This window comes from Bacillus sp. RC51 (genome assembly GCF_044908115.1).
GTDB lineage: Bacteria > Bacillota > Bacilli > Bacillales > Bacillaceae_G > Bacillus_A > Bacillus_A mycoides.
In genome coordinates this window covers 749726-865068 of the sequence record NZ_JBIYCW010000001.1, presented here as the reverse complement: position 1 = coordinate 865068, position 115343 = coordinate 749726, and the positions used below count along the sequence as shown (strand labels likewise).

Here is a 115343-nt window from a genome sequence, read left to right as displayed (position 1 = left end):
CCAATTATAAACAAACAATTCATTTATTATATAATTAAACATTCAAACAATTAATCCTATTCGTGTTTTTATACTATATTTCTAAAAACTCTATAATCGTTTCACATACATTATCTGTCTCTTCGATATCTGGAAAATGTGCACTATTTTCAAATATAACAAGTTTACTATTTTTCATATGACTCGTTATCCTTTTACTCATTTCCACACCAGTATTATAGTCATACACTCCAACAATGACACATGTATCTTGTTCCAAATCATTAATGCGCTCAATAAGCGGTACAATTGATTTCGTTTCAAAAATAACTTTACTCATCTCCCCTGTATTATTTAAATGACTTTCTTCCCAAAGACTACGATTTAACTTTGCAAATTCGTGATTTTTAAACAATAGCCGATCAACAACTTCAGTATCAACAATGTTCCAAACTTGATTATTTTTTTCTTTCAAGGAGATTTCCGACTTACTAATTATAGATATTTGTTCTTTCATTTTCCCTTCCGTTACTTTTAGGAACCCTTCTATCTGCACATTATACACTTCATCATAATCGTCTAATAATGGTGCCTGTAATACCATTTTCTCAACTGCTTCTGGGTATTTTAAAGCATACTCTAAACAAAGTTGTCCACCAAAAGAATATCCTAACAAATTTACCTTGTTTATATTTAATCGCTTTCTTAATTCCTCCAAATCTCCTGCTAAAGTATTTATAGAATAGTCATTATCATCTTGAGGTGCCCCACTACGCCCACATCCTCTTTGTTCATAATAAACTACCGTTAAATATTCTTCTAACCTCATTCCCAAAGTTCTCTCAAATACGTAATGATTACCGCCTGGACCTCCATGTACAATAATGAGAGGAACTGTATTATGAGCTGTCCCTGCAATTTTATACCAATGTTTAATATCAGATATATCTAAATATCGTTCACCATCTTTTAACATATAATTAATCACTTTGCGTCTCTCCCTTATGTATAATGCCCTTACTATTAGACTTTCATTTTTAACTAACTACTAAATGTATTTTATCCCACCACAAATCGAGATCGCATTCACTTATATTTTTTCTTTACATACTTAACTCTCTCCTTTAAATTGATATTAATTTTTTTACAGGTGAATAATCGCTACATTTCCCCATATAAATTCCAAACAAATATTACAACAAAAGCTGTACCCTTATACAAAAAAGGTACAGCTTTTTAACAACATACACTAAGAGGTTTATTATCATAACTAAATCACTTTCACATGACTTCAATAATTCATTTGTTTACATGCATTTCAAATTCTTGCGATACATTGAATCTATATTATTGTTTAATTTTTATAATCGAATAAAATAAATTTAACTACGCTACATTAACACCTTTATTCTTCAAAACAAACTTTCCAAATAAGAAACGTACAAGAGGTCCCATTATTATTAATTGAAGTGGGTACGCCATAATAAAATTTTTAATAAAGACCGAGAAATAAATTGAAATGAATGAGTCACCATGTAACCCATTATGTAAATACATCATAGCCATTCCGTAAAATGACATAAAGAATACCATTCCGATTACCATTGTTGTTGCCATCGCAATAATCATGTTTACTTTTTTTGATTTATCAAATGGTAATGCAAATACAATCTTTTTCGCACATGGTCCAACGATACATATTTCAATTAATAGCGCAATAATAAATCCAATTATTAGTTCTAATGCGATCTCCTTAATATGAATTGGCCCTCCTGCTCCATTCATTAATAAATTGTAAAACGTCATAACGATAACCATCCCGAGGCACATCATCATACCAAATTGGAGGTTTTCCTTTCTTGTTGTTGGCAATTTTCATCATCCCTTCTCTTTGAGTCTTTGTCATTATATCGATATTGGAAACTCCTTCGTAAGTGAACATTTTGTGAACATTTTTAAAGCGTTTACGTGCATTTCTTTCACTTTCCACTCGAATCCTATCCCACTCTATAACTTTATGATTATAAAGGTTTTATATATTTCAATGTTGAATTACTAAATTTAACATTGAATTACATTACTACTAGGAGGATAACCATGAATGACACAAAATTTTACGTATACCACATCGTTACAAGGAAAAAAATGAATATTGGACAAATCATTCATTTCGATAAAAATCAAACTAATACCCTCTATCACTTCTTTTTTGAAAGAGAACAATTAAACTCTAACGGTGAAGATGGCATAAACATTTTAAACAATCATTATAAAAGTGACGGATTACATATAAATAATGAAAATGCTAAAGTAGTTATGAATTATATAGATCAAACAATTAGAGCTGTTAGAGAAACGATTGTAGAAATGGTTAGACTGCAAGAATTTCCTGAATATCCGTCAAGGTTGTCTTGCTTATATGCTGCCAAAAGCTATGAAGATGCTTTGAAATGGAAAGCTTTATTTGATTCTTATAATCGAGATGTTTTGCAGATTGTTAAACTACGAGTGATCGGTAGTTCTTTTGAAGGTGACGGAAGTCTTTTACCGAAAGAAGATGGTATTCCTTTCGCTCAAAAAATGGAACAAGCTAGAGAGTATTGGAAAGGAAACGTTAGAAATGAACTTCCTGAGTTACTGATTAATGGGAGAATTGAAGTGGTGGAAATTATTGATGATTGTTCATCAATTAAAATTTAATTCCTGGTTAAATATTAAAGAATGGAGATTAAAATGATGAAAAAAGTGTACTTCAATCATGATGGTGGTGTAGATGATTTAATATCACTATTTTTACTACTCCAGATGGAAAATGTAGAGCTTACAGGTGTTTCAGTTATTCCTGCAGATTGTTATTTAAAACCAGCGATGTCTGCCAGTCGTAAAATTATAGATCGCTTCGGCAAAAATAATATTGAGGTAGCAGCATCAAATTCCCGTGCGAAAAATCCATTTCCAAAAGATTGGCGGATGCATGCATTTTATGTAGATGCTTTACCCATTTTAAATGAGTCTGGGAAAGTTGTTACACCTGCATCAAAAAAACCTGCACATCATCATATAATAGAGACTCTTCTACAAACTGATGGAAAAACAACTTTATTATTTACAGGGCCCCTAACTGACCTTGCTCGTGCACTATATGAATCTCCAATAATCGAAGATAAAATTGAACGTCTCGTTTGGATGGGCGGTACATTTCGTACTGCAGGCAATGTACATGAGCCGGAACATGACGGAACAGCCGAGTGGAATTCATTTTGGGATCCCGAAGCAGTAGCTCGTGTTTGGAATGCTAATATAATCATTGATTTAGTAACTCTAGAAAGTACAAACCAGGTTCCGCTAACTATAGACATACGTGAACAGTGGGCAAAAGAGCGTAAATATATTGGTGTTGATTTTCTTGGTCAATGCTATGCGATGGTCCCCCCTCTCGTTCACTTTTCAACTAACTCTACCTACTATTTGTGGGATGTATTAACTGCTGCGTTTGTTGGGAAAGCTGATCTTGCAAAAACAAAAACGATTGCTAGTATCGTTCATACATACGGACCCAGCCAAGGACGTACAGTGGAAACTGCTAACGGAAGACCAGTAAATGTCATTTATGATGTAAAACGTGATGCATTCTTTGAATATATTACTGAATTAGCTAAAAAAGCTGCTAATCACAACCAGTGTTGAAAGCCGTATAAACCCAGTTGATGAGCCAGCAAAAAAATTTAGAAATTGGTTGGGACTAAATATTTAATTATTAAAAAGAGTATTGAATTAATTTTCAATACTCTTTTTGTGCAGTTTAATTATATTCAAATCAGAATAAGCTTCAATCTGGTTTGAGTTAGGTTTTACAGATTAACCATTTCATAACCATTTACAAAGTACGTTATTGTTTCTAGCTCATCTTCATTTAATTCTCTATCTAGTTCTTGTTTATATGCTGCCTTTATCTTCTCTTCATCGCCTTTATGAGTTTCCGTATAAGTTCCTACTGTTTTTAATAAACGAATCTCTCGCAAAAATTCATTTCGATCTATAGCTTCCCCATGTGAAAGAATATAGGTTTCGGCATCAAATTTCTCTAATTCTTGTATCAGTTTAAACGTTCGTTTCGTTGTATAGTTCCGCTTTGCAGAAAAGATATCTGCATATATACAGTCTCCTAAAAATAAAATCTTTTCTTCTTTAATATAAATAACAACAGAGTCATGTGAATGGTCTCCGCCCACATGCTTTAACACACATGTCACATCACCAAGGTCTAATTCAAGTTGCTTCTGAAAGGTTAAGGTCGGCAGAATAATTTGAATATTTCTTGGTTGTTCAATGAACTCTTTTTTTATACAGTCCGCACAAAATTCAATTTCTGTGCCTTCTTTTACTCGTGTGTCCAACGCGTCATCTGTCCATTTATAAGAAACTAGTTTCTGCATCTCTCTTTTCGTTTCAGAATGCGCAATAGATAATGCACCTTGTAGTACAGGTAATCCAAAAATATGATCCCAGTGCCAATGCGTTAATGCTACAAAATCAGGATTTGAGATATTTTGCTCTTTTAGCATTTCTAAAAACAATTGTGCATGTGCTTCTGAATTACCTGCATCTATCATCAAAGTCTTTTCATTTCCAATGACCATTCCTAATATAGGTCTATCTGTTTCAGAAACAGGTGTCATATACCAAAATGAGTCTCCTATTTTTTTAATTTGCTGCATAACTATTGCCTCCATTTTATGAGTGTGTAACAATTTCCAGCCGAGAAAATTCTTTATTTTGTATTTTGATTACTAATAAATAACAATGTCAGAAAAAATCATTCTACATTTTTTATTATCTAGTGAAATACAAATACTAATTTTGACAAGGGAATCCTTTCTCAACATTTGTTACTTTTAATCTATTTTACGCTACGAATTTACATTTAAATTATATTACAATTTGTATAAATGAGATACATTTTACAATATCGAAGGGGTGTTGAACCTGGAATGCAAAGGAACCAATCATACCCTATTTCGGTAATGTGTTAACAGGTAAAAAGTTGATCAATGAATTTAATAAGGAGGGCTACCATGTTATCAGCTGAGTCAACTATCCCCACTGAGATGAAGCGTTTCAGTGGGGGCTTGAGTTAGAACGCTAGGTCTTTTCATCTATCACTAGACAGTTGACGCTCTAGCATTCATGCCACCTCACAGTAACACCCCAAGTATGTTTTTGGTTGGTACTAGAAACGAATAATCGTTTCCCCACTTGCACCACCCTTTCGAAAAAGAGCAGTTCTTCCTTATAGAAGAAGCCACCACTCAGATGAATCCGGCGTGTGCTACAGGCCCCGACAAGTCGAGTACACATGGATGGTTGACACATCCACTAAGCTATGCGCGAAGCAACAGCCTTACGTTTTTGCACTTCTAATAGAATCGGCGTTTTCACTTTAAGATTTTCATCCAATTCTACAACTCTTGATTTTTGCAATGTATTCAACGCACCATTAATATCAGCGTGAATACATGTTCCTGATTTACTTTGATACAGACCACGAGTGATTCGTTTGCCACTAAAGCGATAATGCGTCCTATCCTCCTTAGACCAAACTGGAATCTTATCTTTATCAAGAAAACTAGCTTTTGAAGTATAGCTTTCTTCTTGTTTTAAAAATCGTATACCTTCTTTTATACATTTATTCTCAATCGCTGCAATCAGTTTATGAAATGGGATTTGAACAAATTTTTGATTATTCTTTTTCCCCATATCAGATTTTTGTTTCCAACCAGTGTTATACCCTACGACAACCATATCTATGTTACATGCTTTCACTTTTTTGAACAACAAGCCGACAGTTTGTGAAATGTAACCATTTATTTGTCGTTCCCGTTTATGCCAAAGTGCAGCCATTTTGTTCGTTACAACTCGTTTAGAAAGTCCATTTTCCACATTTTTCAGTTGGAGATTACGTATCATTTTGTTGAAGTACTGGTTAATAGATTTTAGTTTTTTTCCATCAATTAAAAATGTGTCACCTGTATTTGTTACGCAACTTAATAATCTATCTACACCTAAATCGCAACTCAAAGCGTTACTAGTAGTCGTGGATGGTTTCTTCATTTGAGAAACGTGCATTTCATATGTGTAATGCACCTCAAAGAACCGACCTTTTTGTTTCGGTACAATCTCAATGTAGGAGATTTTTTTATTTCTTACATTTTTAGGCATACGTATTTTAATGGAACCGAATTTTTTCCTGAATGCAACATTCATTGGAATCATCCAATACCCGTTATCATCCACTTTTGGAACTTGATAGATTTCAATAATTCGTTTGTCAGTTGAACCAGAATAATTCGGAAACTTAGGACGACCTGCGAAGGTTTCAGGTTTTTTCTTCCACTGTTCCAATCCTTTAAAAAAGCTTTTTACTTCTGTAAATAAGGATCTACGAATCGCTTGAACAGAGTTTGATTGAATGCCCCAGTAATTCATATCGGCTTGCATGGCAGTGTCCACTTCTTTTACAGTAGCCATCTTGTTATTATTCAAGTAACTTTGTTTAATTGTGTATAATCCAACATTTCGCAACGCTTTTGAACTATGTGACATGCTTTGCAGTAAGCGAAATTCTTTCGCAGTAAGGCAAGCTCGTCCGATATTCTGTTTCTGCGTGAATCGTTGTATGTTTTCTCTTTTCTTTTGTTTACGTAATACTTTCACTGCTTTCTTTCTAGCCATTGTTTTCACCACCTTTCTCAGAGGGTTTATTAAAATCATTAGTTACTTTTAACAAATCAATATTTGGAACAAAATGTGAACATGGTCTTCATCGTAATTCCTTTTAGCGCAAGTAACCGAATGATTATTATTATCCAATTTCGTTGTCTTACGATATATTCCCTCCTTATCTAAGGGCAGATTATATCGTAAGACAAAAAGAAACAAATATTCGCCCTCAAAAAATTGTTATGAACGAAACAAAAGAGTTCAGCCTACCTTCTGACGGCAATTCATCTACACCTGAATTGTTGGGTTTCACCCGTAACACAAATCAGATGGAGTCTTCTTGCCAAAAAGGATAAAAGCAGCAACTATACAGTTGCTGCTTCCAACATTTCTTTTTGTATTTCAACACGTTTGATTTGGTGAGGGTCTTTAGAAAGAATTTTAAATGCATATCCTTCGCTATTTACTGTTTGTCCTTCCTGGATATCATAATTCTGCATCAGAATCCAACCACCAATCGTGTCAACATCACTATCATTCATATGTAATCCTAGTAAATCATTTAATTCGCTAATTAATACTTTACCTTCTACGACAACATGACCTTCATTCATTTGCTGGATGGGCGGACGCTCATCTTCATCGTATTCATCACGTATTTCTCCTACAATCTCTTCCAGTATATCCTCAATGGTTACAATACCAGCCGTACCGCCGTATTCATCATATAAGACAGCCAACGGAATACGTTTCTTTTGCATTTGTAGTAAAAGATTATGTATTGGTATGGTCTCAATTACTTCAATTACTGGACGCGTATACGATTGAATAGAACTGAATTCTTTTGTTTCCTTATTCATATAACGGATAAAGAAATCTTTCACATTCACCATACCAATGATTTCATCTTTATCTTCCCCAAATACTGGGTAACGTGTGTACTTTTCATCACGGATTATTTTCATATGGTCTGCTAAAGAATTATCTACATGTAGCCCTATAATTTCTGTACGGGGGACCATGATTTCTTTCGCAATACGATTATCAAATTCAAAAATATTATTTACATATTTGTATTCAGCTTGATTAATTTCTCCACGTTCATAACTTTCAGAAAGAATCAATCGTAATTCTTCTTCTGTATGTGCTACATCATGCTCTGATGCAGGTTTTAAGCCGAACATTCCTGTTATCATCCTTGCAGAGCCATTTAACAAGCGAATAAACGGATACATGATTTTGTAGAACCAGATAAGCGGAGCCGAAAGTAATAAAGTAACCTTCTCAGCCTTTTGAATCGCGAATGTTTTTGGTGCTAATTCACCAACTACAACATGTAAGTACGTCATAATAGTAAAAGCAATTCCTAAAGATAATACACCTGCAATGGAAGGATTGATGTTCCACTTATCAAATAAAGGATGTAAAAGTCTCTCAATCGTTGGTTCACCTAGTGCCCCGAGTCCCATTGCTGTAACTGTAATCCCTAATTGACAAGCTGACAAATACTCATCCAAGTTTGATGTCACTTTCTTCGCTGCCAGCGCACCCTTCTTTCCTTCTAATACAAATTGATCAATCTTTGATCCTCTTACTTTTACAATAGCAAACTCAATTGCTACGAAAAATGCAGTACATGCGATTAAAACCACTACCATGATTAAATTAAATATGTCCAACTAATTCCCTTAGCTTCCTTGAAACTAAAGGATTCACCTCCTGATATATTTTCTCTTTCCAGACCTACTTCATACACATTGACATGAGATTGTATAAAATCTACATTCTCAAAATGATGAGGGGTACTCTGAGAAAATCGAGGTCATTTAGCCACCTATCCGAGTCAACATCTGAGTCCAATACATTTCCACCGCCTTGATTAAATTATCTATATGTTAGCATGAGAAATAAATCCCAGTCAACGTTTACATTTTGTATACCCTGAAATTCAAACAAAAAGCTTCTCTTTCCTGTTACATAAAACCTCTTAATGTGTGCATCAAACACTATAACATTTCCTTCACTTCCACTAACTATATTATTTTTTTGTTCATTATTTACATTCCTTCTCACATTAAAAATAAAGCGAAGAAACATTTATCTATCTTTTTTAAAAATATTTTGACAGACATATTAGTAATAACTAATACAATTGTTCAACTCAAATGATTTAGATGTGAAAGCGAAGTTCATACATGGCTTTGCCGATAAAATCATGTTACAAATGCTTCAATGTATCATAGGTGGGGAAAAACAGTTTCTTATTTAAATGTCATCCTCTTCTTGTTTTTCAAAATCACTCCATGTCCAATTGGTCCAATCATTATTTACTTTCCCTACAGTTATCAAATTCACATTATTTAATTCAATCGCTTTAGCTAAACTTTGAAAGAATATGCTCTCACTCGGTTTTTGATCATCACTTATATCAGGATGTTCCCATTCTTCTGTTTGATAAAATAGATTTGGTTTAAATTCTGCATTGGTTTCATCTAATATGTCCGAGGGATTTACCCAGAATTTCTCCTTATATTTAGAAGTTAAAAAACGAATAAGTTTGGTAGGATGAAATGAATCTGTTTCAATTCCTAAACACTTATACTCTTCTACAGTTGGTGTTAAAGTGATACGTTCTCCTTTCAAAAGTAACTCCATATGAAAAGGATCTACAAGGAAATGCTCTTCATCATCGTACCAATATTCTTCATTTACAAGCGTTAAGATTTCATCGAAACATGAAAAGAATCCTTGCTGTCTCATGCTATTACTATACACATAGAAGTTATTCGATATCTCAAGGTTTGCATCAACGCCCACAACCTCAAATACAATGAGCCACTTGTCTTCCTCTCGAAAAACAGATATTCTGGATTGTGCTAAGTCAAAATTATAGTTATCAAGTACTGGAAAATCAAAATCTTCCGCGTACCTATCTAGTGTTTCAAGTATTTTTTCTGCTTTCATAACATTACTCTCCATAAAGTTAGTATAGTAAATTTTTATTACATTCGTTTTTCTTTATTTAACTCATAAACATTATCTAAATACCAGGACATTTTTTATGTCTCTCTAAACTGGCAACCATCCAGTTTTGTTTATTTGTATATTATATAAAACTCTAATGGCTCAGTAAACAACATTTGATTATGACCTTATCCTTCATTTTCTTTATAATTGTATTTTCACAGTCCCCACCATAGCACTCCACTGCAGCTCCTCTTATTCTTCCTTACAATTAAAACAAAAACACATAGTCTATTGTTAATATGAAATACAGTTTGATTATTTTTTCTAATAACTTACTATATAAGAAAAGACGCGTTTCTATATAAACGCGCCTGATTGTTATATTCTTAGGAACACTTCTTTATGTCACTTATCAACTAATAATCAGCATCCCTATCTTTTCTTTCGGCAAACTACCACCATAGAATAACAATCCTCCTGCAACTCATTCCCATCCCAATCATTATATATATGTAACAATTCAAACCCATTCGCTACTAGTAATCTTTCTAATTCTTGTGGATACGTATACCGAAGATCTATTGTTGTTTTCAGTTCCTCTACTAGCGCATTATCCTCATAAAACCTTCTTGTTGTTATGTAGTGCTGTATTTGTTGAATTGAATCATAATTCATCTCAGTATATAAATCACATCTTCTTCCCTGTTCATCTGTAATAGTTGTCCAATATTCTTCTGTAGGTGGTTGTATTAATTCTTCCTTTGACGGAAAACGTGTATCAAATATGAATATACCATTATCAGTTATTACATTATGAATCGATGCTAATAATTGATTTTGATGTGTATTAGTAAGAAAATGTTGGAATCCATGTCCTACCATAAATGCTAACGGAATTGTCTCTTCGACGCTCAATTGCAAGCAGTCTTGCTGTAACCACTTTATATTCTTTAAACTCGCAGATTTACTCTTCGCTTCAGCAAGCATTCCTTCATGTATATCTATACCAATCATTTGATACCCTTTTTCGATAAAAGGAATAGTGACTCTCCCTGTTCCACATGCAATATCTAAAATCCATTCATTTTGTATATTTAGTTTTTGCGCCCATGATAGTAAAAACGGAAAATCTGAAAAACTTTTATTTTCTATATCATATCGTTTTGGATTTTCATATTCAGATAAATTCCATTTTGTTTGCACTTACATTCCCCATTTCATTTTAATATGTAAATTATAATGAATTTACAGTTTTTTCTCTATAATTAGTCATAATAATTTGGACTAATCTCCCTCCCCCATTAGTAAGCTGAAAACAAGGGGATAGAATTGGAGTGTGATGATATGGAACGTTTATGGATTCCTATAATCGTTACGTTTTTTTCGTTCGGTGGATTACTATTAGGAGGTGCTGTTGGAGTAGCAACACGCCAACTAATTGAAGAAAAGATGCATCGCTTATACGCATTATGTGGTGGGATTTTGCTTGGGCTTTTATCACTTGAAATTATTCCTGAAACATTTTCAAGCTATGAAATAATTGGGCCTATGCTCGGTATAGCTATCGGTATTTTAGTTATGAGCTTATTAGATAACTATTGTCATCATCCGATTATACATAAGAAAGATCAACAAGCATGGCAAACCTTCCTTTTTCTTTCTTTCGCTATATTCATTCATAATATGCCGAGTGGATTTGCGTTAGGAACAGCGTTTATAAATCATAATGACTCTGCCATTCCTTTCTTACTTGCGATTGTCATTCACCATATTCCAGAAGGGTTAGCTTTAATTATTCCATTTCTTTTTACAAAACATAAATACATTTCATTTTTATTAACAACTTTATTACTTTCTCTTATCCTAGGGACCGGTACTGTTTTTGGCATTATGATGGACGGGAAAGCTCTCCATTTACAAGGACTTATTATGGGAAGCGCAATTGGTTCTCTTGGCTATGTCACAATTCACGAAATGCTTTGGAAAGCAAAAAAACAGCTACCTTTCCTTCCGTTTCTATCGTGGTCTATTAGTGGATTTTTACTAATAACAGTCTTCACTCTTTTCACTGGTCATCATTAAAACAAATAAGTTATATCATTTGTATATTTTTCCTTTTTCTCCAAAACATAATAGTATCTACCTATTATAAGGAGGAACGATTATGTTTGGAAAAACAGCCGGTGAAGCATTAGTGGATCTTTTAATTGACTGGGGTGTAGAACACATATATGGTATGCCTGGAGATTCCATTAATTCTATTATTGAAGCTTTAAGAAAAAAACAAGATAAAATTAAATTTATTCAAGTTCGCCATGAAGAAGCTGGTGCGTTAGCAGCGGCAGCCTATGCGAAATTAACAGGAAAACTTGGTGTTTGTATGGCTATTGCAGGACCTGGAGCTATTCATTTATTAAATGGTTTATATGATGCGAAACTCGATCAAGCTCCCGTATTAGCAATTTCAGGACAAGTCGAAAGTGATTTACTCGGAACGGATTTTTTCCAAGAAGTAAACTTAGAAAGAATGTTTGATGATGTCGCGGTTTATAACCAACGAATAATGTCAGCTGAACAGTTACCTGCTGTAGTTAATCAAGCGATTCGAATGGCATATACAAAAAAAGGTGTCTCTGTTCTTACAATTCCAGATGATGTTCCAAAATTTGAAGTGAAAAATGGTGCACGTATTACAAACTCTTCCTTTACATTACCAGAAATATTTCCGCAAGAAGAAGATTTAGCTGTAGCGAAACTCGCACTTAATGAAGCGAAAAAACCTGTTATTTTAGCCGGAAAAGGAGCTAAACATGCGAGAGATTCTTTACTTGCATTTGCAGAACATATCGGTGCACCAATCGTACTTACATTACCAGCTAAAGGGATTGTTCCTGATGAACACCCTCTTTGTATCGGTGGATTAGGTTTAATCGGGACGAAACCTTCTTATGAAGCAATGAAACATGCTGATACTTTAATTATGGTGGGCACTTCTTATCCGTTCACTGGTTTCTTACCCGAAAAAGCAAAAACACTTCATATTGATACAGACCCCGCACAAATTGGGAAACGTTATACGACAGATATCGGCTTAGCTGGTGACGCTGATAAAACATTAAAATGGTTAATTGAAAATGTAGAAAAACACGAGGATCTTTCCTTCTTAGAGCATCATCAAGAAATGATGAAAAAGTGGGAAGAAAAATTACACACTCAAGAAGAAGATTCTTCTACTCCAATTAAACCACAACGAGTTATGCATGCACTGCAGAAAGTAGCAGAAGATGACGCAATTCTTTCAGTCGATGTCGGAAATGTAACAGTATGGACTGCAAGGCACTTCCGTATGACAAACCAGAAATTTATCATTTCTAGTTGGCTCGCAACACTTGGCTGCGGTTTACCTGGTGCACTTGCTGGACAAATTGCTTTCCCAGATAAACAAGTATTTGCCGTTTGTGGTGACGGCGGTTTCGGAATGACAATGAACGATTTCGTAACAGCTGTTAAATATAAACTACCAATCGTTGTCGTCGTTTTAAATAATAATAAGATCGCCATGATTAAATTCGAACAAGAAGTTATGGGGAATATCGAATTTGGTACAGACTTAACAAACCCTGATTTCGCAAAATATGCCGAGGCTTGCGGTGGTATTGGATACCGTGTAGAACAGTTAGATGATTTACTTCCCGCCTTTGAAAATGCAGTAAAACAAAGTAAACCATGCATTATTGATGTAGTTGTAGATGTAAATGAAGCACCAATGCCAGCAAAAATCACATTTGGTCAAGCAGCTGGTTATACGAAACATATGATAAAAGAATTATTTGAAGAAGGTAAGATTGATTTACCACCACTTTAAACAAAAAAGATAGCTGAAAACAATTTGTCTTCAGCTATCTTTCTTTATTTTTGTACCTCTTTATAGAAAGAAAAATCATTCATAGTAGGTTGTACTTGCTTCTCTACTTTCACTTCTTTATCCTTCCTCTTCGACATTTTTACACTTCCTAGTCTAATTGCATCTTGCATACTATTGCTAATTAGATTCCCTGATAAGATTGTCATACTATAGAAAGCGATTGGTATAAGTACAATCCATGTATGAGTAGTTAAGTGACGGAAGTTTTGACCAATTAGGCCAGTCCATTCCTTTGCTACACTATCTGCATCTATAGCGCCAAAAATTATTGTTCCGCCAAAAAATAATTCCAACAAACCAAGATGCAAGAGGAGTAATAAAGTACTTACAAATTGCTGGGCTACTAATAAAAGAAATGATGGTAACATATGCGGCCATACATGGCGTTTCAACCTCTGCCACTTACTTCCGCCGAGCACAGTGGCCGCCAACATAAATTCTTCTTTCTTAATACGCTTGACTTCTTGCGCTACATACAACATAACTGTCGGTACTGCAAGACATGCAAGAACTATAATTTGAAACGCAACTCGCAAATGAAACGGAGCAGCTGCCTCTCCACTGTCGAACATTAAAACTCCCCTTAATATAAAATAGGAAATCATAACCATTGGTACAATGCTGAATGGGTCAAAAAAGGACGAAATAATTGGAAAAGAACGCCGACTATACATACCGAGAAGTAAGCCTATGCCCCCTCCAATAATTACTCGTAAAATCGCTATAATTAAACTCGCACCAACCGTCCATTTCGCTCCCTCTATTATTAGTTGAAAAAGATCGCGGCCTTTCGCATCACTTCCGAACCAAAATTTACTCGATGGTGAAAACGGAGCAACCTCTAATTCTCCTTTTGCGTTATACATCATCGTTAGTTCACGAATATTCCCATCGAAAAACAACGTATTCCCAATACTAACAATCATAAGGACACTTAAAAAGGTTACACCAAACCAAAACCTTACATCTTTTTTAACAACTTGCCACATATTACGCACGCTCCTTTATAACATTTTGCAAAAGCGTATGTAATAAACGAAACAAGATAAAAATCGGTACATATAATATAATTAAACTTACTGTGAAAATTTCTATGTTCGAATGTTCTTTTACAAATACAAACATTCCATATGTGTTAAAAATCCATTCAATAATATATAAATTGGATAGCATAAATAAAATATTTGTTTTCGCATAATAAACTGTCGTCAATAAAACATTTCTTGAAATATGATGTGTCAAAATATGCCGTAAGCTTAACCCTTTACTCTTGGCAAACATACTATAATCTTTCTCTAATTCTTCTCTGAACCTTAATAACAAAAGTTTAATAAACAATAACGTTGTTGGTATTGTAAGACATATAATCGGTAACAAACGTACTCTTTCTTCCCCTAATCCAGCCAGTTTGATTGGCATAAACCCTGTTTTTTGAAAAATAATTACGACAAGAAGTTGCGATAATAAAATAAGTAAAATATCTGGTATGCTCTCAAGGGTAAGAAAAATCCCATTCCATATTCTTTGTTTCATATGAGTTCGCTGCAGTACAAAAACAACAAGTACATACGCTATACATAAAGAAAGTAAAAATGCTGAAAGAAATACTATCATCGTTTCAATATAATGGATCCAAATTTGCGGAAATAATTTTCTCGGCGCTTGAAAACCATATGTAATTTCAGTTGGGTGAAGTACTTTCTCACCAACATATATAATTGCATTCCAAAAACCGATTAAATCAATTTGTAATCCCTTAAATAACCGAGGGAGCGCACCTAGACAGATTATACATAAGATTGCAGCAAATAATTGTAAACAAGTAACCCCACACCACTTACCAATTCGAATGAACATAACTATTACCCCTTCTATTTAAATGAATATTCAGAAACTAAAACTATGTATAGTACCTATATCTTTTAATAAAATAACTCCTCTCTCGACAAAACATATCGATTCTCGTCATTTCTCTGAAGTTGTATTATATCTTTCGACTATTATCCAACATTTTCCTTCTTGATCGATTATATACTATAAAAAAGCACTTATTTTTAAAATAAGTGCTTTTTTATTTAATTTCATTTTACGAATGTATCACACAACCACTCATAAAACTTTTCCTTCTCTTCAAATTGAGGGTAATGTGCTGAGTTTTCAAAAGCTATAAATTCTTTTTGATTCGCTTCAATCCTATCAAAATACTGTTTAGCTGCATGAAATGAAGTATTATAGTCATATTTACCCATAAGAAAATAAAGCGGTAACTTCAGTTTAGTTACTTTAGTAGGTAATGGATTCTTTAAGTCTTTTTCTAATAAGACAGTTTGAGAGTGTGATAATCCAACGTTATAACGAATTACATCTAACAAGTTATATTCATTACTGAATAACATCCCCATGTTATCACCATCTGGATTTTCAATGAGTCTTGATGTTCCACCATATTTCGCAACATAATTTCGCGGGGTATATGTATCACCATTTTTAATTTTTTCAGTTAACCCTTTTAAATGTGAAACCTCATCCGCATTCCCAGCATTTTGTGCCTGTTCAATAACGTAGTTTAAACTATCCATCTCACTTTCTACTGTATCGCTCATCTGTCCAATGCCAATATATGCTTCATATTTTTCAGGAGCTTTGTTGGCAGCCTGTATTCCAATATATGTACCATAAGAATGGCCTATTAAAATTACTTTTTCTTTGCCTAGACGTTTTGAAACGTAATCCGTCATAGCTAATAAATCCTCCACGAGTAGATCTGATGAAAGGTTAGAATAGTCTTCAAAGAAATGATACGATTTTCCACTTGCTCTTTGATCGTAATTGACAACCGTGAATTTCTCTTCCAATAAGTCTTGGTATTTTTGAGCATATGGTATTTCCGAAGAACCTGGTCCACCATGTACAAAGATAATAACTGGATTACTCTTATCTTTGCCGCGTATCATAATTTCATGACCAGTTCCATTTATCTCTACTTGTTCTAATGTACTTATACTGTTTTTGACCCTTATTTGTGAGGTCCATGTAGGAAATACCAACGCTATGATTAGTAATAGTATAGTAATGACTCCGATAAGTTTTATTAATTTTTTTATCTTCCTCATACAACGTTTCCTTTCCTTTAAATTTATAAAAATATCAATTCCATCTAAATTTGTTTGTACATTATTAGTCTCCCATACACTTCTTAACTTTCCGCTACATAAACCCTTAACATTTCCTTAATTTTCTATATATTCATTACAGAAAGACTTGAAAACATCTCGCATACACGTATTTATGTATCACAAACACAGAAAAAGCCCTTGTTTTCATAACAAGGACTCAATTGTTTTCCTATTTCGCTATCTTTTCTTTCGGCATTACCATACCTTTATAAAGTTGGACAGTAATCCAATAATAAATGAAATAAATTACTATGAAAATCCCTATTGGCACCCACACTTTCACAAACGGGTCAACTAATATAAAGCTGAATAAGTTAAGCCCTACTAACACGTGGGAAATTCCAATAATTGCTGGGAAGATAAATAAATATGAGATTTCTTTATATATACTTTTTGTTAACATACTACGTCTCACACCAATTTTCCGTAACATTTCATAACGGCGTACATCACGAGAAGCTCCTGTTAATATTTTGAACATAAGAGAACTCGCCATCATTGCTAAAAACGCAATTCCAAGGAAAAATCCCATAAACATTGTTCCGCTCATGAAACTGTTCATAAATTGATAAATTGTCATTTTCGTAAATAAGTCTACTTTTGTACCTGTTGTTTTTTCAATTTGTTCTTTTTGCCTATTGTCAATTTCTGTCAATAATGGTTTATATTTTTTCATATCATCTACTTTTGCTAATGTCACAGTGTGTTCTGTTCCTTGAATTCCTTTATAATGCTCTTCATCAGCAATTCTTACAGGTTTTCCGTTAAATTGATTATGTGTAATTTGTATTTCTCTTACAACCGCATCTTCCCAATCTTTTGGCATACGAGGAAGCTTATTCGCTACTTCGGGAGCTTCCAAAGCAGAATATACGGGTTCAGTTAAAGGTTCAGCTACACGTTTACGAGCAGGTTCTTTTAAAGTCTTTGTATCAAAATGATCTGAAATAAGTGGTGGTTTTTCAGTTAAGTCGTTACGTAAATAATAAACCGCTTCTCCATCTACTTTATACTTATACTTGCTTTCTTCAACAATTTCCATTTCTTTTAATGCTGCTTTATCTTGTTCATTTGGATCATGAATTACGACATCATATACACGTGAGAAGTCTGTCATAATGCCTACATTCTTTTGAAACGCCATACCTGCTGTCATCGCACCTGCACCTAATGCAATTAACATCGCTACAGTGCCTAGTACTCTCGATAAACTAGTTACTCGAAAGCGTAACTGTGCATAAGTAAAACTATTTAATCCCGTTTCATTTCGCTTTTTATTCCCCTTAATTTTCATTACAAAAAGTGGCAGTAATGAGTTGAAAATGAAATACGTTCCTAATGTCGTAACGATTGTCGCTATTATAAATCCTAGTTCAGCAAACATTTGTATATTTACCATAAAATAGTATCCTGTACTTACTAGCAATACACCTAGTACTGTCATAATAACAGTGCGAGTCTTACTTTTCTTCACCTCATCTTGCGTTTCATCTTCACGTATTAATTCTAATTCTGTTTTACGTAATAATCGGAAACTATTCATTAAACCAGTAATGAAAAATAATATTAAGAAGAAAATAGATGTAACTAATATAGCTGGTGTGTACACAGATGCGTAATTACCTTTTGCTGAAATTTCCATTCCATTCATTAAAAAATTTCCTGCTACACTAGCAAGTACTATTCCTACTAAAATACCGATAATAATACTGACAATACCCATACCAAAAGTCTCAATAAATAATAATTGCGCTACTTTTTTCTTTTTCGCTCCAAGCATCATGTACATACCGAGTTCTTTTCTTCTTAATGTAAGTAAAAAAGAATTGGCATATATGATGTAAAAAACTGTAATGAAAGAAAGCAATATTGCACCAACCCAGAAGACGAGCCTAATACTACTAATGAGACTATTATCTTTTGTAAATTCACTATTCATCGCCATCGTTTGGAACATGTAAAAAATACTAATACTAATAACGAGACCAATAAGTAACACCATATAATCCTTTAACATTTTTTTCATACTATGACGTGATAATTTGAATAACATAGTCTCGCCTCCTTACTTCGACTCAGTTGCTGAGCCCATTTGGGCAAGCACACCTAAAATATCTTGATAGAAATTTTCTCGTGTTCCTTGACGATTTAACTCTTTATAAAGAAGTCCATCCTGAATAAATAAAATACGTTCACAATAGCTCGCACTAAATGCATCGTGTGTTACCATCAAAATACTTACATTGTGATTTTCATGTAAATCTTGCATCGCTTCTAATAAACTTTTTGCATTTTTACTATCAAGTGCTCCTGTCGGTTCATCTGCTAATACGATGGCCGGATTATGTACTAAAGCTCGTGCTGCTGCTGTTCTTTGCTTTTGTCCACCAGAAACAGCAGTTGGATATTTCGTTAAAATTTCAGTAATCCCTAATTTCTTTGCAACTTCATTTACCTTCCCAGTAATCTCACTTGAAGGTACTCCTTGTAGAGACAGTGGCAAAGCAATATTTTCATAAATTGATAAATTTTCTAGTAAGTTAAAATCTTGAAAAATGAATCCTAATTTTTGAGAGCGAAAATCAGATAGTGCATTTCCCTTCATAGAAGTAATATTTGTGCCAGCTATTGTTACACTACCACCTGTCGCTTGATCAAGTGTACTAATCACATTTAGCAATGTCGTTTTACCAGATCCAGAAGGACCCATAATCCCTACAAATTCTCCTTCTTTAATACTTAATGAAACACCCCTTAATGCTTTTGACTGATTCTCATTTCTTTTCCCATACGTTTTTTCTACACTTTCTACAGTAACTACATTTGTTGACATCTCTTTCACTCCATCCCTTTTGTATAGTATTAATTTCTCACATATTTCTTATCTTTTTGTCATATAAATCCTTAAGAGTTTTTTAACTTTTCAATCTCAAAAGAAATATGAATCATATCACTTCTTAATATTCTCATTTTTCTAAAATCAATTCATTCGATTTCCCTTACATTTACCTTACAATTTTGTAAGGTAAAAAAGAAAACACACCACTTTCTAATGGTGTGTTTTCTTTACAATCAATATTTTCTATTTTTAATTTCCTCTTCAATATTTGCCACAAATACATCTAGCGCAACAACTTCTGACTTCTCTTCTCCATATTTACGTACATTTATAGATTCGCTTTCCATTTCCTTATCACCAACAACAAGAACATACGGTACTTTTTGCATTTGCGCTTCTCTTATTTTATATCCTAACTTTTCATCTCGCATATCTCGTTCAACCCGAATTCCAGCTTGTGCTAATTTGTCTGCAACCTCATCTGCGTATTGTACATGCACTGCATTTGAAACTGGAATTACTTTCACTTGAACTGGTGCCACCCACGCTGGGAACGCGCCTCCAAAGTGCTCAATTAATATCGCTAAGAATCGGTCTAACGAGCCTAAAACTGCCCTGTGAATGACAACTGGTCTTCTCTTTTCATTCTTCTCATCTATATAATTTAAATCGAATTTCTCTGGCATTTGGAAATCGAGCTGGATTGTTCCGCACTGATGACTTCTATTTAAAGCATCTTTAATATGGAAATCAATTTTCGGTCCATAAAATGCGCCGTCACCTTCATTTAGTCTATATTTATAATTCAATGAATGTAATACATTTTCTAATGCCGCTTCTGCTTGCTCCCACAATTTATCATCACCCATTGAATCTTCTGGACGAGTAGAAAGCTCTACTTCATACTGGAATCCAAAAGTGTTATACACGTAATCAATTTGCGCCATTACTGATTTAATTTCATCTTCAATTTGTTCTGGAGTTACAAATAAATGAGCATCATCTTGGCAGAAAGTACGAACTCTTAATAATCCGTTTAAAGCGCCACTAAATTCATGTCGATGCACTTGACCGAACTCACACATACGAATCGGTAACTCACGATAAGAATGTAATTTATTTTTAAACATAAGCATATGGCCTGGACAATTCATCGGTTTTAACGCAAAACTTTTATGATCTACTTCTGAGAAATACATATTGTCTTTGTAATGTCCCCAGTGTCCTGACTTCTCCCATAATTCTTGATTCATCATAAATGGAGTACGCACTTCTTGATAATTGTACTCATTTTGAATTTCTCTTAAAAATGCTTCTAATTCATTGCGAATAATCTGTCCTTTTGGCAAGTAAAAGGGCATTCCCGGAGCCTCTTCCGAAAACATAAACAATTCAAGTTCACTACCTAATTTCCGATGATTTCTCTTTGCAGCCTCTTCAACAAAATGCAAATAATTTTCTAATTCTTTTTGTGAAGCAAATGCAACACCGTATATACGCTGAAGCACTTGATTGTTACTATCGCCTCGCCAATATGCACCAGAAACATGAGTTAATTGAAATGCTTTCAAATAACCAGTAGATGGCAAATGTGGTCCTCTACATAAATCTACAAATTCACCTTGTTTATAAAGTGTTACACTCTCATCATTAGGAATTGCTTCTAAAAGCTCTAATTTCAAACTATCATTCATTTCTTGAAACAGTTTTTTTGCTTCTTCTCGAGAGATTTCAACTCGTTCTATCTTTACATTTTCATTTATAATATTTTTCATTTCTTTTTCGATTTCCGGTAAATCTTCAACATTTACACTACTTGCAAGATCCATATCATAATAAAATCCATTTTCAATAACTGGCCCTACTCCAAGCTTCACATCACCATAAATTCTTTTCACAGCTTGAGCTAATATATGTGCCGCAGAGTGTCTTGCAATTTTTACCCCTTCATCTGAATCCATAGTAATGATTTCTACTTTCGCACTTTCTTCAATGTTTCGTCGTAAATCAAAAGACTGCTCATTAACTTTTCCTGCGACTGCTTTCTTTTTTAAACTACTGCTAATCGAACCAGCAATTTCTTCCAAAGTAATACCTTTCACAAATTCTTTAACGCTACCATCTGGAAATTTAATTTCAATCATCTGTTCTTTCATTTTTCATCTCTCCATTTCATAATAAAAAGCACACTCATCCCTAAAATAGGGACGAGTGTGCTTTTACCCGTGGTTCCACCCAGATTCCCATCGCAAACATGCAATGGCTTCTTTTACGGTAACGTCGTTTACACGGCACTAGATACTTCATTTCCCCAGTGCAGCTCTAAGGTGGTAAGTTATTTTTCTGCGTTAGGAAGTTCTCAGCTTTCCTTCCTTCTCTGTATAACCGTTTAAAATAACTCGTGTCCTTTTCTTCGCTTATTATGAAATTAAATATAAAAAAGCATATTCATCCCTAGTAAATAGGGACGAATATGCTTATATTCGTGGTTCCACCCAGATTCCCATCACAAAAAACATAATGGCTTCTTTTGCGGGTAACGTCGCTTACACGGCACTAGATACTTGATTTCCCCAGTGCAGCTCTAAGGTGGTAAGTTATTTTTCTGCGTTAGGAAGTTCTCAGCTTTTCTTCCTTCTCTGTATAACCGTTTAAAATAACTCGTGTCCTTTTCTTTGCTTTTGTAAAAAATCCATTTATTGTTATTTAATATATCCTATTCATTTTATTTTTACAAGTGTTAAAAATATATTTTTTATTCAAAAAAAAGAAACCAAAAACATTTTTGGTTTCCCCTTCTCTTTTTTACCAATCTTGTGGTTCGTAATTTAAGTCTGAAAATAGGCGTTTTTTCTCTTTTTTCGATAAATCTCTCCACTGTCCAACCGGTAAATTATTCAATTCAATATTCATAATTCTCGTACGTTTTAACGTATATACTTGATAACCTAGAGCTTCACACATACGACGAATTTGACGATTTAGCCCCTGTGTTAAAATAATTTCAAACTCATATTTTGATAACTGTGTAATCTCACAAGGAAGCGTTTTTGTATCTAAAATTTTAACACCTGCTGCCATTTTCTCTAAAAACTCCGGTGTAATCGGCTTATCTACTGAAACGATATATTCTTTCTCATGTTTGTTTTCAGCACGTAAAATCTCATTAACGATATCGCCATCATTCGTTAACAAAATTAAACCGTCTGAGTCTTTGTCGAGACGTCCGATGTGATTAATTCGTAAAGGATGATTCACTAAATCGATAATGTTACCTTTTACGGCTTTTTCACTTGTACATGTAATACCTACTGGTTTATTTAAAGCGATATACACATGGTCTCGAGCAATACGAAGTTGCTCTCCATTTACTCGTACGTCATCACCTGGATTTACTTGGTCACCAATTTTTGCAACCTTACCGTTAATAATTACTTTTCTCTCGTTAATTAACTTATCTGCTCCACGTCGAGACGCTTTTCCAGCTTCACTAATAAATTTATTGATACGCAAGTTAGGCACATCCTTTTCATAAAAAATTTCAAGCTCACACTGCTTCTACCGTACAATACAAAAGGGTAAGCCTCCTATTATAACTTAAATATATTAACATGAAAGGGTATATGACGTCTTCACTTAATTACATGTTTACAAGAAAATAAGTGGTCCTCTTTTCCTTTTCACCTCAAACTGTTTAGCAGTCAATAGATTAACCCTTGAATATAACATCATTTATTTACTTTTTTCATAGATAATATACCGATATAAGTTTGATTAATAATGCCTAAATAACTCACAATATGTGAAAAGCAAAAAGAATCCTTTTGAAAATATTCAAAATGGATCCTTCTTCAGCTAAAATAATACTAGTTTTTATACAAAAGTGTTCAATAATTATAATCTTTGATAGAAAACATCGTTCAACAAACAAAATAATCTCGAACTCCCTAATTTTTTACGCTTCAATATTTTCTTCACATACTCCAAAAAGAAGCCCTTGATTATCTATACAATAAGCAAAGTAGCCCATATTAGGAATAGCAGTTTTAGGTACAACTACTTGTCCACCATTTTCAATAACTTTATTTATGTACTCATCAACTGAAGATACTTCAATAGAATTAGTCGTCCTAGTAGCACCATCAGGGGATTTCATTAATCCACCATCGATACCGGGTCTATCACTCTCACCTGTAATTATGAACCAATATTCATGTGTCCCAGGCATTTTTTCAAACTTCCATCCAAAACTATTTGTATAAAATTGAATAGCTTCTTCAGGGTTTGGGACTTGCAATTCAAATCTTAAAACTCTACTCATTTAAATATCTCCCCTCTTATTCTTGTACAAAGTAATTATACAAGAACTAATGTTCTGTATCATTTTTTTCGAAACTAGCTACTTTAATAAGTTCTAACTTTATTTAGAAGCGGCAACAGACCATTCTTCCTTCCGAATAACTTTCTTTCCATTTATATTTTCGACATACTCATTTACATTTGCCAACTGATATAACTCTGGGAAAATTTCTTTCATATAACGTCCATGTACTATTTCATCTTGCCAATAAGTTAATACTATGTAACGATTTTCATTCTTTAAAGACTTCCCTACAACTCCACCTAATATCCCTTTTGCATTTTCCATTCCTTTATTCCAAATTGTTTCTTGCGTATGTAAAAAATTCTTTTCTTTTCCTTCTTTCACATCGCAAATTGCAACTCTTACAAATGACCCTTGTGCAATTACGTCTTTCAAAGGAGTTTCTGTTATATCATACAACGTTTGAAACATTTCAATATTACAGGAAATATATGTGCCTTCTTGATTACTATTTAAAAAAATTGTATCATGAGCATCATTCATGAATGATTGATATGCATTTCGATCTTCCCATAAAGTATATACACACGCTTCCCCTTCATTCCACCCACCAAATTGTCCATAGAATCCGTCTAAATACTGTAAATCACGCCATTTTTCTTGCGCATCAGAAAACAATTCCCTTTTCTCTTCTTCCACCTTGCAAAATATTGTTTTTAATAGCATTTCTACTCCCCCTTATGATAAGACCCATTTCCCTCTTGTAATAATTTGTTTACATAATAAAATTATGTAAACAAATTATATCTGCTGTTATACTCCATACACAAATAACCATTTTTAGTCACTCTAAATCTATCAAACCACCAAATTGATTTTATTTCAAATAATTCGGAATTTAAAGGGGGTATAATCCTATACAGATTACATCTCACTCTTAACTCATTTACTATTTCAAAATAAAAAATGATTGCATTTCACTAATTGTATCTCTATAATGTTTTTTATTGATTCTATACACAATCAATGCGTTTAAGTTTTTAATTTTATAATTCGGATGAACCATTCAGGAGAAGGTCTATTGATCTACCGACGGGGCAAAAAGTTGCTGAACCAACTTTGAAACTCTCAGGTCTTGTTTACAAGTAGAACTGCATGGGGACGAATCTCTGGAGAGACTCCCTCTCGCTTAATATAGCGCGGAGGAAAACGAGCACCGAAGGAGCAAATCCGCTAATCTAGCGGATAATCTCTCAGGTAAAAGGACAGAGACAAGCGAAAGAAAATGCCGATTTGTATCGGTTTATTTTTCTATCCCTTGTTTCTCCAGAGACCATTTCATTTCCTTGAAGTGGTTTTTATTTTTTCTAAAAAAGGAGAATACAGATGGAAACAGTAAGTAAAGTATTAGAACAAATTAATCAATATGTGTGGGGGTTACCAACTTTGTTGCTACTTGTTGGAACTGGTATCATTCTCACAGTGCGCTTAAAAGGTTTACAATTTAGTAAACTAATATACGCTCACAAACTAGCTTTTAAAAAATCAGAGGATACATCATCTTCTGGAGATATTAGTCACTTCCAAGCACTGATGACAGCTATGGCTGCAACGATTGGTATGGGAAATATAGCAGGTGTCGCAACTGCTGTGACAATCGGTGGACCCGGCGCAATCTTTTGGATGTGGATTACTGCTTTATTTGGAATGGCAACAAAGTATGCCGAAGCAATCCTTGCGGTGAAATACCGTGTTAGTAATGAAAATGGTGAATACTCCGGTGGACCAATGTATTATTTAGAACGTGGTTTAGGGAAAAAATGGCTGGCTGTTTTATTCGCTATATTCGGCACAGCTGCTTCTTTCGGTATCGGTAATATGGTTCAATCTAATTCAGTTGCAGAGGCAATGCGAATCAATTTTGCTTTCCCTCCCGCATTAACTGGTATACTCATGTCATTCTTAATCGCCATCGTTATTTTGGGCGGTGTAAAAAAGATTGGTAGAGTTACTGGATATATCGTTCCTATTAAAGCATTCTTTTATATAATCGCTGGCCTTATTATTATTTTCTATCACTTTGATCAAATTCCAGAAGCATTTTCACTTATTTTTTCTGGTGCATTTCAAGGTACTGCAGCTGCTGGTGGTTTTATCGGAGCAACAGTTGCATCTGCAATTCAAATCGGAATGGCACGTGGTGTATTTGCTAACGAGGCTGGTTTAGGAAGTGCTCCTATTGCTGCGGCTGCTGCCAAAACAGATTCACCTGCAAAACAAGCTTTAGTTTCTATGACTGGTACTTTTCTAGATACATTTATTGTATGTACAATTACGGGGCTAGTATTAATTACTACAGGCGCATGGAAATCAGGTAAAACTGGTGTTGAAGCTACAACATTAGCATTCCAATCCGTATTCGGTACTGCTGGTAGTATGATTCTCGGTATCGCCATTATATTATTCGCCTACTCTACTATTTTAGGTTGGTCGTATTACGGAGAGAAGTGTGTAGCTTATTTATTCGGACAAGGTGCTGTACGATATTATAAAGCAATCTTTATCGTTATGATTGCTATTGGCGCTAATTTAAAATTAGGTGTTGTATGGACATTTGCCGATATTGCGAATGGACTTATGGCGATTCCAAACTTAATTGGTCTTATTGGGTTAAGTAGTGTAGTTGTCGCTGAAACAAATCGGTTTTTACAAGCAGAGAAATTGAAAGAAAGTCATAAAAAACAGGCAAGTTAATTTGTGTTTACAATAACTTCAGTTTAAATTCCACTATAAATATTGATTTTATATAGAATAAACCCATACATTTAAAAAAAGAAATTGTTCAAAATGTATGGGTTTTAATTTTAGATTTCTTATGTTTGAAAAATTTTCTTTATTGTATGAAACGAATGTTTTGCTTCTTCATTTCCGATTCTCTATCAGCTTTTACAATCCCTTTTTCTTTAACTTCATGTTTATTTATAGTTTTATATTTTACATACGTATGAAATTCCGTTTTAAATGGAAACGATGTTATTTGAATTGTTTCTTCATCCACCCATTCAGCTTGAATAGGCTTCTCCCCCTTACTATTAAACATTTCTGTTCCTTCAAAACCCTCTTTAAATAAATCAATTTCATCTTTCTTTTTTACACCAGGTTTATTCATACATACATATAAAGAAAGTTCATCACAAAACTTTAATAATCTATAATGTTTATCAAACATCGCATATTGTTCTTTTGTTAACGTTTTCAAAATTCTTTTTTGTCGTTCCAATTCATGTTTATAAAAAGACATCATCTCTTCATCTTCCTCATTTAATGGAAATGATAAAAAGTGCTTACTACAAAGTAGCGCCCCGTATGGATTTGACTCTTCAATTGCATTCAAACCAATCGTATAAAAAACAAAGCGTAATGAACTTGGACAATCCATAAATGTATATGGAATATTTTTAGTATCATTCAAAATTGGTACTTTATCAAGCTCTATCCATCCTCTATCATGCTCATATATAGCATCAATTGTCTCTTTTAAGTATATTTTATCTTCAAAAAAATCTTCTATTATATGTCTTGCAATTTCACCAGCTAAAAAACCATGATCATGTTGACGAATTAATATACTTTCTTTCTCATTCTTTTCACGAAAAATCATCCGTATATTCCCCCTCATCCTCATATTACAGCTTGTTGTATGCATCAATTCTTAATTAATCCCTAATTATTAGCAGGGATTCAGTTTCTTTCAACGAAATTAACATAAATATACAGCATTCTTTCTAATCACAAAGTTAGCTTTATCTTTACTAACCATTATACTAAAACATTCATTCTAAAAAAATTTTTTATGAGGTGAAAACATGAACAAAACAGAATTAGTTAAAAATGTAGCACAATCAGCTGATATTTCTCAAAAGGATGCTTCTGCAGCTGTACAATCCGTATTTGACACAATTGCTAATGCATTACAATCTGGCGATAAAGTGCAACTAATCGGCTTTGGAACTTTTGAAGTGCGTGAAAGATCTGCTCGTACAGGGCGTAATCCGCAAACTGGAGAAGAAATTCAGATTGCTGCTGGTAAAGTTCCAGCATTTAAAGCAGGAAAAGAATTAAAAGAAGCTGTTAAATAAACAATAAACCAGCCATTTTATAGGCTGGTTTATTGTTTATTGTTTATTTCTTATTTAAGCAGTTCCTTTATATTCTCTGCATGATACACTTCACAAATATAAAATACACATTTGCAGTTACTTACAATTTGATATTTTCTAGTTGGATAAACATTCGCCGCAACAGAACATCCATCAAACAATTCGATAATATTTCCAGATGGCTGATATCCTTCATATAATACGTTTCTTCTTACTTCCATCTTTTCTATAAGGTTTTCAACAGGAATATTTCCACTCTCTAATTCACTCTTTATTGTATCCGGTAAAAACGAAGTGTCCGCAAAAATTAGATTTTCAGATAACACCTTACCTTTATAACTAACATTAGATACGCGATAAAGAAATGTTCCGTTTTTATCAAAGAAATTCTTTGCTTCTTTCGGAATGTATTGTCTATTAAGCGCTTCCTGTTCAAGTACATCAAACTGAACTGTATCTTTTACAAGTTTTTCTAAAGCTAGAATAGATGACGTATTTCTAGAAAACAACATATCTTTAATTGCCTGTACATTATAAGTTAATTCAGTTTTTCTATTTTCCGCTACTAACATGAGGAACACCTCTTCTATAAGAAATTTTATTAAAAATTAACGATGATTTAATAGCAATCCCGCGTCTAACTGCGTGATTTCAATCACTTCTTTACTGAATATTGCAATGGAAGCCATATAATCTAAACTAGGTCTTACATCTTCCATCATTGTATTTTCTGCTAACTCTTGTCTATCTTTAAAAATCAACAATTTTGGAGGGTCATTTGGAGCTGATACTGTAATTTTTACTGGTGGAATCAATAGTCCTTCACCTGTCGCTTTCAGCACTGCTTCTTTTCGAGTCCAATATGTTAAAAACCCTTCTAGTCGCTGCTCATCAGGTAATTTCATAACTTGTGCTATTTCAATGTCTGTTAATACGCCCTCTGCCATTTTCATAACATCTACATTTGGATTCATTTGCTCAACATCAACACCAACAGGTGCAGATTTAGTAAATGCAACAACAACCCACTCACCCGAATGTGAGACTGATATTTGCGGCATACCTTCTGGTAACTGTGGTCTGCCATGTTGTAATTTACATACTGGGCACATTCGATCAATTGGCACTTGAACTGGCGACATAGAAAGTACCTTTCCAAGTACTAATCTACTAATTACGCAACCTATTATAAAACGCGCACGGTCTGCCGAATGATGATATGAATTTGCTTTCTCTCGCTCTACATCATTTAGTAAATTGTAATGCGATGATTGTAAATCTGAAATTCTTGCCCACCATATTTGACAACTATTCTCATTAAGAGTTGGTACAGAATCTACAACTTTACTCTCTATCATGTAAACTCTCTCCTTTTAAATGCCAATATCACTTTATTTTAAAAGAGTATTAGCATGCTACAACTCATTCATTTACAACTTCTTTCTCTTTTTGTAATACAGATAACGGCTTTTTATTCTTCTTTGACATTACCTCTTTATCGGAAATACGTAAAGAAAATAGTAATGCTATGAGTAAAAATATTGCTGATCCAATTAATGCAGCTTGATATGGTAAGAAATCTGACTGTGCATTATTCTGTACGCTATTACTTCCAAAACCAGATAGTATACTAGCTAAAATAGCAACTCCTATTGCAGATCCTAATCGGTTTTGCACATTGAATATAGTAGTTGCTCTCCCCATAGAAGGTGGTGCAATATTGTTAAAAGCAGAAAATTGAACCGCACCGACAGATTGACCTAAGAAAATACCAATGCCAAACAATAGTGCCCGAATTTGCCATGGATTCGTATCATGATTTACAAAACTTAATAAAATAAAGATAACCGCCGTACTTACTAATCCAATAGAGATTACCTTTCGAGCTCCTAATTTCTTATATGACCATGGCACAATCTGTGAAGAAATCATTAATCCAATCGCCTCTGGGAATGTCGTAAGACCGGATTCCAGCGCGGAAACTCCTATTACATTTTGATACATAAGCGGAAAAATAAATAACATTCCTAGTAAACCAGCTGATGAAAACAACGAAATAAGACTCATTTTTCTAAAGACCGGTTCTTTTAATAAGCGTAAATCTAACATCGGTTGCTTCACTTTCAGTTCTACAATAATAAACAATGTAATGAGCACAATCCCAGCTATCCCAGTACTTATTATTTCTGGAGAAACCCAACCTTTTGACGGGCCTTGACTGAGTGCATAGATGAGCATCGCAAAACCTGGTGCTGAAAGAACAAAACCGAGAGAATCAAAACGACCAGCCGATTTTTCAATATGCTCTGCTAAAAATAGAAGTCCAAAGAGCAACGCAATGATACCAAACGGCAGATTAATATAAAATGCCCAGCGCCAAGACATTTGATCTACAAAGAAACCACCAATAATTGGTCCGATCGCTGGTGCTACAGCAATTGGAAGTACAATAAATCGAGAAATTTTTGGTCTTTCCTCTGGTGAAAATGTTCGGAATAACATCGCCATCCCGACTGGTGTTAAAAGCCCGCCACCAGCACCTTGAATGATACGAAAAATGTTTAATGAAGTAATATCATTCGCAATTCCACATAATGCAGATGCAATTGTAAAAACGAAAAGGGCAGTTAAAAATACTTTTTTCGTACCAAAACGATCGCCTAACCAACCAGAAATCGGAAGAAAAACAGCTAAGCTAACTAAATACCCAACATTTACTGTCCCCATTGCAGATGGGGGTACTTGTAGTTCTTTACTTATCGTTTGCAGTGCTACATTCACAATCGTTGCATCCATCGCAGCCATAAACATCGCTGTTATATAAACGATGCTTACAACTACTTTTGGATTTATTTTTACTTTCATTATTGTTTTCCTACTAATATTTTTTCGCTAATTTGATTTTTTTTTGGCTCTAAATCATTCCAGTTAACTTCAACGTAGTCTAAGCAAACTTGTCTGCTAGCTTCTTCATGTACGACATTCCATCCAATTGGTACATCGAGAAAGGCAGGCCAGAGAGAATACTGGCCCTCCTCATTCATTAATACTTTATATGTGTAATTATCATTTTCAAATGGATTCGTCATACTTTACTTACCCCTTTCTTATTCTGCAAATATTTCGCTAGCACTTGTCCAATTTCTGTAAGTGGACCTGGCTGACATAAATCTTTATGTCTACAATCAATGTCATGCTGCACGATTTCCCCGTCTAAATAATTTAGCCACGTATTTGGAGAAATAGGGTCAAACCAGTCTGGTATAACAGTAGATCTAAAGAATAAAATATCCCCGTTATAAACTTTTGGCACATATTTCCCTAACAACCCTACTGAATTCACATATGTCTCTTTCAAGTTTAAAATAGTCTCTTCCTCAAGACTTGCTAATGCACTTCCATCTTTGCGAAGTATTGCAACCGCACTTTCCATAGTAAGTGGTTTACCATCCATGTTATCTGGATCATATCCACCTAAAGCAAGTAATGCGATTAACGCTTCTTCTTCAGTAGGTGCTTCCGTATTCGGTAAGAAGTGACCAGGATACGAATCCAGCATAACGAGTAATTCTACTTCTTCCCCTTCATTTTGAAGTTGCGCCGCCATAGCATGAACAACATTTCCTCCAAGCGACCATCCGAGTAAACGATATGGTCCGTGAGGCTGTATTTCACGAACGTGTTTTAAATAATCCGCCGCCATCTCCTCTAAGCTTTTTGGAAGTTCTTCATTTTCAGCGATACCACGTGCTTGTACACCATAGATTGGATAATCTGTTCCTAAAGATTTCATAAGTCCTGCATAGCACCAACTTAATCCACCTGCTGGATGTACACAAAATAGTGGTAATTGATCTCCGCTTGCTCGTAATGGAAGCAACACATCAAGTGCACTTTGACCATTCCCCATTTCAAGTCTTTCAGCAAGACCTGCAACAGTAGGTGCTGCAAATAAAGTTCCGATATTCAGTTCAACCCCAAGTGCCTCTTTAATACGGCTCATCAGCTGCACTGCAAGAAGTGAATGACCACCAAGATCAAAGAATCCGTCATCAATTCCAATTTGAGACACACTTAAAACTTCTGTAAACAAGTCGCATAACATTTCTTCTTGCGGTGTTCTCGGTCCGCGGCTAGAAGATGATGCAATAAATTCTGGAGCTGGCAATGCCTTTCTATCTAATTTACCGTTTGGAGTTAAAGGTAACTCATTTACTACTACAAAAGCGTACGGAACCATGTAATCTGGTAAACTACCTCCTGCATGCTGACGCATTTCATTCGTATTAATCGTTTCATTATTTGATGCGACGATATAAGAAACTAATCGTTTATCCCCTGGTTGATCTTCCCGTACAATAACTGCTACTTGTTCAACTTTAGGATGTTTCATTATTACCGCTTCTATTTCCCCTAATTCAATTCGGAATCCACGAATTTTAATTTGATGATCTGCACGTCCTATATAATCTAACGTCCCATCTTGACGCCAGCGCGCTAGGTCCCCTGTACGATACATTCTTGTACCTGGCTTCCCAAATGGATCTGCGATAAAACGTTCAGCAGTTAATCCTGCTCTTCCTAAATATCCACGAGCCAGTCCTGCACCTGCAACATACATTTCTCCAACTACTCCAGGTGGCATCGGTTGTAAATAGTTATCTAGTACGTATACTTTAAGATCCGGTATACTGCACCCGATTAAACTATTTGCTCGTAAAGAGACGATGCTCTCATCTAATTCAATATAACTAACATGTACCGTCGTCTCCGTTATACCGTACATATTAATAAGCTTCGGTGAGTTATGAGGATGACGACTATACCAATCTTCTAATCGACTTAGTTCAAGTGCTTCTCCTCCAAACACAACATATCGTAAAGATAATTTCTGACCAATCTCTTCATTTTCACGATCGGCTTGCATCAATTGATAGAACGCTGATGGAGTTTGGTTTAAAACAGTCACCTTTTCCTTAACAAGCAGTTGTAAAAATTCTTTCGGCGAGCGACTTACAGTATGTGGTACTACGACTAGACGCCCTCCATATAATAAAGGTCCCCAAATTTCCCAAACTGAGAAATCAAAAGCGTATGAATGGAACATCGTCCACACATCGTCTGCGTCAAATTGGAACCAATGATCAGTTGCTCCTAAAAGTCTTACTACATTTTGATGAGGTATCATAACGCCTTTCGGTCTACCTGTTGAGCCTGACGTATAAATAACATAAGCAATATGTGAAGGAGATAACGGCTTAATGCGCTCCATTTCATCAATATTATCTTCACTATATTTCTCAATTTCTTCTATTACTTTCACATCATCAACTAAAATCTGTAGTGCCTCATCACATTCAACTTCCACATCTGAATTTGTTAAAACACATGATGGTTTCGCATCGCGTAGCATAAATGAAATACGATCTGACGGATAATCCGGATCTAACGGAAGGTATCCCGCACCAGCTTTAAGAACAGCTAGTAAGCTTACAACCATGTTTAAAGATCTCGGCATCGCTAAAGCAACGAGTTGATCAGGACCGATTCCTTTCGCTATTAACAAACGAGCTATTTTATTCGCTTTTCTATTTAACTCTTCATAAGTTAGCTTTTCATCTTCAAAGACGACAGCAATAGAATTTTGATTTACATGAGCCTGCTTTTCAAATAATTGTGGCAATGTCATTTCAGGTACAATTTGAAAACCACCATTCCACTTTTCTAAAACTGTATTTCGCTCTGATAAAGTTAATATTTCTAATCTACCAATTGATTGATCCGGATGTTTCTCTGCATCATCTAATAATAGAATGAATCGTTCTATTAGTTTTTGAACCGTTTCACGTTTATATAAATCGGTACTAAACTCTAACAATCCGTGTAAGCCATTTGGCGTACCATCAGCTCCATTACTTTCACTAATCTCAAATGTTAAATCAAATTTTGCAGAACCAACACTTTGAATTTCAAGGCTCGCTTCTAAATCCGGTACATCAAACGTTGCTTCTGGCGTATTTTGGAAAGCTAACATAACTTGAAACAGCGGATGACTATTTCGAGTTCGTACTGGGTTTAACACTTCAACAAGTCGTTCAAATGGAACATCTTGATTTTCATAAGCTGCAAGGTTTACCTGCTTCACTCTATCCAATAATTCTTTAAAGCTTGGATCTCCTGATGTATTTGTACGTAACACTAATGTATTTACAAATAAACCGACTATATCCGAGAGTACATCGTCGTTTCTTCCAGCAATCGGGCTACCTAATGGTATATCAGTTCCAGCACCTAATCTTGTAAATAGTGCACTAAGTCCCGCTTGCAACACCATAAACAAACTAACTCCATTTTTACGACCAAGCTCCACTAACCTACTATGCATACCTTCATCTAAATGAAAATGAATTGTTTCCCCGCGATAACTAGTTTCAATTGGGCGCTGGTAATCTGTAGGTAACTCCATTTGATCTGGTAAACCTTTTAACTCTTCTTTCCAAAAATCTAATTGTGTTGAAATAATACTGTCTGGTTTTGTTTCATCACCTAATAGCTGTTGTTGCCAGAGTGAATAATCTGCGTATTGAACTGGAAGGGTTTCTAGTTGAACACTATCACCTTGACATCGTGCTTTATAAGCCGCTGTAAAGTCTCTCATTAACGGTTGTAATGACCAGCCATCTCCTACAATATGATGTAAAAGAATTAGTAATACATGCTCATTTTCACTCGCTTTAAAAAGTTGTAAACGAACTGCTGGCTCAACATCAAGGTTAAAGCTATATTTTACCGCCTCTGAAAGTACACTTTCTAATTCATCTTTACATGTATTTGTTATAATCATTTTTAAATTCAATTTATCCATTTCTAGAATTCTTTGATATGAACTGCCAAGTGAATTCGGGAAAATCGTTCTAAGTGTTTCGTGTTTCTCAACTACATCATAAAAGGCACCTTGCAGTGCTTCCTCATTCAATTTTCCAGACATACGAATGACTAACGGAATATTATAAGTAGGACTTGGACCTTCTAAACAATTTAAGAACCATAACCTGCGCTGTGCAAATGAAAGTGGAACTTCATTTGGTCTACTTACTTTCTTAATAGCTGGTCTTGCGCTTTTTGCACGATCTAATTGTTTCGCTAATTCAGCAACAGTTGGTGATTCAAATAGCTTTCCGATCCCTAATTCTACACTTAACGTTTCACGAATTCTTGCCATTAAACGAGATGCAAGAAGCGAATGGCCACCCATTTCAAAGAAATTATCATCTATACTAATTCGCGAAACACCAAGTACTTCTGCAAATAAATCACATAGTATTTCTTCTTTCGGATTTCTAGCAACTCTCTCATTGTTCATTCCATTAAAATCAGGAGCAGGTAATTTCTTTCTATCAACCTTACCATTTGGTGTTAATGGTAATTCTTCTAGCACAACAAATGCTGATGGTACCATATAATTCGCTAAACTTTCTGAAACATAAGAGCGAATTTCTGAAAGATGTATCGTTTCCTTCTCTTCGGCAACGATATACGCAATGATTCGTTTATCATTTGGACGATCTTCTCGTACCATTACTACTGCTTGTTGTATATTTTCATGTTGTTGTAAAACCGTTTCAATTTCAGCTAATTCAATCCGGAAACCACGAATTTTAATTTGATGATCTGCACGACTAATGTACTCTAGCACACCATCGTTACGCCATTTCACAAAATCACCGGTGCGATACATACGTGCTCCTGGTTCTCCATAAGGATTTGCAACAAACCGTTCAGCCGTTAACGCTGGTTTTCCTAAATATCCGTTCGCAAGTCCTTCTCCTGCAATATATAATTCACCGATAACTCCAGGTGGAACAGGCTGTAACCCTGCATCCAAAACGTACACCTCTGTATTCCAAATTGGTCTTCCAATAGGAGGTATACCATTTTCACTGTCATCAATGTTCATGAAAGTAGACCAAATAGTCGTTTCAGTTGGTCCATATAAGTTAGTTATAGAGCAACCTAATTCTTTTAATTTATTTGCTAAATGAGCTGGAAGTGCTTCACCACCAACAAGCACTTTTAGCCCTTGTAGTCTATCTGGATATTCCATTACTAACGCCTGCCAAAGGGTCGGTGTAGCTTGCATAATTGTCGCTCTTTCTTCTAGTAAAAGTGTAGTTAACGCAAAAGGCTCTTGGATTACCTCTTTTTGTGCAATTGTTATACTTGCACCACTAATAAGAGGTAAATAAATTTCTAGAGCAGAAATATCAAACGCAAACGTTGTAACTGCTAATAAATGATCGTTTTCATTTAATGAAAACTTATGTTGCATGGCTAATAAGAAGTTACTTAAACCTTTCATAGGAACAATTACACCTTTTGGATTTCCAGTGGATCCTGAAGTGTAAATTGTATACGCTGGGTTTAAAAGTGATTCATCATTTTTAAATGGTATATTCATATGAGAATATGTTTTTAACACTATTTTCGTTTCTTCGCTATCTAATATGATTTTTTTAATATCATTTTCTATAACTAAAGAGGATGAAACAGATGAATGTGTTATGATATACACCGGTTTTGCATCATTTACTATATAACTAATACGTTCAACTGGGTATTCTGGATCTATCGGTAAATACGCTGCACCCGTCTTTAGAACTGCTAACATACTAACTACCATTTCTATTGATCTTGGAAATACTAAGGCAACAAACTGATTTGGTCGTATTCCTTCTTCTAATAAATAGTGTGCTAGTTCATTCACTCGTTCATTTAGCTCTTTATACGTAAGTTTTATCCCGTTACAAGTAACTGCTATTTTATTTGGATTTTTTTGTACTTGTTTTTCAAATAATATAGGTAGATTAATTAGCTCTTCAGCTTTCTTCGTTTCATTCCATTCCAATAAAACTTTATGATTTTCTTCAGGAAGAGTAATGTTTATTTTTCCAATCGGCTTGTCTTTGTGATAATTATTTATCACTAATTCTAATAGATTCATAAATCTTTCTTTATGCAATGCTAGTTCCGTATCGCTATATACTTCCGGATTCGCATCAAAATGAATCATTAACTCATTTTCATCGAAACGTTTATATACATTTATCGATAAATCATCAACAGGTCCTGCTGATAAATTATGTGTAATACCACGATTTCCAGCAAAGTTAAGCCCGTAATCAAAAGGCATAACATTCACTAACGGCCCAAACAACCTTTGATTTTCACCTAGTAACTTTAAGTCTCTTCTTAATTCCTCATGACGATATTTATGATGACGACGTACGTCTCGAATTTCTTTAGAAACTTGCTGTATTAATTCCGCAAGAGTTATATTTGGAGTTACAGTGAGACGAAGTGGAACTAAATTCATTACCATGCTTGGTGTATGAATAGATACAGAACCAAGACGCCCCATCATCGGTAAACCTAAAACAATATCATTTGCGCCTGTTAATTTATGCATGTAAATACTTGTTACGGCTACAACAAATTCGGGCCAACTCGTTAACGAAATATTAATATCTTCTAGTAAAGTTTTCGTACTAGCATTTGATAGATAAGCAGTTTCTCGTAAAAATCCATTTGATGTTCTCGGCGCTCGTTCTGCTAAACTTATAACTTCCGGTTCATCTGCAAACTTTTCTAGCCAAAAAGTACGATCTTCCTGAAATTGTTTAGATTCACGATACTCATTATCTTCTTGTACAATTTTTGCAAGAAAACCAAATGGCTTTTCATTCTTGTTTGTTTCTTCTATAAGTGATGTATACTCATTCGCTACCTTTTGGCTAAGAAGTGAAAATCCATAGCCATCCATCACAATGTGATGGATGCGCTGATACCAAAAGAAACGATTATTTTCAACTTGAATAAGTACTTCAGTAAATAATTTATCCTCTGTTAAATCCACGGGCATAGATAGATCATTTTTCATCCATACTTTAGCAGCTTCTTCAGGATTTTCCTCTTTACGAACGTCAATAAAATGCATATGAAACTTTGACGATTCCTCAATAACTTGCCATGGGCCAATTTCATCCTCTTCGAAACGAACATGAAGTGCTTCTGCTTCTTTTACCACTTTACGTACAGCTAACTCGAAAATTTCTTGATTAATATTTCCGTTTATTTCTATATATTCCCCAGTATTATAAATCGGATTAAGCGGATCTAATTGCTGCGCAAACCACATACCAAACTGCGCAGATGATAACGAATGACGAATCTTTTGACTGTTAGGCATTCTTTACTACCCCTTTATTATGTAGTCTATTTGTTACAGCACTTGTGCTGCTTGTGAAGATAGTAAACGGTACCAATCATCAACAGTTGGACGTTCTGCTAAATCTGCAAAAGTGATTTCTTTCCCTTCGCGACGCCATTTCTCTACTAAACTCATAATTCTGACCGAATCAAGTCCTCTATTTAATAAGTCTTCATCAACTTCAATACTCTCTACTGGCTCACGGAGTAGTTGTGCAACTAGTTCATGTACTTCCTGTAAAGTGATTCCTTCACTGTCATCGCCTTTTACACTTTGTAAATCTTTTAATAGTAAGTTTGTTGATGTCGTTACTGCACATCTATTAGATGCATACTCCAATGCTTGTTTATGATGCTCTAGTGAAAAATCAGCAACTGCATCTGCTACAAAAAATGGCTGGATACCATCCATAAAAGCTTCACAAGCTGTTAAAAGGCAGCCAATATGCGCATAAATACCGCAAATAATAAGTTGATCTCTTCCCTGTGCATTTAAAATTTCTAATAGATTCGTCTTTTTAAATGCACTATATCTCCATTTTGTTAGGAATATATCATCCTCATCTGGAGTAAGTTCATCGACAATTTTCTTTTTATCTGGCCCAGCAGGAATACCGTCACCCCAAAAGTCTTGTAATAACCCTCGTTGTTCCAACGTTTGTCCACCAGGTTGTGCTGTATAAACAACTGGTATACCTAGTTCCTTACATCTTTCTCTTATCACCTTAATATTTGAAATTAGTTCTACTTTTGGCGATTCTGTATCGCTATATGCATCAAGAAAGTATTCTTGCATGTCATGGATTAGAAGAACCGCACGTTTCGGATTTGGCGTCCAATTCACTTTATTTTTTGGTAGTTCTGATTCAATTGGCATTTTATATACTGAAATAGATGGGATAGCCATCTAATCACTTCCTTCCAAATTTTAATAGTTTTTTATCGTTTTACTGTAATAAGTTTTTCAGCAATGGCTTTACGTAATTCTTTTTTGCTTACTTTTCCAACACCTGTTTGCGGGAATGATTCAATAAATTCAATTCGATCTGGAATCTTATAAGCCGCTATACCACGTGCTCTTAAAAACGTTTTTAATTCACTTACAGTTGGAGATTGTCCGCGAGCTATAACAAAAGCGCAAGTACGTTCTCCTAAATAATCGTCAGGCATAGATACAATTGCTACATCATGTACTGCATCATGCGCTAATAGATGATTTTCAACCTCTTCCGCAGCAACCTTCTCACCGCCACGATTAATTTGATCTTTATCTCTGCCTTCTACAATGATGTAACCTTGTTCATTTACTTTCACAAGATCTCCTGTACGATAAAATCCATCCTTTGTAAATGATCTTGCATTATGCTCTTCCGCTTTATAATAGCCACGAATTGTATATGGCCCTCTTGTTAATAAACTTCCTACTTCACCGGGCTTTACATCGTTATCATTTTCATCAACAACCCTTACTTCATCGAATGTAGACATCGGTCTACCTTGTGTATGAATAATGATTTCTTCAGGATCATTTAATCTTGTGTAATTTACTAACCCTTCTGCCATACCGAACACTTGCTGTAACGTACATCCAAATGTAGGGCGTATACGCTTCGCAACTTCGGCACTAAATTTCGCACCGCCTACTTGAATAACTTGCAAGCTCGATAAATCGTCGTTACGAGAAGATACCGCATCAAGCCAAATCATTGCTAATGGTGGAACGAGCGCTGTAATCGTAACTTTTTCTTTTTCTATAAGAGCAAATGACTCATCTGGACTACCTCCAGTTGCCAATACTACTTTTCCAGCCGCATAGAAAGTTCCAAATGTTCCTGGAGAACTCATCGGGTAATTGTGTGCTACTGGAAGAACTGCCATATAGACGCTTTCTGCATTTAAATTACAAATGTCAGCGCTAATACGTAAACTATAAATATAGTCATCATGTGTTCTAGGAATTAATTTAGAAAGTCCTGTCGTCCCTCCTGATAATTGGAGAAACGCAACATCACTTGGCTGAACTTCTGGTAACGGAACGGGATTCATGTAAAGTTCATTTATACTCACAAACTCTTCCTCTTCCCCTACTACGATTACATGTTGTAAAGTAGGCACTTTTTCTTTTACTTCTCTTGCTAGTTTTCGGTAATCAAAGCCGAGAGCCTTGTCTGAAATAACGTAAGCACTCGCCTCACCAAACTCACAAAAATAACTAATTTCACTGCTTCGATGTGAAGGTAGTGCAAAAACAGGAAGCGCTCCAATTCGAAATAGTGCAAAGCATATTTCGAAAAACTCTATAATATTAGGTAACTGGATTACAACTCGATTCTCTTTCTTTATTCCTAAATTCAGTAAACCTGAAGCTAAGCGATCTACCTGTTTATCAAGTTCACTATAGGTTATTTGTGAATTACCACTTACAATCGCAATTTGATCTCCATGTTTTTCAGCGCGTTCTTTTAACATCGAACCAAATGTTTCTCCAAGCCAACACCCTTCTTCTCGATAGCGATTGGCAAATTCTTTTGGCCATTCCGTATAACCTATTAACATTCTTTCTTCCCCCTATTTTTCATTCAGCGAATTATCTCTTAACCCTAAAGCCTTCAACATTGTTTGGAACTTAGCTGATGTTTCTGCTAACTCATCTTCTGGCTTTGATTCAGCAACAACTCCAGCACCTGCATATAAGCGAAGTGTATTCTCTTGCACTTCAGCACAACGAATTGTAACAATCCATTCGCCATCTCCATTTAGATCGCTCCACCCTAACATTCCTGTAAAGAATTCACGGTCAAATGGCTCAATTTTTTGAATAGCCTCTCTTGCTTCTTCCATTGGAGTTCCGCAAACTGCTGGCGTAGGATGAAGAGCAATTGCTAATTGTAAAGAAGAAGTATTTGGATCCTTAAGTTCACCTTTCACTTCTGTAGACAAATGCCACATTGCTTCACTATGAATAACTGATGGTTTTTCTGGCACATGCAATGTATGACAGTACGGACGAAGCGCAGCAGCAACCGCTTCAACTACTACCGCATGTTCATGTAAATCTTTTGGAGAAGAAAGTAATTCTCCTGCTCTTCTTTTATCTTCTACTGGATCCTCACTTCGTGGTCTTGAGCCAGCCAACGGATTTGAAATTACTTGCATACCACTACGTGAAACAAGCAATTCAGGGCTTGCTCCAATTAACGTCTTATTGTTCTCGTTTTCATCTTTCGGTAAATTCACAGCAAATGTATAACCGTGCTTATTATGCTCTGCTAATTCGCGAAGTAGTTTTTGTTGATCAATTTTCTCGGAAAACTTAACATCCAACGATCTAGATAGAACGATTTTCCTTAAATCTCCATCCTGAATTTTTGCTATTCCTTGCTTCACACCATCCATATAAACTTCAGGAGCTGGAACCGGTGTCATTTCAAATGTTAGTTTCTCATTTCGTTTTATCTCATTTGTTGTCTCTAACTGTAAACGCTCAGTAATTCTACTATGTTCTGATACGATAAGTTGAACTTCTTTTCTACGATCAAAAGGCAAAGCACCAACAACGATAGGATTCGGATTTCCAGCTTGTTTTGCATTACTTAATACCGCTTGTACAAGTTCTGGAAAGCTTTCAATTTCACGATGTTTTACTGTAGTAAACTCTCCTTCTGCTAATATTGTTCGAGTTGGTGAAGTGAAAAAGAATGAAGATTCTGTCTTATAATCTTCTAAAAGTTCTTCTGACAGTTCCTTTACGGCTGTAAGTTCATTCATAGTATAATAACCTCCTGAATTTTTTATTAAGCTCCTAATGTAGCTCCGCCATCGACACATAAATTGTGCATTGTAATATGACTTGCTTTATCAGAAGCTAAAAACAATACTGCTTCAGCAATTTCTGAAGGTTGTGCAATTTTTTGTAACGGAATACCGAGTCTATATGTATTTTGAGAACCAGCAATTATATTTTCAGCTCCATTCTCATCAGCCCATAGTAATCTTTGCATTTCAGTTTCAGTAGAACCAGGAGAAACTAAGTTGCAGCGAATATTGTATGCTGCAAGCTCTAATCCTAAACACTTCATAAACATTGTCGTTGCGGCTTTTGATGCAGCGTACGCAGCCATTTCCATTCTCGGAGTATTTGCCGCATTTGAACCAACTGTAACAATTGCCCCTGACTTTCTTTGCATCATATGTTTACTTACTGCTCGAGACATATAGAAAACTCCTGTAGAATTTACAGAGAAGGTTTTATTCCAATCTTCATCACTTAAAGAGTGAATTGGTCCCATACGTAATACCCCTGCAACATTTATTAATATATCTATTGGTGCTATATCATTTTCAATACCGTTTACCATATCTTCAACAGCGGTACTATCACTCACATCTAAATGAAATGTTTTCATACGTGTTTCATTAAATTCATTTTCATTTAAGAGTACGTTTAACCCCTCTTCATTTTGATCAACCGCAATAACTGTAGCTCCTCTTTCTAAAAACATTTTGGCAACAACACTGCCTATACCTTGAGCTGCACCTGTTACTAAAACCGTTTTTCCATCAAATTCCCCTAAGTTCATTTCCTCTATCCTTTCATTTGAAAATTAATCTAATTAAACAAATAGCTATATTGATAACGATTATCACTATCAATGTAAAAAATAATACACTTACTAAACTAATTGGTCAAGTGTACTTTTCATCAAAATATTATTCATTGATAATGTTTTTCATTTAATATTCTTACATCGAAATGATAATCTTTCTCAATAAACTTGTCAACCTATTTTTATTTTTCAGATAAATTTTTTTAGTACTTCTCAATACAATTACATCTAAAAGCATTAATAAGTACTTACATTAAAAAATTTAATTCGTACTCCTCTTTTTAAAATTGAAGAAGATAAACTGTAGATACCTTCATTTACAAAGCCTTACCAAAAACTCAAGTATATATTTTCTCAACATTTTTCTGAAAATATCGAGAAAGTATATCTTGCAATTACCGATGCATGTCGTGTTTATAATTTAAGATTTAATAAGTATTTCGAATATAATATATCAATTTATGATATTCCAATATAATCCAAACGGATACTTTACTCATTTTTTTGCCTCTAGAAAATTCCACATGTTGTAATTCATAAAAAAGCACCCTATTAAATAGGGTGCTTTTTAGTAAACATAGTGTTAAAGAAGATTTATATACTTACGCTACACTGCGATACTCTTCTTCTTTTTCTTTTTTCTGCTTAGGCACTTGGATTAAAAGTGCGATAATAAATGATACGACACATAATACGCCGATCACCATAAAAGTTGGTTTGAATCCACCTAGAACTGCACCGATAAAGGAACCAGCGAGCGCTCCAAATCCAAATCCTTGATACACAATTCCGTAGTTTTTACTATGGTTTTTCATACCGTAGAAATCACCAACGATAGCTGGGAAAATAGTGATATTTCCACCAAAGCAAAACGCTACACTTGCTACACATACGAAGTAGATACCATAATTTAAATCTACGAAACTTAAAACCAAGACTGAAGCTGCCATAGCAACAAATGTACCAGTAACGATTTTTAAACGACCGATTTTATCTGATAACGGTCCTAAAATAATACGACCTAATGTATTGAAGATTGCAACCATAGCCACCGCATTAGCTGCTGTCGCTGCGCTAAGCCCTACAAGTTGAACACCAATGTCTTTTACCATACCAATTAAGTATAAGCCACTCATACATGATGTAAATAACATAATAAATAATAAGTATACTTGTTTTGTGCCTAACATTTCTTTCGTTGTATATTCCTGAGTTTTTGTTTCATGAACTGCTCCTTGATCTGCAGCTTGATGGATTAAACAAGCGCCAAGGACAATCATAGCTGTAACAATTAAACCCCAGTATATAAACGCTTGTGATACACCAACTGATTCAATTAACTGTGCGTTAATATATTTAAAAATTAAGCTACCCGAACCATATGCAGAGACAGAAATACCAGCAATTAAACCTTTACGCTTTGGAAACCACTTTATTAAATTGGATAATGAAGTGATATATGCTGTACCATCTGCATAACCTACAACAACTCCTGCTAGTACATAAAGCAATATTAATGAGGAAGCTTGTGAACTAAGTATTAATCCTAGTCCTAATGCTAGTCCAGCTATCATAATAAGTTTTCGAAGTCCCCACTTTTCTTGCAATTTACTCGCAAATAAAGTTGAAAACGCTAAGGAAAGACTAGTAATTGAGAAAGTTATAGCAACAGCGTTTAGACTCCAACCATATTTACTAACTAAAGGCTGATTGAATAAACTCCATGTATATATCGTCCCAAGTCCCATTTGTACTATGACTGTGCCAAGGACAACAAGCCATGGATTAACATTTGATTTTTTCATATCATTCCGCCTCCTCTTTCTATTTCAATGCTATTCGCTAAATATGCTTTTTTTATTTTTATTTTCGCCACCTCATTCGACTTAACAACTTCATTGTATAGGATGTTTTCGCTCATGTAAGCACTTACAAGACGGAGCGTCAAAAATATGGAATCAGTTACAGAAAACGAAGGGTGAAATACAAAAAACTACTTGTTAAATACGTAGTAGTTTTTATAATGTTTTACATCAATACGACTTATGTGTGTTTTCATATCCTCTTTTATACAAAGTTATGCGCCCTGTTACACCATGGCTGGACTTCAAAATTTTGATTATCCTATACAAACAAAAAAACACCATATTCTTTTTAACTCTCCAGCTTTATAACATGTTGCGTCTATATTTCTTAATACAAATCATTTAATAGTCTTGTAATCTGGCTTCTCGTTACAATGCTTGTAATCAAAAATCCCACCACTTCCACTTCCGTATATCTTGTTTTTCTAACGGAACATACAAAATTACAACGTTTTTTTACAATTTTCTACATAAAAACAGAAAATATATAATTCATTTACATAATGTTGCACTTTAATTTTTATTAAACAACAAATATTTTATTGATAAATAAAACTAAACATTCACTAATATATCTATACGTGGTTTAATATATATAATAAACAAACATTTCTGACTTTTATAAGGAGGTACTATGAAAGCAAACGTAGGCGATACTATACTATTTCAACGAAATAACTTAAAGATCACAGCATCTGTACTAAAACTATACACTGAATCGGTCTTAGTTGAAGTTACAGATGTAAGCGGTGGTACTTTTGAATTTGACCGAACAATTGTAAATCATAAAAACTATAAAATTTTAAATGCAAATAAATAAAACAATACAAAATAGCCCCTGCTTAACAGCGGAGGCTATTTTGTATAATAACAATTCATTAATTTATATATCCTAAAACACTAACAATCTTGCTTGCTTTTAAATTATTAATATAATAATAAATTTCTAACCCTCTTCTCTCAGCTCTTAGCACTTTACCTTTCATTTTTGATAAATGCTGCGAAACAGTCGATTGAGGAATATTTAATATTTCTGTTAATTGTGTTACATTACAAGTTTTGCGTGCACTTAATTCATTTACAATTTGTAATCGTATTGGATGTGCCATTATTTTTAAAATATCCACATCTTCTTCAGTTACTAAACTTTTTTTTATCTCGCTCGTATATGTTGTCATAAGACATTCCCCTTTTATTTGAATTCCTTTTTATTAAAATCTGCTTCTAAATAAAATATTATCTCTAATATACAATTAAGACCCTTATATAGAAATAATAGGATTTTGATTATTTAAAAACAGCAATACTATACAATTTCATCTATTTGGTACATATACATAATACAATTTCAATTTGTGCTCTATGTGAAGTTAGCATAAATTTATAATGAAGATTTTTCAAACAATTCACATCTAACTATATACTTCCTCATAATACTATCCAGTGATTTTAACATATTTTAGGCATTTGTATATACTATCTACAAAAGAAATGTTGTTTAGGGGGAATTCAAATGCCAACAATGTTACAAGAAGAAGTTGAAGAAGCGCGCGAAACATATGTCAGTCGTATCATATTGGTCGGCGGATCAGCTTTATTTCTAGTAGGTGGTGTTATATCAGCAATTTCGGCTTTTAAAACTTATAATCGCTTGGAAAATACGCCACCTTCTACAGATAACTCGTAGGTGAATTATGTAGTTTTGAATAAAAAACAAATGCCATCTCTATAATGAGGCGGCATTTGTTTTTTCGTAAGTTCTATACTAGAAAATTGCAAACAATACTTTGAGCATGAATTATAATTGAACTTACTTCACCACAAATCTCGTCTGACTACACCCATCCTTCTGCTTCGTTACTTCTAATACAGCTGGCATTGCGTTTTTCAGTTCTTGAACGTGTGAAATTACACCGATAAATCGGCCTGATTTTTGTAAGTCAATTAAGGCGTCGACTGCTTTCGTTAATGACTCTTCATCTAATGAGCCGAATCCTTCATCGATAAACATTGTTTCGATGGAAATACCACCCTCATACGCTTGAATTACATCTGCCATTCCAAGCGCTAAGCAAAGCGATGCATTAAATTTCTCACCGCCAGATAATGTTTTTACATCGCGTGTTTGGCCAGTGTATGCGTCGTATACATCTAATCCTAATCCACTTTGTCGATTTCTCTTTTCAACTCGTTCGCTTCGTTTTAAATAAAATTGTCCATTTGATAATTTACGTAGTCGTTCGTTCGCAATTTGAACAATTTGTTCTAAATACTCAATTAAGATGTAACGTTCAAAGGATATACGACTATCGTTATCCCCTTTCATTACTTCATATAAATCAACAAGTTCTTGGAATGCTTTTTCTTCCTCATGAATTTGTTCATCAATTCGTTTAATATTTTCATGTAAATCCGTAATATATGATACGGCGTTTTGAGCACGTTGTCGTTTTTCTTTAATAATATCAAGGCTAATTTCCAATTCTTTCACTTGCTCATCTAATGAAGAAATGTCCATATACTCTTTATCTTTTAAGTCTGCTTTTAATTCTTCAATTTGTTTTGTAAGTACTTCTAGAGATGAGTAATAACTTTGGATTTCTTGTTGTAACTTATCCATCTCAGCATCATTTAATTTGGATTCTTTATATGTTAATTGATCTGTAAATCCGCTTTGTTCTAGCTCTTTCATAAAGCGTGTGAACGTCTCTTCTTTCTTCTCTTTTGCACTATTAAATTGATTAGAAGCATTATCATGTTCTGCTTGAATACGTATATTTTCATTTTGCCAATGTTGATACGCCTCTTGTACTTTCTCCCATTCATCTTCCATTAACCTAAGTTCTTGCAGAGCTTGGTCAAACTGTACTTTCCAAGCTTGTACCGTTTGCAAGCTTTCCGGAATATTTTGCTTATCATGTTCATATGACGTACGAAGCTGCATACACTCCATTTCAGTACGGTGCTGCACAGTTTCTACTTCACGCTTTTGTTTCTGGAGTTCTTCTACTTTTTCTTCTACGCTTTTTATATTCACAGCAATTTGCTTACGCGTTTCTTCACTTGCTTTTAACGCATTAACTTCTGCTGCTAATTGCTTTCCTTTTTGAACGAGCGCACTATATGTTTCTACTAATTCTTCTGAGCTATAGCCTCGCTTTAGCACTTCTTCTATCACTTGTTCATATTGAACTCGATAGAAATTCCACTTTTCTTCTAATTGAACATGTAATTTTTCCGCAATATTTTTCTTTTCTCTTAGCTCATTTAACTCTTTTTCATCAATTGCATTACTTTGCTCTGTAGCTTTTTTCGGGTGGTCCATACTACCACATACTGGACAAGATTCACCATCATGTAAATGAAGAGCTAATATACCAGCTTGTTCACTTAACCAGCGGCGTTCCATATTTTCATATGTACTAACTGCCTGTTGCATCTTATGAAACGCACTTTCTTTTTCTAGCTCGTATTTTTGTTTTTCTTGCCATACATCATATGCCTGCTTTAATACTTTTGCATCTTCTCGCATATTCGTTAGTTCTTCTACTTTAGCTACATATTGTTCAAGCGCTGCTTCTAATTGCTGTAATTCGCCAGACATTCTTTGTTTTTCATTTTTATGCGCTTCTAGTTGTTCATCTAACTTTTGCATACCTTCTTTTAATTTTCCTATTTGAATTTCAGCATTTTGCAAATTTAACTTTTTCTCAGCTAATGATGCAATAATTGGCTGTAACTCTTCTAGTCTTTGAACTTGTTTTTTAGCATTTTCTCGCTCGGATGCCTTATTCTTTAATGCTTCATATTTCTCCTGAGCAAGTGCAAAACTGTTCATTATATGCTCTTTTTTTGCGATTATCTGTTTTAACAAACTTTCAGACTGCTGTTCATATTGCATCGCTTCCTCATACCATTGCTCAAATGGTAATAATCGCTTCGCCTGTTCCGCATGTTTAAAAGATTTTTCTTTCATTTCGATTACGGCACGGTTTTCTTGTAAAATACTGTACTTCTCATTCTTTTGTTCTAAATCTTTGAATTTCTCATTTACAGCTTTTGCTGCATGAAAACGTTCCTCTGCTTCTTTTAATTGTTTCGTTTCGTCATTTTGTTCTAAGTGTAATTGCTCAACCTCTGCATTGTACCAAATTGTTTCTTGTTCTAATGCCTCTACTACTTGATGTGTATTTACATGCTCTTGCTCCACTAATGCCTCTAATAATGCTCCATCACGTATTGGTAATTTAAATACATTACGGAAATATAGCTCACGTTCTTTTTGTTTTTCTTGTAAGACGTCTTTCCATTGTTTACGCTTTTGATCTAATATCTCACGCATTAATTTATAACGATCTGTTTTAAAAATACGGCGTAGTATTTCTTCTTTATTTTCCGTTTCAGATGTTAATAATTTTCGGAACTCTCCTTGCGGTAACATGACAATTTGGCTAAATTGATGTTTACTTAACCCAATTAAATCTTCAACTTTTTTATTTACATCCGTTACATGAAAACGATCGACACATGGAACTTTTTCCTCATCAATTACTTCATATAATTCGACTGCATGTCCTGTAATTGTTTTATTTCCTTGTTTTTTATGGCCTAGTTGTCGTTTAATTTCATAACTTTTTCCTTTTAATTGAAAAGTTAATTCCACACTTGTATAAACATCATCATCAGCAAATTGGCTACGAAGCATGTTAGTATCACTGCGCTCTTCTCCACTAGCTTCTCCATATAATACATAACAAATTGCATCAAAAATCGTTGTCTTTCCAGCTCCTGTATTTCCAGAAATAGCGAAAATACGATGCTCACCAAGATCTTTAAAATCGATTATTTCTTTCTGTTTATATGGACCAAACGCGGTCATTATAAGCTGAATCGGTCTCACCCTCGCTCACCTTCCCGTTCTTGCACTGTTTGCAAAACATCTAAAAATAGACGTTCTTTCTCTTCTGATAAATCTAGCCCTTTCATTTCTTTATAAAATGCTTTTAAAAGAGATAAATCATCCGTTTTATGTCTTGAAACAGTTACTTCATTTTCATCTGTGAACTCTCGTCTTTGAATAGATCTTTCAACATGCATTGCATTTGGGTATACAGAACGTATTTTTTCCATTGGCTGCAAGACAGGATTTTCATCTAATAATTTCACAAACACATAATCTTCACTCACTGGATGAAGCAATAAATCGTCTATTTTCGCTTCTACTGTACGCATTTTACGACGTGGTGTAAGTAAACGTTTTTCAATTGTTGTTTCACCTTTTTCATCCAGTTCCACAATATAATATCCTTTTTTATGCTTTTCTTCAGAAATAGAATATGCAAGTGGTGAACCTGAATAACGAATTGTCTCATTACGTACAAAATGCGCTTGATGTAAATGGCCAAGCGCCGTGTAATGAAACTTATCAAAATAATGGCTATTTACATATTCAGCACCACCAATTGAAAGTGGTCGTTCCGCATCACTCGTATTTTCCTCTGCCTCTCCTGAAGAAGTTACAAATGCATGTCCTACAAATATGTGTCTCGCTTCTTTATCCATCGTTTCAGAGAGTTCGTTCATAAAAATACGCATCGCATCATCATGAGAACGAACATCTTCATTTTTCAATATATGTCTAACAATACTTGGATCTGCATACGGAACGAGATGGAAATGAACCTCTCCGTATTCATCATTTAAAACAACAGGATTGTATGGAAACTGGAATTGTCCAACAATATGTAATCCTTGTTTTTTCATTAAATTACTACCAAAATGTATGCGGTCCGGACTATCGTGGTTTCCTGCAACTGCAATTATTGGTGTTTGTAAATCAATAACTATCTTTTGTAATACATCATTTAATAAGTCTACTGCTTCTGTAGGTGGAATTGCTCGGTCATATAAATCTCCTGCAATAATTACAGCATCCGGTTTTTCCTCTTCAACAGCTTGTACAAACTGATCTAACACAATTTTTTGATCTTCAGTCATATATACACCATGAACAAGCTTACCTAAATGCCAATCCGCTGTATGAAAAAACTTCATATTACCCTTCTCCTTTTAGTTTACTGATTGTAGTGAAACAAGCTGATAGTTTAGTGTAGTTTTTCCGTTCTCCCATTCTAACTTTTGGACAATTGCACTACCGATTCTTTCTTCGTTTGATTTATATAAAGGCAATATTTCTTGAATAGTAAATAGATGATAACCATCTAAAATTAATTGAAATAAATTATCTTCTATATGTAATCTTACTTCTTTTTCATTTGAAATAATTTTTGTATGCATCTCAAATTTCATGCTAGATACAACCCCTTTTTTCTAATCTCTACATTTTAATAGTATAGTGGTCATGCAAGATTGACAAGTAAATACACCGCGATGTACATACTTTTTTAATTATAAATATTTTATGTTTTTTTGTATAAAATACGGTATGTGAAATTATCATTTTACAAAAAATAAAAATACCCTTTCAGGCATCCTTATTTTTGTAAGTACTCTTTCATAACGTAGTACAATACAGTTATTAAGACAATCGCTACAAAAAACGCGAATACGGCCACAACATACCCATCTTTATTTAATAAAAAACATATGGAAATAGATATTATAAAAATCGGAAACACGAGACGTACCTTATCTTTCACTTCTTCTGTCGTATCTGTATGATGAAAATACTGTGTAATTCCTACCATAAGAGATGACAAAATAATTACCGACAATAGTAAAGGTCCTGGCATTCCGATCTCTCCTTTCTCTATTTCTAATTATATACAAACCCCTCGCTCTTTAAAAGTTAGATAATTCAGCCTTTTGATCTTTTCTACATCCACTCTTTAATGCATTGTTACGCCACGTATACTAACTCAATTTAAGTTATACATATAATAGCGCCTTCAACACTATGATTTCAAATAATTGCGCTTACAGTAATGTTGTAATATTCCTCTTCATTCTCTGAAATCCTGCAAATATAACTCGTCAAAATATGCGATAAATACTAACATTAAGCACCTAATTTAGACAAAAATTATAGAGGACATTTCAGCATGTATCAAGAAATAAGAATAGAAAGATAAGTAAGGGAGGATTTATAATGACTGAACACGTTTTATTTTCTGTTAGCGAAAACGGCGTTGCATCAATTACTTTAAACCGTCCAAAAGCTCTCAATTCTTTATCCTATGACATGTTACAGCCAATTGGGCAAAAACTTAAAGAATGGGAGCAAGATGAGCGTATTGAACTCATCGTTTTAAAAGGAGCTGGGACGAAAGGTTTTTGTGCAGGCGGTGATATTAAAACGCTATACGAAGCACGTTCTAACGAAGTTGCATTACAACATGCAGAGCAGTTTTTTGAAGAAGAATATGAAATTGATACATTTATTTATCAATACAAAAAACCAATTATCGCTTGTTTAGATGGAATTGTAATGGGCGGTGGTGTCGGTCTGACAAATGGAGCGACGTATCGAATTGTAACAGAGCGTACGAAGTGGGCAATGCCTGAAATGAACATCGGTTTCTTCCCTGATGTCGGTGCTGCTTATTTCTTAAATAAAGCGCCTGGATATACTGGTCGATATGTTGCTTTAACGGCATCTATTTTAAAAGCTCCTGATGTATTATATATTAACGCTGCTGATTACTTTATGACATCAGATTCATTACCAAATTTCCTTACCGCACTTGAAAATGTAAATTGGAAAAAAGAAGATGTACATACTCATTTAAAAGAAGTTATTCGTACATTTGCAACTGCTCCAAACTTAGATGGCAATCTTTCTTCTTCAGTAGAAGAAATTAATTCGCATTTTGCATTCGATACAATTGAGGGAATCATTCAATCGTTAGAGAAAGATCAAAGTCCATTTGCCCAAACAACGAAAGAAAAGCTATTATCCAAATCGCCTGTTTCATTAAAGGTAACATTAAAACAGTTTATTGATGGCCAAGAAAAGTCAGTTGAAGAATGTTTCGCGACAGATCTTATACTCGCTAAAAACTTCATGCGACATGAAGATTTCTTTGAAGGAGTACGCTCCGTTGTAGTTGATAAAGACCAAAATCCAAATTATAAATATAAACAATTAAGTGATGTTTCAGAAGAAGATGTAAATCGATTCTTTAACTTACTTAACGCTTAAACAAAGAGGCCATATATTGTAGCACACTCTCAGCTACTCTATATGGCCTCTTCTTTTTAGTTAAATAATTTTAAATATAATTTAATTTTATTTAACTAAAATGTATGTTAAACTAACGTTAATCGAATTTTCTAAAAACAACAAAGGAAGGCGGATAACATTATGGAAAATTTTTTTCTGTTTATTATTATGTCTATATGTCTTATTATTCTACCCGGTCCTGATACAGCAATGGCTACGAAAAACACATTGATTGCCGGCAAAATCGGCGGCGTAAAAACTGTTTTTGGTACTTGTGTTGCGCTTTTAATTCACACTTTAGCTGCTGTAATTGGTCTTTCAGCACTTATTGTAAAGTCTGCTCTTTTATTTTCTATTTTTAAATATGTTGGTGCTGTATATTTAGTCTATATTGGTATTAAAGCCCTTTTAGCAGTAAGAAACACAGAAGACTTAAATACAGATGACATTCCAATAAATAATGATAAACATACTTCTTGCTTTCGCCAAGGGTTTCTTACAAATTTACTAAACCCTAAGGTTGCAGTCTTCTTTTTAACTTTTTTACCACAGTTTTTAAATCCAAATCATAATACATTTATACAACTTCTCGTTATGGGACTTACTTATCTCATTTTAACAGTCATTTGGTTTGCTTTTTATATATTTTTAATTGATAAAATTAGTGCTTTTATGAAAAAACCGAAGACACAGCGTTATATTCAAGGGATTACAGGAATCGTCTTAATTGGGTTTGGTATTAAATTAGCCTTTGAAAGAAATAGTTAACACAATACAAACGAAAATACACTACTCATAATGAAGTAGTGTATTTTCGTTTGTATTATTTTGATAATGAGTGGGAATGCACCCCACTCATTATCATTTCACTTTATTAAAACCAGCGCTCAGTTACAACTTTTTTACGTGTATAAAATTGAACGCCATCTGTACCATTTGTACCAAGATCTCCAAAGAATGAAGCTTTGTTTCCTGCAAATGCGAAGAATGCCATTGGTGCTGGAACATTAACGTTTACACCAATCATACCAGCATCAATATTGTCTCGGAATGTTTGTGCATGTTTTCCATTTGATGTATAAATAACAGCACCATTCGCAAATTTCGATTGATTTGTCAGCTTAATACCTTCTTCTAAATCTTTTACTCTTACAATACTTAATACCGGAGCGAAAATTTCATCTTGCCAAATTTTCATTTCTTGATTTACACCATCAAAGATTGTTGCACCAACAAAGTAACCTTCTCCAACTTCTTCATTGATTTTACGGCCATCTACTAGTAAAGTTGCTCCATCTGCTACACCACTATTAATATAGCCTAAAACACGTTCTTTATGAGATTCACGGATTAATGGTCCAACATAATTATCTTCGTTGAAACCGTCACCTACTTTTAACTTCTTCGTTTCCGCTACTAATACATCAATGAATTCATCAGCAATTTCATCAACTACTGCTACTACTGAACATGCCATGCAGCGCTCTCCACTACTTGCAAACGCAGACCCAATTACACCTTGTACTGTTTTCTCAAGGTTGCAATCTGGCATTACAATCGCATGGTTTTTCGCACCTGCTAACGCTTGTACACGTTTACCATTTTTTGTACCAGTTTCATATACGTAGCGTGCCACTGGCTCAGAGCCAACAAACGAAACTGCTTGAATATCTTTATTTTCTAAAATACTATTTACAACATCTTTTCCGCCTTGTACTAAATTTAATACCCCTTTTGGAAAACCAGCTTCATAGAATAACTCTACAAGTCGCTCAGCTAAAAGTGGCGTTCTTTCAGATGTTTTTAATACGAATGTATTACCGCAAGCAATTGCAAGTGGAAACATCCATAATGGAATCATCATCGGGAAGTTAAACGGTGTAATACCAGCAACAACTCCGATTGGGTAGCGCCAAATCGATCCATCAATTCCACTAGCAATATTCGGAAGAGCTTGTCCCATCATTAAATTTGGTGCTGATGTTGCAAGTTCTACCGCTTCAATACCACGCTGTACTTCACCAGTTGCATCCGTTAGCGTTTTACCGTTTTCTAGCGTAATGATTTTTGCAAGCTCTTCTTTATTTTCTTGTAACAGTTGTAGATATTTGTATAGTTGTCTTGAACGATTTGGAACTGGCACTTTAGACCATGTTTTGTATGCCGCTTTTGCCGCTTCAACAGCTTTTTCAACATCTTCTTTTGGAGAAAGTGGAACGTAAGCGATGATTTTTCCGGTTGCCGGATTCGGAACCGCTTCTACTTCCGTACCAGTAGATTCTACCCATTCGCCATTAATATGATTTTTCACTCGTTTAATTTCAGTTGTAATCATTATATTCTCTCCTTTTTTATCATGGTTTTTATAAGTGCACTATTTTTGATTAGAAATTAATTGTTCGCTAACTTTCTTATATAAAGCAGCCATATCGTTTTCACCATATCCTGCCTCACTCGCTTCTTCATATACGTTTAATAGCATCTCACTTACTGGTAAGTGAAGTTCACTTTCTTTAGCTAAATCTACTGCAAATCCTAAATCTTTCTTTAATAAATTTACAGTAAAGCCTGGCTCATAATTTTCTGATGCAATGAAACTTTTATAATTACGCTCATAAATTCTACTTTGACCGTAACTTACATTTAAAATATCAAACATTTTATCTAAATCCATATTGTTCTTTTTCGCTAATGTTAAAGCTTCACTCACACCAGCTGTATAAAAACCAATTAATAGATTGTTAATTAATTTAACAGTTGTACCACTATCAATCTGCTCACTAACATGGAAAACATTCGCTCCAAGCACTTCCATGACAGATTCAGTTTTCTCATATACTTCTTTCGATCCACCAACCATAAACGTTAATGTACGGTTTTCTGCACCAATTACCCCACCGCTAACAGGTGCTGCTAAAAAGTCTACTTTCTTTTCCTTCGCCGATTCCTCTAATTGTTTGTTTAATTGTGGAGATACTGTACTTGTATCAATTAAAGCTACATTCGAGTGGCTATTTTCAAATAATCCTTCTTCCCCAAAATATACCGCTTCCACAGCACGCGGTGAAGGCAAACTTGTAAAAATCACATCGCATGTCTCTGCTAGTTTTGAGATTGATAGGCCGATAATTCCTCCTTCTTTTTCAAAGGAAGCTTCCGCCTCTTTATTCAAGTCCACTCCATATACTGTGTAGCTAGATTTAACTAAATTTTTAGACATTGGAAGACCCATGTTACCTAAACCGATAAAACCAATCTTTTTCATATCGCTTTCCTCCTATTTACACAATATATTTCCCGCGATTTATAATAACTTTCGCAATATCTCTCTTTTTCGTAAATAAGTTTGAGTATAAAGGCACTAATAATTGACGGATTTCAGCTAATATTTCTTGTCTATTTTGTTCTTCTGTGACAGCTGCTGAAAGAATGGAAATCGCCGATTCTTCTACTTTACGATATCCTTCTTCACAAATAACATCTGTTATCATTTGCTTCGTACGCTCTTTTTCCTCACCATTTTTACTAACTGCTTTCCTCGTACGTAAAAATGCTGATTCCATGACGTACACGTCCGTCAACATATTTGATAATACGCGTGAATATTCTTGCTCTTGCTCAATTTTTAAACCTGGAGTTTTAGAGAGCGTTTTCAAAGATTGTTTCAACAATTTTTTCGATAATAAAATGTAACGATGGTTTCTTTCTACATTTGCTACATCAATTTCTACTTCAGCATCTTCTATTTGTTCGATTTGCTTCATTAACATTTTTGCAACTGTTAATCTATTAATTTCATTCGTTCCTTCAAAAATACGACTAATCCTAGCATCACGATATAATCGTTCTACTTCGTATTCTTGCATATAACCGTAACCACCATGAATTTGTACAGCTTCATCTACGATATAGGCAAGCGTTTCAGAAGCGTTTACTTTATTCAGTGCACATTCAATTGCAAATTGGGACATTTTTTTCATAAGATCTTCATCACTCTCATGAATTGCTTCATCAATTACACCCGCTGTACGGTAAGCTGCACTTTCTGCTCCATATGTAGAAATAATCATATTGGCAATTTTCTCTTGAATCATCGTAAAATCTACTAATTCCGTTTGGAACTGTTTTCTCTCTTTTCCATATTGAACTGATAAACCGATTGCTTGTTTTGCTGTTCCAATATTTCCAAAAGCAAGTTTTAGTCTAGCGAAGTTAAGAATATTAAGAGCTACGTGATGCCCTTTCCCAACTTCCCCTAAAATATTTTCAGCGGGGATGACAACATCTTCTAAAATAAGCGTCGCTGTTGAAGAACCTTTAATCCCCATCTTCTTTTCTTCTAATCCTATTGATACACCTTCACATGTTCTTTCGACAATAAACGCTGTCATTCCTTTATTTGTCTTCGCAAAAACAACGTATACATCTGCCATATGAGCATTTGTAATCCACTGCTTCTCACCATTCAACTTCCAAGCAGTACCCTCTTCATTCAATACTGCACTCGTTTTTGCACTTAATGCATCAGAACCAGCATTTGGCTCAGTTAAAGCATAAGCCCCAATCCATTCTCCCGATGCGATTTTCGGTAAATATTTTTCTTTCTGTTCTTTCGTTCCATAATATATGTAAGGCAATGTACCTACACCGGCATGTATATTAAAAGAAACGCTAAATGCACCAGCGTAACCCATTTTCTCTGCTACAAGACCTGAGACAGCCTTTCCTAACTCGAATCCGCCATAATCTTCTGGTACCTCAATGCCTAATAATCCAAGTTCCCCAGCTTTCTCAAATAATTGACGAGAAACTTTATAGTTATGTTGTTCAATATTCTCAATTTGCGGGACAATTTCTTGTTTAACGAATTGTTCTGTCGTTTTTGCAATTAAATCTTCATCCCCTGAAAAATCTTCTGGTGTAAAGAAAGTATTATTCACATCTTTATTGAGTGAAAAAAATTCATCCCATGGTAACTTCGTTTTCTCCATCTGAATCCCCCTATCATTTCGGCCTTCGTTGCTCTTTGCATATGCTCGTCTACGATGAGTGGAATATCTTATTATTGAAAACAGAAGGCGATGATTTTTCACTTCAAGCAGTTCGTTTTGCCAAAGATGTATTTTCATCGCCTAAATCCTTCTACCTATTGATCTTCAGATAATACTGTTTTTGCAATTCCAGTATCTAACTCTTCAAAGTCATGATATGAAATTGTTTCATATAATTCACTTCTCGTTTGCATATTAGAAAGTGCATCTTTTTGAGAACCTGTTTCCTTAATTAGCGTAAACACATTCTCATATGCTTTTGCAGCAACACGAAGTGAAGTTACAGGATAAATTACTATTTGGAAGCCCATATCCACAAATTCCTCTGCACTATAATATGGTGTTTTTCCGAACTCAGTCATATTTGCTAGTAAAGGTGCATTCACTTTGCTAGTAAATAAACGGAATTCTTCTTCCGATTGAAGCGCTTCTGGGAATATTGCATCTGCCCCTGCTTTTACATATGCATTCGCTCTTTCAATCGCTGCATCTAATCCTTCCACGCCGCGAGCATCTGTGCGTGCTACAATATATAAACTTGGCGCAACTTCTTTAATCGCTTTAATTTTTTGAACTAATTCTTCTGTAGTAACAAGTTTCTTACCGTTTAAATGTCCACATTTTTTTGGTAATTGTTGATCTTCAATTTGAACAGCCGCTACTTTCGCTTCTACCATTTCTACAGCTGTTCTCGCTACGTTTAGTACTCCACCAAATCCTGTATCAATATCAACAAGAACTGGTAAATCTGTAGCTCTAATTAGATCTCTTGCTCTTTCAGCTACTTCAGTAGATGTCACGATACCTAAATCTGGTAGACCTTTACTTGCAGTGTAAGCAGCTCCCGATAAATATAGAGCTGAAAAACCTGTATTTTTCGCAACAAGAGCCGCCATTGCATCATGAGCACCTGGAATTTGCAAAATTTCATTTGCTTCTACTAAAGCTCGGAAGCGATTCGCAAGCTCCTCTTGTGTTGACTGTTTATTCACAACCCAAGCCATTATAAATTCCTCCTATTATTAAATTAAGAATAGATCTACAAATTCGTTTACATTCATATTTTCTAGTTTTTCTTCATTTAGACAAGCTTCATGGATTTTTTCTTGTTGCTTACTAGAATAATGACCTGCCATATTTGCAGTGAATTTCCGAACAACTTTTGGAATTGCTTCGTCTCTACGGAAACGGTGGCCAAGTGGGTATTCACATTCCACATTTTCTGTTACAGTACCATCTTTAAAATGAACTTGAACAGCGTTGGCGATTGAGCGCTTGTTCGGGTCAAGGTAATCTAAACTGTACTGTTTGTTTTCAACAACAACCATCTTATTACGTAATTCATCTACACGTGGATCATTCGCTACTACATCCTCATAATCATCCGCAACGATATCTCCTTTTAATAAACCTATTGCAGTAATGTATTGTAAGCAATGATCGCGATCAGCTGGGTTATTTAATGGACCTTCTTTATCGATAATACGAATTGCTGACTCATGAGTTGTAATTGTAATACGATCAATTTCATCTAATCTTTCTTTAAGTTCCGGATGTAATTTCACAGCACATTCTGCAGCTGTTTGTGCATGGAATTCTGCTGGGAATGACACTTTGAATAATACATTTTCCATTACATAAGATTCTAGCGGTCTTGCTAATTTTAATTCCTGTTTATTAAATAATACATCTTGGAATCCCCATCCTGGCGCAGATAATGCTGTTGGGTAACCCATTTCACCTTTTAGAGCAGTCATTGCAAGATGAACACCGCGGCTCGTCGCATCTCCTGCTGCCCATGATTTACGTGAACCAGTATTTGGAGCATGACGATATGTACGAAGACTAGAATTATCAATCCAAGCATGTGATAATGCATTAAAGATTTCTTCACGCGTTCCGCCAAGCATTTTCGCAACTACTGCAGTTGTTGCTACTTTTACGTATAATACATGGTCAAGACCAACACGGTTTAAGCTGTTTTCTAAAGCAAGTACACCTTGAATTTCATGTGCTTTAATCATCATTTCTAGTACTTCACGTACTTTTAATGGTTCTTTTCCTTCTGAAATACGAACGCGGCTAATATAATCTGCAACTGCTAAAATTCCGCCTAAGTTATCAGATGGATGTCCCCACTCTGCTGCAAGCCAAGTATCGTTATAGTCTAACCAACGGATCATACATCCGATATTAAATGCGCCTTTTACTGGATCTAGCACATAAGATGTTCCTGGTACACGTGTACCATTTGGCACGATTGTTCCTGGTACAACTGGTCCTAATAATTTCGTACACTCTGGGTATTGTAGTGCTAAAATTCCACATCCAAGTGTATCAAGTAATACGTAGCGAGCCGTACTGAATGCCTCTGCACTTGTAACCTCTTTATTTAATACATAGTCCGTAATTTCTTCTAATAATGCATCTTTTTGTTTAATTTCATTTGTTTTAATCATGCTATTCTTCCCTTTCTGTCGAAAATTCGTTATTATTAATGATGGGTGTCGGTCAAACACCCATCTGGCGGGCGGCGCTAACAACTCCCCAGTTGTTTTTATTTACTAAATGCATGTCGCTCGCCAATATAATTTACACGTGGACGGAACAAACGATTGTTCGCATGTTGCTCAATTACGTGTGCACATAGCCCTACTGTTCTAGAACTAAAGAAGATTGGTGTGTAAAGTTGAATTGGAATACCAAGCATCCAATATACTGGAGCAGCATAATAATCAAGATTCGGATAAATTCCTTTTTCCTTCTCCATAATTTTTTCTCCAGCTTCACACATTTCATATAGTGTATAATCGCCTTTCACATCACATAACTGCTTTAATGCTTCCTTCATCATAAGTGCTCTTGGATCCATCTTTTTCATATAAACACGGTGTCCAAAGCCCATAATTTTTTCTTTGTTATATAGTTTCTTCTGTAATAACTCTTCAAATTTCTCAACATTACCAGCTTCTAAAAGCATGTACATAACCGCTTCATTCGCACCGCCATGAAGACTTCCTTTTAAGGATGCAACTGCTCCTGTTAAAGCGCCGTATAAGTCGGATTGCGTTGATGCAATAACGCGTGCTGTAAATGTAGAGTTTGGCATTTCATGTTCACTATATAAAACAAGGGAACGATCAAAGATTTTCTCTTCAAGTTCAGTTGGTTTCTTTCCAGTTAACATATAGAAGAAATTCGCACTATATGACAATTCTTGAAGAGGCTCAATTGGTTCCTCATTATTTAAAATATGGTAGCTATTCGCTACAATATTTGGCACTTTACTTAAAAGCTTGTATCCTCGACTTTTATTCACTTCTAACGAGCGGTTTTCGATATCACTATCGTAACCAGCTAATGCAGACACGCCTGTACGTAGCCCATCCATAGGATGCGTTTCCTTAGGCAATGCCTTTAGAACATTGAATACACCTTCTGGCACTGCATATTCTTCTTTTAATTTCTTTTCAATTGTTGCTTTCTCATCCTCATTCGGTAAACGTTCTTCTAATAAAAGGTGCACAATGTCTAAATACTCTTTTGTTTTTGAGAGTTCGATTAAATCATACCCTTGAATTACAATTTCACCTTTTACTGTGTCAAGAAACGAAATTTTCGTTTCCGCTGCTACTACACCATCTAATCCCGGGGAAAATTTTTCTTCAGCTTTCATCATTATTTCCTCCAATCCTAATAGATCTTCGTGCACATAACTGTAAGCCTTTACAATAATATGAAACTACATTTCTATTTCAATGTATCAGAGTTTTTAGAAGATTTCAATTTATTTTACAATGATAAGTTTCCTATACTTTTACCGATGTAATAATACAATTTTTCAAAAATAACTTTCATCTTTTATAAAGAAAGGACAGACATCCTTTTACAATTTTTTAAAACGAAATATAACAATTATCCATATAATCCCACTAAATATACCTTTAATCCCTTTTTCTTCAACAAACATAAAAAACCGAGCTGCACTCATGCACAGCTCGGTTTTTTATAATATTTATTTCATATTCCCATAAATATAATTCTTATATAAAATTTATTTATTTTTAATAAAATTATTATTTTACATAATTAAATTAAATTTCTTCCGTTTCTTTACGATAGCTTACAACTAATTCATAGTTTTGAAAGTACGAAAGATCATCAAAATCTATAAAAATAAACTACCGTCTTTCTCAACTGGCACTATTTCCCGAACTGGTTTCTCAGAAACAATCCCTAAAGAATATCCGGGCTGAATTGAGCTATTTCCTCCGTACCTTACAATACATCAAATAGATTCATCATGCTTTATACGCAAAATCTTTTTTGCCTAATCGTTTTTTTACAAAAATAACAAATATAATTAAAGCTATTAATCCTGAAATTGCACTACCTGCGAATAAAATACGGTAACCAAACATTTGTGAAACAACTCCAAGTAAAATCGCACCTAATCCAATCCCTAAATCAAAAGCGGTAAAGAATGAAGCGTTAGCAACTCCTCTTTTACTAGGATCAACAATTGTCAGCATCGCTGCTTGTAAAGCGGGCTGTGCTGAACCGAATCCAACACCATATAATGCCGCTGCAATCATTACACCTATCAAACCATTTGAAATCGTTAGTACAACTATCGCTAAAATAGTAATACATAGTGCCGGAAGTATGATAAAAACTTCTCCATACTTATCTAATAGTTTTCCTGAAATAGGTCGTACAATTGTTAAAGCAATTGCATATACAAGAAAGAATGTCCCAGGATTCACATCAATTGATGACGCGAATAACGGTAAAAATGTTGTTATTCCTCCATATGCAAATGATAAAAAGAAAACAACAACCGTTATTGATAAAACGGATTTTTCAAACAGCTGAATTTTCCCTTTTTCTTTTTGTGGCGTGAATGGCATTTTCGTTATTAACGATAATACGACTGCCATAAAGGATAAAAGAGTTGCTAACAAGAATAGACCATGAAATGAATAATTTTGTACAACCCATAATCCAATCATCGGGCCAATTGCCATCGCGATTGTCATCGCCATGCCATACCAGCCCATCCCTTCACCACGACGTGAATCTGGAATAATATCAGTTATCGCTGTTCCAACTGCTGTTGTAGAAACAGCCCACGTCACTCCGTGAATAACGCGTAAAACAGCTAAAAGGACAATAGTCGATGCTAAATTATACGAATACATCGTTATCCCAAAAAATATGAGTCCGAAAATAATAAAAGATCTTCTACCATATTGATCTAACATACCTCCAATAATCGGTCGTATTACAACTGCCGCTATTGTAAACATTCCCATCATCAGTCCAACTTGTGATTCATTTCCACCAATCTCTTTAATAAAGAGCGGGAGCGTTGGAACAAGTAAATAAAACCCCGTAAATAAAAATAACATCGCGATAGTCATTTGTATAAATGATTTCGTCCATAATCGTTCCATTAAAATCCCTCCATAAACACGTAAAATATTACGATTAACACATCCATTGTATATGTTTCATATTCCTTTTCCCTCCGCTAATAGGCGTATCTTTTCGTAATAAATGGTCCACCATCAATTTAAGTTGGTCTTACGACTTTATGCCTATGTTTTAAGCAAAAAACCTATATATGTACCTTTATATGTTCTAGAAGAATATACTATTTTATTATTAAACTTAGGAGTGATCGTTTTCATGTGGGTATCACCAAGAATAACCGCCGTTGTCCCAGCAGCTCCCTCAATACATGTTCCTGCCGTTCATACAGCTAGTTCTGATGTTGGTATCGAACTTCCTGCCGCTTGGCAACAATATCAATCGACTGACCAAGTCACCCCTTCATTTTGGCATCATGGTACACACCCGAGTAGTACTACTTTTTATGGCCCTAGTTATCCAATACCGCCAACTCAAATTTTTTATCATTTCCCATCAATTTACTTTCAAAATTTCTATGGTACTTTTAACATTTAAAAATAATATTAACCTTTATAATATAAAAAGCACCAAAGGAACCGTTTTATCGGTACCTTTGGTGCTTTTATATACATTACTTATTGTCCATTATTGGCAGGGACTTCTCCTGTGTTCCCGCCAGTAGTTGGTGGCGTTGTTGCTGGTGGCGTTGGAGTTGTATTCCCTTGGCCTCCTCCACCGTTAGTCGGTGGGGTAGTATTTCCTTGATCCCCACCGTTGTTCGGTGGCGTTGTATTCCCTTGGCCTCCACCATTGTTCGGTGGTGTTGTATTTCCTTGGCCTCCACCATTGTTCGGTGGTGTTGTATTTCCTTGGCCTCCACCATTGTTCGGTGGTGTTGTATTTCCTTGGCCATTTCCATTATTTTGTTCATTTTGCTTATTTAATTCATCTTGTTTCTTTTGCTCTTCTTGCTTCTTAAGCTCTTCTTGTTTCTTAAGTTCATCTTGTTTCTTTTGCTCTTCTTGTTTCTTAAGTTCTTCCTGTTTCTTTAATTCCTCTTGATTTTTCTCTTCTTCAGTTTTTTGCTGTTGATCTTGTTTTGGTTGTTCCGTTGTATCCGGTACGCTAGTATTTGGGGATGAATCACGTTTTTCACCTTTTATACGCAATTCACTACCTTCTTGAATAACACTACTTGGCATTTTAAAGCGTGATTTATCTGTAGCCATCTCGCTCATCATTTCTTTAAAGATCAACTGTGCAATTTTCGTATTTTTACTACTAATATACTCGTCTTTACCATCTTTCGTATATCCAGTCCATACTGCCATCGTATATTGCGGTGTATATCCTGCAAACCAACTATCACGAGTTGCACTTTCTGGAATTCCATATTGTGCTAGTTGTTTTGAAGAATAGTTAGTTGTACCTGTTTTACCAGCTACATCTAAAGAGGCCACATTTGCCGATGTACCAGTACCTGATGTAACTACAGAACGAAGCATATCAGTAATCATATATGCTGTAGAATCCGCCATAACTGATTTTGGTTTTTGTCCAAAACTTTGTGACTTGCCGTCTGGATAAACTACTTTCTTAACAAAATGCGGCTTCGTATACTTACCGTCATTCCCAAATGCCGCATAAGCACCTGCAATTTCAGTTGGTGACGCTTCATTTGTACCGATTGCTGTTGATTCTGTCGGTGCTACATTAAATGTAATACCTAATTTCTCAGAGAACTCTTTCGATTTACTAATACCTACCTCTTTAGCTGTTTTAATAGCTGGGATATTACGTGACTTTGTTAGTGCTTCACGCATTGAGATTGGCCCTAAATGACTTCTATCTGCATTTCTAACTTCTTGGCCAGTTGAATACTTAAATGGAGAGTCATCAATTTGATGATAAGTAGCCCATTTTAAATATTCAATTGCAGGAGCGTAATCAAAAATTGGTTTCATCGTTGAACCAGCTGCACGATCTAATTCAATCGCCATATTATGCCCTTTAAATACTGCTTTATTTTCACCGCGCCCACTACCTATAGCGCGAACTTCTCCAGTTTTCGTATCCATAAATGTGAAAGCACCTTGGAATTTATCATTTGGATAATTAATAATATTTGTATTCAAAATATTATCAGCTAATTTCTGTGCTTTTGGATCCAATGTTGTATAAATTTCTAAACCATCAGATCCAATATTAACATCTGGTATTTCCTTTTCTACTTCTTTCACTACTGCATCCATAAATGCAGTATATGGCATCGCTTGTAGTTCAGCTGCACTCTTAATATTTTTATCCACTGGTACTTTCGATGCTTCTTCCATTTCTGCCTTTGTAATATAACCATGTCTATTCATTAAGTTTAGTACAGTATTTCTTCTTTCTGTTGCCCTTTGAACATTTTCTTTTTTCGTTGGGTCATAGTTATTCGGTGCTTTTGGTAAGCCAGCTAGCATCGCAACTTCTGGTAATGTTAAATCTTTCAATTCTTTACCGTAGTAGTTTTGTGCTGCTGTTGCGATTCCATATGAACGGTTTCCTAAATTAATTTTATTTAAATACATCTCTAATATTTCATGTTTTGAATATTGTTGTTCTAGCTTATACGCTAAATATATTTCCTGAACCTTACGTTTTGACGTTTTTTCCATCGATAAGAAGTAGTTTTTAATAACTTGCTGCGTTATCGTGCTACCACCTTGAGAGCCATAATCTCCTTTAAGACTAACTAAAACTGCACGAGCAGTACCTTTAAAATCTACTCCGCTATGCTCATAAAAACGCGAATCTTCTGTTGCTAAAAATGCATTTTCTACTAATTTTGGGATTTGATCATACGTAACATTCGTCCGCTTTTCTTTCCCATATTCATATACCAAATTCCCGTCTTTATCATAAATTTTTGAGGATAACGGATTAACAAGTTTTGCTTTCTCAAGTTTTGGTGCATCCTTAATCATTACGAAAAAGGTAGCAACCCCTGCCACTAAACCTACAATACCCAGTAGTAAACAACTGATTAAAAATTTACGAAAAAACGATGTTTTACCTTTTGGTTTTGTTTTTTTAGAAGCTGGCTGTTTTTTCTTTTGAACTTGTCGTCGCTCCTCTCGAGAACGATAATTTTCTGACATGTTACTTTCTCCTGCCTTTCAATTCTCCCGTTGATTTACTTGAAAATATTGAGGTCACTTTCCCAAATACATTTAATCAAGAAAGTATATTGACCTGGAGCATTCAATATTTTCCCAATTCACAGATTATACATTTTAGAATACTTCTTATACAAACTATTTTCACTTCTATTTTTTCTAATAATACTGCCCCTTAAAGCATAGAATGTAAGAAGTGGATTTTTAATACCTCGTATAAATAATATACCTTTTTTTCAAATGGTCAATATTTTCTTATTTATAAATCAAAGGTGAAATAAAAATAGCACAACGATATGTACTTCGTGTGAACTTCCTTGTAATTACGTATAACAAACATTTGATATATTGCATATAAGTATAATACTCCTTTAATTATTAGGATTTCAACACGACAATCCCCTTCTCTACAAGAAACCAGCTAAAATGAAAAATAAGGAGTTGCGTAATGATGGAGCTATCTCCCGTTATTTCAAAAAAATTAGTTGCTGTTGGCTATAATCCTTTTTCTATGATTTTACGTATTCAACTAAAGAATGGTATGTATGATTTCTTCAATGTGCCAGAAAGCATTTACACCGGTTTATTAAACGCACACTCTAAAAGTTATTATCATAATACTTATATTAAAAATTCTTACCGCTATACTAAAATTTAAACTTGATTGGCATACAAAAAAGAAAGGCGAATCAAATCCCCTTTCTTTTTTGTATGCCAATCGCAATTTATCTTCTATTTCTTTTATTAATTTCATCATACGCCTGAACTTGTTTTTTAAGTCGCCTGTCGGCTTTTTTATCATGTACGACAAGAACTGCGTGTATCGCTCCTGGAACCCAAAAAATTAAGGTTAAAATGAAATTAATAATCGCTTGAAACGGCTTTCCGCAAAATAAAACAGCTACCGGCGGAAGTAGAATTGCTAATAAGTACATCATGTCTGAAAAACTCCTTAATGTTTATTTTTCGCTTCTTCCCCATCCATCTCCTACACTATCAAACCTATGAAATCATGTTATTTCTAAAAGCGTATATAAGAACTCATCATTACAAAAATCACATATAATAGTATAACTAAATAAGAAGCCTCTCACTAACGTTAACAAGTTATTTTCACCTGTTCGTTTATATGTATATTCTACGCCTATATGAAAAAGCCTACAAAAACAATTAACACATCCATCTTGTCCTACTTCTAAAATTGAAATACTCCAAACTTCATTGAAATGAGTATTTCATCACCTTTTCTTAGATTCCAATCGTTGTTCCTCTACTATTTCGGTTAATCCAATTGCTGAAATTACAGTACCTATTGCCTGTATCCAAATACCTATTAGCCCTATTATACGTTGATCTTCTTTATCTATATTACTGTCTTCTTTTTCCTTTTCTTCTTTTGGTATATTTTTAATACCTTCATACGCTTGTAATCCCGCACCTAAACTTTGCATTGAATTCCCTAATACGATAATCCACTGTATTCCATTTATCTCATTCAATGCTACTTCTACTCCTAAAAAAGCGCCAATTGATTGCAAACTATTTCCAGTAATTATAAGGAAATCATTTTCTTTCATTTGTTCATTGAGATTAAAATACGTTCCTATTACATTTGAAATATTACCTAAAGCTAATAACTCAATCCCCGTTTTCGCTAGCGCTTTATTTTTATTATCTATAGTTACCTCTTGCTTCTCACATTTATCTTCATCCTTCGCATCATTAGTTGCTATAATTTGTAATATATATCCGAGAGCTTGTAATGAACTCCCTACAATAACGAGATCCGACTCAATCTTTTCTTCCCCTGCAAACCCTCTAGTTGTTCCAATTGCTGCTATAAGATTTCCTCCAACTTGAAACCATGCCCCTGTCAATTCTAAATCGCGTAGGTTCATTTCCCATCACCTATATTTAAATTTTCTAGTACATTCAAAACAAACAAATATCACCTTTAATTCATTATTCTATTTTTCATATGTAATTTTGTGCATCACATAATGTACTAATAATACAAAAGAGCACCTTTCAGGCGCTCTTTTTGACAAGGAGTTTCTCAATGAATGTATGCCGGACATGTCAATGACTCACCGTTTTTATCTATTGATATATTTAATATATAATGAATTGCTTTATGTGACCACATTTCAGGTGTAGGAGATTCTTTTACATATTGAGGTGCACATAAGTCAAGCATTGGAGTGCTAATACTGCCACCTGGATCTAAAGCAACTACTGCCATACCATTTGGTAGTTCCATTGCCATTGACTGCGTGATACCTTCAACAGCAAACTTCGAGGCACAATATGGCGCAAGTTCAGCCTCGCCTTCTCTTCCCCAACTAGAGCTCATGTTAATAATAATTCCTTCTTTCCTAGCTATCATCGCCGGGACGAACGCCCTAATGACATTTACTACCCCGTTCACATTTACACTCATTACACTTTCAAATTCTTGTGCAGTAACTTTCCATAGAGGTGCATTTTGATTAACAATCGATGCATTATTTATTAACATATCGGGAGCCCTATACTTATTAAGAATACGACTTGCCCATTTACTAACTTGGTGATGATTTGAAACATCAATTATTTGAAAATCATGTGAAGCACCGTAATATTTATTAAGCTCTTCAATTTTATTTTTTGAGCGTCCACACCCTACTATGTTCCACCCCAATTCATGAAACCTATCAACCATTGCACGTCCTAACCCTTGCGTTACTCCAGTAATAATTACAAGTTTCCCAATGTCGTTTCGCTCCAACTTCATCTCCTCCTTTCCATTAATATTACTCTTTTTATTCTTATTCAACTTCTCACTTAAGTATCAATTCATTTCATACTTTAGAAGTATTTTTAATATTACATATTACAAACAAAAAGAGTAACCATCATAGTTACTCTTTTTGTTTGTATCGCTATTATTTTTAAATTGTATCTTCTATTCCCTACATTTCTCACATCGATAAATATAGGTTACACCTTAATGAAAGTATATTTATGTTTACGGTTCGATTTATCCAAATACTTTTCAATCCACTTTTTCAACTTAACAGAGCCCACCTCTATCAATAAATTTCCACCTAGTCTTATAACATACTTTTATTTAAATTCTCAATCTCATTTTGCAACTTTTTAAATTGCTCAAAATGCATTGTTATAGATTGAATACTATTCCTTTCAACATTTTGCTTTACTAATAAAACGCCTGTATCGTGAAAAATTGCTTCAAGTTCTTTCCTTATAGATACTTTCGTAATATATGCGGTTTTAATTGCCGATAAAATTGCTATTTCATTAAAATGTAATTTTATTTCATTAGGACAAAATGCTTTTTCGATCAATGTGACATCATTACTATAAATAAAAGCAACAAGTTTACTTGATTCTGCATCTGTTAAATCCACTGTTTTTATAACATTATCCATTACATTTTGCCTCCTTTAATTCCATATATATTAATTATTCAAATTTGTTCTTTTTAAAATTCAGCTCTTCATTAATTTTAACATACTTTTTGCTCGATTGATTAAACAAAGCTTCAAACATTTTTCTATTCCGGAATATTTGTCAAATGAACCAATTAGACTGTACCTTCATATAGTAATGCAAACAATTACTTATAAAGTAGGTGAAAATTATGCCCTCAGTTGTTGGGAATTTAGTTGTACAAAATAGTAACGGATCTTTCAACTTAGGTGATTTCTACAATGTTTCCCCAAAAGAGAATACGAAAGCTTATAACGGCTCTGGCGCATCTAACGTTGGTTTCGTAGTGAACACTTTTAGTGGGGTTAGCGCGACTAATACATTTGATTCTGATCTAGCAGATCAAAACCAAGTTGGTACGGCCTAAACAGCTCTGTAATCATTTTTGTATAACATTTTAAAATTTGTCTATACTATACTCAGGCTGATACACAGCTATCGTCGATTTTTTGAGTGCCAATCTTTTTCTCCCTTTCCCTGGGACTAAGCAGCTAGCTTGCATCTAGCTGCTTTTTCATTTAGTTCTTCACCTCTTCAAAAAATTAGGTTTTTACAGATAGCCTGACTCACAGCCGAATTTTGAGGTGTAAATCTAATTGTCCGCAAATAGCTGGATAAATTAAAGAAGCTAAACTTCAAAATTCAGCTTCTTTTAGGTTACATCAATTATGTCCATTGCAGAAAATATATATGTTTTATAAAATGCATCTGTACATTTTACAATTTGTTGAATTGGATTTATATGAACCACTGTCATATAACTCGTAAGTATGTATCCTTCTTCAAAATATGTCACTAACATCTCTTCTTCAGACAATAATGAAGTTAATAATTTGTCTGAAATGCTGTCTTTCGCTTCATTTGTTATTAGCGGTCTTTGGACTTTTAATTTCTCTCCAATAATTTTTTTCATACTTAATAATTGCTCCGACATTACTGTAAACGGAACCCACTCTCTTCCTTTTTCCTGTACCTTTACATAATTCATTTTCTTTACTCCTCAATTTTCTACATCTATCCATTCATAAGAATAGAAATTTCACTTCTAGATACACTTTATCCATCTCTTATTTATATGTAGCGTAGCTTTCCAATTCAAAACTATTTATGAATTTGTAGAAATCTCCACTCCGAAAGAACATTCGTTCTAATTATACACGAACGAACGTTCTTTCGGAAGTGCAACATGTAAATTTTTCAAACAAAATGCAACTTTAATATATGAAGTTTATTCATACTCATTTATTACTCCCTTTTATTAATCAAATTTCTTTGCACTTCCTATCGCATCATAGAATACGTGTAGCAACAATAAAAGCGACTCCACCTAATGTGAAGTCGCTTTTATTGAACTAATTATATTTCTAATTTTACTTTTCTATCCTAACTAACGTTCTTTCTGGAATACAAATTTCAGCTATATCTCATTAACCATCCTTCAACAAAAGCATACACTTTTATTATGAACGAACTCACAAAGCTTTAGAAACTTATGATGTAAAACAATTCATCCCTCATAAGTTTCATACATATCGACAATTACTACCATTTATCCTGCTATTTGCAGGCAGTAAGATTCACACTCATTAATTTTTCACTTTCTTTATTGAATATGCTTGGGTTGCATTATAATATGTAATTCTCTCTCTGTTTCTGTTTTTTTCGGATTCCGATAATATTCCAGTTTATATTCTAATACTTCATACTCAACCATCCCAATCTTTATCCCTTTTGTTTCTTTTAATACAGCTAATAGAACGCTTACATTTTCATTAGATGATTCAAAAATTTCCCCCCCGCCTTCTCTCTTAAAAATAACTTTCATATATTCTCCCCCAAATTAATTTAATAATCTAGTAAATATAAAAATATTCATCCTATTTTAATAAATTGAAACTTTAATCAGTGGGGGTTTTGTCCATCACCCACTGATTATTAGCCTTCACCAATCGGGCTTTTACGAGCGTTGATGTCCCAACTAATTCCCTCGCATTCGCCGAATTTTGAGGTGGGAGTCTTACTGCCCACAAATAGCGGGATAAATAATTCTTATCATCATTAAGAACATCCTTTTGTACTAAATGTTCAACATGTCACTTCCTATAAAGTTAATTTATACTCCAATAAATATGATATGTACCATTCTTTAAATTATGTCCTCAATTCACTCTCCAAGAAAATATATTTATTTATATTTAACAAAATTAATTAACTAAAACATTATCATTTCAACATTTTGCGAATTTAATTGCTTATTCCTTTTATCTACATCCAAATTTTCCTATTGTAATTCTTAATATTTAAATGTAATATTGTATTGTCTTACTATCTATTTATAACTCACACACTAACGCGAAAAGGGAACTCTATATGAGTTCCCTTTTCTATTGAAAATAAAAAAACAGAAATATAGCATTATGCTAAATCTCTGTTTTTCTTCTAAACCTTATTTCTCATCTAAGAATTTAAATGTATCTTTAAACTCTTTATCTGTTACTTTAATATCTGCTTCTTTCAATAGATCATTGATTACTTGTTGTTTCCATTTACCTGTCGCATCTTGCAGTCTTTGTTGTTCTAAATCTTTTCGAATCGTATCTTTTACTTCATCAAATGGTTTCAATTCTTTTTTATCCGTCACTTTTATTATATGATAACCATAAGATGTTTTTATTGGCTCACTTACTTGTCCTGCATCTAATTTATACGCAGCTTCCTCAAACTCTTTCACAGTTTGACCAGGAGCAAAACCAGCTATTTCTCCGCCCTGTTCCTTTGAACCAGTATCTTCCGAATACTGTTTCGCTAAAGCAGTAAAATCTTCACCATTATTTATTTTCTCTTTTACTTCTTTCGCAGTTTTTTCATCTTTCACTAAAATGTGACTTACCTTCATTTCAGGTTTATGGTTATCTTTCACATCTTTATCTGTGACAGTCGCTCTAATCGCTTTTTCAAGTGCAATTTCTGGCTTCATTCTTTCTTTTAATTCATCTTCATTCTTTAATCCTACTTGCTCTAAAGCCACTTTAAACTTGTCACCCATTTGTTCCTTCGCTGCTTCTACTTGTTTTTTAGCTTCTTCATCTGAAACTTTATATTTATCTAGCAATGCCTTATTTAACATCATTTGAGATAAAGTACTTTTTCCATATGTTTGCCTTAATTCTTTACTTAACTCTTTCTCTGTCACGTTTCCTACTTTTGATGTTGCAACATTTTCTGAGGAACCACACGCAGACAATGTTAGCGCCACACATGCAATAATAGTTCCCATAAATAGCTTTTTCTTTTTCAATTCAAATACCTCACTTTGATAAATGTATATTAGGAACTATACAGCGCTATTGTGAAATCAATGTGTTTTCTGCAAGTATTTCTCTTCATGCCAGAGACAAGCTTTATTAAATAAAAAAGCCGGCATAAAGCCGACTTTTTAACATCATTTAATCTGCACATGTTCTTCTTTGATCCATTTGTTCCCACCTATATCTATATATCCATCTTGACGATTCCAAATACGATAAGGGACCTTCCCATCGACCGCACCTGTATCATTCCCGTTTGGCCCATCGTACGTTCTAATTTCATATCCAGGTTTGTACTTTGAATATGCATAAAACCATTGTACATTAAAATGTTCTAACTTAGCCCACTGTTGTTCACCACCTAAACAAATCATATCTTTTTCGCCACCTCCCCAATAACCTTTATAGATTAAATATGGGATTTTTTTCGTAAGTCTTCCTATAAACTGCGGATTCGCAGGATTTTCATATAAATTAATGCCGTATCCATCATCATATTTTGAAACTGCAATACCAATTCCATTTGGTTGCTTACTGTCTCCAATACTAGATTGATTTGTTTGATTTGAACCTATAAACCAAGAAAGATTTTTATTCCCAATTAATTGATTCAAATCACATTTTCCAATACCAGGAACATTTCCTGAATCAGTATATTGCCAAATATCACAAGGATATGCTGGCTTATTCCCTCCATAACGAGGGATCCAAATAAAATCAGCATCAATATTGCGAGCTCCAAATGATACATACGTGTGATGTCCTACATATAAACCAATTTTTTTTGCTCCTAATCGGCGTAATTCATCAATAAATGCTTGAGTCCCGCCTTGCATATCTACCATTGTTTGAACTTCTACATCTGCCACCCAAAATTTAGCGTTTTTATCGCCACGATTCCAAAAATCTTGCGCTTCTTTTTTTGCATCTGAAATAGATATAAAACGGCAAAATGCATAATTCCCAAATGGGATACTACGTTTCTTCATTTCTTTCACATAACCTTGATACATAAAATCGACCGTATTCGAACCATCTTGAACTCTAGCAATAACTAAATCTAGCTGAGACGCTGCAATATCCCAATTAATATTTCCATTCCATTTCGAAATATCTACAATATAACCCATTACTAATCAACTCCTTTTTATTATCTTATTCAAAGCTTGTATTATTGTTAGACTCATATGCCTAATACAAACTCTCCATAAAATAAATAAATATAATCTCATCATTTTTTCAAAATATATAACCTATCTAGAATATTTTTCTTTAAATTAAATAGACAAATTTAACTTTCTTACTATAAATATCGGGATAAAACTATAAATAGTGTGCATACTATATGTAAGCTATTTTAGCTTATACTCATAACTGACCTCCAATATTTTTCAATCTCCCTGTAACTAGGCAGCTAAATAATAAAAGCTGTCTAGTTATTTTTTTCTTTATGTACAAGAAAAAGACATTTTCGATTCAGGAAAATGTCTTTTCACATTTTAATAATACAGTTTTGGTGTTATATCCTTATTTTGTATATTCCCTTCAATAACAAATCGTACATCACCAGTGCTTGTAACGCAGCTTGTAGAGAATAAAATAGGGATATCGCACACAACGTCGTTCATTACATCATGAAATACATTGGCAGCAACACCTGTAAACGTTTGACAAAGGTTTGAAATATCATCGTTAAAAAATTGAATAACTTTCGCAGCAAAAACTGGAAAAATAACATTCGCTCCACCTGGTAGCTGTGGTTGTACAACAACTTGTTGAAAATAAGGATTATTTTCTAACGCTACTTGAAATAAATGTGCAATTTCAAATGCATCTAGTGGACATGGAAGCGGATTTACAATCACACTTTCTTCGTTACTAACAACAACCGTTACACTTACATTTCCAAATTCCACGAACGGTTTAAGAAGCGTAGCTAATGCTATCGCTTTTTCATTACTCATAGCTTGTACTAAAATAATAAAATTCCCACCAACTGGAATAAGTGGACCAACTGTTACAGTTGGATCAGCACCTATAGAATTTTTAAGCTCATTAAAATACGTAATCCACGGTGGTAAAAGCTCAACTTGTACATTTTCTTGCATTCTACCTCCTTATACAATTCTTATCACCATAATATGTAACAACTTTAAAATTGCATAAGGCATATATACTATTTTCTTACATTCATTATTTATAGTAATGAAGCAATTTAAGGAAAGTATTCTATGTTTCTTTCCTTTCCTAGCTTCAAGTAATATGCTTATTATAGATGCCATGTACTAATATGGCATCTATAATAAGCAACTACACTAAATTTACATATTATATTTAAATGTCTTCACATTCAAAAGAAGATTAACACATAAACCTTTTATAAATAAGGAGTTTATTTAATGAAAAAAATCCCTATCGTATTCAAAGTTCCCCCGAATTCAAAGCTAAAAGTTACATTCTACGGTCCTTGTAACGAAGTAATTACAAATGTATCTTTAATTAATCAACTACTCACCCCTACCTGCCAAACTGTATCTCAATATCCAGACTTTAAGAAATATATAACTGAAGTCCGATCATTATCAAATTATTAATCGTATAATTTTATGATTTATCGTTTCGAACAGTACGATAACGAAGTAATAAAAAGAGCCGCATCTTTCAAAAGAAACGGCTCTTTTTTCATTTCACAAAAACATGACTTCACTAAAAAACTAAAATAACTCATTAATTGATATTCTATTGATATTTTGTTGATATTTTACACATATTAATGAAATGAGCATATATTATCGTATGGAGATTCTCCACTCATAAAGCCTATCTTTTTTTGAGCATACTTTATTTGTATGCTCCTTTTTTATTCTTTACTTAACGGGCTATCCTGTTAGCATTTCCAAATATCCATCTATGAAAAACATTGAATATTCCAAAAAACTCTTTTCTTATTATGCACTATGAATATAAGTTTAATAATTTATCTGTAGCTACATTTTCAGTATCACTTAAATCGACAAAATAATGAAGTTGCCACAGTTGACTCTTCTTAGCTTGATTACTAACAGGCTTATCCCAAATAGGGTAAACCCTCATAGCCATTTTCCCTTTTTGGTTTTGAGTTTTTAATATTTTTTCTTTTAGAAGAATCTCTTTTGGAAAAATAAATTGTCCTAGTTTATTATCCGCTATACAAGTGATAACTAAAAGGTTAGGAGCTGAATCATAAGAAAATGCCTGATTGCTCATGGAGGCATTCTTCTCCCAAAAAGAAACAAATTGTCCCATCTTATTAGGCGTAATTTTTGATACCCTAAATCGGATGCTTCTATTATTTAGATGGAATACCCCACCTGCATATTCTGAATTTTGCTTTTCTTCTTTTCTTTTAGTAATTAATAGATTATTAGGTTTGTAAATCATTTCATCTAGTTTTTTAATTATATTACTAAAATTTGTCATGTAAACGCACCTTTTTTATTTTCCAGTATACCAAGAACATTCGTTCTTGTATATTAAACTTAAACAAATGTTGGCTTTGAATAGTCTTTCAAAGATTATTTTATCTACTCCATCCATAACTTCAAATTTTCTTTTATAGTATTTATTACATTACTCTTCCAATTCCTTGTATTTTTCATTATTATATTAATATAATAATATAAAACGAGGTAAATATTACATGAATCCATCCAAAATTGCCTTCGGCTCCATAGAGCAACCTTTATTCCTATTAATTTTATATCTTATCGCAATTCTTTTAACACTCGGCATTACATTTAATATATGTCATTCCCTTTTACTAAATTTAAATGCACCGAGATGGGTAGCACAACTGTTAGCTATCGTATTAACTCTAGGTGTTGCTTATCAAGTATTTATGAACTTATTTTAATATATTACCAATAACACCTTTAACTAAAAGGCCCTACCATAAGGTAGAGCCTTTTTTAAAAAAATAGTCCATAAATCACAAACATTATTATTGTAAATTATTGACCTGTACAAACATAAGAGTTTTGTGTATTCTATGGACAAGGAATAAGGTAAGAGTTACTCTTTGCCATTTTAGGAAAGCATCCAAAATTTATAAACACTTGGCAATAATTTTTGCCAAATTCCTCTCTCATCATTCTAATCGTCACCTTTCATTTTGGAAAAATAATATCCCCCACTTAAGAATCCTTGCGTTGCATATAACTCATGAGGTTGTAACATTCTCATTCCAATATCTAAAATTTTATAATTGTTCCCTAGATACGAATCATTTCTTATAAGGGCGCTCTGTACTTGCGCTCTTATATAAATACTTAAATTTATTCCCCCGCATATTTTTATAAATTGTATACAGTTCCATATGGAATTGTTGAAACAGAAATTCCGTATGGTGTAATATGATGCATTGGGTAATAATACTCCATAGATGGATAGTACGGTTGTATGCCTTGCTGTATTTGTTGCATTTGCTGCTGTGCTTGTAACGCTTGTTGAACAGCTTGAATTGTAGTTTGTGCTCCGCTATACGTAATACCCGCCGTACCATACGGACGCATTCTATCTCGGGTATCAAAATATGAATAAAACATTATTATTCAACTCACTTCCATATAAGTTATTACAAAGTATGTTATGATTCTTAATTTCAGTGAGTGTTAAAAACTAGTCCACTAGCTTTTATTCAAATAGCGTTTTTGTTCACCTTCCTTCTTTTGACCCTCACTCTTTCCCGAAATATTCCGGCGATTTTTCGCATTCAAGGCCAATCTTTTCACCGACAATCAATCGGTCTACATTTGCAAGCATCCACGGGTATTCAGGATGCTGCAGGATTGCATTTCTGCGTTGTACCTTTAAATCCCGTACGCTTGGAATCGACTTATGGCATCATCTTGTAACTTTTCGGCATCGATAGACATTGTCATGATACCTTCTTGCTCCTGTGGATCAGCTTTACCATAGCCATTGTGCATGGACATCTGGTTTTCTAGCATCTAGCTCACCTCCTTAAAAAATGCAGGATTTCCCTTTCCATTATCGAATTAGTAATGTTTGGAAAGGGGGTGTAACATGGCAGAAATTAAAGTAGGACTTACACAATTTTTAGACTTCACACTGAAAAGTAGTGCAGCTAAAACAAACTTTGTAAAAAATCTAAAATCTCAACCTGAATACCAACCAGCTTTTGATTACTGGAAACAATTACGAGACACTGTTATTAAATTTCATCAAAATGAACTACCTTTTGAATGTTTCGAAACATTAGTGCAAACGGTTGATCAAAAGAAAAAGCAAAACTATATCGATGTCATAAAGCAGTACAAAAAATTTATTAAAAACAACGACGTCTCTTGGTTCGATCCAGGAAAATCACATTGGATATCAGATAATTTAATCGTCCGCTCATCACCTGAACTCGGTTTGCTCATTAATGATGAGCCGCATCTTATCAAACTATATTTCAAAGGAAAAAAAGAGCGAATTGATAAATACAACATCAACTCAACACTGACATTATTAAATGAATCAACATTTTTAGATGAACATAACGATGTGAATTATACGGTTCTTAACATCCAAAAGAACAGAATGTATACGAATAACTCTATTAATAATGATCATTTAATAGCGCTTGAATCAGAAGCTAACCAGCTTTTTTATATATGGAATAAGGTGTAAAGGGTACTATCCATCTCTTTCAATACCTTTTCCATGCATAATTTGGGCACAATTTTCACAAATCCTATCAGTTCTATTTAATTGAAGCTCACCTTCTTGTTCCTCACAAACAATGCAGGGTGGGCGTTTTTGCGAAAATAGTTTCTTTAACCATTTCCGCATCCTAACTCACCTCCTCCGAAAGAGTGATATAATGAGCTCTCTCCACTAAATCAGCGTTACCCCCCTGGTTTTTTAACCGATGAAGAAGATCTTCGTTTTTTAGAACATGCAAAAGAAAACCGTTATTATATCGCTTATCTTCTTGCTATTACATGTGGAATACGTAAAGGTGAAATCTTAGGTCTACAATGGAAAGAGATTGCTGATTTTACCTGCCATTACTTTAATGGCACTAAATGACCATCTGCAAAAAATCTCTGAGGAAAAAGAGCGATATGATGAAAGCTATAATGACTACGATTTGGTCTGCCGTTTCAGAAGTTTGACACAGCTCTGGAAAAAGCTTATAAAGAAAAGTGAGGTTCCCGATATTCGGTTCCATGATCTGAGGATTATGTTAAAGCAAGGTATACATCCGAAGATTGTGAGTGAACGATTAGGACACAAAAAAGTAGGTATCACCTTGGACACCTACTCACATATTGTACCAGGACTTCAGGAAACTGCGGTGGATCAATTTGCAAACGAATTATTCGGAAAGAAAAACTTTTGTTAGAAGTTTTCGTTTCTAGGCAAAAACACCGCCTAAATAACCCCAAATATTATAAGTGAAAAAGGAGAAACAAACATGAAAGAAATCAAAGCTGAACAAGAATTCAAAGACATCATCGCAAGCGAGGAGCCAGTAGTTGTTAAGTTCTTTACTACATGGTGCCCAGATTGCGTGCGTATGGACAACTTTATCGGAGATGTAATGGAAGAGTTCAATAAATTTGAATGGTATTCTATTAATAAAGATGAGTTCCCAAGTATTGCTGAAGAGTATCAAGTAATGGGTATTCCAAGCCTACTTGTATATCAAAATGGCGAAAAGTTAGGTCACTTACATAGTGCAAATGCAAAAACGGAAGAGCAAGTTACTGAGTTTTTAGAAGCATACTAAGAAACGAAAAACCTCTGAAAAATCATCAGAGGTTTTTTCGTTTTCAAATTGTTCTTTACCTTTGTTCTCTTTCTGGAAAGTAAATATTATAATGCTTTCTCCTCTTCTTATTGAAGAATTTTGTTATCATTTCTTATATATTACTCACACGAGGAATTACAAAGAGTCATTTTGCGAAAAATATATATGAAAAAATTTTTGAGAATCGTTATTCTCGCCCTCTTTCCATTTGCCATAATCATCATTACTTGTTTAATAAAGTGAAACTTTAATCAGTGGGGGTTTTGTTCATCCCCCACTGATTATTAGCCTTCACCAATCGGGCGTTTACGGGCAGCCCCACTCCCACCTAACTTCTTTGCTCCAACTGAATTTTGAGGTGGGGGTCTTACTGCCCTCAAATAGCGGGATAAATTTCTACTTTGTACTTTTCAACATATTTTTCCTTAACGAAACTTTGTTATCCCCTTCTTAAAAAGCTATAAAACGTCAACAATGTTTGTATAGACCCACACGAGTTTCGTTTGATACTCTATGTATAGAAAGAAATTCCTTGTAGAAAGGCGAGTGATTAAAATGGATTCTCTTTCTCATAAAGAAGCTGATAAAGGTGCTATTGTCAGCATTATAGCCTACATATTTTTATCCTCTATGAAAATCATCATCAGTTATATTACCCTCTCTAGCGCATTACGTGCTGACGGTTTGAATAACTTAACGGATATTGGTGCTTCTTTAGCAATATTAATTGGCCTGAAAATTTCTCGTAAGCCTCGTGACCCAGATCATCCATATGGGCATTCGCGTGCAGAACAAATCGCATCACTTGTTGCTTCCTTTATTATGGCAACGGTCGGATTAGAAGTTGTTATTAGTGCAATTCAATCGTTTTTCAATCCGAAACAAGCAGCACCTAATGTACTTGCTGCATGGGTGGCTTTATTTTCTGCTGTCGTTATGTACGGTGTATACAAGTATACGAAAAAGATTGCAATGCGAACAAAAAGTAAATCATTAGAGGCTGCTGCAAAAGATAATTTATCAGATGCTCTTGTAAGTATTGGTACAGTAGTAGGTATAGTCGGAGCACAGTTCCAAATGCCTATTTTGGACCCTATTGCTGCTTTACTTGTCGGTCTTATTATTTGTAAGACTGCGTGGGAAATTTTCGTAGAAGCTTCTCATATGCTAACGGATGGAATTGATCCTGAAAAAATGGATGAATACGCTGATGCTATCGGGCATATTTCAGGTGTAGAACATATTGTAGATATTCGTGCTCGTATGTATGGGAACCAAACGTATGTGGATATTACAATTGAAGTAGATGCTCGAATGGATGTTAGCGAAAGCCATTGTATTACTGACAATATTGAAGATATGCTTCGAAAAAAATTCGGAATTTACCATGCTCATATTCATGTGGAGCCCATGCAAAAAGAACCTATTATGACATAGGTTCTTTTTTAATGAACGCCTTATGAAATATAATACATAAAACGAGCCAGCTACCGCCCGCTGCCCATCCGGCTAATATGTCAGATGGATAGTGCACGCCAAGATAAATTCGGCTAACTGAAATAGATAATACAACGAAGCTTGCTATAAAAATAATCAGCAACTTTTTATGCAATGAAATACGATCTTCTGTAATTGTGACGTATGCAATAAATCCTAAAAAAGCAGTAGCATTCATCGTATGACCGCTCGGAAAGCTATATCCAGTTGCTGTAACAAGCTGCGTCACATCAGGTCGTGCTCGTTCATACCATAGTTTGAGCATACTGTTCAAATAACGTGATCCGTAATAATTAATTGTTAGAAGTAATGCACTTAATATTTTTTTTCTAAGAAGAAAATACATTACAAGTATAATGAGTAACGGGAAATATATTCTTTTTGAACCGATAAAGGACACCCAAGTAAAATAGGTTGTCAAATACTCGTTTCGGAAACTTTGAATAAAGTGTGCGACTACATTATCAAATTTTTCAATACAAGCGGTATGATACGAAAGTGATAGTGCGACAAAACAAATGAGTAGTGTACAACTTAACAAGTATAAATGTCGGTATCGTTTCACATACATAACCTCACTATGCAAAAAAATGGAGCGGTTGTTTTAGTTTTCCTCTCCATTTCTTTTTTATGCATAGTTTATTAAAAAATATTATTGTTAATTTTTTGCTGCATCGTTGGAATATCTTCGTTTGTTACTGTAAAGCGAATAACCTTCTCATCAAGATCAAGCGCTTCTGCGAATAAACCAGCCAATCCACGTGATTTTCTATCTACTTCCATAATAATTTCTAATCGGTCGTGGGCACTTGGCAAAATTAATAATTCTAATTCATCTAATTTCCCATAATACTCTCCGGAAACTGGAATAAACTCAAATTCTTGCGCGAATGGAACTTGCTTACGTAATCGATACGGTAATTCTTCGCATTCTACATGACGCGCTTTAAAACCTAATTGATTTACACTATTTAATACACTGTTCAATAGCGCATTCGGCAACACTTGAATATAATCACGGTCACTTGGATCAATACTACGTTTAATATCAAGGCCTGTATGAACCCAAACCGTTTTCATTCCAAGTGTTAGTGGTACTTCAATTGGCATTAAAAACGAAAATGGAATTTCCACTTTTTCATTTGGCTCTACAGAAAATGGATCTGTTAAACGAACTCGCTCCAAATCATACGTTGCCGTTACTTTTTTATCATCCACTTCTCTTACATATGACGTCGACAACGTTAAGTAAATGCTTTCAATTTCTTGGCTAATTGAACCTCCAGTTATATGAACCTTCCCTACTATCTCTTCTCCAACTATATACTCATCTTTTTCAAGAACAGTATCTACTTTTGCACTACCAATACCAACGCTTGCTAAAAACTTTTGAAACATGAAGTCTCCATCCTTTCTAAAGCGTAAGCTACATCTTTTTTCAAATCTTGTACATTTTCATAGTAAGGCGCTTTCATTTGTAACATTCGCATTAGCATGTCGCGATTATATTCTTCCAGCGTTAACTCTTCATACCACGGTTTTTCCTTTTTTTCAGTCGATTCATAACTAGCATACAATAAAAATAATACGAAATGACCGAGCGCATAAAAATCGCTACGAAAGTGAACTTCTCGCATCAAAGCTTGTTCACCTTCATAAGTTATAGCACGCTCATCACCCTCACCTTTCAATTTAGCCAATCCAAAATCAATAATACTAATCTGATTTTCTTTCATTAATATGTTTGGAATACGTAAATCTCGGTGAATGATACCTTTACTATGAAAATACGAAACAATTCCTAGTACTTCATATAAAATTCCAAAAACTTCACGTTCATCATATACTTGGCCATCTAAGAAAATACAATCTTCGAAATTTTCCCCCGGCATATACTCCATCACCAAAAAGTTCTTTTTCTCCCATATGAAATAATCATGTAGGTTAGGAATTGACGCATGATTTAATGTTTGTAAAATCACTTTCTCTTGCTCAAATGATTTTCTACCAGACTCATATCTTTGTTTACTTTGCCTTAATTGTTTTAAGACTTTATATTTATTTATTTGCAAATCATTAACGATATATGTAACCCCATAACTGCCCATTCCAATTACTGATTCAATCTTATAACGCTCTGCAACGATTGTATTTTTTCGCAGTGGTCTATCAAATAAAGCTAGTATACGACGCCATTTCATCAGCTACTTGAAAAGAAACTACGGCTTTTACGTTTTCTTTTATAATGCTGATGCCCATAACCAGATGAACGTCGTTTATTATCGCTACTTGAATATGAGCGCCCTCTATGACGATAATCACTACTTGAATACGAACGATGTTTTTTCTTTCCTAATAAAGAATCAATAATTTTTTTGAACATCCCTTCACCTCTTGTATAAAATTTTCTTTTAATTATACCAACAATTCTTGTCTATATTTGTGACAAGTTTGTAAAGAGTAAAAAACGACGAGTTAAGCCCGCCGTTACTTTCAATCTTCCTCTTCATCAAAAACTTCATCAATCATGCATTTCTCTAATAAATACTCAAACGTAATATCTGCCAGGTCCTCAATTTCTTCTCTTTTTGGAACGTACCCTCTTTCAATTAGTCGCTCATAAAAAAACTCCGCAATCTCTTCCGTGTCAATTACGACTTCAATTTCCTTCATGAGCATCACTCCTTTATTTCTGTTTTATGAAAAAATCTCAAAATTATGTATATGAGATTAGAAAAATAGTTTTTCTTTTTTTATAAGTCATATCATGTAGGTAAAGGGCATACGATGTTAGTACAAGCTATCCAAAGGGGGAAATAATAATGGAATACCAATATGAAGTAGATCAAGAAGTAGGGCAAACAAAAGAAGAGTTCATGCATGAAGATCAATGGGCAGACTCTCTTATTAAATGGCTTTTTATTTTTTTAATAATTGTAGGCATACCTTATACTGCATATGTTGTTGTTCAATTTATTCTCTCTTTCTAGTTAACTATTTTTTCTCTGTCAATTTAACTAAATAATTTTGAACAACATCCATAACAATTTTATATTCTTCATCTTTAAATGTATCGAATAATAAATGATAATCATTATAAATATCTAATAACCCATCAATAATTTCTTGGCGATTCGTCTTTACACTTACTTTTTTCGAATTGTTAATCGACTTCAATTTTCCTAAATCCAATTTATTCATACCAGCTTTATCTTGTTTCATTTTCTTCAAAATTGCATTTGCCGTTTGTGCATTGGCAAGTAATGTTAAATCTGATTCATCAGCTTCTAACCATTCACCATCAGTAATTCGTGACAATTCATATATAGTATCTTCCCATGCATCATTTTTATATCTCCATACTTCTGTACGAAAACCAACAATACGAAAAACATCTTTATCATATCCAGTTACTTGCACGAGATCACCAAAAGTAAAGTTATAATTTAATTCAATCCACTCTGTGTCGCCCTTTTTCATTTCCTGCTCTGTTACATGCTGCAAAGTTTGTTCAACGTAAAACCCATCGTGATTATTTACTTCGTATACGTAAACTCCATCTAAAACTTTCATATTTGTAACTTTCCCAACGGTTCCATATAGCGTAATCACGACTATGTCCCCTACGTTATATTTAGGTTGTTTTTTCCTTGCCATCAATATCTCTCCTTTTTTAAACGTCGTGATTTTGATAACAGTATATGCAATCTACATAAAAACGCTTATCACAGAAGCTTATATTCATAAATTTTTTCAATAAAAAAGTAGAATTTGTATATAACTTAAAAAAGCTAGTATTTAAACTAGCTTTCACTTTTCATTTATGTTCTAACAGCAAGACGTATTGTAAATAAAAAAGCATAATGAATACTTCACTTCTTTCAAAGTAATGTATTCATTATGCTTTCATTTTCCTAAAACTTCATATCGTTATCTCTCTTGTATATATAAATCCCATGCATCATCAAATATAGACATACTTTCTAGCATTCCACTTAACTCTAAGTATGAACTAATTACATCATAGTCTTCAGATTGCTTCGGAAAACTTAAATCATCATACATCGCCTCTGCTAAATCTGATATTTCATTTTTAAATAAAGCTGCACGGTGCTTCATCATATAATGGTAAAATGTCTTTTTCAAAAATATTCCCTACCTTTCTAACTTGGGTACATTATACAAGGCAAAAAAGAAAAAAACCAGCATAAAAGCTGGTTAGAAGTCGAAATAATTCCTTTTTAATAAACGTGGTCTTCCCATTAACTCTTCGTATGTTAGTTGTTTTGGCAAATCTTTCGTATAAATTAAAAACAACTGATCTTCAATTTCTTTTACAGTATGGTCCGCTTGATAGTCCATTCCACATGAGGAACAAGTAATACATGGTGTCTCTTGGATTTCAATGGCTTTCGTACCATCTGGTAATTCCCAATATACAGTATTCAAGCTTTCTTTCGCTTCTGTACTGTCACACCACATACAATTCATACTACGTCACCCTCATTTTTTTTGTCATCATCTAACTTTGCTATTTGTGCTTGATATTTTTTATCTTTTAATTGATCACGCTTATCACGTTTATCTTTTAAAGAAGCATGCGTTTCATTGACTTCATAATCTTTGCGGCGATTCATACGTTGTAAATCATCTGGAACAAGATTAAATTTCTTATCACTCATCAATCCTGCAACGCCGATATCAGAACGTTTCTCTTCATAAGTCGGATAAATTTCTTTAAAGTAGCCTTCTGCTCTTCCTGGGATATAGTTTTCTGGTTCTGGATACGTTGTAATAACCCCTTCAAAGTTACGAAGAACAACTTTATCCGCACTTTGTGAAATTAAATAGTTTGGCTGAAGCGCAATTTTTCCGCCTCCACCCGGTGCATCGACAACGAAAGTTGGTACTGCATAACCAGACGTATGTCCACGTAAGCCTTCAATAATTTCAAGACCTTTCGAAACTGGTGCACGGAAATGACCGATACCTTCTGATAAATCACATTGATAAATGTAATATGGACGAACACGAATTTTCACTAAATCATGCATAAGTTTTTTCATAATTGGAACGCTGTCATTAATTCCAGCTAAAATTACAGCTTGGTTTCCAATTGGAACACCTGCATTTGCAAGCATTTCACATGCTAGTTTCGATTCTTCTGTAATCTCAATAGAAGTGTTAAAATGCGTATTTAACCATACTGGATGGTATTTTTTAATTATGTTACACAGGTTTTCTGTAATACGCTGTGGGAATACAACTGGTGCTCTCGTTCCGATACGAATAATCTCGACATGCGGGATTGCTCGTAAATTCTTTAATACATATTCTAAAATTTTATCATTAATTAGAAGTCCATCACCGCCAGAAATTAAAACGTCACGTACTTGTGGTGTTTCACTAATATAAGCAATCGCATCATCTAATTGCTTTTTCGGTACGCCCATTCCAATTTGTCCACTAAAACGACGACGTGTACAGTAACGACAATACATAGAACATTGATTCGTTACTAAAAATAGTACACGGTCTGGATAACGATGAGTTAATCCTGGAACTGGTGAATCTTCATCTTCATGGAGAGGATCTTCTAAATCATATTTTGTTTTATATAACTCTTCCGAAATCGGTACTGATTGCATCCGAATCGGACAGCGTGGGTCATCAGGATTCATTAGCCAAGCATAGTACGGTGTAATGTTTAACGGGATCGTTTTCGTTGAAATTTTAACGCCTTCTTCTTCGTCAGGTGTTAAGTTAATTACTTTCTTTAAATCATCTAAAGTTTTGATCGTATTCGTTAATTGCCAAACCCAATCATTCCATTGTTCTTCTGTAACATCTTTCCATAATTCAATATCCTTCCAGTGACGATTTGGTTTGTATACATCATGTAACATTGCTATTCCCCCTTTTTATACGCTCATCCTTTATATAAGCAATAATTATGCCAACTTCATATTCTTGATAAGTAAATGCTAGAAATACCCTATTATATAAGAGAATAAATATTTTTAAGTGCTGTACTAAAACGATATTTACTATCATATTCATTACTTGTTATATATGTAAACGCTCTTTTATTGGTGCAAACACACAAAAACCGCCGATTATTCGGCGGTTTTGTCGTACTTGCTCAGTTTATATTGAAGCGTTTGACGCGGAATACCTAACATTTTTGCTGCTTGCAAAATATTACCTTCCGTTTCAATTAACGCTTGATCTATTAATTCTTTTTCCGTTTGATGTAGAGCTTCCCTAAGTGGTAATATACTTTTCTTCTCCTGAATTTTCTCTTTCCTAAATGTTCGTGGCAAGCAATTTGCTGTTAACGAATTCCCTTCTGTAATAATGACAGCATGTTCAATCGTATGCTTTAACTCACGAACATTTCCAGGCCATTGATAAGCTTGTAATCTTTCTTTCGCTTCCTTATCAATTTGAAGTACACCTTTTTTATAACTTTTATTATATTCTTTCAAAAAGTAAGACGCTAATAAGAGTACATCCTCAGTTCTTTCGCGAAGCGGCGGGATATATAATGAAAACACATTTAATCGATAGTATAAATCAGTGCGAATTTTATTTTCTCTTAAACATACTTCTGGAGGCTGATTCATTGCAGTAATAACGCGGACATCTACTTTTCTCGTCTTATTATCACCAATGCGACGAATAACTCCATCTTCTAATACACGTAGCATTTTTGCTTGTAAATCAAGCGGCATTGAATTCAGTTCATCTAAAAATAATGTCCCTCCATCTACAAGTTCAAATAATCCTGCTCGTTCGATTGCCCCTGTATAACTACCTTTTGTCGTGCCAAACAGCAAACTTTCTAATAGCGACTCTGGCAAAGCTGCACAGTTTTGTGCAATAAACGGCTTATTTTTTCGTTTAGAAGCTTCATGAATCGCTTGCACAAATAGCTCTTTCCCCGTTCCAGTTTCACCATATATTAAAACATTCGCATCGGTTGGCGCTACTTTTTGTGCTAACTCTTTCGTCTGTTTAAAGCGGGAATCATCAGTTACAATTGTCTCGAATGCAACATGCTTTTTCACCGTTTTTTTGCTAGTCGATCGTTTTATTTTCGATTGTAGATCTACAATCGTATCAGTAAGCTTTTGAATAGTAGAATAATCTTTCGCAATTTCTACAGCACCAGCAATATTTCCATCTATTAAAATAGGTAACGTTGTATTGACCGTACAAACGTCTTCCCCATTTAAATTTTGGTAATGTTGAACTTGGTGTACGATTGGTTTTTTTGTATCTAATACTTTCATCAACGTACTTGTTTCTCTGGATAATGACGGGAATGCTTCTAATAAATGCTTTCCTAGCACATTTTCAATTTTAGATCCATCATGTTTTGCAGCAACTGTATTATAAAAGATTGTCATCCCATTTTCATCTACTGCATGTATGGCCTCATCTATACTGCCCAAAATCGCTTCAATGACTTCCTGTGTCGAAACTGCTAGCAATGTCATCCCCCCTTTTGCCGAAAATCCAGCAAATTCATCGCCGAATTTCCGGCACCCTCTGTGCGATTATAAGCATGACGATTCCGTTCTACTATTTTGATGAAATGTGTATATATTTTTATTGCTTATTTATGGTTAAGTGACACTTTAATCAGTGGGGCTTTATTCACCCGACTCCCACCTAACTTCTTTGCTTTACAGCCGAATTTTGAGGCGGGAGTCTTACTGCTTTCGAATAGCTGGATAAATCTTTCACCCATATATTCATATCTTCCAACTTATCAAAAATGTAGCAATTATTCGCAAGCCTTCCCGTATATGTATAGCCTAATTGATGAAAGGCTGCATTCATACCGAAAGATAGCGAGCGAGCAATTGTATAAGAACAAAAAATAGATTTTTCTTGGAGCTCTTCCTCCAATTTAATTAACAGACTTTTCATGAAACCATGTTTTCGATATTCAGGTAATGTAGCACAATTCGTTAATTCTGCATTACCTTCTTTCACGTTCATTTCAGCAGATGCTGTACTAATAATTTTCCCCTCGAATTCATAAACATAGTAAATTGTATCGTCTTCCTTCATCGTCTGCTTTACATAATTCCCATCATTTAAAGGTGTCGGATAAACTTCAAATACTTTTCCAAAGACAATTGCTAATTCTTCCGCATCCTCTTCTGTCGCTTTTCTTAACACAAATTCCTCTGGGACTATTTTTTCTTTCACTTCTTTTTCTTTTACACCACTTAAAATAGTATCTTCCTCAGTCCAATGAATACTATTTCGTCTTTCATCATTATGATATTTCACGAAGAAGTGCGCATCGTGCCCTTGAAAATAATGAGGTATCGTTGCTTCCAGTAAGAAACCGAAAGAGAGCCATGTTGAAACATGCTCTCCCTTTCCTTTAATAATACATTTAGTGAAAGAATGTTTCTTTGCTAATTCATCGATTGTTTGTATGATGCTTTCAACATTTCCTGTATAGTGATCAACTCTAATACGTTTATTAAAATAATCTAAAACCCCTTCTACTGTATAATGCTTTGTCTGTTCACTAAAAGATTCATAGTATTTCATTTTTTCACCTCACACCAATCTAGTAATGTACATGCAATTATTTTTGCGGCAGCAATCATTTTATCAACTTCTATATATTCGTTTGGATAGTGTGCTACTTTCGTCTCTCCTGGACCAAATACTATCGTGGGTACGTTAGCGATTTGTGTGAACAAACCTCCATCTGTTCCCCATGGCGAAGCTTCTATAATCGGCTCGTTCCCTTCGATTTCAACAAAGTTATGTTGAAGCGTTGTAATAAGTGGATGATTTTCTTCTAGTTCACCAGGAACCCATCTAGCCCCAAACCATTCTACTTCTACAGGATTTTTTACAAACCAACTATCCACATCTTTTAATTCACCAATCCAGCCCTCAAACTCTTCTTTTGCTGCCTCTATAGTCTCATTCGGCGCAATACCACATCTTCCTTCTAAAATTAATGAATCGGGAACAGAACTTGGCCAGCTTCCCCCTTCAATTTTCCCAACGTTAATTGGAATTGGAATCGGAATCCCCTTAAATAACGGATCTGTAATTCTACCATTTCTCTTCTCTTCTAATTTTCTCAAATGCTCTACAACAAACATACTTTTTTCAATTGCACTTACTCCCTCATAACGTGTACCACCGTGTGCTGCTTTTCCTTTTATATGTAGACGAAACCACATTGATCCTTGTTGTTTCGGAAAAAACTTCATATTCGTCGGCTCAGGAATAATAACGCCATCTGCCTTATATCCTCGTAAAATAGCAGCTAATGTTCCTGCCCCACCGCTCTCTTCTTCTATTACACTTTGAAAATGTATATCACCTTTTAGTTCAATACCAGATTCAATAATCGCTTCCATCGCAAGCATAAGTGAGACATTGCCGCCTTTCATATCTGTTGTTCCACGTCCATATATGCGGTTTCCTATTTTCTCTCCACTATATGGATGATGGTCCCACTGATTTACATCCCCTTCTGGCACGACATCAATATGCCCGTTTAAAATCATAGATTTCCCTTCGCCACTTCCTTTTAAAGTCGCTACAATGTTCGGGCTATCTGTAAAACTTATACGAGGTGATACGAAATAAGGGTGATCTTTCATTTCATTAAAAGCAGGCTCCCAAATATCAAGATCTAGACCTAACTCACGCAACTTTTCAATAACAATTGCCTGCGCACCACTTTCATCACCAGATACGCTCTTTTCTTGAATTAATCGTGTTAAAAATTTTACACTCTCTTCTTCATGACCCTCAATATAATCACAAACTTGTTTTTTTAATTGCTCCATATATTACAACTCCCCTCATTCAATTACTAGTAAATTTGAGCTTATATGAAAATCAGCTGTCGTATGTCGTTTTACATCTTCTACAGTATATGGACTCATTAATTCTTGTAAGACAAGTCCTCTTTGGGTCACTTCCATGACAGCCATGTCTGTAATAATTAAATCTACACATTTTTTCGAAGTTAATGGCAATGTACATTCCGAAACAATCTTTGCATTTCCGTATTTATCAACATGATTCATCACAACAACGACCCGCTTCGCTTTTTGCGCTAAATCCATCGCTCCTCCAATACCTGGAACGCGTTTTCCTGGTACAATCCAGTTCGCTAAATCACCATTTTCACTTACTTGTAACGAACCAAGTATCGTAACATCAAGTAATCCTTTTCGAATCATGCCAAACGCCATGCAGCTATCAAAATAACTTGCTCCTGTAATAAGAGATGTTGGTAAACCAGCTGCGTTACATAAATTCTCATCTTCATTCCCTTTACTTGGCGTTGGTCCCATACCAACAATACCGTTTTCTGCATGAAACATAACATTCATATCTTCTGGCAAATGATTCGGTACAAGCGATGGAATTCCAATACCTAAATTTACAAGCATACCATTCTGAATTTCTTTTGCTGCACGTCTTGCAATCTTATCTCTTACTTCTACGCCCATACCCATTTCCAATTCACTCCTTCCGATGGCACGATATAATTTACAAATACACCTGGGACGACAATTTCTTCTGGATCTAAACTTCCAAGTGGAACAATTTCTTCTGCTTCTACAATCGTTATGTCACCAGCCATAGCTACGTGAGGATTCATATTACGAGCGCTTTTATCAAATACAAGATTTCCAAATGGATCCGCCTTTTTCGCATATACAATTGCGACTTCAGCCGTTAAAGCTGTTTCAACTAAATATGTCTTTCCATTCATTTCAACTGTGCGCTTTCCTTCTTCTACAATCGTATCAACACCAACGTCAACTAAAATACCACCAAGCCCTACACCACCAGCGCGAATACGCTCTGCGAGTGTTCCTTGCGGAGAGAATTCAATTTGCAATCTTCCTTCATTTAATTGTCTTCCCGCATTTGGATTTGACCCAATATGAGAAGTAACTAAAGATTTAACCCTTTCATTCGTAACAAGACGACCGATTCCTACATCAGCAAATCCAGTATCATTTCCTATTAAATTTAAATTTGTAATGCCTTTATCTAAAACAGCTTGAATTAAAGATGGAGGGGATCCGATTCCTCCAAATCCCCCAAACATTAATGTCATATCATCATGGAACAAAGAAATTACTTCCTCTATTTCTTTTAATTTACCGAATGTATTTGTAATAGTTGTCATGCGATACTATGCCCTCCTTTTTGCATCATCTCTTCCACGCTCTTTACAAAAATTGAAAGTAATTCATCTAACTCGGAATATGTAGTTGTCATTGGTGGTGCAACAAGCAGTGCACTATCCTCTTTTCCTGCTTGCCCTGAAACAGCTTGGTATAAGAGCAGTCCATTTTTAGCAGCAACTGAAATAAGCTCCGATGCTTTTGTAAACGGTTGCAATTCTATTCCAATTAGCAATCCTTTTCCACGCACATCGGCAATGATTGTCGATTGTTGCTGAACTTTCTGCAAACCTTTTAATAAATACTCTCCCTTTTCTGCTGTTTTTTCAGGTAAATTATGTTTCTCCATATATTCAATAACAGCTAAAGCCGTTGCTGCAGACAATGGATTTGCACTAAGCGTATGCCCACTCATTACAGAACGTGATCCATGTAAAATCGGCTCCATAACACGGTCACTTACTATTGTCGCTGCCATTGGTGTATAACCCGCTCCTAGCCCCTTACCAAGCGTCATAATATCCGGTTCTACACCCCAGTGCTCCATAGCAAACCATGTACCAGTACGACCAAGTCCAGTCATTACTTCATCCGCAATAAATAATATATCGTAATGACTACAAATATCTTTAATTACTTTATAATATTCTTTCGGCGGGACAACCGCGCCTCCAGCAGCTCCGATAATCGGTTCAGCAATAAAAGCTGCAATATGTTCTGCACCAATTCGATCAATCGCTCTTTCTAGTTCAGTCGCACAAGAAAGTTGACATGTTGGATATACCTTTTGTACAGGACATCTAAAACAGTATGGAGCTGGAATAGTCGGATAATCTTCCAAAATAGAAACGAAACGTTGTCTGCGCAGTGGATGCCCAGACATAGATAAAGCTCCCATTGTAATCCCGTGATAGCTCATCCACCGTGACAAAATTTTATGTTTCCCTTGAATGCCACGCTCCTGAAAATGCTGAATTGCGATTTTCATAGCTGTTTCATTTGCTTCCGTACCACTATTCACAAAAAAGCTCCAGTTCAAATCTCCTACACATAAATCACTTAACTTCTTCGCTAATTTTTCAGCTGGTTCACTCGTAAACTGTGATCTATAAACGAAAGCGATCTCCTCTGCCTGTTTTTTAATAACTTCTGCTATCTCTGCTACGCCATGTCCAATACCTGCCGTAATCGCTCCAGACGAACCATCAAAATATTTATTTCCGTTTTGATCATACAAATACACACCTTTTCCATGTGAAATCATCGGATACGGCTGACCAACAAGTGGTTTAATTAAGTAATCGCGCATAGCGCTCCCTCATTTCTCCAATTTGTATATGTATATGAAGAAAATTGACGTTTCTTTCATAAAAAAGAATCCTCTGCAAAAGCAGTGAATTTATCAAAAAACTATTATAAAATATACAAATGACTGCTAAATATTATTTCGAAAACAGAAAATTCAGAACTTAAAATGAAGACCAACCTTACCTGTACGCTTAAATACCCCTTCCTAATTTAAGATAACAGCAAATTGAATATTTTTTTAATATAATATCAACTTCCCTCAATTGCTGACATTGTGTAAACTTCGACGGAACTCCCGTTATTCTCCTTCCTATTATCCTACTTTATATTGCATATTTTCAAACAAAATTCGACATTTTACTCCACCTCATTTATCGTAACTATTTCTTAACAAATAGTACCACCTATTTAGAACAATAAAAAAAGAACCGATTAACCATATTAATCAGTTCGGCACGACGCTCTTTTATCGGTATTACCTTATCCAACGCATCACTAAAATTAATAGCAATACTCATAATACAAATCCATAATTCGTCCCACAGCCTATAGCACCAAATCCTCCATAACTTCATTCCAAATAACTATGGGGATATCCCCATCCCAATGGTTCCACTCCTTCCATCAAAGTCAAACTACCTTTCCTTTATAATTTATGTAGGACAATTATCGATTTGTATGTGTGTTTGCCTATAAATAAAAAAATCCCCATTTTAACTTTTCTTTCTAGAAAGGCAAGTTTTTTGCATAACCTCTTTCTAGCTTCGCATATATTTGTAATGATGATAAAGGAGGAATGTTCATGACTCAATCCGAAATTGAAAAATACGGCCAAGAAGCTGCACGTTACGAACAGCTCGCTCGTTACTATCAATATAGCAATCCTAAAAAATATGTAGAACTCTATATGAAATACTATGATGCAATTACAAAACTTGTACAAGCATATGAAAAGAGGGATTCACAAGAAGCGACTTTACCGTCACATATGAGAATCTTCCACACAGCTCCCCATACACCAGCAGTTGATATTATAATAAACGGACAAAAGGTTATTAAAAATATTTCTTTTAAACAATTCAGTCCGTATTTATCATTAGTGCAAGGTAAATACCGTATTGATATTGTCCCTGTCGGAAACGAAACTCCAATATTTTCAGCATTAGTACCAATAATGGGGAATCACACTTATACCCTTGCAGCGATCAATAGCGATAATCATCTCCAATTACAACCCATTCTTGATAATACTCATTTACCATCTGGTCAAGCAAAAATACGGTTTGCACATTTTTCACCAGACACTCCAGTTGTAAATGTAAATTTAAAAGATGGGGATCATTTATTTGAAAATGTACTCTTTAAGCAAATAACAGATTTTTTACAAGTTAGCCCTGGTACAGCAGATATTGAAGTTTCACTTGCTGATACAAAAAAAGTATTATTAACCATTCCAAAATTCAACGTTGAACCAAATACAATTTACACAATTTCAATAGTTGGTTATTCAACTGAGGATCCAAAATTAGAGACCGTTATACTTACAAATTAAAACAGTCTACACCATTCGTATGGTGTAGACTGTTTACTTTTGAAACGTAATTTGAAATTCTGTCCAATCGTTATCCGAACGACACAATATGGATCCGTTATGTTTTTCTACAATTTGTTTACATACAAATAGTCCAATACCAGTTCCTAGCTTTTTAGTAGTTACAAATGGCTCAAAAATGGTCTCTACATTGTCTGCTGGAATCATAGGTCCATTATTTTTTATAACAATGCGAACAGCCTGATCTTCTTCAAATACATCAATGATAATTTTCCGCTCTTCTTTCACCGATTCAAGAGCATCAATCGAATTCATTAAAATATTTAAAACTACTTGCTTCACTTCACTCCGGTAACCAACGAGTGGAATAGGATACGGCAAATTCTTTTCAATCAAAACATTTGCATTAACTAAACTTGGATATAAGAATTGTATAATATCTTGAAATAAGTCATTTACCCAAAAACGTTCAGATTCATTCCACATTTCTTTTTTCGATACAAGTAAAAATTGCGAAATCCTAAAATTTAATTGATCTAATTCATGTGAAATAATATCTAAATACGATAGATTAGGGTGATCTGTCTTCAATAACTTTACAAATCCCATAATCGAAGTTAGCGGATTACGAAATTCATGCACAAAACTAGCCGACATTTGCCCTAGAATCGTAAGCCTTTCTTTATGTGTTTCATTTATATATTGCTGTTTTTCTTCTAAATTTCTCGATATAATTTCTGAGTATTTTAAAACGGTATAATAAATTAATTTGTCAAAACAAGTATGTATTTTGGCCATAATCGGTTTCAGTTCACGAGCACTTACATCCAATTCGCACATTGCTTCAAAAAGTTCATTTCTTCCCACATTTGCATTGTAAACAAAATCTCCAATATTCGCATCTGCCCCTGCACGCTCAATGGCAATTTTCTCACATAATGGCTGAAGATAATTAATGTCTTTATCTTCCATAATGAGTTCGATAATTAACTCTAATAAATTCGCTCCATTTTGAACTACCTCTTGTTTAAATGGATCTTTTTCGGAAATTATCATTTTGTTTTTCCAGTTCTCTACGAATTGGTGCCTGTTGTTTTTCAAGTGCGAACAAAATACTTCTTTAATATCCTTATCGATTGGAAAAACCTCCATTCCCTCCATTTCCATACGACGAATACCCTTTATATTTTGAATATTAACACAAAAAATACATTTCGTTAATAGATTGTTGTCACATTTTGTTAATTTCTGTTGATAAAATTTATTTTTCCTTTCTTATTTAAATAAGTTTTATTCATATATCCCTTTTCTCTTCTCATTTTTTTAATTATTTTCCTGTTCAAAACTACTTTTTTTTTGCATCCTTTTTAATTCTTGCGTACAATAAGAAGTGAAAGGTGTGAAAAATATGGTAAATAAAAATGTGGAAGACTATCTCCAAGAAGGCATATATGGCCAAAAGCAAAACAAACCAGAAGAACGTAATATGTACTTAACTACATTACGTGAGCGTGTAGAAATCGCTTTAACAATCGGTCAAGTAATGCAAAGTAATGTGTATACAGAAGTAACGGGTAACATACGTTCTTCTCAATCATTACAACTATTCCTAAATGGAAGCATTGCTTACCCACATTTATCAAAATACATTAAATTAGCAACTGAAAAAAATATTCCTTTTACAATTGTTCAAAATAAAGGTACTGAAACACCAATCGGTTTAGTACTCTCTCATAGCACTGCTGTAGATAAAGAACATATTTATGTCGAAGATGATATTTTCAAACAAGAAATGAAGTAAAAGGTACACTTGATTAAATGTAATCGTTCCGAGAAACGTAAAACAAACAATAAAAAACGAGTATGGAATCGTAAACATTTCCTGCTCGTTTTTTATTGCGGTGTTTAAGCTCGATCTACTTTATTTTTTAATACACACTAATTTCATTTCTGTCATTTCTTCTATTGCATATTTAATCCCTTCACGGCCTGTTCCACTCTCTTTCACACCGCCATAAGGCATATGATCTACTCTGAACGTTGGAATATCATTAATCATGACACCACCGACTTCTAATTCATCAATTGCACGCATTGCCTTACATAGATTGTTTGTAAATACACCTGCTTGTAATCCATAACGTGAATTATTTACTTGTTCTAAAGCCTCATCAAATTCTTTAAATGTATTTACAGTCATAAGTGGACCAAATACTTCTTGGCACTGAACAGATACATAATCTGGAACATTTGTTAATACAGTTGGTTCAAAAATCCTTGCATCACGTTTGTTACCACCGTATACAACATTAGCTCCTTCCTTAACTGCCTCTTCCACCCATGAATTTATACGTTCTACATCTTTTTTTGAAATAAGTGCTGATACATCTGTTTCTTCATGAAGCGGATCTCCTACTACAACGTTTTCCATTGCTTTCGTTAATTTTGTAATAAACTCTTCCATTTTACGTTCATGCACAAAAACACGTTGTACTGAAATACAAACTTGTCCATTATTCACAAACGCGCCCCATTTTACACGTTCAATTATTTCGTCTGTCAATTCAACATCTTCATCAATAATTACTGCAGCGTTCGATCCTAATTCTAACGTCACTCGTTTCAACCCGGCTTTTGCCTTAATTCCAATACCTACTTTCGGACTTCCTGTAAAAGTAATACTAGCAACGTTCTCATCTTTTACTAATGCCTCACCTACAACAGATCCAGGTCCAGAAATTATATTGAAAGCTCCCTTTGGTAAACCAGCTTCTTCAAATAATTCTACCAATGCATACGAAGAAAGTGGCGTTTGGTCGGCAGGCTTTAGCACAATAGTATTTCCAGCCGCAATTGCTGGGCCTACCTTATGTGCTACTAAATTAAGTGGAAAATTAAACGGTGTAATAGCACCAATAACCCCGATTGGTTGTCGAATTGTATACGCTATACGGCCACCTGCTCCTGGTGCAGCATCTAATGGTAACGTCTCACCATATATTCGCTTCGCTTCTTCAGCTGCAAACTTATATGTTTGAACAGTGCGATCTACTTCTCCCCGTGCAGCACGAATTGGTTTTGCAGCTTCTTTTGCGATAATCTCTGCAAACTCTTCTCTTCTCTCATCCATTTTTTGTGCAACCTTTTCTAAAATAGTTGCACGGTCGTATGCGGATAATTTTTTCATTTCTTTCATTGCATTTTTGGCCGAAACTATTGCTTCCTTAACATCATCTTCTGTACCTTGCGCAATCTCCGCTAATGTTTCTTCAGAATATGGTGCATACAATGGTTTATACGTCTCTACTGATTTCCATACCCCATTTATATATAAATGTTTTTTCATAGTGGTTCTCCTTCCGAATATATGTATACAATAATACATTTCATTTATTTCACCTGGTGAAAGGTCTGACTTGTGTAATTGTATCATAGCCCTAATACATCAAAAAACATTTTGCTCAAAAAAACTCTGCTACAAAGCAGAGTTTACGAACTAATTTGTTCTTGGAGCGAAATCTTTTTTTCATCTCCTACAATAACAATCGATTCTGAAGGTTTCGTTACTTCTAATCTCTTAATATAGTGTCCATCTAATTTTTTCACGCAAAATTTATAATTTTCAATCTCAATGGTATCGCCCTCGGAAATCTCAATATTTTTTGTTAGGATCCAACCGCCAATCGTATCGACATCATCGTCGTCAATAGCCAAACCTAATAATGCGTTCACTTCACTAACAAGTACTTTTCCCTCTAAAATCGTTTTCGTCTCACTAACTTGTTGGATTTCCGGTTGTTCATCAGTATCGAACTCATCTTGAATATCCCCTACAATTTCTTCTAAAATATCTTCAACGGTTACAAGACCTGATGTACCACCATATTCATCAATTAATATAGCGATATGTGTTCTTTCTCTTTGCATTTTTAAAAATAGATCATGAATTGGGATAGATTCAATAACTAAAATAATTGGCCTAATATATTGCTCCACTGTCTTTTCACTAACAACTCGGTGCTTCACAAAATCTGTAAATATATCTTTAAAATTCACAAAGCCTATTACATGGTCCTTATCACCATCAACAACCGGATACCTCGTATATTTTTCATGAGACATTTTTTGTAAAGCCTCTTCAGCAGGCATTTCTTTATTTAAAATATTCATCTCTGTTCGTGGTACCATTATTTCTTTCGCAATACGATCATCAAATTCAAATATTTTATTCACATACTTATATTCAGATTGATTAATCTCACCATTTTTATAACTTTCTGAAACTAACAACCGCAATTCTTCTTCTGAATGCACTTCATCATGCCCTTTTGGTGGTTTCAACCCAAGAAACTTTGTAATTAACCGAGCTGATCCATTTAAAATCCAAATGAATGGGAATGCAATACGATAAAACAAAATGAGTGGCTTAGCAACAAAGAAACTCACTTGTTCTGCTTTTTGAATCGCAAATGTTTTTGGAGCTAACTCTCCTACTACCACATGGAAAAATGTGATAAACAAAAACACTAAAATTATAGCTAAAATGTCTGCGAGTTGAGTAGGGACGTTCCAATTTGCAAACAACACATCAAACATGTGCTTTAGCGCAGGTTTACCCGACCACCCAATCCCAAGAGCTGTAACAGTTATTCCTAATTGACAAGCTGATAAATATTCGTCTAAGTTTGTAATGATTGTTTTGACAGATATTGCACGATTATTTCCTTCTGCAATTAAATAGTCAATTCGTGAACTCCTCACTTTAACAATTGCAAATTCTGCTGCAACGAAAAATGCCGTTAAGGCAATTAAAACAATCACTATACTTATACTATATATGTCCAAATACTTTTCCTTACTTACAGTGTAAGCAAGGAAGCCACCTCCTACTTAAATTTATTCAAGTGAAGTAAGCATTCTTATACTCTAATAAAATTCTACATTAGTAACCACCTTTTTATATATTATATGCATACATAAAAAAGATATTTATAATTATGATAATCTAATTAGCTTATTATCGTCAAACTATAATAAGCCCAATTTTCCGATAACTAAAAATGATTTATATAAATAGTATGTGCTAAACAGCTGAACTTCGTGAAAAAACACTTTCTTTGCCGATTCCACACTTCTTTTGTCACACCTGAAGGGAACTTGCTACATAACTAGAAATCATTCAACAGGATATATATAGGAGGGATTATTTTGGAATATAAAACACCATTTATCGCAAAGAAATTAGGTGTTAGCCCAAAGGCTGTTGTCCGGATTGCACAACAATTAAATCTTACGATTAAAAAAAATAAATATGGTCATTTTATTTTCACACAAGGTGATTTAGATCTAATGTTAGAATACCATCGCTCTCAAATGGACCAGCCTCAAAACTCTCAAACTACTCAAAAACCATCTTCAAATGATGTAGAAAAATTAAAAACTCAAGTAAACACAATTGTTCAAAACACATCATCGAATGATTTTGAGCAATTAACAGCTCAATTTACCACAATTACGAGAAGACTAGATCGAATGGAAGAACAAATGCAAGATAAAGCAAATGATGTCGTTACATACCAACTTTTACAACATCGCCGCGAAATAGAGGAAATGTTAGAACGAATTCAAAAACTAGAAGCTGCCCTAAAAAAAGAAGAACCAATATACATTACTCCTGATGCAAAACCAACATATGAAAGAGAAAAGAAACCGAAGCGTCGTAAAATGATTTTTAGTATATTTGGACTATAATATTGTAGACCCTTATTCTGAGAATAAGGGTCTACTTTTTGTATGAAAACAGATGCCTGTAATAAGTAACTCTTCTTCATACTATACATATTCATATATTTTCATTTTGTTAACATAATATTTTTACTGTATTCTGCAATAAGTGCCTGCGCATGAGCATTCCCTTGAATAATATCACGGAATTCTTTCAAAGAATACAGATGTGTAGCCCCTTTTCGAGCATGAATTCGCACTGGTACACCTTGTAAAGTATCATGAAACTGGAATGGACTATCTATCGGTTCGATTGGAAAACCGAGTGTAAGTAAATACATATACATTCTTTTTGTAACTGCTGCAATATACCATTCCGCTTTCGTCTCTAACGCATGCATAAATAAAATAGCTGCCAGCCTTTTGAAATGTCCTCTCCCCCGAGACGTTTTCGCAATACTTAACTTTCCTATTTCATACACATTTTTCAAATCTTTCACTAAATCATTTTTAGAAAACGGATAGAAAAACTCAGAATTTGATTGTTCAGGTACTGTAAACTTAATACATTCAACTGTACCAATATGATGTTCATCTTCTATTAATAAAAATCGTGATGGATTTAAATTACGTTCTACAAACATTAAGTTTCTTTCTTCACAAAAATCTCCCCACAGTTGCTCGAACCAAAAATGCTCTTCTTTTGTTTGAACACGCTGGAACATATTTAACCGCCTTTCCCATCGCCGCTCTGTTTTTGATAACGCTTTCACTTACTATCATATAAGAACAAATCTTCGTATGCAACTAAAAATATTTATGTCTTATTATATTCTGCAAAATGAATTAAATTCCTACTTATTAGTCATTCATACACATGTAAAAACCCTTAATTCCCAATACTGTTACAAATATAAAAAGATCCAATTACTCTAATAAAAAAATGATAATCACTATCAAGTTCGAACCGTATAATGTGTCTTTCCGTACTGCATATAATTCTTCTTAACCTAAAGAAATCCTTCATTAAAAAGGATTTCTTTTACATTTTATTACTTTTTAACCATTTCTCAAAAATTTGAATCATCCCATGCTTCCCAGCCAACTTCTCTTCTCCTTGTTTCGTTTTATATGGATATAGTTGTAAAAACACTCCACATCCAGATTCAATTTTTTTACTATGCATATGGCTACCTGGATATACACAAATCACTTCATAAATCGCTCTTCGCTTAAAAATTCGTTTACCATTCTGTTCTTCTACATACTTAATAGACCAGTATTTATACATTTGCTCCGTTGCTTTCGTATTACCTACAGGCTGAAAAATATTGTACATAGGGCTATATTTCACTTCGATAATAATAGAAGATTTATATACATACTTCTCTTCTTCCTTTACATAACAATCTAAACGAATATCCGGCTTCTTTGTGTCCTCTCCGTTATAAAAATTACTTCCTTTGCTTAGTGCAATAAGAGGGTGTGTTTCAATTAAATCATTAAACGCGACATGCACTTTTATATCATCTCGATGTAAAATCACTGTCGTTCCATCTTGTAATCCGTCTAAATAAAAATGTTCTTGTATTTGTTCACGGATAGGATTCTTATCTTCAAATCCGATTTGTTCTAATATAGAAATAACGATAAAAAAAGCGTAATACTCATACACTAAAAACGTTGGTTTATATACGAATAATAAAGATGGAGGTTGCTCGGTATGTTGCGGTAACAATTCTAAATGGTGGATTAATTGTTGATGCGGTATAGATAAAGTGTTCGAATTAATGGTAGCTGTTTCAGAAACTTCCCTCCAAAATGGAGAATACAATAAATGTCGAAAGTATTGTACGCTTTCATATACGATATGAGCTAATATTTTATATTCTTGCATTTTCACAGAACTTTTCCGTAAATCTGCTTCTTTCAGTAAATGTAGATTTCTATATTTTTGTTTTTCCCTATCCGTCACGGATCCATTTCGTTCAATCGTTTTAATAATTGTTTTAACAGCTTGAAATTCATCTGACTTTTTCTTCTTTTCTCCTTCTAGTATTTCAATAGTTTTACGTACAAAACTTTCTGCTTCAATTAAATAATAATAGAATTGCATCATTTTAAATTTAAGAAATGCATTTTCAATACTATTTTTTTGCTCCTTAAATTTACGGTTGTAATATTTCGCATAAAGCTTTCTTTCTGTCATAATGGCAGTTTTTCTCGTTGTCTTCCGCGCTTTCGTTTCCCATTCATATTCGTGTACAAATTCCGCATTCGATTCTACTTTTTTAAAAATTTGTTTTATTCTTTTCATTTTTTGTGGCAACTTTCTTAACAATACCAAATAAGAAGAATCTTCAATATCGCTAAGTGCTGAGAAAGTTTTCTTGTAATAACCTCTATCTAAAATTAACTCGTTCAAAATTGACTTCACATAATCTTGAATCATTTCAAATTGGTCATCAAAAAAGTTTTTAGGAACCACTTGAAACGCACCATAATAAGTTTTATCTTCTATACGCACTTCAAAATGGTATAAGCCACAGCGCCACGGATAAAAAAATTCAGTTTTTCCATGTTCATACACTAATACTCTTTGTTTTTTTTCATTTAATTCATATTGTGACTCTTTTATATTCTTTTGTCCCTCATATACTTTATTCCATATGAATGTAATATCCATTGGATTTTGATAATGGAAATGTAATTTCAGTGGTTTTAATTCCTGTACTTTATAAATACATTGAACTAATGCTGTAGTAGACGTACAAAGCCGGTTTAAAAGGATAAAATCGCCTTTCCCCTCAGTACCAATAATTAGCTTCAATACAAACGGGAGCGTTTCTTTCGTATCGACGATTGCTGTTTCATAAGGCTCCTCATTTTGCATAGCCATACAGCTCCAGTTCTCTACGCTTTTGTCTTATATAAGCTAAAGAATGTTCAAATGTAGATACACGATTTGCAAGCGGAGACTGTAAAAGTGGTATCAATGTCGCTCCCCTTTTTGCTTCCTCAAAAAGTAGAGGGCCCACTGTCATTTCTGTCCCCCTTAATTTCGTTAATACACGCTGCTTTATTTGCAAATCAAAACCTTCTTCCCTGCTAATCATATAGGACTGATTATTTTGGAACGGTATATTTTGCAAATACGTAGCGATTGCGCTTGCACATCGGAAAGAAATTCCTTTTGATATATCGTGTGATGATAATACATCATGTAACTTATCCAATAACTCTAATTCCTCTTCAGTATACACTTCGATCATCTCTTTATTCCTAAACCAATTGAGTCGAAATTCTCCCGTTGTTACTTTCAACGGGGGTTGCTGAACAACTTTCTCATGTTCTATACTCATCTCGCAAAACGGAATTTTTTGTAATGTAATCAAATTTGTTCGATCTAATAATCGATCGGAAAGCTCTTTCGTCGTTTCATCAAAATTTACAGTGCCTACGAAAATAATATTCTCACCAATTTCCACTGAAGGTGGAATTTGATTTTCTATTTCTTGTACTTTCTCATACAAACTCAAAATACGATTTTTCTTTTCAAGTTGAAGAACGGATAGAAACGGAGTAAACCAATGCTCAATATGTGACATGTTCATTTCATCGAACACAATTATATACAATTGATTTGGATTTTCTTTAGCCTTTAACAATGTCCGAACTAACTTCGTTTCACTTTCAATAAAATTACCATTCGGATGAAGGTAACCGAGAATATCATGTGGTTCTTGATACGATGGTGAAATCGGAATCCAAATTAATTCTTCCCCATAACGTAACCCAAGTGATTCTGCATAAGCTTGCACAAAGCGTGATTTCCCAACACCTGGTATACCACCAACAATTGTTAACATATTGGTTTTAATACTAATGTGAAAATTATATATATCTGTATCATCCAAATATAACCCTTTATTACGAACCATACTTTGTACATACTGCAAAAAAGAGGATTCACGCTCATCCCATTCCCAGTCATCCTTTTGCATTTTAATATCTTCTACTTCAACTAACTTACCTTCTTCAGCAATTCGTTTATTTAGTTGGTCATACACATTTTCACTTACAAAATATAAATGATCATCTACTGCTATTTCTACATGTTTCATCCAATCGTTTATTTCAATATATTTGCATTCTTTTCTTTGCTCAAAATATGAAATTGAACTTATTGATGATTTTAACGATAAATTTCCATATAGCCTTCCTTCATGCCACAATAATTCTGGAGGCTCAAAGTCTTTTGGTAATTTAGGCATAAGAAATGATAAATAACCGTTGCTTAACTTCCGTTCCAAAGACGCTCTCTTTTTATAATTTGAGACCTTTGGTGAAGGAATCAAATTATATGAAGATGCTATTTCCCGAGGCTCTTCTGTGCATATTAATTCCAGAAATAAATTTCCACGATCATAATAAAGACGAAACATAACCAGTTGCTTTTCTAATTTATGCTTCTTTAAATCAGTAAAGATTTTTTCATTCTTTTTATTACTGCATAATCCTTCAAACAAATATTTTCCAGTCGGAAATAACTCTTGTAAAGTTAAAGGTATTGAAGAAAGACATTGTACAAAGAAATTTTCTCCATTCTTCTCTCCCTCAGCTTTTGCAAACTTCCCAATAAACCTCATATAATACATTCGCTTTATAAAACTTGGATGAAGAGCTTTATGTAATTTCAACGTAGTCACCTTCTTTTTTTCATACTATTCTTATTGTATGAACTACAATCTAAAACTAGAAGTCAACTATCCCCACTGAGATGAAGCGTTTCAGTGGGGGCTTGAGTTAGAACGCTAGGTCTTTTCGTCTATCGCTAGACAGTTTGACGCTCTAGAATTCATGCCACCTTACAGTAACACCCCAAGTATGTTTTTGGTTGGTACTAGAAACGAACAATCGTTTCCCCACTTGCACCACCCTTTCGAAAAAGAGCAGTTCTTCCTTATAGAAGAAGCCACCACTCAGATGAATCCGGCGTGTGCTACAAGCCCCGACAAGTCGAGTACACATGGATGGTTGACGCACCCACTAAGCTATGCGCGAAGCAACAGCCTTACGTTTTTGCACTTCTAATAGAATCGGCGTTTTCACTTTGAGGTTGTCATCCAATTCTACAACTCTTGATTTTTGCAATGTATTCAACGCACCATTAATATCAGCGTGGATACATGTTCCTGCTTTACTTTGGTACAGGCCACGAGTGATTCGTCTGCCACTAAAACGATAATGCGCCCTATCATCCTTAGACCAAACAGGAACCCTGTCTTTATCAAGAAAACTAGCTTTTGAAGTATAGCTTTCTTCTTGTTTCAAAAAACGGATGCCTTCTTTTATACATTTATTCTCAATCGCTGCAATCAGTTTATGAAATGGAATTTGAACAAAATTTTGATTATTCTTTTTTCCCATATCAGATTTTTGTTTCCAACCCGTGTTATACCCTACGACAATAGTATCTATATCGAATACTTTCACTTTTTTGAACAACAAGCCTACAGTTTGTGAAATGTAACCGTTTACTCGCCCTTCTCGTTTATGCCAAAGTGCGGCCATTCTATTCGTTACAACGCGTTTTGAAATTCCATTTTCTATATTTTTCTGCTGCAAATTACGTATCTTTTTGTTGAAATATTGGTTAATGGATTTTAATTTTTTTCCATCAATTAAGAATGTATCACCTGTATTTGTTACGCAACTTAATAACCGATCTACACCTAAATCGCAACTCAAAGCGTTACTAGTAGTCGTGGAGTGTTTCTTCATTTGAGAAACGTGCATTTCATATGTGTAATGCACCTCAAAGAACCGACCTTTTTGTTTCGGTACAATCTCAATGTAGGAGATTTTTTTATTTCTTACGTTTTTAGGCATACGTATTTTAATGGAACCGAATTTTTTTCTGAATGCCACATTCATCGGAATCATCCAATACCCATTATCATCCACTTTTGGAACTTGATAGATTTCAATGATTCGTTTGTCCGTTGAACCAGAATAATTCGGAAACCTAGGACGGCCTGTGAATGTTTCCGGTTTTTTCTTCCACTGTTCCCATGCTTTAAAAAAGCTTTTTACTTCTGTAAATAAGGCTCTACGAATCGCTTGAACAGAGTTTGATTGGACGCCCGAGTAGTTCATATCGGCTTGCATGGCAGTGTCCACTTCTTTTACAGTAGCCATCTTGTTATTATTCAGATAACTTTGTTTAATCGTGTACAATCCAACATTTCGCAACGCTTTTGAACTATGTGACATGCGTTGCAGTAAACGAAATTCTTTCGCAGTAAGGCAAGCTCGTCCGATATTCTGTTTCTGAGTGAAGCGTTGCATGTTTTCTCTTTTCTTTTGTTTACGTAATACTTTCACTGCTTTCTTTCTACCCATTGTTTTCACCACCTTTCTCAGGGGGTTCATTAAAATCATTTCATTCCTTGTGATTCAATGTACTTACGGATAGAACCTATAGGTGCACCGCCCGTTGTTAAAAGACAATAACTTCGAGACCAAAACATTTCTTTCCATAGATCATGTTTTATCTTAGGAAAATCTCGTTTCACGAAACGAGAACTAACACTTTTGTAACTGTTAATCGCTTTTGACAAATCAATGTTTGGAACTGAACGGAACAAAACGTGAACATGGTCTTCATCGTGATTCCATTCTTCTACAGTAATTCCTTTTGGCTCAAGCTATATCGCAAGACGCAAAAGAAACAAATATTCGCTCTTTAAAAAATTGTTATTAACGAAACAAAAGAGTTCAGCCTACCTTCTGACGGCAATTCATCTCCACCTGAATTGTTGGGTTTCACCCGTAACACAAATCAGATGGAGTCTTCTTGCCGAAAAGGATAAAAAACCTGACGTCATCCGTCAGGTTCAAAATTAAAACGTATATTAATGAGAAGGAAATGCTTTTTTTTCTTGTAAAATGGCATTATGAGCGATTTTCATTTTAGCAAGTACGTACCGTAATCGATCTTCGGCATTTTCATCTTTATTTTGCTGCAAACTCGCCAAATTCTCTACAGAACTCGCTAAATTTTCAATCACGCCTCGAAGTTCAGGATGATGATTAAAAAAAGATTCTTGTACTAATACTTTCCTTAAATCACTAGCTAAATCCATAATTCTAGACAACTGTTCTTTTTCTTCCATTTTCATCCCTCCTGAATATCTTATGTATTAAATATTCTCTAGACAAGGAAAAAAGCCCTTTAAATTAAAAGGACTTTTACATTTTTATAGTTCCTGTCAGTAACATATAAAGTGATGTAATAGCTGCAATAACAATTGCCCACATCACATATCGCTCTTTGCCTGAAAAACAACGATTCCCTTTTTCTTTTCTTGCAAACATATACACGAGAATCCCAATACCATATACGATTGAAACAAGCAATAAATTCTTTAAACCAGCTGCATAAATTAGCCATACAGAGTATAGGGAAGCAATTAATGCTAACAATCCATTTTTTACTCTCGCAACTTTCAGCTCTTTCGTGATGACTAATTTCAATTGAAATAGCGCTGATAATAAGTACGGCAGTAATATAGATGTTGACGCAATAAAATACATAATTTGATATGTCGATTGTGAAAACAGAACGATTATAAATATAGTTTGGGCAACGATATTTGAAATCCACAATGCCATATGCGGCGTTTGTTTCTTATTTGTTTTCGTAAAGACTTTCGGAAACACGCCGTCTTTTCCTGCTACGTGAGAAATTTCAGAAACAAGTAAAAACCAGCCAATTAATGTACCTACAAGTGACGCAACTAATCCAATATTAATTGCCATTGCACCCCATGGCCCAACAACATGTTCTAATACATGTCCCATTGAAGGAGTCTCTAATACTGAAAGTTCTTTTCTTGTCATGGCTCCCATTGACAGAACAGAAATTAAAATATAAATAGACATTACTAAAATAAGTCCAAGTACTGTCGCTTTTCCAACGTCTCTACTATTTTTAGCTCTTCCTGATAATACAACTGCTCCTTCAACCCCAATGAACACCCAAAGGGTTACAAGCATTGTATTTTTCACTTGACCTAGTACAGAGGAAACTGAGATAGTTCCTTCGCCCCAAAAGTCATGTGTAAATGTATCCCAGCGAAACGCTGTTACCATCACGACAATAAATAATAAGATCGGAACTAATTTCCCAATCGTTGCGATAACATTCATAATGGAAGCTTCACGAATTCCAAATAAAATTAGAAAATGCAATGTCCATAATAAAAGTGATGCACCTACGATTGACGCAACATTATTTCCGCCTTTAAAAATTGGGAAGAAGTAACCTAATGTACTAAACAGTAACATAATTGTTGCAACATTTCCTAAAATCCCTGCTAGCCAGTATCCCCAAGCACTGTTAAAACCAATATATTCACCGAATCCAGCTCGTGCATAACTATAGATTCCGCCCTCAAGCTCCGGTTTTTGTCTTGCTAACGTTTGATATACGAGCGCAAGTGGAATCATTCCCATTGCTGTAATACACCAACCAATTATCGTTGCACCACTATTTGCTCCTACTGCTAAATCATGCGGTAAACTAAAAACACCGCCACCAACCATCGTTCCAACTACTAATGCGATTAACGGAAAAAATCCTAACTTCTTTTCTATTTGTACCACCCCATCTGTCATTCTAGGTGTTATGTTCGTTCAACTATTAAAGTCACCTTTTTCTCTAATAGACGTTTCTCTTATATTTTTTCAGGAAAACATTACTTATTCTAAAAGAAAATGAAGAAAAATGGAATACTTTTTTGAAAAAATGTATAAGTATGCACAAAAAAACCGTTCATTTTGTAATGAACGGTCATTTCATACATATAAAATTGTATATTTATTGTAAAATTAACGAAGTAACTTCTCTTTTTGTAAAAATTGTTTTGCGACTTCTTCGCTACTTTTCCCATTCACATTTACTTCATAATTCATTTTTCTCATTTCTTCATCTGTAATCTTTCCAGATAATTTATTTAATACTTTTTCGAGTTCAGGATATTTCTGTAACGTCTCTGTTCTTAATAATGGTGCTCCTTGATAAGGCGGGAATAGTCCTTTATCATCTTTTAGCACTTTAAGACCATATTGCTCCAATTCACTATCTGTTGAATATGCATCGATTACATTAACATCTCCCGATTGTATTGCACTATAGCGCAGTTTCGGTTCCATCGTTTTAACATTTGAAAACTTATAGTTATATAATTTTTGCATTCCTTTATAACCATCTTCACGATCAGCAAATTCTAATGTAAATCCTACTTTAGCTTCCTGTGCACTTTTTCCTAAATCAGAAATTGTATTTATGTTATTTTGATCTGCTATTTTTTTCGGCATGGCTAGTGCGTATGTATTGTTATACTCCATTGGCTTTAACATAACCATATTATATTTCTTTTCCATTCCAATACGAGCTTGTTCATATACTTCATCACGATTTGTACTTTTCGGTTCTTCTTTCACGAAAGTAGATAAAGCTGTACCTGAAAATTCCGGGTATATATCTACTTCACCTGATTTTAACGCTTCAAATACAAATGCTGTTTTTCCAAGGCCTGGCTTTAATTCCACTTGTAAATCTGTATCCTGTTCAATAAGTTGCTTGTACATTTGAATTAATATTTCTGGTTCAGATCCAAGTTTACCAGCAATAACTATGTCTTTCTTTTCGGTATTCCAAAGAAATGGAGCAGCTATCATTACTACAACTATACATATCGTCAATATAACGCGCTTAGAAGAGCGTTTCGGGCTCTCAAGTATGCGAAGTACTATATCAAAGAATAAAGCGAGTAACGCAGCTGGTACGGCCCCTAAAATGATAAGCGCATGGTCATTTCGATCTATGCCTAATAATATGAGCTTACCGAGCCCACCAGCGCCTATTAAAGCAGCTAATGTAGCCGTTCCAACAATTAATACCATCGCTGTACGAATACCAGCCATAATAATTGGCAATGCGAGCGGAAGCTCTACCTTCCATAATCTTTTCCAGCTATTCATCCCCATAGCTCTCGCCGCTTCTATAAGTGATTCATCTAATTCCCGTATTCCTGTATATGTATTTCGTAAAATAGGTAATAGTGCATACACAACTAATGCGATTATAGCTGGCAGTTTTCCAATTCCTACTAACGGAATTAATAGTCCAAGTAAAGCAAGTGAGGGCACTGTCTGCATAACAGCAGAAGTCCCTATAATAAATTCAGCCATTCGTTCTTTTCTCGTTAATATAATGCCGAGCGGCACTGCAATAATTACTGCAAAAAATAGTGAAATAAGCGATATTTGTAAATGCTCACTTAATGCACTTAGCAATTCTACTTTTCGTTCTTGGAACGTTTGAATAAAATCAGTCACTGTTTAGCCTCTTTCCTTCATTTGTTCAACAATGTAATTGACAATATGACGACTTGTTAACGCTCCAACATATTGACCATGCTCTTCAACCGGCACTGACTCTTCAGTTTGTAAGCGGACTAGTGCTTCTTGTAATGACGAATGTAAAGATAAAGCATTCCCTTCAACTCGTATACCCTCGTCTAGCGGCAATACCTCTTCTATACTCTTCCCCTCATACCAAGGTCGTCCACGATTTCCAATGAACTCCTCTACAAACTCATTTTTCGGGTTATGTATAATTCCTTCTGGCGTATCTAATTGAACAACTTTTCCTTCTTTCATTACACAAATACGATCACCAAGTGATAAAGCCTCTTGCATATCGTGCGTTACGAACACGATTGTTTTTTGAATCTTTTTTTGCAGTTGTACGATATCCTTCTGGAGCTGCTCCCTACTTAACGGATCTAACGCACTAAATGGTTCGTCCATAAGTACAATTTTCGGGTTTGCGGCTAATGCCCGTACGACACCAACACGTTGTTTCTGCCCTCCCGACAATTCATCTGGCATACGATCACGATATACATCTGGATCGAGCCCAACCATCTGTAGCAAGTCATCGACACGTGCTTTTATTTCCTTTTTGGTCCATTTTCTCATTTCAGGGACAACTGCAATATTTTCAGCAATTGTCATATGTGGAAACAGCGCAATCTGCTGCAACACGTACCCTATATTCCAACGTAGTTCGTTTATGTTATATTGTTGAATATCTTTTCCATCGATTAAAATTGATCCTTCCGTCGTTTCAATTAAACGGTTAATCATCTTCATTGTCGTTGTTTTCCCGCAACCACTCGGACCAATGAGAACAAAAAATTCTCCTTTTTTAATTTCTAAATGCAATGAATCCACTGCTTTTGTGCCATCTTCATACGCTTTTGACACATGATTAAATTGAATCACAGACACAACTCCTTTCATGTTGTTTCCTTTATTTTGATGGAATATAGCATTCATTTCAAATGATACGCTTTATTATACAAAAAAAGAGCTCTCATTTGAGCTCTAACGGTCGAACAATATTGTTTTCACAATTGCAGCATATTCACGCACATACGCTTTTTTCTTAGAGCGTCTCGGTGTTTCAGCAGCCAAAGCTTCCATCTTTATCCCTAAACGCTTTGCAATTATTTTCGTTCGATATAAATGATACGTATTACTTACAACTACCGCATGCTTTACATCATATAAATCCATACTAAACTTTAAATTTTCATACGTATTTGTAGAGCGGTCTTCAATTAAAATGCGATTCTCATCTATACCATGTACCATTAAATAGTTTCTCATACTGTGAGCTTCCGGTATATCTTCATCTTCCCCTTGACCACCTGAAACAATTACTTTCACCTCAGGGTGAGCATGTAAATATTCTAGCGCCATATCCAAACGATTTTGAAGAGATAAAGACGGCCTATCTCCAAATAACTTTGCACCTAATATAAGAACGTATGGAGAGTGATTACTCAATGTTTCACGAGCAACTTTATTCATTCGAAACGTCATATAAATGATGTATATCGGAGGTAGTAATAAGATTATAAGCAATATCCATTTGTTCATAAATAAGTTAACACTCCCTTTCTTTTTATTATATAGAAAAAGAAAAGGAGGCAGAAGTATTTTTTAAACAATTGATTTATTAGACACATTCGCTTCCGTTTTACGTTTTGAAATTACATAATAAAAAGCAACCCCTAATGATAGGATCAATATACAGCTCAGTACATAAAACGGGATCATTACCCCTGCTTTAGATACACCTGCCGTAAACAACATTAATAATACAATTCGAATTCCTGTGCCAATTAATCGAAATAAGCTGTCCACACGTCCCATTACTTCGTTTGGGATTTCTTCCATCATCAATACATTTCTCGCCACTCGTGTTCCAGCATTTCCAATCGCATGGAAAATCGCAAGTCCATATAATAACATAATGGAAGGCTCAATAATCATTGCGGTAATTGAAATTACATAAATAACCATCGTCATAACGATTGAAATTTCTATTTTGACATATTTCATCATGATTGGAATACTTATTCCCGCAATAACAGCCCCAACACCATACATCATACCTTCTATCGCGTATACAGAGGCATTAGCTTTGAGTATATCTGAAATATAAACTGGGATTAAATAATTTGCCATCATAACACCGATAAACGGCATATAAGTGGCAAGTAAAAACCAAAAGAACTTAGGGCGAGTTTTCATAAAGTGAATTCCTTCGAACAATTGCTTCTTAAATGTTACTTTCCCTTTTACTTCTTTTTTCTTTACATACGGTATACATAAGAACAGGAAAAATGCTCCTGCAAAAGTTAACATATCCACTAACAAAATCCATTTCAAAGAAATAATCTCAATTAAAAAGCTAGCGGCCGCTCCTGAAATAACTTGCGTTAATTGTCCTTGTATCTCCATCGTGCCACTTAAACTTTTATAATGTTCAGATTGAAATATTTCTTGGTTAAATGCAAAAATTGTAGGATAGAATAATAGATAATAGAAAGAACCTGCTATATAAATAATAATGTAATGAATAGAATTGTATGATTGCCCAGCAAATCCCCAAATGGCCATCATTCCTATAATGGCTATCCCGATACCTTCGTTACATAACAATAAAGATTTTCTTGAAAAACGATCTATGCTTTGCCCAATAAATGGCGTTAATAAAAACATTATGAGAGTCGCAACGATAGAAACATAACCAAACGTTGTCTCTCCTCCACTTTCCTTAATTAACAACCACGGAATCGTTATCATAACAATCCCAGAGCCAATAGCAGATAAACTATTGGCGCCTAGAATGTAATACAAGCGAGAATCATGATAAAGAGAGGACATATCACTCAACTCCTAATTGTTTTTTCACCTCTTTATATACGCTCATATATGCTTTTAATTCTTTAACTAAATCATGAATTAATGGTTTTGCATCTTCTCCAAGTTCACTATCTTGCACATGTAATCCATCAAGCACGACTTGTTTTGGAATTGCGTTTGCGTAAACGCCTCTAGCGACAGTGCGCATACTATTTAATGCGTTTATTCCCCCTTTACCGCCTCCAGCAACTGCTAGTAATGCGACAGGCTTATGGATGAATTCACTGCTACTTAAGTAATCTAACGAATTTTTCAGCGCTCCGCTCATCGCATTATGATATTCTGGTGTACATAGTACTACACCGTCTGCTGCTTTCACTAAAGCTTTTAATTTTTTAACTGCTTCCAATTCACGTTGTGATTCTTCCCCATTATATAAAGGCAATTCCGCTACTGCTAAATCGTATAACTCCCCTTCAAATTGCTCTGCAATATATTTTGCCACAACGCGAGTTCTACCGAATTTTCTTGGTGT

At 34.5% G+C, this 115343-nt stretch carries 105 protein-coding genes, 4 pseudogenes, 1 riboswitch and 2 other annotated features (1 of these 112 cut by a window edge); of the genes and pseudogenes, 24 read left to right on the top strand and 85 right to left on the bottom strand.

Going from position 1 to position 115343, the window contains the following annotated elements; all coding sequences use genetic code 11:
* Positions 1 to 73 precede the first annotated feature (73 nt).
* Both ABH959_RS04420 and ABH959_RS04415 read right to left on the bottom strand, forming a co-directional pair.
* The gene (locus tag ABH959_RS04420) at positions 74 to 955 is read right to left on the bottom strand and encodes an alpha/beta fold hydrolase (RefSeq protein WP_404492330.1); all 882 of its coding nucleotides are present in this window, start codon (positions 953 to 955) and stop codon (positions 74 to 76) included.
* A 410-nt stretch (positions 956 to 1365) separates the two neighbouring features.
* Positions 1366 to 1851, bottom strand: a complete 486-nt coding sequence (locus tag ABH959_RS04415) for a DUF2798 domain-containing protein (protein WP_113936545.1) — start codon at positions 1849 to 1851, stop codon at positions 1366 to 1368.
* Positions 1852 to 2076: 225 nt separating this feature from the next.
* Between ABH959_RS04415 and ABH959_RS04410 the strand changes: the two genes are divergently transcribed.
* Both ABH959_RS04410 and ABH959_RS04405 read left to right on the top strand, forming a co-directional pair.
* Complete coding sequence (locus tag ABH959_RS04410; protein ID WP_113936546.1) at positions 2077 to 2679, top strand: DUF2441 domain-containing protein; 603 nt, start codon at positions 2077 to 2079, stop codon at positions 2677 to 2679.
* A gap of 33 nt (positions 2680 to 2712) precedes the next feature.
* A complete protein-coding gene (locus ABH959_RS04405; RefSeq protein WP_113936547.1) occupies positions 2713 to 3666 on the top strand; it encodes a nucleoside hydrolase in 954 nt (317 codons plus the stop codon).
* A 164-nt stretch (positions 3667 to 3830) separates the two neighbouring features.
* Here the strand turns inward: ABH959_RS04405 and ABH959_RS04400 are convergent, their stop codons facing one another.
* The 3 genes from ABH959_RS04400 to ABH959_RS04390 form a co-directional block, all read right to left on the bottom strand.
* Positions 3831 to 4697 carry an MBL fold metallo-hydrolase gene (locus ABH959_RS04400; RefSeq protein ID WP_113936548.1) on the bottom strand — a complete coding sequence of 289 codons (867 nt, stop codon included), beginning with the start codon at positions 4695 to 4697 and terminating at the stop codon, positions 3831 to 3833.
* 658 nt (positions 4698 to 5355) lie between these two features.
* A complete protein-coding gene (locus tag ABH959_RS04395) occupies positions 5356 to 6711 on the bottom strand; it encodes an RNA-guided endonuclease TnpB family protein (protein WP_404492313.1) in 1356 nt (451 codons plus the stop codon).
* Positions 6712 to 7064: 353 nt separating this feature from the next.
* Entirely contained in the window at positions 7065 to 8378 is a 1314-nt protein-coding gene (locus ABH959_RS04390) for a hemolysin family protein (protein ID WP_113734483.1), read from the bottom strand.
* Between the two features lie 473 nt (positions 8379 to 8851).
* Here ABH959_RS04390 and ABH959_RS04385 point away from each other — a divergent pair.
* Positions 8852 to 8953 (top strand): annotated as a pseudogene (locus ABH959_RS04385) (ArsR/SmtB family transcription factor); the annotation flags it as partial.
* Positions 8954 to 8964: 11 nt separating this feature from the next.
* Here ABH959_RS04385 and ABH959_RS04380 read toward each other — a convergent pair.
* Both ABH959_RS04380 and ABH959_RS04375 read right to left on the bottom strand, forming a co-directional pair.
* The gene (locus ABH959_RS04380; RefSeq protein ID WP_404492312.1) at positions 8965 to 9663 is read right to left on the bottom strand and encodes a DUF7003 family protein; all 699 of its coding nucleotides are present in this window, start codon (positions 9661 to 9663) and stop codon (positions 8965 to 8967) included.
* A gap of 435 nt (positions 9664 to 10098) precedes the next feature.
* Entirely contained in the window at positions 10099 to 10869 is a 771-nt protein-coding gene (locus ABH959_RS04375) for a class I SAM-dependent methyltransferase (RefSeq protein WP_113937843.1), read from the bottom strand.
* Between the two features lie 141 nt (positions 10870 to 11010).
* On the opposite strand from ABH959_RS04375, the gene ABH959_RS04370 reads away from it, so the two are divergent.
* Both ABH959_RS04370 and ABH959_RS04365 read left to right on the top strand, forming a co-directional pair.
* On the top strand, positions 11011 to 11748 hold the full coding sequence (locus ABH959_RS04370; protein WP_002031888.1) for a ZIP family metal transporter: 738 nt from the start codon (positions 11011 to 11013) through the stop codon (positions 11746 to 11748).
* Positions 11749 to 11830: 82 nt separating this feature from the next.
* Positions 11831 to 13531: a pyruvate oxidase gene (locus ABH959_RS04365; RefSeq protein ID WP_113937842.1), complete on the top strand. Its 1701-nt coding sequence runs from the start codon at positions 11831 to 11833 to the stop codon at positions 13529 to 13531.
* A gap of 44 nt (positions 13532 to 13575) precedes the next feature.
* On the opposite strand, the gene ABH959_RS04360 is transcribed toward ABH959_RS04365, so the two are convergent.
* From ABH959_RS04360 to ABH959_RS04315, 9 genes are all read right to left on the bottom strand, one after another.
* The gene (locus ABH959_RS04360) at positions 13576 to 14580 is read right to left on the bottom strand and encodes an ABC transporter permease subunit (protein WP_404492311.1); all 1005 of its coding nucleotides are present in this window, start codon (positions 14578 to 14580) and stop codon (positions 13576 to 13578) included.
* 1 nt (position 14581) lies between these two features.
* Entirely contained in the window at positions 14582 to 15448 is an 867-nt protein-coding gene (locus ABH959_RS04355; protein WP_002141702.1) for an ABC transporter permease subunit, read from the bottom strand.
* 224 nt (positions 15449 to 15672) lie between these two features.
* A complete protein-coding gene (locus tag ABH959_RS04350; protein WP_113937840.1) occupies positions 15673 to 16704 on the bottom strand; it encodes an alpha/beta fold hydrolase in 1032 nt (343 codons plus the stop codon).
* A 232-nt stretch (positions 16705 to 16936) separates the two neighbouring features.
* The gene (locus ABH959_RS04345; RefSeq protein ID WP_404492310.1) at positions 16937 to 18820 is read right to left on the bottom strand and encodes an ABC transporter permease; all 1884 of its coding nucleotides are present in this window, start codon (positions 18818 to 18820) and stop codon (positions 16937 to 16939) included.
* Between the two features lie 12 nt (positions 18821 to 18832).
* The gene (locus ABH959_RS04340; RefSeq protein WP_080025008.1) at positions 18833 to 19609 is read right to left on the bottom strand and encodes an ABC transporter ATP-binding protein; all 777 of its coding nucleotides are present in this window, start codon (positions 19607 to 19609) and stop codon (positions 18833 to 18835) included.
* Between the two features lie 230 nt (positions 19610 to 19839).
* Entirely contained in the window at positions 19840 to 21762 is a 1923-nt protein-coding gene (gene thrS / locus ABH959_RS04335) for a threonine--tRNA ligase (RefSeq protein WP_113937838.1), read from the bottom strand.
* Positions 21763 to 21806: 44 nt separating this feature from the next.
* Positions 21807 to 22029: a binding site (T-box leader), on the bottom strand.
* Between the two features lie 37 nt (positions 22030 to 22066).
* Positions 22067 to 22291 (bottom strand) — a binding site (T-box leader).
* 120 nt (positions 22292 to 22411) lie between these two features.
* Positions 22412 to 23119, bottom strand: a complete 708-nt coding sequence (locus tag ABH959_RS04330; RefSeq protein WP_002136219.1) for a pseudouridine synthase — start codon at positions 23117 to 23119, stop codon at positions 22412 to 22414.
* Positions 23120 to 23561: 442 nt separating this feature from the next.
* Positions 23562 to 23927 (bottom strand): VOC family protein, encoded by a 366-nt coding sequence (locus ABH959_RS04320; RefSeq protein ID WP_113937837.1) that lies wholly within the window; start codon positions 23925 to 23927, stop codon positions 23562 to 23564.
* 99 nt (positions 23928 to 24026) lie between these two features.
* Positions 24027 to 24656: a DUF4937 domain-containing protein gene (locus ABH959_RS04315; protein ID WP_404492309.1), complete on the bottom strand. Its 630-nt coding sequence runs from the start codon at positions 24654 to 24656 to the stop codon at positions 24027 to 24029.
* Positions 24657 to 25089: 433 nt separating this feature from the next.
* Positions 25090 to 25209, top strand: a riboswitch (glycine riboswitch).
* Between the two features lie 107 nt (positions 25210 to 25316).
* Here ABH959_RS04315 and ABH959_RS04310 point away from each other — a divergent pair.
* Positions 25317 to 26684, top strand: coding sequence for an alanine/glycine:cation symporter family protein (locus ABH959_RS04310; RefSeq protein WP_113937835.1), 1368 nt, complete (start codon positions 25317 to 25319; stop codon positions 26682 to 26684).
* Between the two features lie 139 nt (positions 26685 to 26823).
* Here ABH959_RS04310 and ABH959_RS04305 read toward each other — a convergent pair whose 3' ends face one another.
* A complete protein-coding gene (locus ABH959_RS04305) occupies positions 26824 to 27591 on the bottom strand; it encodes a DUF3891 family protein (protein ID WP_113937834.1) in 768 nt (255 codons plus the stop codon).
* A 205-nt stretch (positions 27592 to 27796) separates the two neighbouring features.
* Between ABH959_RS04305 and ABH959_RS04300 the strand changes: the two genes are divergently transcribed.
* Positions 27797 to 28069, top strand: a complete 273-nt coding sequence (locus ABH959_RS04300) for an HU family DNA-binding protein (RefSeq protein ID WP_002012780.1) — start codon at positions 27797 to 27799, stop codon at positions 28067 to 28069.
* Between the two features lie 50 nt (positions 28070 to 28119).
* On the opposite strand, the gene ABH959_RS04295 is transcribed toward ABH959_RS04300, so the two are convergent.
* The 10 genes from ABH959_RS04295 to ABH959_RS04250 all read right to left on the bottom strand — a co-directional run bounded on the left by ABH959_RS04295 (position 28120) and on the right by ABH959_RS04250 (position 44768).
* Positions 28120 to 28662: a cold-shock protein gene (locus tag ABH959_RS04295; RefSeq protein ID WP_113937833.1), complete on the bottom strand. Its 543-nt coding sequence runs from the start codon at positions 28660 to 28662 to the stop codon at positions 28120 to 28122.
* Positions 28663 to 28698: 36 nt separating this feature from the next.
* Entirely contained in the window at positions 28699 to 29448 is a 750-nt protein-coding gene (sfp, locus tag ABH959_RS04290; protein ID WP_113937832.1) for a 4'-phosphopantetheinyl transferase Sfp, read from the bottom strand.
* 64 nt (positions 29449 to 29512) lie between these two features.
* The gene (locus tag ABH959_RS04285; RefSeq protein ID WP_113937831.1) at positions 29513 to 30955 is read right to left on the bottom strand and encodes an MDR family MFS transporter; all 1443 of its coding nucleotides are present in this window, start codon (positions 30953 to 30955) and stop codon (positions 29513 to 29515) included.
* Positions 30955 to 31179, bottom strand: a complete 225-nt coding sequence (locus ABH959_RS04280; RefSeq protein WP_002136206.1) for an MbtH family protein — start codon at positions 31177 to 31179, stop codon at positions 30955 to 30957. Before ABH959_RS04280 ends, ABH959_RS04285 begins: the two co-directional genes overlap by 1 nt.
* Positions 31176 to 38336 carry an amino acid adenylation domain-containing protein gene (locus ABH959_RS04275; protein WP_404492308.1) on the bottom strand — a complete coding sequence of 2387 codons (7161 nt, stop codon included), beginning with the start codon at positions 38334 to 38336 and terminating at the stop codon, positions 31176 to 31178. The genes ABH959_RS04280 and ABH959_RS04275 overlap by 4 nt, the downstream gene beginning before the upstream one ends.
* A 33-nt stretch (positions 38337 to 38369) precedes the next feature.
* The gene (locus tag ABH959_RS04270; RefSeq protein ID WP_113937829.1) at positions 38370 to 39263 is read right to left on the bottom strand and encodes an isochorismatase family protein; all 894 of its coding nucleotides are present in this window, start codon (positions 39261 to 39263) and stop codon (positions 38370 to 38372) included.
* Between the two features lie 32 nt (positions 39264 to 39295).
* Complete coding sequence (locus tag ABH959_RS04265) at positions 39296 to 40912, bottom strand: (2,3-dihydroxybenzoyl)adenylate synthase (RefSeq protein ID WP_219302211.1); 1617 nt, start codon at positions 40910 to 40912, stop codon at positions 39296 to 39298.
* A 12-nt stretch (positions 40913 to 40924) separates the two neighbouring features.
* Positions 40925 to 42124: an isochorismate synthase DhbC gene (dhbC, locus tag ABH959_RS04260; protein WP_404492307.1), complete on the bottom strand. Its 1200-nt coding sequence runs from the start codon at positions 42122 to 42124 to the stop codon at positions 40925 to 40927.
* 26 nt (positions 42125 to 42150) lie between these two features.
* Positions 42151 to 42936 carry a 2,3-dihydro-2,3-dihydroxybenzoate dehydrogenase gene (dhbA, locus tag ABH959_RS04255; RefSeq protein WP_113937826.1) on the bottom strand — a complete coding sequence of 262 codons (786 nt, stop codon included), beginning with the start codon at positions 42934 to 42936 and terminating at the stop codon, positions 42151 to 42153.
* Positions 42937 to 43565: 629 nt separating this feature from the next.
* Positions 43566 to 44768: an L-lactate MFS transporter gene (locus tag ABH959_RS04250; RefSeq protein WP_113937825.1), complete on the bottom strand. Its 1203-nt coding sequence runs from the start codon at positions 44766 to 44768 to the stop codon at positions 43566 to 43568.
* Positions 44769 to 45462: 694 nt separating this feature from the next.
* Between ABH959_RS04250 and ABH959_RS04245 the strand changes: the two genes are divergently transcribed.
* The gene (locus ABH959_RS04245) at positions 45463 to 45648 is read left to right on the top strand and encodes a YkvS family protein (RefSeq protein ID WP_002012762.1); all 186 of its coding nucleotides are present in this window, start codon (positions 45463 to 45465) and stop codon (positions 45646 to 45648) included.
* Positions 45649 to 45706: 58 nt separating this feature from the next.
* Here ABH959_RS04245 and ABH959_RS04240 read toward each other — a convergent pair whose 3' ends face one another.
* Positions 45707 to 46006, bottom strand: coding sequence for an ArsR/SmtB family transcription factor (locus ABH959_RS04240; RefSeq protein ID WP_097832019.1), 300 nt, complete (start codon positions 46004 to 46006; stop codon positions 45707 to 45709).
* A 335-nt stretch (positions 46007 to 46341) separates the two neighbouring features.
* On the opposite strand from ABH959_RS04240, the gene ABH959_RS04235 reads away from it, so the two are divergent.
* Positions 46342 to 46515 (top strand): hypothetical protein, encoded by a 174-nt coding sequence (locus ABH959_RS04235; RefSeq protein ID WP_001142748.1) that lies wholly within the window; start codon positions 46342 to 46344, stop codon positions 46513 to 46515.
* A 123-nt stretch (positions 46516 to 46638) separates the two neighbouring features.
* Here the strand turns inward: ABH959_RS04235 and ABH959_RS04230 are convergent, their stop codons facing one another.
* The 4 genes from ABH959_RS04230 to ABH959_RS04215 form a co-directional block, all read right to left on the bottom strand.
* Positions 46639 to 49728 (bottom strand): AAA family ATPase, encoded by a 3090-nt coding sequence (locus ABH959_RS04230; protein ID WP_404492306.1) that lies wholly within the window; start codon positions 49726 to 49728, stop codon positions 46639 to 46641.
* Complete coding sequence (locus tag ABH959_RS04225; RefSeq protein ID WP_002012752.1) at positions 49725 to 50882, bottom strand: exonuclease SbcCD subunit D; 1158 nt, start codon at positions 50880 to 50882, stop codon at positions 49725 to 49727. The genes ABH959_RS04230 and ABH959_RS04225 overlap by 4 nt, the downstream gene beginning before the upstream one ends.
* 15 nt (positions 50883 to 50897) lie before the next feature.
* Positions 50898 to 51137: a DUF2584 family protein gene (locus ABH959_RS04220; protein WP_002085739.1), complete on the bottom strand. Its 240-nt coding sequence runs from the start codon at positions 51135 to 51137 to the stop codon at positions 50898 to 50900.
* Between the two features lie 185 nt (positions 51138 to 51322).
* Positions 51323 to 51580, bottom strand: a complete 258-nt coding sequence (locus ABH959_RS04215) for a hypothetical protein (RefSeq protein ID WP_001119412.1) — start codon at positions 51578 to 51580, stop codon at positions 51323 to 51325.
* Between the two features lie 356 nt (positions 51581 to 51936).
* On the opposite strand from ABH959_RS04215, the gene ABH959_RS04210 reads away from it, so the two are divergent.
* Complete coding sequence (locus ABH959_RS04210; RefSeq protein ID WP_002065275.1) at positions 51937 to 52989, top strand: enoyl-CoA hydratase/isomerase family protein; 1053 nt, start codon at positions 51937 to 51939, stop codon at positions 52987 to 52989.
* A gap of 159 nt (positions 52990 to 53148) precedes the next feature.
* Entirely contained in the window at positions 53149 to 53778 is a 630-nt protein-coding gene (locus ABH959_RS04205) for a LysE family translocator (protein ID WP_181777947.1), read from the top strand.
* 106 nt (positions 53779 to 53884) lie between these two features.
* On the opposite strand, the gene ABH959_RS04200 is transcribed toward ABH959_RS04205, so the two are convergent.
* The 8 genes and pseudogenes from ABH959_RS04200 to ABH959_RS04165 form a co-directional block, all read right to left on the bottom strand.
* Positions 53885 to 55345 (bottom strand): CoA-acylating methylmalonate-semialdehyde dehydrogenase, encoded by a 1461-nt coding sequence (locus ABH959_RS04200; RefSeq protein ID WP_113937822.1) that lies wholly within the window; start codon positions 55343 to 55345, stop codon positions 53885 to 53887.
* Between the two features lie 39 nt (positions 55346 to 55384).
* Positions 55385 to 56275 (bottom strand): NAD(P)-dependent oxidoreductase, encoded by an 891-nt coding sequence (locus ABH959_RS04195; RefSeq protein ID WP_002031851.1) that lies wholly within the window; start codon positions 56273 to 56275, stop codon positions 55385 to 55387.
* A gap of 16 nt (positions 56276 to 56291) precedes the next feature.
* Positions 56292 to 58001, bottom strand: coding sequence for an acyl-CoA dehydrogenase family protein (locus ABH959_RS04190; protein WP_113937821.1), 1710 nt, complete (start codon positions 57999 to 58001; stop codon positions 56292 to 56294).
* 155 nt (positions 58002 to 58156) lie between these two features.
* Positions 58157 to 59065 (bottom strand): methylisocitrate lyase, encoded by a 909-nt coding sequence (gene prpB, locus ABH959_RS04185; RefSeq protein WP_404492305.1) that lies wholly within the window; start codon positions 59063 to 59065, stop codon positions 58157 to 58159.
* An 18-nt stretch (positions 59066 to 59083) separates the two neighbouring features.
* The gene (gene prpD / locus ABH959_RS04180) at positions 59084 to 60520 is read right to left on the bottom strand and encodes a 2-methylcitrate dehydratase (RefSeq protein ID WP_002085755.1); all 1437 of its coding nucleotides are present in this window, start codon (positions 60518 to 60520) and stop codon (positions 59084 to 59086) included.
* A gap of 98 nt (positions 60521 to 60618) precedes the next feature.
* On the bottom strand, positions 60619 to 61740 hold the full coding sequence (gene mmgD, locus ABH959_RS04175) for a citrate synthase (protein WP_002127276.1): 1122 nt from the start codon (positions 61738 to 61740) through the stop codon (positions 60619 to 60621).
* Between the two features lie 415 nt (positions 61741 to 62155).
* Positions 62156 to 62382 (bottom strand): annotated as a pseudogene (locus ABH959_RS04170) (HesB/YadR/YfhF family protein).
* Complete coding sequence (locus ABH959_RS04165; protein ID WP_113937819.1) at positions 62363 to 63517, bottom strand: MFS transporter; 1155 nt, start codon at positions 63515 to 63517, stop codon at positions 62363 to 62365. The pseudogene ABH959_RS04170 and the gene ABH959_RS04165 overlap by 20 nt, the downstream one beginning before the upstream one ends.
* Positions 63518 to 63752: 235 nt before the next feature.
* Here ABH959_RS04165 and ABH959_RS04160 point away from each other — a divergent pair, with 235 nt between their 5' ends.
* The gene (locus ABH959_RS04160; RefSeq protein WP_002136183.1) at positions 63753 to 64031 is read left to right on the top strand and encodes a hypothetical protein; all 279 of its coding nucleotides are present in this window, start codon (positions 63753 to 63755) and stop codon (positions 64029 to 64031) included.
* A gap of 80 nt (positions 64032 to 64111) precedes the next feature.
* Here the strand turns inward: ABH959_RS04160 and ABH959_RS04155 are convergent, their stop codons facing one another.
* On the bottom strand, positions 64112 to 66619 hold the full coding sequence (locus tag ABH959_RS04155; RefSeq protein ID WP_113937818.1) for a transglycosylase domain-containing protein: 2508 nt from the start codon (positions 66617 to 66619) through the stop codon (positions 64112 to 64114).
* 466 nt (positions 66620 to 67085) lie between these two features.
* Between ABH959_RS04155 and ABH959_RS04150 the strand changes: the two genes are divergently transcribed.
* Positions 67086 to 67295, top strand: coding sequence for a KTSC domain-containing protein (locus tag ABH959_RS04150; RefSeq protein WP_002035375.1), 210 nt, complete (start codon positions 67086 to 67088; stop codon positions 67293 to 67295).
* A 67-nt stretch (positions 67296 to 67362) separates the two neighbouring features.
* Here the strand turns inward: ABH959_RS04150 and ABH959_RS04145 are convergent, their stop codons facing one another.
* The 4 genes from ABH959_RS04145 to ABH959_RS04130 form a co-directional block, all read right to left on the bottom strand.
* The gene (locus tag ABH959_RS04145; protein WP_002085763.1) at positions 67363 to 67575 is read right to left on the bottom strand and encodes a YqaE/Pmp3 family membrane protein; all 213 of its coding nucleotides are present in this window, start codon (positions 67573 to 67575) and stop codon (positions 67363 to 67365) included.
* A gap of 300 nt (positions 67576 to 67875) precedes the next feature.
* Entirely contained in the window at positions 67876 to 68535 is a 660-nt protein-coding gene (locus ABH959_RS04140) for a DUF6944 family repetitive protein (protein ID WP_113937817.1), read from the bottom strand.
* A 158-nt stretch (positions 68536 to 68693) separates the two neighbouring features.
* Positions 68694 to 69404: an SDR family oxidoreductase gene (locus tag ABH959_RS04135; RefSeq protein WP_113937816.1), complete on the bottom strand. Its 711-nt coding sequence runs from the start codon at positions 69402 to 69404 to the stop codon at positions 68694 to 68696.
* A 325-nt stretch (positions 69405 to 69729) separates the two neighbouring features.
* Entirely contained in the window at positions 69730 to 70068 is a 339-nt protein-coding gene (locus ABH959_RS04130; protein WP_113937815.1) for a hypothetical protein, read from the bottom strand.
* Between the two features lie 212 nt (positions 70069 to 70280).
* Here ABH959_RS04130 and gerPF point away from each other — a divergent pair, with 212 nt between their 5' ends.
* Positions 70281 to 70496 carry a spore germination protein GerPF gene (gerPF, locus tag ABH959_RS04125; protein WP_001141569.1) on the top strand — a complete coding sequence of 72 codons (216 nt, stop codon included), beginning with the start codon at positions 70281 to 70283 and terminating at the stop codon, positions 70494 to 70496.
* A gap of 285 nt (positions 70497 to 70781) precedes the next feature.
* Here gerPF and ABH959_RS04120 read toward each other — a convergent pair whose 3' ends face one another.
* The 5 genes from ABH959_RS04120 to ABH959_RS04100 all read right to left on the bottom strand — a co-directional run bounded on the left by ABH959_RS04120 (position 70782) and on the right by ABH959_RS04100 (position 75545).
* The gene (locus ABH959_RS04120) at positions 70782 to 71117 is read right to left on the bottom strand and encodes a YolD-like family protein (protein WP_113937814.1); all 336 of its coding nucleotides are present in this window, start codon (positions 71115 to 71117) and stop codon (positions 70782 to 70784) included.
* A 615-nt stretch (positions 71118 to 71732) separates the two neighbouring features.
* Positions 71733 to 71954: a hypothetical protein gene (locus tag ABH959_RS04115; protein WP_113937813.1), complete on the bottom strand. Its 222-nt coding sequence runs from the start codon at positions 71952 to 71954 to the stop codon at positions 71733 to 71735.
* 621 nt (positions 71955 to 72575) lie between these two features.
* Positions 72576 to 73427 (bottom strand): peptidylprolyl isomerase PrsA, encoded by an 852-nt coding sequence (locus ABH959_RS04110; protein ID WP_002031835.1) that lies wholly within the window; start codon positions 73425 to 73427, stop codon positions 72576 to 72578.
* A gap of 144 nt (positions 73428 to 73571) precedes the next feature.
* Positions 73572 to 74567, bottom strand: a complete 996-nt coding sequence (locus ABH959_RS04105; protein WP_404492304.1) for a glycoside hydrolase family 25 protein — start codon at positions 74565 to 74567, stop codon at positions 73572 to 73574.
* Positions 74568 to 74936: 369 nt separating this feature from the next.
* A complete protein-coding gene (locus tag ABH959_RS04100) occupies positions 74937 to 75545 on the bottom strand; it encodes a hypothetical protein (RefSeq protein WP_113937812.1) in 609 nt (202 codons plus the stop codon).
* A 291-nt stretch (positions 75546 to 75836) separates the two neighbouring features.
* Here ABH959_RS04100 and ABH959_RS04095 point away from each other — a divergent pair, with 291 nt between their 5' ends.
* Positions 75837 to 76031: a hypothetical protein gene (locus ABH959_RS04095; protein ID WP_113937811.1), complete on the top strand. Its 195-nt coding sequence runs from the start codon at positions 75837 to 75839 to the stop codon at positions 76029 to 76031.
* A 361-nt stretch (positions 76032 to 76392) separates the two neighbouring features.
* On the opposite strand, the gene ABH959_RS04090 is transcribed toward ABH959_RS04095, so the two are convergent.
* Positions 76393 to 76896, bottom strand: a complete 504-nt coding sequence (locus ABH959_RS04090) for a MepB family protein (RefSeq protein ID WP_113937810.1) — start codon at positions 76894 to 76896, stop codon at positions 76393 to 76395.
* Positions 76897 to 77116: 220 nt separating this feature from the next.
* Here ABH959_RS04090 and ABH959_RS04085 point away from each other — a divergent pair, with 220 nt between their 5' ends.
* The gene (locus ABH959_RS04085; RefSeq protein ID WP_404492303.1) at positions 77117 to 77329 is read left to right on the top strand and encodes a hypothetical protein; all 213 of its coding nucleotides are present in this window, start codon (positions 77117 to 77119) and stop codon (positions 77327 to 77329) included.
* A 439-nt stretch (positions 77330 to 77768) separates the two neighbouring features.
* Here ABH959_RS04085 and ABH959_RS04080 read toward each other — a convergent pair whose 3' ends face one another.
* The 3 genes and pseudogenes from ABH959_RS04080 to ABH959_RS04070 all read right to left on the bottom strand — a co-directional run bounded on the left by ABH959_RS04080 (position 77769) and on the right by ABH959_RS04070 (position 78425).
* Complete coding sequence (locus tag ABH959_RS04080; protein ID WP_002127261.1) at positions 77769 to 78020, bottom strand: DUF3947 family protein; 252 nt, start codon at positions 78018 to 78020, stop codon at positions 77769 to 77771.
* Positions 78021 to 78153: 133 nt separating this feature from the next.
* Positions 78154 to 78288 (bottom strand): annotated as a pseudogene (locus ABH959_RS04075) (YqaJ viral recombinase family protein); the annotation flags it as partial.
* Positions 78285 to 78425 carry a hypothetical protein gene (locus ABH959_RS04070; RefSeq protein WP_181777946.1) on the bottom strand — a complete coding sequence of 47 codons (141 nt, stop codon included), beginning with the start codon at positions 78423 to 78425 and terminating at the stop codon, positions 78285 to 78287. The gene ABH959_RS04070 and the pseudogene ABH959_RS04075, both read right to left, overlap by 4 nt.
* 76 nt (positions 78426 to 78501) lie before the next feature.
* Between ABH959_RS04070 and ABH959_RS04065 the strand changes: the two genes are divergently transcribed.
* On the top strand, positions 78502 to 79110 hold the full coding sequence (locus ABH959_RS04065; protein WP_404492302.1) for a hypothetical protein: 609 nt from the start codon (positions 78502 to 78504) through the stop codon (positions 79108 to 79110).
* A gap of 6 nt (positions 79111 to 79116) precedes the next feature.
* Here ABH959_RS04065 and ABH959_RS04060 read toward each other — a convergent pair whose 3' ends face one another.
* Positions 79117 to 79272 carry a hypothetical protein gene (locus tag ABH959_RS04060; RefSeq protein WP_181777945.1) on the bottom strand — a complete coding sequence of 52 codons (156 nt, stop codon included), beginning with the start codon at positions 79270 to 79272 and terminating at the stop codon, positions 79117 to 79119.
* Between the two features lie 199 nt (positions 79273 to 79471).
* On the opposite strand from ABH959_RS04060, the gene ABH959_RS04055 reads away from it, so the two are divergent.
* From ABH959_RS04055 to ABH959_RS04045, 3 genes are all read left to right on the top strand, one after another.
* Positions 79472 to 79828: a site-specific integrase gene (locus ABH959_RS04055; RefSeq protein ID WP_113937808.1), complete on the top strand. Its 357-nt coding sequence runs from the start codon at positions 79472 to 79474 to the stop codon at positions 79826 to 79828.
* Positions 79829 to 79900: 72 nt separating this feature from the next.
* Entirely contained in the window at positions 79901 to 80215 is a 315-nt protein-coding gene (locus ABH959_RS04050; protein WP_002012639.1) for a thioredoxin family protein, read from the top strand.
* A 576-nt stretch (positions 80216 to 80791) separates the two neighbouring features.
* Positions 80792 to 81673 (top strand): cation diffusion facilitator family transporter, encoded by an 882-nt coding sequence (locus ABH959_RS04045; protein ID WP_002085782.1) that lies wholly within the window; start codon positions 80792 to 80794, stop codon positions 81671 to 81673.
* Here ABH959_RS04045 and ABH959_RS04040 read toward each other — a convergent pair.
* The 5 genes from ABH959_RS04040 to ABH959_RS04020 all read right to left on the bottom strand — a co-directional run bounded on the left by ABH959_RS04040 (position 81663) and on the right by ABH959_RS04020 (position 84406).
* Positions 81663 to 82298 carry a phosphatase PAP2 family protein gene (locus ABH959_RS04040; RefSeq protein WP_002127255.1) on the bottom strand — a complete coding sequence of 212 codons (636 nt, stop codon included), beginning with the start codon at positions 82296 to 82298 and terminating at the stop codon, positions 81663 to 81665. The genes ABH959_RS04045 and ABH959_RS04040 overlap by 11 nt on opposite strands.
* A 77-nt stretch (positions 82299 to 82375) precedes the next feature.
* Positions 82376 to 83131 (bottom strand): sporulation protein, encoded by a 756-nt coding sequence (locus ABH959_RS04035; protein ID WP_113937807.1) that lies wholly within the window; start codon positions 83129 to 83131, stop codon positions 82376 to 82378.
* On the bottom strand, positions 83113 to 83934 hold the full coding sequence (locus ABH959_RS04030) for a serine/threonine protein kinase (protein ID WP_113937806.1): 822 nt from the start codon (positions 83932 to 83934) through the stop codon (positions 83113 to 83115). The genes ABH959_RS04035 and ABH959_RS04030 overlap by 19 nt, the downstream gene beginning before the upstream one ends.
* Positions 83934 to 84116 carry a hypothetical protein gene (locus ABH959_RS04025; RefSeq protein WP_002141661.1) on the bottom strand — a complete coding sequence of 61 codons (183 nt, stop codon included), beginning with the start codon at positions 84114 to 84116 and terminating at the stop codon, positions 83934 to 83936. The genes ABH959_RS04030 and ABH959_RS04025 overlap by 1 nt, the downstream gene beginning before the upstream one ends.
* Positions 84117 to 84226: 110 nt before the next feature.
* Positions 84227 to 84406, bottom strand: coding sequence for a YozD family protein (locus ABH959_RS04020; RefSeq protein ID WP_002012644.1), 180 nt, complete (start codon positions 84404 to 84406; stop codon positions 84227 to 84229).
* Between the two features lie 149 nt (positions 84407 to 84555).
* Between ABH959_RS04020 and ABH959_RS04015 the strand changes: the two genes are divergently transcribed.
* Positions 84556 to 84723: a DUF3930 family protein gene (locus ABH959_RS04015; RefSeq protein WP_000456534.1), complete on the top strand. Its 168-nt coding sequence runs from the start codon at positions 84556 to 84558 to the stop codon at positions 84721 to 84723.
* A 4-nt stretch (positions 84724 to 84727) separates the two neighbouring features.
* Here the strand turns inward: ABH959_RS04015 and ABH959_RS04010 are convergent, their stop codons facing one another.
* The 10 genes from ABH959_RS04010 to ABH959_RS03965 all read right to left on the bottom strand — a co-directional run bounded on the left by ABH959_RS04010 (position 84728) and on the right by ABH959_RS03965 (position 94243).
* Positions 84728 to 85390, bottom strand: a complete 663-nt coding sequence (locus tag ABH959_RS04010) for a hypothetical protein (protein WP_002012647.1) — start codon at positions 85388 to 85390, stop codon at positions 84728 to 84730.
* Positions 85391 to 85663: 273 nt separating this feature from the next.
* The gene (locus ABH959_RS04005) at positions 85664 to 85879 is read right to left on the bottom strand and encodes a YozE family protein (RefSeq protein ID WP_002085796.1); all 216 of its coding nucleotides are present in this window, start codon (positions 85877 to 85879) and stop codon (positions 85664 to 85666) included.
* Between the two features lie 72 nt (positions 85880 to 85951).
* Positions 85952 to 86224 (bottom strand): YokU family protein, encoded by a 273-nt coding sequence (locus ABH959_RS04000; RefSeq protein WP_002085797.1) that lies wholly within the window; start codon positions 86222 to 86224, stop codon positions 85952 to 85954.
* Complete coding sequence (kamA, locus tag ABH959_RS03995) at positions 86221 to 87639, bottom strand: lysine 2,3-aminomutase (protein ID WP_002012651.1); 1419 nt, start codon at positions 87637 to 87639, stop codon at positions 86221 to 86223. Before kamA ends, ABH959_RS04000 begins: the two co-directional genes overlap by 4 nt.
* Positions 87640 to 87849: 210 nt before the next feature.
* Positions 87850 to 89235 (bottom strand): arginine utilization transcriptional regulator RocR, encoded by a 1386-nt coding sequence (gene rocR, locus ABH959_RS03990; RefSeq protein WP_142675689.1) that lies wholly within the window; start codon positions 89233 to 89235, stop codon positions 87850 to 87852.
* 175 nt (positions 89236 to 89410) lie between these two features.
* On the bottom strand, positions 89411 to 90310 hold the full coding sequence (gene ablB, locus ABH959_RS03985) for a putative beta-lysine N-acetyltransferase (protein WP_002085802.1): 900 nt from the start codon (positions 90308 to 90310) through the stop codon (positions 89411 to 89413).
* Positions 90307 to 91575, bottom strand: a complete 1269-nt coding sequence (locus ABH959_RS03980; RefSeq protein ID WP_085310907.1) for a peptidase — start codon at positions 91573 to 91575, stop codon at positions 90307 to 90309. The genes ablB and ABH959_RS03980 overlap by 4 nt, the downstream gene beginning before the upstream one ends.
* 15 nt (positions 91576 to 91590) lie before the next feature.
* A complete protein-coding gene (locus ABH959_RS03975; RefSeq protein WP_002127246.1) occupies positions 91591 to 92253 on the bottom strand; it encodes a CoA transferase subunit B in 663 nt (220 codons plus the stop codon).
* Positions 92238 to 92936: an acetate CoA-transferase subunit alpha gene (gene atoD / locus ABH959_RS03970; RefSeq protein WP_113937804.1), complete on the bottom strand. Its 699-nt coding sequence runs from the start codon at positions 92934 to 92936 to the stop codon at positions 92238 to 92240. The genes ABH959_RS03975 and atoD overlap by 16 nt, the downstream gene beginning before the upstream one ends.
* Positions 92933 to 94243, bottom strand: a complete 1311-nt coding sequence (locus tag ABH959_RS03965) for an aspartate aminotransferase family protein (protein ID WP_404492301.1) — start codon at positions 94241 to 94243, stop codon at positions 92933 to 92935. Before ABH959_RS03965 ends, atoD begins: the two co-directional genes overlap by 4 nt.
* Before the next feature lie 801 nt (positions 94244 to 95044).
* On the opposite strand from ABH959_RS03965, the gene ABH959_RS03960 reads away from it, so the two are divergent.
* Positions 95045 to 95794 carry a DUF4397 domain-containing protein gene (locus ABH959_RS03960; protein WP_113937803.1) on the top strand — a complete coding sequence of 250 codons (750 nt, stop codon included), beginning with the start codon at positions 95045 to 95047 and terminating at the stop codon, positions 95792 to 95794.
* A 33-nt stretch (positions 95795 to 95827) separates the two neighbouring features.
* Here ABH959_RS03960 and ABH959_RS03955 read toward each other — a convergent pair whose 3' ends face one another.
* Complete coding sequence (locus tag ABH959_RS03955; RefSeq protein ID WP_337460022.1) at positions 95828 to 96961, bottom strand: BA2291 family sporulation histidine kinase; 1134 nt, start codon at positions 96959 to 96961, stop codon at positions 95828 to 95830.
* A gap of 241 nt (positions 96962 to 97202) precedes the next feature.
* Here ABH959_RS03955 and ABH959_RS03950 point away from each other — a divergent pair, with 241 nt between their 5' ends.
* Positions 97203 to 97595 carry a YueI family protein gene (locus ABH959_RS03950; RefSeq protein WP_002085811.1) on the top strand — a complete coding sequence of 131 codons (393 nt, stop codon included), beginning with the start codon at positions 97203 to 97205 and terminating at the stop codon, positions 97593 to 97595.
* A 120-nt stretch (positions 97596 to 97715) separates the two neighbouring features.
* On the opposite strand, the gene ABH959_RS03945 is transcribed toward ABH959_RS03950, so the two are convergent.
* Complete coding sequence (locus tag ABH959_RS03945; protein WP_002012663.1) at positions 97716 to 99140, bottom strand: aldehyde dehydrogenase family protein; 1425 nt, start codon at positions 99138 to 99140, stop codon at positions 97716 to 97718.
* A 143-nt stretch (positions 99141 to 99283) separates the two neighbouring features.
* Complete coding sequence (locus ABH959_RS03940) at positions 99284 to 100639, bottom strand: hemolysin family protein (protein WP_113937802.1); 1356 nt, start codon at positions 100637 to 100639, stop codon at positions 99284 to 99286.
* 363 nt (positions 100640 to 101002) lie between these two features.
* Between ABH959_RS03940 and racA the strand changes: the two genes are divergently transcribed.
* Entirely contained in the window at positions 101003 to 101545 is a 543-nt protein-coding gene (racA, locus tag ABH959_RS03935) for a chromosome-anchoring protein RacA (RefSeq protein WP_002012665.1), read from the top strand.
* Positions 101546 to 101646: 101 nt separating this feature from the next.
* On the opposite strand, the gene ABH959_RS03930 is transcribed toward racA, so the two are convergent.
* The 12 genes and pseudogenes from ABH959_RS03930 to ABH959_RS03875 form a co-directional block, all read right to left on the bottom strand.
* A complete protein-coding gene (locus tag ABH959_RS03930) occupies positions 101647 to 102243 on the bottom strand; it encodes a hypothetical protein (protein WP_002085820.1) in 597 nt (198 codons plus the stop codon).
* A 317-nt stretch (positions 102244 to 102560) separates the two neighbouring features.
* Positions 102561 to 104411, bottom strand: a complete 1851-nt coding sequence (locus ABH959_RS03925) for a hypothetical protein (protein ID WP_404492300.1) — start codon at positions 104409 to 104411, stop codon at positions 102561 to 102563.
* Complete coding sequence (locus tag ABH959_RS03920) at positions 104401 to 106218, bottom strand: AAA family ATPase (RefSeq protein ID WP_404492299.1); 1818 nt, start codon at positions 106216 to 106218, stop codon at positions 104401 to 104403. Before ABH959_RS03920 ends, ABH959_RS03925 begins: the two co-directional genes overlap by 11 nt.
* A gap of 349 nt (positions 106219 to 106567) precedes the next feature.
* Positions 106568 to 107923: an RNA-guided endonuclease TnpB family protein gene (locus ABH959_RS03915; RefSeq protein ID WP_113937799.1), complete on the bottom strand. Its 1356-nt coding sequence runs from the start codon at positions 107921 to 107923 to the stop codon at positions 106568 to 106570.
* 35 nt (positions 107924 to 107958) lie between these two features.
* Positions 107959 to 108213: pseudogene (tnpA, locus tag ABH959_RS03910) on the bottom strand (IS200/IS605 family transposase); the annotation flags it as partial.
* A 222-nt stretch (positions 108214 to 108435) separates the two neighbouring features.
* Positions 108436 to 108696, bottom strand: coding sequence for a hypothetical protein (locus ABH959_RS03905; RefSeq protein WP_002085825.1), 261 nt, complete (start codon positions 108694 to 108696; stop codon positions 108436 to 108438).
* Between the two features lie 76 nt (positions 108697 to 108772).
* Positions 108773 to 110200 carry a basic amino acid/polyamine antiporter gene (locus tag ABH959_RS03900; RefSeq protein WP_002031795.1) on the bottom strand — a complete coding sequence of 476 codons (1428 nt, stop codon included), beginning with the start codon at positions 110198 to 110200 and terminating at the stop codon, positions 108773 to 108775.
* Positions 110201 to 110413: 213 nt separating this feature from the next.
* Complete coding sequence (locus ABH959_RS03895) at positions 110414 to 111925, bottom strand: ABC transporter permease/substrate-binding protein (RefSeq protein ID WP_113937798.1); 1512 nt, start codon at positions 111923 to 111925, stop codon at positions 110414 to 110416.
* A 3-nt stretch (positions 111926 to 111928) separates the two neighbouring features.
* Positions 111929 to 112876 carry an ABC transporter ATP-binding protein gene (locus ABH959_RS03890; RefSeq protein ID WP_033709046.1) on the bottom strand — a complete coding sequence of 316 codons (948 nt, stop codon included), beginning with the start codon at positions 112874 to 112876 and terminating at the stop codon, positions 111929 to 111931.
* Positions 112877 to 112978: 102 nt separating this feature from the next.
* Positions 112979 to 113536 (bottom strand): YdcF family protein, encoded by a 558-nt coding sequence (locus ABH959_RS03885; protein ID WP_113937797.1) that lies wholly within the window; start codon positions 113534 to 113536, stop codon positions 112979 to 112981.
* A 63-nt stretch (positions 113537 to 113599) separates the two neighbouring features.
* Positions 113600 to 114829: an MFS transporter gene (locus ABH959_RS03880; protein WP_113937796.1), complete on the bottom strand. Its 1230-nt coding sequence runs from the start codon at positions 114827 to 114829 to the stop codon at positions 113600 to 113602.
* Position 114830: 1 nt separating this feature from the next.
* Positions 114831 to 115343 carry the 3' portion of an NADPH-dependent FMN reductase gene (locus ABH959_RS03875; RefSeq protein WP_002031805.1) on the bottom strand. The gene runs 24 nt beyond the window's last position, so 513 of the gene's 537 nt are visible here — the last part of the coding sequence; its start codon lies off the right edge, out of view; its stop codon occupies positions 114831 to 114833.

Excerpts from the sequence above, each read along its gene's own strand:
- ABH959_RS04420 (WP_404492330.1), bottom strand. The coding sequence starts at position 955 with ATGTTAAAAGATGGTGAACGATATTTAGATATATCTGATATTAAACAT.
- ABH959_RS04410 (WP_113936546.1), top strand. The coding sequence starts at position 2,077 with ATGAATGACACAAAATTTTACGTATACCACATCGTTACAAGGAAAAAA.
- ABH959_RS04405 (WP_113936547.1), top strand. The coding sequence starts at position 2,713 with ATGATGAAAAAAGTGTACTTCAATCATGATGGTGGTGTAGATGATTTA.
- ABH959_RS04400 (WP_113936548.1), bottom strand. The coding sequence starts at position 4,697 with ATGCAGCAAATTAAAAAAATAGGAGACTCATTTTGGTATATGACACCT.
- ABH959_RS04395 (WP_404492313.1), bottom strand. The coding sequence starts at position 6,711 with ATGGCTAGAAAGAAAGCAGTGAAAGTATTACGTAAACAAAAGAAAAGA.
- ABH959_RS04380 (WP_404492312.1), bottom strand. The coding sequence starts at position 9,663 with ATGAAAGCAGAAAAAATACTTGAAACACTAGATAGGTACGCGGAAGAT.
- ABH959_RS04370 (WP_002031888.1), top strand. The coding sequence starts at position 11,011 with ATGGAACGTTTATGGATTCCTATAATCGTTACGTTTTTTTCGTTCGGT.
- ABH959_RS04365 (WP_113937842.1), top strand. The coding sequence starts at position 11,831 with ATGTTTGGAAAAACAGCCGGTGAAGCATTAGTGGATCTTTTAATTGAC.
- ABH959_RS04360 (WP_404492311.1), bottom strand. The coding sequence starts at position 14,580 with ATGTGGCAAGTTGTTAAAAAAGATGTAAGGTTTTGGTTTGGTGTAACC.
- ABH959_RS04355 (WP_002141702.1), bottom strand. The coding sequence starts at position 15,448 with ATGTTCATTCGAATTGGTAAGTGGTGTGGGGTTACTTGTTTACAATTA.
- ABH959_RS04350 (WP_113937840.1), bottom strand. The coding sequence starts at position 16,704 with ATGAGGAAGATAAAAAAATTAATAAAACTTATCGGAGTCATTACTATA.
- ABH959_RS04345 (WP_404492310.1), bottom strand. The coding sequence starts at position 18,820 with ATGTTATTCAAATTATCACGTCATAGTATGAAAAAAATGTTAAAGGAT.
- thrS (WP_113937838.1), bottom strand. The coding sequence starts at position 21,762 with ATGAAAGAACAGATGATTGAAATTAAATTTCCAGATGGTAGCGTTAAA.
- ABH959_RS04320 (WP_113937837.1), bottom strand. The coding sequence starts at position 23,927 with ATGAGTAGAGTTTTAAGATTTGAATTGCAAGTCCCAAACCCTGAAGAA.
- ABH959_RS04315 (WP_404492309.1), bottom strand. The coding sequence starts at position 24,656 with ATGCTATTAAAAACAATATTTTGCAAGGTGGAAGAAGAGAAAAGGGAA.
- ABH959_RS04310 (WP_113937835.1), top strand. The coding sequence starts at position 25,317 with ATGGAAACAGTAAGTAAAGTATTAGAACAAATTAATCAATATGTGTGG.
- ABH959_RS04305 (WP_113937834.1), bottom strand. The coding sequence starts at position 27,591 with ATGATTTTTCGTGAAAAGAATGAGAAAGAAAGTATATTAATTCGTCAA.
- ABH959_RS04300 (WP_002012780.1), top strand. The coding sequence starts at position 27,797 with ATGAACAAAACAGAATTAGTTAAAAATGTAGCACAATCAGCTGATATT.
- ABH959_RS04295 (WP_113937833.1), bottom strand. The coding sequence starts at position 28,662 with ATGTTAGTAGCGGAAAATAGAAAAACTGAATTAACTTATAATGTACAG.
- sfp (WP_113937832.1), bottom strand. The coding sequence starts at position 29,448 with ATGATAGAGAGTAAAGTTGTAGATTCTGTACCAACTCTTAATGAGAAT.
- ABH959_RS04285 (WP_113937831.1), bottom strand. The coding sequence starts at position 30,955 with ATGAAAGTAAAAATAAATCCAAAAGTAGTTGTAAGCATCGTTTATATA.
- ABH959_RS04280 (WP_002136206.1), bottom strand. The coding sequence starts at position 31,179 with ATGACGAATCCATTTGAAAATGATAATTACACATATAAAGTATTAATG.
- ABH959_RS04275 (WP_404492308.1), bottom strand. The coding sequence starts at position 38,336 with ATGCCTAACAGTCAAAAGATTCGTCATTCGTTATCATCTGCGCAGTTT.
- ABH959_RS04270 (WP_113937829.1), bottom strand. The coding sequence starts at position 39,263 with ATGGCTATCCCATCTATTTCAGTATATAAAATGCCAATTGAATCAGAA.
- ABH959_RS04265 (WP_219302211.1), bottom strand. The coding sequence starts at position 40,912 with ATGTTAATAGGTTATACGGAATGGCCAAAAGAATTTGCCAATCGCTAT.
- dhbC (WP_404492307.1), bottom strand. The coding sequence starts at position 42,124 with ATGAATGAACTTACAGCCGTAAAGGAACTGTCAGAAGAACTTTTAGAA.
- dhbA (WP_113937826.1), bottom strand. The coding sequence starts at position 42,936 with ATGAACTTAGGGGAATTTGATGGAAAAACGGTTTTAGTAACAGGTGCA.
- ABH959_RS04250 (WP_113937825.1), bottom strand. The coding sequence starts at position 44,768 with ATGAAAAAATCAAATGTTAATCCATGGCTTGTTGTCCTTGGCACAGTC.
- ABH959_RS04245 (WP_002012762.1), top strand. The coding sequence starts at position 45,463 with ATGAAAGCAAACGTAGGCGATACTATACTATTTCAACGAAATAACTTA.
- ABH959_RS04240 (WP_097832019.1), bottom strand. The coding sequence starts at position 46,006 with ATGACAACATATACGAGCGAGATAAAAAAAAGTTTAGTAACTGAAGAA.
- ABH959_RS04235 (WP_001142748.1), top strand. The coding sequence starts at position 46,342 with ATGCCAACAATGTTACAAGAAGAAGTTGAAGAAGCGCGCGAAACATAT.
- ABH959_RS04225 (WP_002012752.1), bottom strand. The coding sequence starts at position 50,882 with ATGAAGTTTTTTCATACAGCGGATTGGCATTTAGGTAAGCTTGTTCAT.
- ABH959_RS04220 (WP_002085739.1), bottom strand. The coding sequence starts at position 51,137 with ATGAAATTTGAGATGCATACAAAAATTATTTCAAATGAAAAAGAAGTA.
- ABH959_RS04215 (WP_001119412.1), bottom strand. The coding sequence starts at position 51,580 with ATGCCAGGACCTTTACTATTGTCGGTAATTATTTTGTCATCTCTTATG.
- ABH959_RS04210 (WP_002065275.1), top strand. The coding sequence starts at position 51,937 with ATGACTGAACACGTTTTATTTTCTGTTAGCGAAAACGGCGTTGCATCA.
- ABH959_RS04200 (WP_113937822.1), bottom strand. The coding sequence starts at position 55,345 with ATGATTACAACTGAAATTAAACGAGTGAAAAATCATATTAATGGCGAA.
- ABH959_RS04195 (WP_002031851.1), bottom strand. The coding sequence starts at position 56,275 with ATGAAAAAGATTGGTTTTATCGGTTTAGGTAACATGGGTCTTCCAATG.
- ABH959_RS04190 (WP_113937821.1), bottom strand. The coding sequence starts at position 58,001 with ATGGAGAAAACGAAGTTACCATGGGATGAATTTTTTTCACTCAATAAA.
- prpB (WP_404492305.1), bottom strand. The coding sequence starts at position 59,065 with ATGGCTTGGGTTGTGAATAAACAGTCAACACAAGAGGAGCTTGCGAAT.
- prpD (WP_002085755.1), bottom strand. The coding sequence starts at position 60,520 with ATGATTAAAACAAATGAAATTAAACAAAAAGATGCATTATTAGAAGAA.
- mmgD (WP_002127276.1), bottom strand. The coding sequence starts at position 61,740 with ATGATGAAAGCTGAAGAAAAATTTTCCCCGGGATTAGATGGTGTAGTA.
- ABH959_RS04165 (WP_113937819.1), bottom strand. The coding sequence starts at position 63,517 with ATGGAACGATTATGGACGAAATCATTTATACAAATGACTATCGCGATG.
- ABH959_RS04160 (WP_002136183.1), top strand. The coding sequence starts at position 63,753 with ATGTGGGTATCACCAAGAATAACCGCCGTTGTCCCAGCAGCTCCCTCA.
- ABH959_RS04155 (WP_113937818.1), bottom strand. The coding sequence starts at position 66,619 with ATGTCAGAAAATTATCGTTCTCGAGAGGAGCGACGACAAGTTCAAAAG.
- ABH959_RS04150 (WP_002035375.1), top strand. The coding sequence starts at position 67,086 with ATGATGGAGCTATCTCCCGTTATTTCAAAAAAATTAGTTGCTGTTGGC.
- ABH959_RS04145 (WP_002085763.1), bottom strand. The coding sequence starts at position 67,575 with ATGATGTACTTATTAGCAATTCTACTTCCGCCGGTAGCTGTTTTATTT.
- ABH959_RS04140 (WP_113937817.1), bottom strand. The coding sequence starts at position 68,535 with ATGAACCTACGCGATTTAGAATTGACAGGGGCATGGTTTCAAGTTGGA.
- ABH959_RS04130 (WP_113937815.1), bottom strand. The coding sequence starts at position 70,068 with ATGGATAATGTTATAAAAACAGTGGATTTAACAGATGCAGAATCAAGT.
- gerPF (WP_001141569.1), top strand. The coding sequence starts at position 70,281 with ATGCCCTCAGTTGTTGGGAATTTAGTTGTACAAAATAGTAACGGATCT.
- ABH959_RS04120 (WP_113937814.1), bottom strand. The coding sequence starts at position 71,117 with ATGAATTATGTAAAGGTACAGGAAAAAGGAAGAGAGTGGGTTCCGTTT.
- ABH959_RS04115 (WP_113937813.1), bottom strand. The coding sequence starts at position 71,954 with ATGAAAGTTATTTTTAAGAGAGAAGGCGGGGGGGAAATTTTTGAATCA.
- ABH959_RS04105 (WP_404492304.1), bottom strand. The coding sequence starts at position 74,567 with ATGGGTTATATTGTAGATATTTCGAAATGGAATGGAAATATTAATTGG.
- ABH959_RS04100 (WP_113937812.1), bottom strand. The coding sequence starts at position 75,545 with ATGCAAGAAAATGTACAAGTTGAGCTTTTACCACCGTGGATTACGTAT.
- ABH959_RS04095 (WP_113937811.1), top strand. The coding sequence starts at position 75,837 with ATGAAAAAAATCCCTATCGTATTCAAAGTTCCCCCGAATTCAAAGCTA.
- ABH959_RS04090 (WP_113937810.1), bottom strand. The coding sequence starts at position 76,896 with ATGACAAATTTTAGTAATATAATTAAAAAACTAGATGAAATGATTTAC.
- ABH959_RS04085 (WP_404492303.1), top strand. The coding sequence starts at position 77,117 with ATGAATCCATCCAAAATTGCCTTCGGCTCCATAGAGCAACCTTTATTC.
- ABH959_RS04080 (WP_002127261.1), bottom strand. The coding sequence starts at position 78,020 with ATGTTTTATTCATATTTTGATACCCGAGATAGAATGCGTCCGTATGGT.
- ABH959_RS04070 (WP_181777946.1), bottom strand. The coding sequence starts at position 78,425 with ATGCTAGAAAACCAGATGTCCATGCACAATGGCTATGGTAAAGCTGAT.
- ABH959_RS04065 (WP_404492302.1), top strand. The coding sequence starts at position 78,502 with ATGGCAGAAATTAAAGTAGGACTTACACAATTTTTAGACTTCACACTG.
- ABH959_RS04060 (WP_181777945.1), bottom strand. The coding sequence starts at position 79,272 with ATGCGGAAATGGTTAAAGAAACTATTTTCGCAAAAACGCCCACCCTGC.
- ABH959_RS04050 (WP_002012639.1), top strand. The coding sequence starts at position 79,901 with ATGAAAGAAATCAAAGCTGAACAAGAATTCAAAGACATCATCGCAAGC.
- ABH959_RS04045 (WP_002085782.1), top strand. The coding sequence starts at position 80,792 with ATGGATTCTCTTTCTCATAAAGAAGCTGATAAAGGTGCTATTGTCAGC.
- ABH959_RS04035 (WP_113937807.1), bottom strand. The coding sequence starts at position 83,131 with ATGTTTCAAAAGTTTTTAGCAAGCGTTGGTATTGGTAGTGCAAAAGTA.
- ABH959_RS04030 (WP_113937806.1), bottom strand. The coding sequence starts at position 83,934 with ATGAAATGGCGTCGTATACTAGCTTTATTTGATAGACCACTGCGAAAA.
- ABH959_RS04025 (WP_002141661.1), bottom strand. The coding sequence starts at position 84,116 with ATGTTCAAAAAAATTATTGATTCTTTATTAGGAAAGAAAAAACATCGT.
- ABH959_RS04020 (WP_002012644.1), bottom strand. The coding sequence starts at position 84,406 with ATGAAGGAAATTGAAGTCGTAATTGACACGGAAGAGATTGCGGAGTTT.
- ABH959_RS04015 (WP_000456534.1), top strand. The coding sequence starts at position 84,556 with ATGGAATACCAATATGAAGTAGATCAAGAAGTAGGGCAAACAAAAGAA.
- ABH959_RS04010 (WP_002012647.1), bottom strand. The coding sequence starts at position 85,390 with ATGGCAAGGAAAAAACAACCTAAATATAACGTAGGGGACATAGTCGTG.
- ABH959_RS04000 (WP_002085797.1), bottom strand. The coding sequence starts at position 86,224 with ATGAATTGTATGTGGTGTGACAGTACAGAAGCGAAAGAAAGCTTGAAT.
- kamA (WP_002012651.1), bottom strand. The coding sequence starts at position 87,639 with ATGTTACATGATGTATACAAACCAAATCGTCACTGGAAGGATATTGAA.
- rocR (WP_142675689.1), bottom strand. The coding sequence starts at position 89,235 with ATGACATTGCTAGCAGTTTCGACACAGGAAGTCATTGAAGCGATTTTG.
- ablB (WP_002085802.1), bottom strand. The coding sequence starts at position 90,310 with ATGAAATACTATGAATCTTTTAGTGAACAGACAAAGCATTATACAGTA.
- ABH959_RS03980 (WP_085310907.1), bottom strand. The coding sequence starts at position 91,575 with ATGGAGCAATTAAAAAAACAAGTTTGTGATTATATTGAGGGTCATGAA.
- ABH959_RS03975 (WP_002127246.1), bottom strand. The coding sequence starts at position 92,253 with ATGGGTATGGGCGTAGAAGTAAGAGATAAGATTGCAAGACGTGCAGCA.
- atoD (WP_113937804.1), bottom strand. The coding sequence starts at position 92,936 with ATGACAACTATTACAAATACATTCGGTAAATTAAAAGAAATAGAGGAA.
- ABH959_RS03965 (WP_404492301.1), bottom strand. The coding sequence starts at position 94,243 with ATGCGCGATTACTTAATTAAACCACTTGTTGGTCAGCCGTATCCGATG.
- ABH959_RS03960 (WP_113937803.1), top strand. The coding sequence starts at position 95,045 with ATGACTCAATCCGAAATTGAAAAATACGGCCAAGAAGCTGCACGTTAC.
- ABH959_RS03955 (WP_337460022.1), bottom strand. The coding sequence starts at position 96,961 with ATGGAAATGGAGGGAATGGAGGTTTTTCCAATCGATAAGGATATTAAA.
- ABH959_RS03950 (WP_002085811.1), top strand. The coding sequence starts at position 97,203 with ATGGTAAATAAAAATGTGGAAGACTATCTCCAAGAAGGCATATATGGC.
- ABH959_RS03945 (WP_002012663.1), bottom strand. The coding sequence starts at position 99,140 with ATGAAAAAACATTTATATATAAATGGGGTATGGAAATCAGTAGAGACG.
- ABH959_RS03930 (WP_002085820.1), bottom strand. The coding sequence starts at position 102,243 with ATGTTCCAGCGTGTTCAAACAAAAGAAGAGCATTTTTGGTTCGAGCAA.
- ABH959_RS03925 (WP_404492300.1), bottom strand. The coding sequence starts at position 104,411 with ATGCAAAATGAGGAGCCTTATGAAACAGCAATCGTCGATACGAAAGAA.
- ABH959_RS03915 (WP_113937799.1), bottom strand. The coding sequence starts at position 107,923 with ATGGGTAGAAAGAAAGCAGTGAAAGTATTACGTAAACAAAAGAAAAGA.
- ABH959_RS03905 (WP_002085825.1), bottom strand. The coding sequence starts at position 108,696 with ATGGAAGAAAAAGAACAGTTGTCTAGAATTATGGATTTAGCTAGTGAT.
- ABH959_RS03900 (WP_002031795.1), bottom strand. The coding sequence starts at position 110,200 with ATGACAGATGGGGTGGTACAAATAGAAAAGAAGTTAGGATTTTTTCCG.
- ABH959_RS03885 (WP_113937797.1), bottom strand. The coding sequence starts at position 113,536 with ATGAACAAATGGATATTGCTTATAATCTTATTACTACCTCCGATATAC.
- ABH959_RS03880 (WP_113937796.1), bottom strand. The coding sequence starts at position 114,829 with ATGTCCTCTCTTTATCATGATTCTCGCTTGTATTACATTCTAGGCGCC.